Source organism: Lentzea nigeriaca, from assembly GCF_016907955.1.
Classification (GTDB): domain Bacteria; phylum Actinomycetota; class Actinomycetes; order Mycobacteriales; family Pseudonocardiaceae; genus Lentzea; species Lentzea nigeriaca.
Map to the genome: position 1 here is coordinate 459,497 of NZ_JAFBCX010000004.1, position 115,343 is coordinate 574,839.

At 68.3% G+C, this 115,343-nt stretch carries 109 protein-coding genes, 6 tRNA genes and 2 pseudogenes (2 of these 117 running past the window's edge); 60 read left to right on the plus strand and 57 right to left on the minus strand.

The features are described from left to right. The 4 genes from JOD27_RS16635 to JOD27_RS16650 all read left to right on the plus strand — a co-directional run. A protein-coding gene (locus JOD27_RS16635) for a YbaB/EbfC family nucleoid-associated protein (RefSeq protein ID WP_204763148.1) crosses the window boundary here: on the plus strand, positions 1–134 show its 3' portion. It extends 304 nt beyond the left edge of the window; 134 of the gene's 438 nt are visible here — the last part of the coding sequence; its start codon lies beyond the left edge, outside the window; it ends in the stop codon at positions 132–134. 54 nt (positions 135–188) lie between these two features. Next, positions 189–1,403: a SatS C-terminal domain-containing protein gene (locus JOD27_RS16640; RefSeq protein WP_204763149.1), complete on the plus strand. Its 1,215-nt coding sequence runs from the start codon at positions 189–191 to the stop codon at positions 1,401–1,403. A gap of 84 nt (positions 1,404–1,487) precedes the next feature. Continuing rightward, complete coding sequence (locus JOD27_RS16645) at positions 1,488–2,231, plus strand: GntR family transcriptional regulator (RefSeq protein WP_204763150.1); 744 nt, start codon at positions 1,488–1,490, stop codon at positions 2,229–2,231. A 5-nt stretch (positions 2,232–2,236) separates the two neighbouring features. After that, a complete protein-coding gene (locus JOD27_RS16650; protein WP_204763151.1) occupies positions 2,237–3,211 on the plus strand; it encodes a dTDP-glucose 4,6-dehydratase in 975 nt (324 codons plus the stop codon). On the opposite strand, the gene JOD27_RS16655 is transcribed toward JOD27_RS16650, so the two are convergent. Then, complete coding sequence (locus JOD27_RS16655; RefSeq protein ID WP_204763152.1) at positions 3,201–4,295, minus strand: adenosine deaminase; 1,095 nt, start codon at positions 4,293–4,295, stop codon at positions 3,201–3,203. The two genes, JOD27_RS16650 and JOD27_RS16655, sit on opposite strands and share 11 nt — an antisense overlap. 359 nt (positions 4,296–4,654) lie before the next feature. On the opposite strand from JOD27_RS16655, the gene JOD27_RS16660 reads away from it, so the two are divergent. After that, positions 4,655–6,031 (plus strand): coiled-coil domain-containing protein, encoded by a 1,377-nt coding sequence (locus JOD27_RS16660; RefSeq protein ID WP_204763153.1) that lies wholly within the window; start codon positions 4,655–4,657, stop codon positions 6,029–6,031. A 65-nt stretch (positions 6,032–6,096) separates the two neighbouring features. Here JOD27_RS16660 and JOD27_RS16665 read toward each other — a convergent pair whose 3' ends face one another. The 6 genes from JOD27_RS16665 to JOD27_RS16690 form a co-directional block, all read right to left on the minus strand. Continuing rightward, a complete protein-coding gene (locus JOD27_RS16665; protein ID WP_204763154.1) occupies positions 6,097–7,371 on the minus strand; it encodes a thymidine phosphorylase in 1,275 nt (424 codons plus the stop codon). Continuing rightward, the gene (locus JOD27_RS16670) at positions 7,368–7,787 is read right to left on the minus strand and encodes a cytidine deaminase (protein WP_204763155.1); all 420 of its coding nucleotides are present in this window, start codon (positions 7,785–7,787) and stop codon (positions 7,368–7,370) included. Before JOD27_RS16670 ends, JOD27_RS16665 begins: the two co-directional genes overlap by 4 nt. Continuing rightward, positions 7,762–9,015 (minus strand): ABC transporter permease, encoded by a 1,254-nt coding sequence (locus JOD27_RS16675; protein ID WP_307830159.1) that lies wholly within the window; start codon positions 9,013–9,015, stop codon positions 7,762–7,764. The genes JOD27_RS16670 and JOD27_RS16675 overlap by 26 nt, the downstream gene beginning before the upstream one ends. Continuing rightward, positions 9,012–10,085 (minus strand): ABC transporter permease, encoded by a 1,074-nt coding sequence (locus JOD27_RS16680; protein WP_204763156.1) that lies wholly within the window; start codon positions 10,083–10,085, stop codon positions 9,012–9,014. Before JOD27_RS16680 ends, JOD27_RS16675 begins: the two co-directional genes overlap by 4 nt. Further along, entirely contained in the window at positions 10,085–11,665 is a 1,581-nt protein-coding gene (locus JOD27_RS16685) for an ABC transporter ATP-binding protein (RefSeq protein WP_204763157.1), read from the minus strand. Before JOD27_RS16685 ends, JOD27_RS16680 begins: the two co-directional genes overlap by 1 nt. Positions 11,666–11,745: 80 nt before the next feature. Beyond that, positions 11,746–12,879 (minus strand): BMP family lipoprotein, encoded by a 1,134-nt coding sequence (locus JOD27_RS16690; protein WP_204763373.1) that lies wholly within the window; start codon positions 12,877–12,879, stop codon positions 11,746–11,748. Between the two features lie 727 nt (positions 12,880–13,606). On the opposite strand from JOD27_RS16690, the gene sdhC reads away from it, so the two are divergent. The 5 genes from sdhC to JOD27_RS16715 all read left to right on the plus strand — a co-directional run bounded on the left by sdhC (position 13,607) and on the right by JOD27_RS16715 (position 20,542). Continuing rightward, positions 13,607–14,029 (plus strand): succinate dehydrogenase, cytochrome b556 subunit, encoded by a 423-nt coding sequence (gene sdhC, locus JOD27_RS16695; protein WP_167974524.1) that lies wholly within the window; start codon positions 13,607–13,609, stop codon positions 14,027–14,029. Between the two features lie 2 nt (positions 14,030–14,031). Beyond that, on the plus strand, positions 14,032–14,439 hold the full coding sequence (locus JOD27_RS16700; protein ID WP_045313181.1) for a succinate dehydrogenase hydrophobic membrane anchor subunit: 408 nt from the start codon (positions 14,032–14,034) through the stop codon (positions 14,437–14,439). Between the two features lie 22 nt (positions 14,440–14,461). After that, positions 14,462–16,216, plus strand: coding sequence for a succinate dehydrogenase flavoprotein subunit (sdhA, locus tag JOD27_RS16705; RefSeq protein ID WP_204763158.1), 1,755 nt, complete (start codon positions 14,462–14,464; stop codon positions 16,214–16,216). Continuing rightward, entirely contained in the window at positions 16,216–16,998 is a 783-nt protein-coding gene (locus tag JOD27_RS16710) for a succinate dehydrogenase iron-sulfur subunit (protein ID WP_204763159.1), read from the plus strand. The genes sdhA and JOD27_RS16710 overlap by 1 nt, the downstream gene beginning before the upstream one ends. A gap of 106 nt (positions 16,999–17,104) precedes the next feature. Continuing rightward, positions 17,105–20,542, plus strand: a complete 3,438-nt coding sequence (locus tag JOD27_RS16715) for an NB-ARC domain-containing protein (RefSeq protein WP_204763160.1) — start codon at positions 17,105–17,107, stop codon at positions 20,540–20,542. On the opposite strand, the gene JOD27_RS16720 is transcribed toward JOD27_RS16715, so the two are convergent. After that, positions 20,497–21,453: a hypothetical protein gene (locus JOD27_RS16720; protein WP_204763161.1), complete on the minus strand. Its 957-nt coding sequence runs from the start codon at positions 21,451–21,453 to the stop codon at positions 20,497–20,499. The genes JOD27_RS16715 and JOD27_RS16720 overlap by 46 nt on opposite strands. 140 nt (positions 21,454–21,593) lie before the next feature. On the opposite strand from JOD27_RS16720, the gene JOD27_RS16725 reads away from it, so the two are divergent. Beyond that, complete coding sequence (locus JOD27_RS16725) at positions 21,594–21,854, plus strand: hypothetical protein (RefSeq protein WP_204763162.1); 261 nt, start codon at positions 21,594–21,596, stop codon at positions 21,852–21,854. A 96-nt stretch (positions 21,855–21,950) separates the two neighbouring features. On the opposite strand, the gene JOD27_RS16730 is transcribed toward JOD27_RS16725, so the two are convergent. Together JOD27_RS16730 and JOD27_RS16735 are read right to left on the minus strand one after the other, a co-directional pair. Further along, complete coding sequence (locus JOD27_RS16730) at positions 21,951–22,301, minus strand: hypothetical protein (RefSeq protein WP_204763163.1); 351 nt, start codon at positions 22,299–22,301, stop codon at positions 21,951–21,953. An 8-nt stretch (positions 22,302–22,309) separates the two neighbouring features. Then, positions 22,310–22,537, minus strand: a complete 228-nt coding sequence (locus JOD27_RS16735; RefSeq protein WP_204763164.1) for an SCO4848 family membrane protein — start codon at positions 22,535–22,537, stop codon at positions 22,310–22,312. 61 nt (positions 22,538–22,598) lie between these two features. On the opposite strand from JOD27_RS16735, the gene JOD27_RS16740 reads away from it, so the two are divergent. Beyond that, on the plus strand, positions 22,599–23,864 hold the full coding sequence (locus JOD27_RS16740; RefSeq protein WP_204763165.1) for a D-alanyl-D-alanine carboxypeptidase family protein: 1,266 nt from the start codon (positions 22,599–22,601) through the stop codon (positions 23,862–23,864). 405 nt (positions 23,865–24,269) lie between these two features. Here the strand turns inward: JOD27_RS16740 and yhjD are convergent, their stop codons facing one another. The 11 genes and pseudogenes from yhjD to JOD27_RS16795 all read right to left on the minus strand — a co-directional run bounded on the left by yhjD (position 24,270) and on the right by JOD27_RS16795 (position 36,034). After that, on the minus strand, positions 24,270–25,256 hold the full coding sequence (yhjD, locus tag JOD27_RS16745) for an inner membrane protein YhjD (RefSeq protein WP_307830160.1): 987 nt from the start codon (positions 25,254–25,256) through the stop codon (positions 24,270–24,272). A gap of 24 nt (positions 25,257–25,280) precedes the next feature. Continuing rightward, the gene (gene trpS / locus JOD27_RS16750) at positions 25,281–26,297 is read right to left on the minus strand and encodes a tryptophan--tRNA ligase (protein ID WP_204763166.1); all 1,017 of its coding nucleotides are present in this window, start codon (positions 26,295–26,297) and stop codon (positions 25,281–25,283) included. 27 nt (positions 26,298–26,324) lie between these two features. Next, entirely contained in the window at positions 26,325–26,519 is a 195-nt protein-coding gene (locus JOD27_RS16755; RefSeq protein WP_189257766.1) for a hypothetical protein, read from the minus strand. Between the two features lie 122 nt (positions 26,520–26,641). Further along, the gene (locus tag JOD27_RS16760; RefSeq protein ID WP_204763167.1) at positions 26,642–29,164 is read right to left on the minus strand and encodes a bifunctional FO biosynthesis protein CofGH; all 2,523 of its coding nucleotides are present in this window, start codon (positions 29,162–29,164) and stop codon (positions 26,642–26,644) included. 62 nt (positions 29,165–29,226) lie between these two features. Continuing rightward, a complete protein-coding gene (locus tag JOD27_RS16765; protein WP_204763168.1) occupies positions 29,227–30,885 on the minus strand; it encodes a TIGR03767 family metallophosphoesterase in 1,659 nt (552 codons plus the stop codon). Between the two features lie 626 nt (positions 30,886–31,511). Further along, positions 31,512–31,646, minus strand: a pseudogene (locus JOD27_RS16770) (exodeoxyribonuclease III); the annotation flags it as partial. Positions 31,647–31,849: 203 nt separating this feature from the next. After that, complete coding sequence (locus JOD27_RS16775) at positions 31,850–32,650, minus strand: exodeoxyribonuclease III (protein ID WP_204763169.1); 801 nt, start codon at positions 32,648–32,650, stop codon at positions 31,850–31,852. Between the two features lie 11 nt (positions 32,651–32,661). Continuing rightward, on the minus strand, positions 32,662–32,880 hold the full coding sequence (locus JOD27_RS16780) for a hypothetical protein (RefSeq protein WP_189257771.1): 219 nt from the start codon (positions 32,878–32,880) through the stop codon (positions 32,662–32,664). A gap of 519 nt (positions 32,881–33,399) precedes the next feature. Further along, positions 33,400–33,687, minus strand: a complete 288-nt coding sequence (locus tag JOD27_RS16785; protein ID WP_204763170.1) for an SH3 domain-containing protein — start codon at positions 33,685–33,687, stop codon at positions 33,400–33,402. Between the two features lie 201 nt (positions 33,688–33,888). Continuing rightward, a complete protein-coding gene (locus JOD27_RS16790; protein ID WP_204763171.1) occupies positions 33,889–35,112 on the minus strand; it encodes an NADP-dependent isocitrate dehydrogenase in 1,224 nt (407 codons plus the stop codon). 79 nt (positions 35,113–35,191) lie between these two features. Next, positions 35,192–36,034 carry an SDR family NAD(P)-dependent oxidoreductase gene (locus tag JOD27_RS16795; RefSeq protein WP_204763172.1) on the minus strand — a complete coding sequence of 281 codons (843 nt, stop codon included), beginning with the start codon at positions 36,032–36,034 and terminating at the stop codon, positions 35,192–35,194. 112 nt (positions 36,035–36,146) lie between these two features. Between JOD27_RS16795 and JOD27_RS16800 the strand changes: the two genes are divergently transcribed. The 5 genes from JOD27_RS16800 to JOD27_RS16820 all read left to right on the plus strand — a co-directional run bounded on the left by JOD27_RS16800 (position 36,147) and on the right by JOD27_RS16820 (position 40,291). Beyond that, positions 36,147–36,953, plus strand: a complete 807-nt coding sequence (locus tag JOD27_RS16800) for a metal-dependent hydrolase (RefSeq protein ID WP_204763173.1) — start codon at positions 36,147–36,149, stop codon at positions 36,951–36,953. Between the two features lie 92 nt (positions 36,954–37,045). After that, the gene (locus JOD27_RS16805) at positions 37,046–38,554 is read left to right on the plus strand and encodes a PHP domain-containing protein (protein ID WP_204763174.1); all 1,509 of its coding nucleotides are present in this window, start codon (positions 37,046–37,048) and stop codon (positions 38,552–38,554) included. Further along, on the plus strand, positions 38,551–39,033 hold the full coding sequence (locus JOD27_RS16810) for a hypothetical protein (RefSeq protein WP_239567172.1): 483 nt from the start codon (positions 38,551–38,553) through the stop codon (positions 39,031–39,033). Before JOD27_RS16805 ends, JOD27_RS16810 begins: the two co-directional genes overlap by 4 nt. Positions 39,034–39,044: 11 nt before the next feature. Beyond that, on the plus strand, positions 39,045–39,989 hold the full coding sequence (locus JOD27_RS16815) for a ribose-phosphate diphosphokinase (RefSeq protein ID WP_204763176.1): 945 nt from the start codon (positions 39,045–39,047) through the stop codon (positions 39,987–39,989). A 2-nt stretch (positions 39,990–39,991) separates the two neighbouring features. Beyond that, positions 39,992–40,291, plus strand: coding sequence for a DUF2695 domain-containing protein (locus JOD27_RS16820; RefSeq protein ID WP_204763375.1), 300 nt, complete (start codon positions 39,992–39,994; stop codon positions 40,289–40,291). On the opposite strand, the gene JOD27_RS16825 is transcribed toward JOD27_RS16820, so the two are convergent. After that, on the minus strand, positions 40,288–40,917 hold the full coding sequence (locus tag JOD27_RS16825) for a TetR/AcrR family transcriptional regulator (protein ID WP_204763177.1): 630 nt from the start codon (positions 40,915–40,917) through the stop codon (positions 40,288–40,290). The genes JOD27_RS16820 and JOD27_RS16825 overlap by 4 nt on opposite strands. Before the next feature lie 105 nt (positions 40,918–41,022). Here JOD27_RS16825 and JOD27_RS16830 point away from each other — a divergent pair, with 105 nt between their 5' ends. Next, positions 41,023–42,060: a medium chain dehydrogenase/reductase family protein gene (locus JOD27_RS16830; RefSeq protein ID WP_204763178.1), complete on the plus strand. Its 1,038-nt coding sequence runs from the start codon at positions 41,023–41,025 to the stop codon at positions 42,058–42,060. An 80-nt stretch (positions 42,061–42,140) separates the two neighbouring features. Here JOD27_RS16830 and JOD27_RS16835 read toward each other — a convergent pair whose 3' ends face one another. Together JOD27_RS16835 and JOD27_RS16840 are read right to left on the minus strand one after the other, a co-directional pair. Further along, positions 42,141–43,448: a protein kinase domain-containing protein gene (locus JOD27_RS16835; protein ID WP_204763179.1), complete on the minus strand. Its 1,308-nt coding sequence runs from the start codon at positions 43,446–43,448 to the stop codon at positions 42,141–42,143. 44 nt (positions 43,449–43,492) lie between these two features. Continuing rightward, entirely contained in the window at positions 43,493–43,828 is a 336-nt protein-coding gene (locus tag JOD27_RS16840) for a nitroreductase/quinone reductase family protein (protein WP_204763180.1), read from the minus strand. Positions 43,829–43,888: 60 nt separating this feature from the next. On the opposite strand from JOD27_RS16840, the gene JOD27_RS16845 reads away from it, so the two are divergent. Beyond that, complete coding sequence (locus tag JOD27_RS16845) at positions 43,889–44,503, plus strand: TetR/AcrR family transcriptional regulator (RefSeq protein WP_204763181.1); 615 nt, start codon at positions 43,889–43,891, stop codon at positions 44,501–44,503. A gap of 11 nt (positions 44,504–44,514) precedes the next feature. Here the strand turns inward: JOD27_RS16845 and JOD27_RS16850 are convergent, their stop codons facing one another. Together JOD27_RS16850 and JOD27_RS16855 are read right to left on the minus strand one after the other, a co-directional pair. After that, entirely contained in the window at positions 44,515–44,775 is a 261-nt protein-coding gene (locus JOD27_RS16850; RefSeq protein ID WP_109639071.1) for a metallothionein, read from the minus strand. A 20-nt stretch (positions 44,776–44,795) separates the two neighbouring features. After that, on the minus strand, positions 44,796–45,167 hold the full coding sequence (locus JOD27_RS16855) for an MmcQ/YjbR family DNA-binding protein (RefSeq protein WP_204763182.1): 372 nt from the start codon (positions 45,165–45,167) through the stop codon (positions 44,796–44,798). Between the two features lie 131 nt (positions 45,168–45,298). Here JOD27_RS16855 and JOD27_RS16860 point away from each other — a divergent pair, with 131 nt between their 5' ends. Beyond that, complete coding sequence (locus JOD27_RS16860; protein WP_204763183.1) at positions 45,299–45,766, plus strand: DUF2690 domain-containing protein; 468 nt, start codon at positions 45,299–45,301, stop codon at positions 45,764–45,766. Between the two features lie 54 nt (positions 45,767–45,820). On the opposite strand, the gene JOD27_RS16865 is transcribed toward JOD27_RS16860, so the two are convergent. Both JOD27_RS16865 and JOD27_RS16870 read right to left on the minus strand, forming a co-directional pair. Further along, complete coding sequence (locus JOD27_RS16865; protein ID WP_204763184.1) at positions 45,821–47,050, minus strand: glycoside hydrolase family 18 protein; 1,230 nt, start codon at positions 47,048–47,050, stop codon at positions 45,821–45,823. A gap of 230 nt (positions 47,051–47,280) precedes the next feature. Next, a tRNA-OTHER gene (locus JOD27_RS16870) sits at positions 47,281–47,354 on the minus strand. A gap of 106 nt (positions 47,355–47,460) precedes the next feature. Between JOD27_RS16870 and JOD27_RS16875 the strand changes: the two genes are divergently transcribed. Continuing rightward, the gene (locus JOD27_RS16875) at positions 47,461–48,576 is read left to right on the plus strand and encodes a J domain-containing protein (protein WP_204763185.1); all 1,116 of its coding nucleotides are present in this window, start codon (positions 47,461–47,463) and stop codon (positions 48,574–48,576) included. A 158-nt stretch (positions 48,577–48,734) separates the two neighbouring features. Next, the gene (locus JOD27_RS16880) at positions 48,735–49,370 is read left to right on the plus strand and encodes an RICIN domain-containing protein (protein WP_204763186.1); all 636 of its coding nucleotides are present in this window, start codon (positions 48,735–48,737) and stop codon (positions 49,368–49,370) included. A 54-nt stretch (positions 49,371–49,424) separates the two neighbouring features. On the opposite strand, the gene JOD27_RS16885 is transcribed toward JOD27_RS16880, so the two are convergent. After that, on the minus strand, positions 49,425–49,868 hold the full coding sequence (locus JOD27_RS16885) for a rhomboid family intramembrane serine protease (protein ID WP_204763187.1): 444 nt from the start codon (positions 49,866–49,868) through the stop codon (positions 49,425–49,427). Positions 49,869–50,225: 357 nt separating this feature from the next. On the opposite strand from JOD27_RS16885, the gene JOD27_RS16890 reads away from it, so the two are divergent. From JOD27_RS16890 to JOD27_RS16935, 10 genes are all read left to right on the plus strand, one after another. Next, on the plus strand, positions 50,226–50,732 hold the full coding sequence (locus JOD27_RS16890; RefSeq protein WP_204763188.1) for a nucleotidyl transferase AbiEii/AbiGii toxin family protein: 507 nt from the start codon (positions 50,226–50,228) through the stop codon (positions 50,730–50,732). A 150-nt stretch (positions 50,733–50,882) separates the two neighbouring features. Then, positions 50,883–51,449: an HhH-GPD-type base excision DNA repair protein gene (locus tag JOD27_RS16895; RefSeq protein ID WP_204763189.1), complete on the plus strand. Its 567-nt coding sequence runs from the start codon at positions 50,883–50,885 to the stop codon at positions 51,447–51,449. A gap of 68 nt (positions 51,450–51,517) precedes the next feature. Beyond that, positions 51,518–52,465 (plus strand): hypothetical protein, encoded by a 948-nt coding sequence (locus tag JOD27_RS16900; RefSeq protein ID WP_204763190.1) that lies wholly within the window; start codon positions 51,518–51,520, stop codon positions 52,463–52,465. Positions 52,466–52,501: 36 nt separating this feature from the next. Beyond that, on the plus strand, positions 52,502–53,842 hold the full coding sequence (locus JOD27_RS16905; RefSeq protein ID WP_204763191.1) for a serine/threonine-protein kinase: 1,341 nt from the start codon (positions 52,502–52,504) through the stop codon (positions 53,840–53,842). 34 nt (positions 53,843–53,876) lie between these two features. Further along, on the plus strand, positions 53,877–54,380 hold the full coding sequence (locus tag JOD27_RS16910; protein WP_204763192.1) for a hypothetical protein: 504 nt from the start codon (positions 53,877–53,879) through the stop codon (positions 54,378–54,380). A 111-nt stretch (positions 54,381–54,491) separates the two neighbouring features. Then, positions 54,492–55,202, plus strand: a complete 711-nt coding sequence (locus tag JOD27_RS16915; RefSeq protein WP_239567174.1) for an ABC transporter permease — start codon at positions 54,492–54,494, stop codon at positions 55,200–55,202. Further along, a complete protein-coding gene (locus JOD27_RS16920; protein ID WP_204763194.1) occupies positions 55,195–55,992 on the plus strand; it encodes an ABC transporter permease in 798 nt (265 codons plus the stop codon). The genes JOD27_RS16915 and JOD27_RS16920 overlap by 8 nt, the downstream gene beginning before the upstream one ends. Beyond that, positions 55,989–56,960, plus strand: a complete 972-nt coding sequence (locus tag JOD27_RS16925) for an ABC transporter ATP-binding protein (protein WP_204763195.1) — start codon at positions 55,989–55,991, stop codon at positions 56,958–56,960. Before JOD27_RS16920 ends, JOD27_RS16925 begins: the two co-directional genes overlap by 4 nt. A gap of 46 nt (positions 56,961–57,006) precedes the next feature. Next, positions 57,007–57,354: a DUF8711 family protein gene (locus tag JOD27_RS16930; protein WP_204763196.1), complete on the plus strand. Its 348-nt coding sequence runs from the start codon at positions 57,007–57,009 to the stop codon at positions 57,352–57,354. A 371-nt stretch (positions 57,355–57,725) separates the two neighbouring features. Beyond that, positions 57,726–57,917: a DUF1918 domain-containing protein gene (locus JOD27_RS16935; RefSeq protein ID WP_189257800.1), complete on the plus strand. Its 192-nt coding sequence runs from the start codon at positions 57,726–57,728 to the stop codon at positions 57,915–57,917. Here JOD27_RS16935 and JOD27_RS16940 read toward each other — a convergent pair. Further along, positions 57,914–58,726 (minus strand): inositol monophosphatase family protein, encoded by an 813-nt coding sequence (locus JOD27_RS16940; protein WP_307830162.1) that lies wholly within the window; start codon positions 58,724–58,726, stop codon positions 57,914–57,916. The genes JOD27_RS16935 and JOD27_RS16940 overlap by 4 nt on opposite strands. Before the next feature lie 21 nt (positions 58,727–58,747). Beyond that, positions 58,748–59,728 (minus strand): malate dehydrogenase, encoded by a 981-nt coding sequence (locus JOD27_RS16945; RefSeq protein ID WP_204763197.1) that lies wholly within the window; start codon positions 59,726–59,728, stop codon positions 58,748–58,750. 92 nt (positions 59,729–59,820) lie between these two features. Between JOD27_RS16945 and JOD27_RS16950 the strand changes: the two genes are divergently transcribed. Next, complete coding sequence (locus JOD27_RS16950) at positions 59,821–60,420, plus strand: pentapeptide repeat-containing protein (RefSeq protein ID WP_204763198.1); 600 nt, start codon at positions 59,821–59,823, stop codon at positions 60,418–60,420. Here JOD27_RS16950 and JOD27_RS16955 read toward each other — a convergent pair. Together JOD27_RS16955 and JOD27_RS16960 are read right to left on the minus strand one after the other, a co-directional pair. After that, positions 60,399–60,710 (minus strand): hypothetical protein, encoded by a 312-nt coding sequence (locus JOD27_RS16955; RefSeq protein ID WP_204763199.1) that lies wholly within the window; start codon positions 60,708–60,710, stop codon positions 60,399–60,401. The genes JOD27_RS16950 and JOD27_RS16955 overlap by 22 nt on opposite strands. Beyond that, positions 60,710–63,316 carry a TNT domain-containing protein gene (locus JOD27_RS16960; protein ID WP_307830163.1) on the minus strand — a complete coding sequence of 869 codons (2,607 nt, stop codon included), beginning with the start codon at positions 63,314–63,316 and terminating at the stop codon, positions 60,710–60,712. Before JOD27_RS16960 ends, JOD27_RS16955 begins: the two co-directional genes overlap by 1 nt. Before the next feature lie 140 nt (positions 63,317–63,456). Here JOD27_RS16960 and JOD27_RS16965 point away from each other — a divergent pair, with 140 nt between their 5' ends. From JOD27_RS16965 to JOD27_RS16975, 3 genes are read left to right on the plus strand one after another with little or no spacing between them, the layout of a single operon-like run. Beyond that, entirely contained in the window at positions 63,457–64,374 is a 918-nt protein-coding gene (locus JOD27_RS16965; protein ID WP_239567175.1) for a DMT family transporter, read from the plus strand. After that, positions 64,371–65,219 (plus strand): bifunctional methylenetetrahydrofolate dehydrogenase/methenyltetrahydrofolate cyclohydrolase, encoded by an 849-nt coding sequence (locus JOD27_RS16970; RefSeq protein WP_204763200.1) that lies wholly within the window; start codon positions 64,371–64,373, stop codon positions 65,217–65,219. Before JOD27_RS16965 ends, JOD27_RS16970 begins: the two co-directional genes overlap by 4 nt. Next, positions 65,206–65,526, plus strand: coding sequence for a DUF3017 domain-containing protein (locus tag JOD27_RS16975; RefSeq protein WP_372441703.1), 321 nt, complete (start codon positions 65,206–65,208; stop codon positions 65,524–65,526). The genes JOD27_RS16970 and JOD27_RS16975 overlap by 14 nt, the downstream gene beginning before the upstream one ends. Here the strand turns inward: JOD27_RS16975 and JOD27_RS16980 are convergent. After that, positions 65,523–66,098: a TetR/AcrR family transcriptional regulator gene (locus tag JOD27_RS16980; RefSeq protein ID WP_204763201.1), complete on the minus strand. Its 576-nt coding sequence runs from the start codon at positions 66,096–66,098 to the stop codon at positions 65,523–65,525. The genes JOD27_RS16975 and JOD27_RS16980 overlap by 4 nt on opposite strands. A gap of 75 nt (positions 66,099–66,173) precedes the next feature. Here JOD27_RS16980 and JOD27_RS16985 point away from each other — a divergent pair, with 75 nt between their 5' ends. The 6 genes from JOD27_RS16985 to JOD27_RS17010 all read left to right on the plus strand — a co-directional run bounded on the left by JOD27_RS16985 (position 66,174) and on the right by JOD27_RS17010 (position 67,538). Then, positions 66,174–66,737 carry a dihydrofolate reductase family protein gene (locus JOD27_RS16985; protein WP_204763202.1) on the plus strand — a complete coding sequence of 188 codons (564 nt, stop codon included), beginning with the start codon at positions 66,174–66,176 and terminating at the stop codon, positions 66,735–66,737. A 280-nt stretch (positions 66,738–67,017) separates the two neighbouring features. After that, positions 67,018–67,089 (plus strand) — tRNA-Arg (locus JOD27_RS16990). 4 nt (positions 67,090–67,093) lie between these two features. After that, positions 67,094–67,166, plus strand: a tRNA-Asp gene (locus tag JOD27_RS16995). Between the two features lie 102 nt (positions 67,167–67,268). After that, a tRNA-Phe gene (locus JOD27_RS17000) sits at positions 67,269–67,340 on the plus strand. A 10-nt stretch (positions 67,341–67,350) separates the two neighbouring features. Continuing rightward, positions 67,351–67,438 (plus strand) — tRNA-Ser (locus JOD27_RS17005). A gap of 11 nt (positions 67,439–67,449) precedes the next feature. Next, positions 67,450–67,538: transfer RNA gene (locus tag JOD27_RS17010), tRNA-Ser, on the plus strand. 52 nt (positions 67,539–67,590) lie between these two features. On the opposite strand, the gene JOD27_RS17015 is transcribed toward JOD27_RS17010, so the two are convergent. The 6 genes from JOD27_RS17015 to JOD27_RS17040 form a co-directional block, all read right to left on the minus strand. Next, the gene (locus JOD27_RS17015) at positions 67,591–68,931 is read right to left on the minus strand and encodes a DUF4407 domain-containing protein (RefSeq protein ID WP_204763203.1); all 1,341 of its coding nucleotides are present in this window, start codon (positions 68,929–68,931) and stop codon (positions 67,591–67,593) included. After that, positions 68,921–70,267: a hypothetical protein gene (locus JOD27_RS17020; RefSeq protein WP_204763204.1), complete on the minus strand. Its 1,347-nt coding sequence runs from the start codon at positions 70,265–70,267 to the stop codon at positions 68,921–68,923. The genes JOD27_RS17015 and JOD27_RS17020 overlap by 11 nt, the downstream gene beginning before the upstream one ends. A gap of 20 nt (positions 70,268–70,287) precedes the next feature. Further along, positions 70,288–72,300: a hypothetical protein gene (locus JOD27_RS17025; RefSeq protein ID WP_204763205.1), complete on the minus strand. Its 2,013-nt coding sequence runs from the start codon at positions 72,298–72,300 to the stop codon at positions 70,288–70,290. Further along, positions 72,284–73,012 carry a hypothetical protein gene (locus tag JOD27_RS17030; protein ID WP_204763206.1) on the minus strand — a complete coding sequence of 243 codons (729 nt, stop codon included), beginning with the start codon at positions 73,010–73,012 and terminating at the stop codon, positions 72,284–72,286. Before JOD27_RS17030 ends, JOD27_RS17025 begins: the two co-directional genes overlap by 17 nt. A gap of 32 nt (positions 73,013–73,044) precedes the next feature. Continuing rightward, positions 73,045–73,755, minus strand: a complete 711-nt coding sequence (locus JOD27_RS17035) for a Crp/Fnr family transcriptional regulator (RefSeq protein ID WP_204763207.1) — start codon at positions 73,753–73,755, stop codon at positions 73,045–73,047. A 108-nt stretch (positions 73,756–73,863) separates the two neighbouring features. After that, entirely contained in the window at positions 73,864–74,496 is a 633-nt protein-coding gene (locus JOD27_RS17040) for a Crp/Fnr family transcriptional regulator (protein WP_204763208.1), read from the minus strand. Between the two features lie 381 nt (positions 74,497–74,877). On the opposite strand from JOD27_RS17040, the gene JOD27_RS17045 reads away from it, so the two are divergent. Then, the gene (locus JOD27_RS17045; protein ID WP_204763209.1) at positions 74,878–75,042 is read left to right on the plus strand and encodes a hypothetical protein; all 165 of its coding nucleotides are present in this window, start codon (positions 74,878–74,880) and stop codon (positions 75,040–75,042) included. A gap of 7 nt (positions 75,043–75,049) precedes the next feature. On the opposite strand, the gene JOD27_RS17050 is transcribed toward JOD27_RS17045, so the two are convergent. The 3 genes from JOD27_RS17050 to imuA' are packed head-to-tail and all read right to left on the minus strand — an operon-like array spanning position 75,050 to position 80,579. Further along, a complete protein-coding gene (locus JOD27_RS17050) occupies positions 75,050–78,337 on the minus strand; it encodes an error-prone DNA polymerase (protein ID WP_204763210.1) in 3,288 nt (1,095 codons plus the stop codon). Further along, a complete protein-coding gene (locus tag JOD27_RS17055) occupies positions 78,337–79,839 on the minus strand; it encodes a DNA polymerase Y family protein (protein ID WP_307830164.1) in 1,503 nt (500 codons plus the stop codon). Before JOD27_RS17055 ends, JOD27_RS17050 begins: the two co-directional genes overlap by 1 nt. After that, a complete protein-coding gene (gene imuA', locus JOD27_RS17060; RefSeq protein ID WP_307830165.1) occupies positions 79,836–80,579 on the minus strand; it encodes a DnaE2-dependent mutagenesis accessory factor ImuA' in 744 nt (247 codons plus the stop codon). Before imuA' ends, JOD27_RS17055 begins: the two co-directional genes overlap by 4 nt. 226 nt (positions 80,580–80,805) lie before the next feature. Between imuA' and JOD27_RS17065 the strand changes: the two genes are divergently transcribed. Beyond that, positions 80,806–81,573, plus strand: coding sequence for a hypothetical protein (locus tag JOD27_RS17065; protein WP_204763211.1), 768 nt, complete (start codon positions 80,806–80,808; stop codon positions 81,571–81,573). 67 nt (positions 81,574–81,640) lie between these two features. Here JOD27_RS17065 and purH read toward each other — a convergent pair whose 3' ends face one another. From purH to JOD27_RS17100, 7 genes are all read right to left on the minus strand, one after another. After that, on the minus strand, positions 81,641–83,212 hold the full coding sequence (purH, locus tag JOD27_RS17070) for a bifunctional phosphoribosylaminoimidazolecarboxamide formyltransferase/IMP cyclohydrolase (RefSeq protein WP_204763212.1): 1,572 nt from the start codon (positions 83,210–83,212) through the stop codon (positions 81,641–81,643). Continuing rightward, on the minus strand, positions 83,209–83,826 hold the full coding sequence (gene purN / locus JOD27_RS17075) for a phosphoribosylglycinamide formyltransferase (protein ID WP_275591716.1): 618 nt from the start codon (positions 83,824–83,826) through the stop codon (positions 83,209–83,211). The genes purH and purN overlap by 4 nt, the downstream gene beginning before the upstream one ends. Positions 83,827–83,881: 55 nt before the next feature. Then, complete coding sequence (locus JOD27_RS17080; protein WP_307830166.1) at positions 83,882–85,387, minus strand: cell division protein PerM; 1,506 nt, start codon at positions 85,385–85,387, stop codon at positions 83,882–83,884. Positions 85,388–85,523: 136 nt separating this feature from the next. After that, complete coding sequence (locus tag JOD27_RS17085; protein WP_204763215.1) at positions 85,524–86,258, minus strand: DUF5336 domain-containing protein; 735 nt, start codon at positions 86,256–86,258, stop codon at positions 85,524–85,526. Between the two features lie 225 nt (positions 86,259–86,483). Next, a complete protein-coding gene (gene sucD / locus JOD27_RS17090) occupies positions 86,484–87,371 on the minus strand; it encodes a succinate--CoA ligase subunit alpha (RefSeq protein WP_204763216.1) in 888 nt (295 codons plus the stop codon). Between the two features lie 5 nt (positions 87,372–87,376). Continuing rightward, on the minus strand, positions 87,377–88,543 hold the full coding sequence (sucC, locus tag JOD27_RS17095; RefSeq protein ID WP_204763217.1) for an ADP-forming succinate--CoA ligase subunit beta: 1,167 nt from the start codon (positions 88,541–88,543) through the stop codon (positions 87,377–87,379). Between the two features lie 206 nt (positions 88,544–88,749). Then, a complete protein-coding gene (locus tag JOD27_RS17100) occupies positions 88,750–90,429 on the minus strand; it encodes a hypothetical protein (protein WP_204763218.1) in 1,680 nt (559 codons plus the stop codon). 135 nt (positions 90,430–90,564) lie between these two features. On the opposite strand from JOD27_RS17100, the gene JOD27_RS17105 reads away from it, so the two are divergent. Both JOD27_RS17105 and JOD27_RS17110 read left to right on the plus strand, forming a co-directional pair. After that, complete coding sequence (locus JOD27_RS17105; RefSeq protein WP_307830167.1) at positions 90,565–91,545, plus strand: esterase/lipase family protein; 981 nt, start codon at positions 90,565–90,567, stop codon at positions 91,543–91,545. Positions 91,546–91,753: 208 nt separating this feature from the next. Further along, positions 91,754–92,542: a M23 family metallopeptidase gene (locus JOD27_RS17110; protein WP_204763219.1), complete on the plus strand. Its 789-nt coding sequence runs from the start codon at positions 91,754–91,756 to the stop codon at positions 92,540–92,542. Positions 92,543–93,572: 1,030 nt separating this feature from the next. Here JOD27_RS17110 and pcrA read toward each other — a convergent pair. Then, the gene (pcrA, locus tag JOD27_RS17115) at positions 93,573–95,891 is read right to left on the minus strand and encodes a DNA helicase PcrA (RefSeq protein WP_204763220.1); all 2,319 of its coding nucleotides are present in this window, start codon (positions 95,889–95,891) and stop codon (positions 93,573–93,575) included. 430 nt (positions 95,892–96,321) lie between these two features. Here pcrA and JOD27_RS47165 point away from each other — a divergent pair. Then, positions 96,322–96,594 (plus strand): annotated as a pseudogene (locus tag JOD27_RS47165) (chorismate mutase); the annotation flags it as partial. Positions 96,595–96,612: 18 nt separating this feature from the next. Here JOD27_RS47165 and JOD27_RS17125 read toward each other — a convergent pair. Beyond that, positions 96,613–97,665: an arginase family protein gene (locus tag JOD27_RS17125; protein ID WP_204763382.1), complete on the minus strand. Its 1,053-nt coding sequence runs from the start codon at positions 97,663–97,665 to the stop codon at positions 96,613–96,615. 70 nt (positions 97,666–97,735) lie between these two features. Between JOD27_RS17125 and JOD27_RS17130 the strand changes: the two genes are divergently transcribed. The 6 genes from JOD27_RS17130 to JOD27_RS17155 all read left to right on the plus strand — a co-directional run bounded on the left by JOD27_RS17130 (position 97,736) and on the right by JOD27_RS17155 (position 104,274). Continuing rightward, entirely contained in the window at positions 97,736–98,062 is a 327-nt protein-coding gene (locus JOD27_RS17130; RefSeq protein WP_204763222.1) for a hypothetical protein, read from the plus strand. 104 nt (positions 98,063–98,166) lie between these two features. Next, positions 98,167–99,003, plus strand: coding sequence for a hypothetical protein (locus JOD27_RS17135; RefSeq protein ID WP_204763223.1), 837 nt, complete (start codon positions 98,167–98,169; stop codon positions 99,001–99,003). Between the two features lie 173 nt (positions 99,004–99,176). Beyond that, positions 99,177–99,992 (plus strand): hypothetical protein, encoded by an 816-nt coding sequence (locus JOD27_RS17140; RefSeq protein WP_204763224.1) that lies wholly within the window; start codon positions 99,177–99,179, stop codon positions 99,990–99,992. A gap of 167 nt (positions 99,993–100,159) precedes the next feature. Continuing rightward, positions 100,160–101,068, plus strand: coding sequence for a hypothetical protein (locus JOD27_RS17145; protein ID WP_204763225.1), 909 nt, complete (start codon positions 100,160–100,162; stop codon positions 101,066–101,068). A gap of 150 nt (positions 101,069–101,218) precedes the next feature. Beyond that, entirely contained in the window at positions 101,219–102,535 is a 1,317-nt protein-coding gene (locus JOD27_RS17150; protein WP_307830169.1) for a serine/threonine-protein kinase, read from the plus strand. Positions 102,536–102,720: 185 nt separating this feature from the next. Next, positions 102,721–104,274, plus strand: coding sequence for a serine/threonine-protein kinase (locus JOD27_RS17155; protein WP_239567176.1), 1,554 nt, complete (start codon positions 102,721–102,723; stop codon positions 104,272–104,274). Positions 104,275–104,281: 7 nt separating this feature from the next. Here JOD27_RS17155 and JOD27_RS17160 read toward each other — a convergent pair whose 3' ends face one another. Further along, complete coding sequence (locus tag JOD27_RS17160; protein ID WP_204763226.1) at positions 104,282–105,184, minus strand: LysR family transcriptional regulator; 903 nt, start codon at positions 105,182–105,184, stop codon at positions 104,282–104,284. 81 nt (positions 105,185–105,265) lie between these two features. Between JOD27_RS17160 and JOD27_RS17165 the strand changes: the two genes are divergently transcribed. From JOD27_RS17165 to JOD27_RS17175, 3 genes are all read left to right on the plus strand, one after another. Next, positions 105,266–106,192, plus strand: coding sequence for a DMT family transporter (locus JOD27_RS17165; RefSeq protein WP_307830171.1), 927 nt, complete (start codon positions 105,266–105,268; stop codon positions 106,190–106,192). A gap of 121 nt (positions 106,193–106,313) precedes the next feature. Continuing rightward, positions 106,314–106,733, plus strand: a complete 420-nt coding sequence (locus JOD27_RS17170) for an SsgA family sporulation/cell division regulator (protein WP_204763227.1) — start codon at positions 106,314–106,316, stop codon at positions 106,731–106,733. A 913-nt stretch (positions 106,734–107,646) separates the two neighbouring features. Further along, on the plus strand, positions 107,647–108,939 hold the full coding sequence (locus tag JOD27_RS17175; RefSeq protein WP_307830172.1) for a serine/threonine-protein kinase: 1,293 nt from the start codon (positions 107,647–107,649) through the stop codon (positions 108,937–108,939). On the opposite strand, the gene JOD27_RS17180 is transcribed toward JOD27_RS17175, so the two are convergent. From JOD27_RS17180 to JOD27_RS17190, 3 genes are read right to left on the minus strand one after another with little or no spacing between them, the layout of a single operon-like run. Beyond that, a complete protein-coding gene (locus tag JOD27_RS17180; protein WP_239567177.1) occupies positions 108,926–109,516 on the minus strand; it encodes a hypothetical protein in 591 nt (196 codons plus the stop codon). The two genes, JOD27_RS17175 and JOD27_RS17180, sit on opposite strands and share 14 nt — an antisense overlap. A gap of 5 nt (positions 109,517–109,521) precedes the next feature. Then, entirely contained in the window at positions 109,522–110,172 is a 651-nt protein-coding gene (locus tag JOD27_RS17185; RefSeq protein ID WP_204763229.1) for a response regulator, read from the minus strand. Continuing rightward, positions 110,169–111,338, minus strand: a complete 1,170-nt coding sequence (locus tag JOD27_RS17190; protein WP_372441704.1) for an ATP-binding protein — start codon at positions 111,336–111,338, stop codon at positions 110,169–110,171. Before JOD27_RS17190 ends, JOD27_RS17185 begins: the two co-directional genes overlap by 4 nt. 133 nt (positions 111,339–111,471) lie before the next feature. Between JOD27_RS17190 and JOD27_RS17195 the strand changes: the two genes are divergently transcribed. After that, positions 111,472–112,641, plus strand: a complete 1,170-nt coding sequence (locus JOD27_RS17195) for a PspC domain-containing protein (protein ID WP_307830173.1) — start codon at positions 111,472–111,474, stop codon at positions 112,639–112,641. Then, positions 112,634–112,831 (plus strand): hypothetical protein, encoded by a 198-nt coding sequence (locus tag JOD27_RS17200; RefSeq protein WP_204763395.1) that lies wholly within the window; start codon positions 112,634–112,636, stop codon positions 112,829–112,831. The genes JOD27_RS17195 and JOD27_RS17200 overlap by 8 nt, the downstream gene beginning before the upstream one ends. Before the next feature lie 59 nt (positions 112,832–112,890). Here the strand turns inward: JOD27_RS17200 and guaA are convergent, their stop codons facing one another. Then, positions 112,891–114,450, minus strand: coding sequence for a glutamine-hydrolyzing GMP synthase (gene guaA, locus JOD27_RS17205; RefSeq protein ID WP_204763231.1), 1,560 nt, complete (start codon positions 114,448–114,450; stop codon positions 112,891–112,893). A 19-nt stretch (positions 114,451–114,469) separates the two neighbouring features. Between guaA and JOD27_RS17210 the strand changes: the two genes are divergently transcribed. Together JOD27_RS17210 and JOD27_RS17215 are read left to right on the plus strand one after the other, a co-directional pair. Continuing rightward, on the plus strand, positions 114,470–115,138 hold the full coding sequence (locus JOD27_RS17210; RefSeq protein WP_204763232.1) for an aminoglycoside phosphotransferase family protein: 669 nt from the start codon (positions 114,470–114,472) through the stop codon (positions 115,136–115,138). 10 nt (positions 115,139–115,148) lie between these two features. Beyond that, positions 115,149–115,343, plus strand: the start of a protein-coding gene (locus JOD27_RS17215) for an aldehyde dehydrogenase family protein (RefSeq protein ID WP_204763233.1). Its footprint extends 1,251 nt past the window's final position; 195 of the gene's 1,446 nt are visible here — the first part of the coding sequence; the start codon lies at positions 115,149–115,151; its stop codon lies off the right edge, out of view.

Genomic DNA, 115,343 nt, shown 5'->3' on the forward strand with positions numbered 1-115,343 from the left:
GGTCGACGTGGAACCCCGTCGTGCCACCCAAATCCGCAGCTGAAGAGGCACCGCCCGAGCGGCGGCCCAGGACGCCGATCGTCGACGACCCCGACGAGGACGCGTTCTTCGAGAACCCCTTTGGGCGCCGGTGATCAGCACCGTTAGGCTCGCCCACGGCATCAGGCAGGCGTGACCGGGAGGTCAGGATGGCGCAGGACATCGTCCCCATCGAGCTGGGGCTGACGCAGGGTGACGTGGTCACGCTGTGGGCACCCCGCTGGCGCGAGAAGGGCGAGGAGTGGGAGGCGTTCCTCGGTGACGAGGAGGACCTGTTCGTCTTCCCCGACGCCGCGCACCTCGCCGCCTTCGTCCGCACCGCCGAGGAGCACGACCTCACCGATCACCCCGCGTGGTCGATCGTGCCGTCGCTGGGCGTCGCGGACCTCTCGCCGGACGACAACCACCAGTTCGACCTCGTCGGCGTGCCCGAGCTGATCGCGGAGGACCCGGACACCTGGACGATCGGTGAGCTCGCCGACGTGATCGCGATCGTGCGCGCGCTCGCGGACGTCTGCGACCTGGAGAAGGTCCACGAGGTGCTCGACTCCGCCGAGGGCTTCTCGCTGCTGCCGCAGGGCACGCTGCCGTTCAGCGGCCGTGACGGCGCGAAGCTGTGGGACGAGCTGTCCGAGGTCGTCTCCGAGAAGTGGGACGAGGTGCTCGACGCGATCGACAGCGTGGTGAGCACGCCGGAGGTCCCGGAGAAGGAGCTGGCCGTCGCGCAGGAGGAGCTCGCCGCGCTCGAGGCCGAGACGGCGGCGGCCGCCGACACCTCCGACGACGAGGACTCCGACGAGGAGACCGACGAGCCCACCGGTTTCTGGGCCGAGGTCGGCATCGACCCCATCAAGATCATCACGTCGGCCGGCGAGTTCTATACGCTGCGCTGCTACCTCGGCGACGACCCGGTGTTCCTGGGCCGCCGCGGCAAGATCGAGGTCTTCACCTCGGCGCGCGCGCTGAGCCGGTTCGTGGCCGAGAACGACGAGCACGACCTCGCCGAGGTCGAGACGTGGAACGACGTCAAGGTCAAGGCCACCGCCGGTGAGCTCGATGTCGACGTGGACGACGACAACGTCTACGTGCTGACAGGCATCGCCGAGGACATGGAGGAGGGCCCCGACGCCCTCGACCCGCAGCAGCTCGACCTCGCCGTCGAACTGTTCGAGGACGCGGGCGAGTGGGCTGAGGACGAGTCCGTGAAGGAGGCGCTGGCGTCGTCCGAGTCGCTGGGCTGGCTGGTGTCCTTCGTCGTCGCGCCGGACCCGACGCGTCTCGCGCCGTCCGCTCCCTACGACTCCGAGGTGGCCGCGTTCCGCGAGCTGCAGGCGAAGTTCGAGGACCGCCTCAACACCAACTGAGGCCATTGCGCTGCTGGACGGGCCACTCCGCGCGGGGTGGCCCGTTTTCGTCTACACCCGACACCACCTGTATGATACAGGTTTATGACAGGTTCTCGGTCGCAGCGCCTCGCCGCTGACCTGAGGGAACGCATCACGCTCGGCGACTACGGCCCGGCAGGCGCCATCGAGAGCGAGGCCGAACTCGGCCGCCGCTACGAGATCAGCCGCGTGACCGTGCGCCGCGCGCTGGAGCAGCTCCGGGACGAGGGCCTACTGGCATCGCGAAAAGGCGCCGGCTGGTATGTCGCGTCGTTCGCGCAGCCGCTCGCGCTGGGCACGTTCCAGCACGCGCGGTCCGCGGTCGCCGAAGCCGGGGTCTCGCTGGTGCGCACCGTCCTCGAGTACGGCTACCGCGAGGCGCCTTCGAGTGTCGCCCTGACCCTCGGCACCGGCGAGATGCTGCGCGTGCGGTCGTTGCGCCGCACCGGTTCCTCACCGCTGGACGTCGTCACCGAGTGGGTGCCGCTCGCGGTGGCCGCGCCGGTCAGCCGTGCCGACGCCGAGTCGCCCGGCACCTGGGAAACGTTGCGGCGCAACGGAAACCAGATCGCGGTGGTCCGGCAGAGCATCGCCGCCGTGGCCGCGGGCGAGGTCGGCCCCCTGCTCGGCGTCACCGAGGGCACGCCCGTGCTGCTGGTGCGGCGCATCGCGTTGGACGTGACCGAGCAGCCGATCGCCCTGTCCGAGCACCACTACCTGGGTCACCGGTTCCAGCTGGAGGTCGAGTTCCGCGGCTGGCCGGGCGCGGAGCCGCCCGGGGTGGCACCGATCCGTTCGGAGGACTGAAGAGAATGCGCGTGCTCGTCACCGGCGCGGCCGGGTTCATCGGCTCGCACTTCACCCGCTACTGGCTGCGCGAACACCCGTCGGACGAGGTGATCGCCCTCGACGCGCTGACGTATCGCGGCACGCGCACGAACCTGCCCGCGGACGTGGAGTTCGTGCACGCGGACATCGCCGAGGCCGACGTCGAGGGTGTCGACGTGGTGGTGAACTTCGCGGCCGAGTCGCACAACAGCCTCGCCGTGCTGGACCCCGGCCGGTTCTTCCGCACGAACGTCCTCGGCACGCAGGCGTTGCTGGAGTCCTGCCGTCGCGCGGGTGTGCGGAGGTTCCACCACGTGTCGACGTGCGAGGTCTACGGGGATCTGGCGTTGGACGCCGTGGAGGCGTTCCACGAAGAATCGCCCTACCGCCCACGAACGCCGTACAACGCGTCGAAGGCCGGAGCGGACCACGCGGTGCGCTCGTACTTCGAGACGTTCGACCTGCCGGTGACGATCACCAACTGCGCCAACAACTACGGGCCGAACCAGTTCCCCGAGAACGTCCTGCCGCTGTTCACGGTCAAGGCCCTGAACGGCGAGCAGCTGCCGATCTACGCGGCACGGGACAACCGGCGCGAGTGGATCCACGTGCTGGACCACTGCAGGGCCATCGACGCCGTGCTGCGGGACGGCGAGATCGGGCGGACCTACCACGTCGGCACGGGCGTCGAGGCGAGCGTCGACCAGATCGCGGACCTGGTGCTGGACGAGCTCGGACTGCCGGAGTCGCGGAAGTCGGTCGTGGCCGACCGGCCTGGCCACGACCGGCGCTACCTGCTGGACTCCACGCGGATCCGCCGCGAGCTCGGATGGCGCCCGGAGATCGGCTTCGAGGCCGGTGTCCGGGACACCATCCGCTGGTACGCGGCAAATCGCGCGTGGTGGGAGCCGTTGCGGAAGCTCAGCCCGATCGACGAGAGCGCCTGGGCTACGCGGTGAGCGCGGCGTACCCCGGCTTGATCAGCTCGTTGATGATCGCGAGCCGCTCGTCGAACCCGATGAACGCCGACTTCATGGCGTTGATCGTGAACCACTGCAGGTCGGCCCAGCCGTAGCCGAACGTGTCGACGAGCGCGGCGAACTCGCTGGAGAGCGAGCAGTCGCTCATCAGGCGGTTGTCGGTGTTGACGGTGACGCGGAACCGCAGCTTGGCGAGCAGGCCGATCGGGTGGTCGGCCATGCTGGCCGCGGCGCCGGTCTGCAGGTTCGAGGTCGGGCACATCTCCAGCGGGATGCGGCGGTCGCGGACGTACGCGGCCAGGCGGCCCAGCTCCGCACCGGCAGCGTCGTTGTCGGAGACCTTGATGTCGTCGACGATCCGCACGCCGTGACCGAGTCGTTCGGCGCCGCAGTGCTGGATGGCCTCCCAGATGGACGGCAGGCCGAACGCCTCACCGGCGTGGATGGTGAAGTGCGCGTTCTGCTGGCGCAGGTACTCGAACGTGTCGAGGCCCCTGGTGGGAGGGAAGCCGGCCTCGGGGCCCGCGATGTCGAAGCCGACGACGCCGAGGTCGCGGTAGCGGACGGCGAGTTCCGCGATGCGCAGCCAGCCTTCGTTCTGGCGCATGGCGCACAGCAGGGTGCCGACGCGGATCTTGCGACCGCTCGCGGCGACGCGCTGCTCGCCGAGGCGGAAGCCCTCCTGCACGGCCTCGATCACCTGCTCCAGCGACAGGCCCTTCTCGGTGTTCAGCTCGGGCGCGTAGCGGATCTCGGCGTAGACGACGCCGTCGGCCGCGAGGTCCTCGACGGCTTCGGCCGCGACGCGGACCAGGGCGGCCTCGTCCTGCATGACACCGCACGTGTGGACAAAGCCTTCCAGGTACCGCACGAGCGACCCGGAGTTGGCGTTGTCGCGGAACCAGCCGCCGAGCACGCCCGCGTCTGTGGTGGGCAGGCCCTGGTACCCGGAGGCGTCGGCGAGCTCGATCACAGTCTGCGGGCGGAGGCCACCGTCGAGGTGGTCGTGCAGCAGCACCTTCGGCGCGCTGCGGATGGTCTCCAAGGAAAGCGGCGTGGACATTGCTACACGTTACTTCAGCCGACACGCCGCTTCAGCGCTGGCCAAAATGATCTTGCATCCGCTATGATCATTTGCTGCTTCAACGTTGTTGCAGATCCGTGATCAGCAACTTTCTGCAACCATCGCGGCGCTCTAGTCACCCCAAGGTAGGAACATCACCGGTCGCGTTCGGACGCTTCCGGCCAGTAACTTGGCGTTCGGAGCAATCGGATAGCCTGATCGGGCCAGTTGCCCGTCCGCACCCGGCCGTTTTCTGGCGGGGGTGGTACAGACACGTGCCGTGACGCGGATAGGCTCCCGTGGTCTCCCCCTCCCCTGGACGAAGGCACTCAGCCGTGACAGAGAACAACAACTCCACGATGTCCTTCGATCGGATGCGCAACATGCTCACGCGCGCCGCGGAGATCCGTGAGAGCGAGCAGCAGCAGATCTTCGACGCGCTGGACGAGATCCACGCCCGGATGTCGCCTCTGGAGTCGCTGGGTTCGGTCCGCAAGCGCCTGTCGGAGCTACCGGACCGCACCGAGGTCAGCGTGCTCGCCGAGCGCCTGGACGAGGCCCTCGCCAAGCTGGAGGCCCAGGACAACGCCGTCGCCGACATCGGTCGCGCGGTCGACGCCCTGGTGGACAAGCTCGCCAAGCCCTTCGCCCAGCTGGACGGCCGTCTCGACGGCGTCGCGGGCCGCTTCGAGGGCGTCGCGGGCCGCATGGACGGTCTCGAGGACAAGCTCGCGAGCATCCACAAGCGCATCGACGACCTCGACGGTCACCTCGACAAGCAGGACGGCAAGGTCGACGCGATCCCGGGCGCTGTCACCAACCCGCTGCGCGAGCGCATCGAGGCCCTCGAAGCCGCGCTGCGCGGCCGCCTCGACGAGGTCGACGAGGGCGTGCACGAGCACCTCGACGGCACTCGCGAGGCCCTGCAGAAGATCCTCGCCGACTCGTTCTCCGGCATCCACGGCCGCGCCGACGAGCAGCGCGACGCCCTGGCCGCCGCCCGCGCCGAGCTCGCAGCCGCCGTCGCCGACAGCCGCGAGAAGCTCGTGTCCGCGGTGAACGACCGCCACAACCAGCTGGCCTCGTCCCTCGCCGAGACCCGCACCGAGCTGTCCGGCGCCGTGGCGGAGACCCGCGGCGAACTGGCCGGCGCGGTCACCGAGACCCGCGACTCCCTCGCCTCCTCGCTCGCCGAGACCCGCGCCGAGCTGGCGTCGGCCGTCACCGACACCCGCGACGTCGTCAACGGCAAGCTGGACGAGGCCCGCACCGCCCTGTACGCGGCGATCGAGCAGTCCCGCGACCAGGTCGACGCCGCCGACCGCCTCGAGGCCCTCGCCGGCCGCCTGGAGCAGGTCACGTCGAAGCTCGACACGATGACCGACCGCCTGGACAAGGTCGAGGACGACTTCGCCACCCGCATCGCCGAGCTCGGCGGCTCGGTCGACGCCGGCCTGTCCAAGGTCGCCGAGACCGTGGGTGCCCGCCCGGACACCGACGCGCTGCAGTCCCTGGTCCGCAAGTCGAACCAGGAGTCCGAACTGCGCATCGGCGGCCAGCTGGACGAGGCCATGGCCACCTTCGCCGAGCTCATCCTCGGCGGCGGCTCGCCCACGCCTCCCCCGCCGCCCACCGCCCTGCCGCGTCCGCAGCGCCGCACCCGCAAGAACGGCCCGAAGCCGGCCAACGGCGGCAAGGACATGGACGACGACGACCTGGCGGCCGAGGGCGCCTGATCGCCTGACACGTCAACGGCCCCGGAGCTGCGCCCGCAAGCTCCGGGGCCGTTCTCGTTGGTTCGTCAGCCGCGAATGGTGTCGATGACCAGGGCCGACCGCTTCGGCGCCGAGTCCGTCACCGAGTACGCGCCCTCCAACGCCTGCAAGGCGCCGTCGACCGCGTCCGGGGTGTCGGTGTACAGCTCCAGCAACGGCTGCCCGGCCTCCACCTCGTCACCGGGCTTCGCCAGACAGAGCACGCCGGCGCCGGCCTGCACCGGGTCCTCCTTGCGCGCCCGCCCGGCTCCGAGCCGCCACGCGGCCACCCCGACACCGTAAGCGTCCAAAGTGGACAGCACACCGGTGGCAGGTGCCGTGACGACGTGCTTGTGCGAGCCGACCGGAAGCGGAGCCTCCGGATCGCCGCCCTGCGCACGGATCATCCGAGCCCACGTCTCGTACGCCTCACCCGAGGCCAGCACGGCGGCCGGGTCAGCCGAAATCCCGGCCAGGGCAAGCATTTCCGACGCCAGCGCCACGGTCAGCTCGACGACGTCGGCAGGTCCTCCACCGCGCAGCACGTCGACGGACTCGGCCACCTCGACCGCGTTGCCGACCGCACGTCCCAACGGCACCGACATGTCGGTCAGCAGAGCCGAAATCCGCACGCCGTGTTCAACTCCGATGGCCACCAACGCCTCGGCGAGCGCACGAGCGGAAGAAAGATCCTTCATGAAGGCACCGGATCCGACCTTCACGTCGAGAACCAGCGACTCGGCACCCTCCGCGATCTTCTTCGACATGATCGAAGACGCGATCAGCGGAATGGCCTCGACGGTTCCGGTGACGTCCCGCAACGCGTAGAGCTTCCGGTCAGCCGGAGCCAGCCCTTCGGTGGCAGCACAAACAACCGCTCCCACGGAGGAAAGCTGCTCGAGAATCTCCGAAGTGGACAGTGCGGCCCGCCACCCTGGGATCGACTCCAGCTTGTCCAGCGTCCCGCCGGTGTGCCCGAGCCCGCGCCCGGACAGCTGCGGCACAGCGGCACCGCACGCGGCCACCAGCGGCGCCAGCGGCAGCGTGATCTTGTCGCCGACGCCACCGGTCGAGTGCTTGTCCACCGTCGGGCGCGACACGTGCAACGACAACCGCTCGCCCGACGAGATCATCGCCTGCGTCCAGCGCGCGGTCTCCGCCGGCGACATGCCGTTGAAGAAGATCGCCATCGCCAGCGCGGACATCTGCTCGTCCGCCACGGCACCGCGTGTGTACGCGTCGATGACCCAGTCGATCTGCGCGTCGGACAAGGTCAGCCCGTCGCGCTTGGCGCGAATGACGTCCACAGCCGAGAAACTCATGGCAGGTCCTCCGGTCCGAACGCGTCGAGCAGCACCTCGGTCATCGGCAACGGCCCGCGCGCGGTGTCGACGAGGCACTCACGCCCGCCGAACTCGTAGATCACCTGGCGGCAACGCCCGCACGGCATCAGCAGCTCGCCGCTGCCGGAACGACACGCCACGGCGACCAACCGGCCGCCGCCGGTCAGCCGCAGCTGGCCGACCATGGTGCATTCCGCGCAGAGCCCGAGACCGTACGAAGCGTTCTCTACGTTGCAGCCGGTCACGATGCGGCCGTCGTCGCACAGCGCGGCGGCCCCGACCTGAAGCCCGGAGTACGGGCAGTGGGCGAACGACGCCGCTTCCACTGCCCGTGCCCTCAGACCATCCCAGTCAATTGACACGGTCCGATCAACCACGGCGGTAGACCACACCATCGGCGGCCGGCATCCGCAACCGCTGCGACGCCACGGCCAGCACGGCCAGCGTCACCATGTGCGGCGCGTAGGCCACGAACTCGCTCGGAATCTCGTCGAGGCTGATGTACAGCAGGTAGAGCACCACGGCCACGACGATCGCGGCGGCGGCCGAGAACCACCTGCGCCGGATCAGCTGCCAGACCACGATCACGCCGAGCAGCAGCACCACACCGTAGACCAGCGCGAGCACCGTCTCGCCGCCGGAACGCAGCTGCAGGCCGTCGGCGTAACCGAACAGCGCCGCGCCACCGAGGAGTCCGCCGGGACGCCAGTTTCCGAAGATCATGGCGGCGAGGCCGATGAAGCCGCGACCGCCGGTCTGACCCTCCAGATAGGACAGCTGGCCGGCGTTCAGCACCAGGGCCGCGCCACCGAGGCCCGCGAGGGCGCCGGAGACGATCACGGCGACGTACTTGTGGAAGTACACCTTCACGCCGAGGGAGTCCGCCGCGTGCGGGTTCTCGCCGACCGAGCGCAGGCGCAGGCCGAACCTGGTGCGCCACAACAGGTAGTACGAGAGCGGCACGAGCAGGATCGTCAGCATCGTCAGCGGCGAGACACCGGTGACGAGGCCGCGCAGGATGCCGGCGACGTCCGAGATGATCAGGCGCTGACCCTGCTCCAGCTCACCGAGCCAGTCGGCGAGACCCGCTGCCGAGTACGTCTCGAACGGCTGGACCGGCGGCGACTGACGCGGGTTGTGCGACAGCGGCTGGAAGATCAGCGTCGACAGGTACTTCGTCAGACCGGCGCCGAGCAGGTTGATCGCCACACCGGAGACGATGTGGTTGACGCCGAACGACACGGTGGCGATCGCGTGCAGCAGACCGCCCAGCGCACCGAACACGACGGCCGCGATGACGGCGGCCCACGGGCCCCACTGGTAGCCGGCCCACGCCGCACCCCAGGTACCCATGATCATCATGCCTTCGAGGCCGATGTTGACCACGCCGGCGCGCTCCGACCACAGTCCGCCGAGACCGGCGAGCAGGATCGGCAGCGCCAGCCGGACGGCGGTCTGGGTCGTGCCCGACGACGTCAGCTGCAGGAAACCGGTCTGGTACGAGGTGACCGACAGCAGCACGATCGCGCCGGCGACACCGAGCACTCCGACGGCCCAGCCGGGCACCTTGCGCTTGCGAGGCGCAGCCGGGACGTGGGGCTTCTCCTCCAACGTCGTGATCACGCGGCACCTCCGACAGTTCCGAGCTCACGGCCGACGCGACGCTGCTCGGCGGCGAGCTCGACGCGGCGCACCACCTCGTACGCGACGACGACCGACAGGACGATCGAGCCCTGCATGATGGTGACGATCTCCCTCGGCACACCGACGTTGTCGAGCGCGAGACCCGACTTGTCCAGGAACGCCCACAGCAGCGCGCCGAACGCGATGCCGCCGGGGTGGTTGCGACCCAGCAGCGCGATCGCGATGCCGGAGAAACCGACGCCCGCGCTGAAGTTCAGGCTGAACGTGTGGTCGCGGCCGAGCATCTCCGGCAGGCCGATCAGGCCCGCGATGGCGCCCGAGAGCAGCATCGAGACCAGGACCATCTTCTTGGCGTTGACGCCACCGGCCGACGCGGCGGTCGACGACTCGCCGGACGCCCGCAGCTCGAAGCCGAACCGGGTGCGGTTCATCATGATCCAGTAGCCGATGCCGAGCGCGACGGCCACGAACAGGAAGCCGAACATCGTGCCAGAGCCGCCGAACGAGATGCCGGGCATCCAGCCGCTCTCCGGGATCTCCGGCGTGCGGATGTTGTTGCCCCGCAGCTCACCGAAGACGTCGCGGCGGATCAGGTAGGCCGAGAAGCCGATCGCGAGACCGTTCATCATGATCGTCGAGATGACCTCGTTGACGCCTCGGGTCACCTTGAGGATCGCGGGAATCGCGGCCCAGGCCGCACCCGCCAAGGCACCCACGATGATGATCACCAGCGTGTGGACGCCCGGCGGCAGCGCGATCGAGCCGCCGACGACCGCGGCGACCACGGCCGCGACGCGGTACTGGCCCTCGACACCGATGTTGAACAGGTTCATCTGGAACCCGATCGCCACCGCGAGCGCCGCGATGTAGTAGATGCCCGATGAGTTGATGATGTCGACGAGCGTCGTGCCCTTGCCGACCTGCGTCACCATCGCACCGAACGCCCTGAGCGGGTTCGCGCCCGAGATCACGAGCGCCACACCGCAGAGCAGCATCGAGAAGACGATCGCCAACGCGGGCGGCAGGAGTTTGCCGCGCAGGTTTCCCATCAGTTCTCGCCTTCCTCAACCACCGCGGTCTCTTGCACCGCGGCGCTCGTGCTGCCCGCACCCGTCATGGCACTGCCGAGGTCCTCGGGCGTGACGGTGTTCGGGTCGGCGTCGGCCACGAGGCGGCCGCGCAGCATGACCTTGATCGTGTCCGACAGGCCGATCAGCTCGTCCAGGTCGGCGGACACCAGCAGCACGGCGAGGCCGGCGGCACGGGCGCGCTTGATCTCGTCCCAGATCAACGCCTGCGCGCCGACGTCGACGCCTCGGGTCGGGTGCGACGCGATGAGCAGCACCGGGTTGCCGGACAGTTCCCGTCCGACGACGAGCTTCTGCTGGTTGCCACCGGAGAGCGCGGCCGCCGGCACGTCGATGCCCGGCGTGCGGACGTCGAACTCGCTGACGATCCGCTCGGTGTCCCGCTTGGCCCCGTCGGGGTCGAGCCAGATGCCGTTGGCCGTGGGCTTGCGGGTCTGGTAGCCGAGAATCCGGTTGTACCAGAGGGGTTGTGTGAGCAGCAGGCCGTGGCGGTGGCGGTCCTCCGGCACGTAGCCGATGCCCGCCTCACGCCGGGCAAGCGTGCCCAGCTTGGTGAGGTCCTTGTCCTGCAACGTGATCGTGCCGCTGCCGGCCTTGCGCATGCCCATGATCGTCTCGACGAGCTCGGTCTGGCCGTTGCCCTCGACACCGGCGATGCCGACGACCTCGCCGGACCGGACCACCAGGTCCACGTCGTCGAGGATCGGCCGCGAGCCGTCCGGCGTCATCAGCTTCAGGCCCTTGACGTCCAGCACGACCTTGTCGGTGACGGTGGACTCGCGGGTCTCCGGGCTGGGCAGCTCGCTGCCGACCATCATCTCGGCGAGCTGGCGCGACGAGACGGTCTTCGGGTCCGCGCTGCCCACGGTCGTGCCGCGGCGGATCACCGTGACCGAGTCCGCGATCGCGCGGACCTCGTCGAGCTTGTGCGAGATGAACAGGAACGTGTAGCCCTGCTGCTGCATGCCGCGGACGGTGTCGAAGAGCTCGTTGACCTCCTGCGGCACGAGCACGGCGGTCGGCTCGTCCAGGATGATCACCTTGGCGCCGCGGTAGAGCACCTTGAGGATCTCGACGCGCTGCCGGTCGGCGACACCGAGCTGCTCGACGAGCACGCCGGGGTCGACGTTGAGCCCGGTACTGCCCGAGAGCTCGATGATGCGCTTGCGGGCCTTCTGGCCGATGCCGTGCAGCGCCTCGGCGCCCAGGACCACGTTCTCCTGGACGGTGAGGTTGTCGGCGAGCATGAAGTGCTGGTGCACCATGCCGATACCGGCCTTGATGGCGTCCGACGGCGTGCGGAACCGCACCTGCTCGCCGTTCACCTCGATGGTGCCCTCGTCCGCGGCCTGCATGCCGTAGAGGATCTTCATCAGGGTGGACTTGCCCGCGCCGTTCTCACCGCACAGGGCATGTACCTCGCCGCGGCGGACGGTCAGGTGGACGTCGCTGTTGGCGACGACACCGGGGAATCGCTTGGTGATGCCGGTGAGCACCACCGCGGGTGGATCGTCCGTCCGTACGGACGTGGAACTGCTCATCGTCGAGGCTCCTCATACGACGCACCAGGCCCTGTGAGGGCAGATCCTCACAGGGCCCGGCGTGTGCTTTGGCTAGCGGACTACGGCTTGTCCGCGACCTTGATCTTGCCCTCGATGATCTGGGCCTTGTAGCCCTCGAGGATGCCCTGCAGCTTCGCGTCGATCTTGCCACCCGAGGTGGCATAGCCGACACCGTTCACCTTCAGGTCGAAGACCTTCGGCAGCGACGCGAGGTCGTTCTTCGCGGCCGCGCGGATGAAGTCGTACACCGCGACGTCGACGCGCTTGAGCATCGAGGAGGCGATGACCTCCTTGGTGTCCGCGACGGTCGCCTGGTTGTACTGGTCGGAGTCGACACCGATCGCCAGCACGCCGGCCTGCTTGGCCGCCGAGAAGATGCCCTTACCGGAGGCACCCGCGGCCTGGTAGATCACGTCGGCACCCTTGTCGATCTGACCCTTCGCGGCTTCCTGGCCCTTCGGCGCGTCCTGGAAGCCCGTGAAGTCACCAGCCGGGGTGATGTACTTCTTCTCGATCTGGATCTTCGGCGCGGCGGCCTTTGCGCCCTGGACGTAGCCCGCCTCGAACTTCTGGATCAGCGGGATCTCGACACCGCCGACGAAGCCCACGTGGCACTTCTTGCTCTGGTACGCGGCGATGACACCGGCCAGGAAGGAACCTTCGTGCTCGGCGAACGTCAGCGGCGTGACGTTGGCCGCGCCCTCGACGGCAGCGTCGATCAGACCGAACTTGACGTTCGGGAACTGGGCGGCGACGAGCTTCATCGACTCGGCGTAGGCGAAGCCGACACCGATGACCGGGTTGTAGCCCTCGGTGGCGAGCTGGCGCAGACGGGTCTGCTTGGAGGCCTCGTCCTCGCTCGGCGCGGCGGAGAGCTCCTTGGTGTTCTCCTTCTTGATGCCGAAGTCGGTGAGGGCCTTGTCCAGACCGGCGGCGGCGGAGTCGTTGAACGACGCGTCGCCACGGCCACCGATGTCGTAGGCCAGACCGACCTTCAGTGCGCTTCCGTCCACCTTCTCACCGGCGGCGCTGCTGGTGTTCGAGGTGGCAGGCGCTGCGGGAGGCGTGGCGAACTCGCAGGCGGCACCACTGCCGGTGTTCGAGTTGTTGCTACCGCCACCCGAGTCCTTCGCGCAGGCGGCCATAGTCATCACGCTGGTGAGCGCGATCGCGGCGACCGCGACGCCACGCATACGACGACGCACGGCTCGTCTCCTCCCTGAGGTTCCTCCCCAACGACCCCGTTGGGTTCTAGACGGCGCACCGTACCTCTTAGTAATCAACCCTGTTGCGTCGAGCACCTACAAAGACCCCTATCGGTTACTCATTCGACGCATTGGCCTACCTGTGGTGATCACTCGTGTTCGGCGCGTGGTGAAACATCCTCTTCGGCTGCTCCACCGCACTGATCGTCGTCCAAACGGCCCAATTCCGCGCGCTGGACCCAGCGCTCCAATGCCGACGACATCCCCGCCACCGGGCCTCCCGGCGGGAGATTCCTCCCCATGTGAGACAGGATGCGGCATCGACTACCTCGGCGTTCGGCGTTCGGGGAGGTTTCTCGGCGCGACGATGAACCGTTCGCGGACGCGTCGTCGTGTAGGGGGTGGCAAGTGCCCTTGCCGACGACGGCGGCCGGACCAAGGCGGAGGTCCGGCCGCCGTCCTCCGTTCCGGAGCGCACGCGGGGCCCCCGCGTGCGCTCCTGGAGTACGAAAGCTCCCCGCGTACTCCAGCGATGTGGCGTGGGCCGCATTTCAGGATCGATAAAGACCGCTTGGCCGATCGACAGCGTGTCTCATCGATCACAGAGCGGGTGCGCCTGCTGGGTCGGGTCCGACGTGCGGGACTAGGATTTTCCGGTCATGGTCGGCCTGAACTGTTCACCGACCACCACCACTGACGTTGGAGGCCTCGGCGCATGACCAGCGCAGGCGCACCCGAGCGTTCGGGCACCACCCGAGGGGGTGGGACGCTCTACCGCGGTGATCTGGGCATGTGGTCCTGGGTCGCCCACCGGATCACCGGTGTCCTCACGTTCTTCTTCCTCTTCACCCACGTGCTCGACACCGCACTGGTGCGGGTGTCACCGAACGCGTACGACGCGGTGATCGAGACCTACAAGAACCCGGTCGTGAACCTCTTCGAGGTCGGCCTCGTCGGCGCGGTGCTCTACCACGCGCTCAACGGCATCCGGGTCATGCTGGTCGACTTCTGGGAGAAGGGCGCCAAGTACCAGCGGGTCATGCTCTGGACCGTGCTGGCCGTCTGGGTCGTCGTGATGATCCCCGGCTTCTACTTCATGATGGAGCGCACGATCTCCGAGCTGGTTGGGGGTCACTGACCATGTCTCTCGCACTCGACAAGCCCCGCCAGCCGCGCCGCCCCGCGGCCCGTCGCAGCAACGGTGAGCTCTACAGCTGGCTGTTCATGCGCCTGTCCGGCCTGCTGCTCGTGGTCCTGGTCCTGGGCCACCTGTTCATCATGAACATCCTCGACGGTGGCGTCCACAAGATCAACTTCGGTTTCGTCGCCGGCCGCTGGGCCTCCCCGTTCTGGCAGTTCTGGGACCTCGCGATGCTGTGGCTCGCGCAGATCCACGGCGGCAACGGCGTGCGGACGGTCATCAACGACTACGCCCGCAAGGACTCCACCCGGTTCTGGTTGAAGATGCTGCTCTACGTCTCGATGGTGCTGATCGTCTCGCTCGGCACGTTCGTGATCTTCACCTTCGACCCGAACATCTCGAACTGACCCGCGCGGGGAGCCCACCACAATGCAGTTCCACAAGTACGACGTAGTCATCATCGGTGCTGGTGGTGCCGGAATGCGCGCGGCGATCGAGTCCGGCCAGCGCGCCCGCACCGCGGTGCTCACCAAGCTCTACCCCACGCGTTCCCACACCGGCGCGGCCCAGGGCGGCATGTGCGCGGCCCTCGCCAACGTCGAGGAGGACAACTGGGAGTGGCATACCTTCGACACGATCAAGGGCGGCGACTACCTGGTCGACCAGGACGCCGCCGAGATCATGGCGAAGGAAGCGATCGACGCCGTTCTCGACCTCGAGAAGATGGGCCTGCCGTTCAACCGCACGCCCGAGGGCAAGATCGACCAGCGCCGGTTCGGCGGCCACACGCGCAACCACGGTGAAGCCGCCGTGCGCCGCGCCTGCTACGCCGCGGACCGCACCGGCCACATGATCCTGCAGACGCTGTACCAGAACTGCGTCAAGCACGGCATCGAGTTCTTCAACGAGTTCTACGTCCTCGACATCTGCCTCACCGAGACGGAGAACGGCCCGGTCTGCACCGGCGCCGTCGCGTACGAGCTCGCGACCGGTGAGATCCACGTCTTCCAGGCCAAGTCCGTCGTGTTCGCGACCGGTGGTTTCGGCAAGGTCTTCAAGACCACGTCGAACGCCCACACGCTGACCGGCGACGGCATGGGCATCGTCTTCCGCAAGGGCCTTCCCCTGGAGGACATGGAGTTCTACCAGTTCCACCCGACGGGCCTCGCGGGTCTCGGCATCCTGCTGACGGAGGGTGCCCGCGGTGAGGGCGCGATCCTGCGCAACGCCTCGGGTGAGCGGTTCATGGAGCGCTACGCCCCGACCATCAAGGACCTGGCACCGCGCGACATCGTCGCCCGCTCGATGGCACTGGAGGTCCTGGAAGGCCGCGGTGCCGGCCCGAACAAGGACTACGTGCTGCTCGACTGCACGCACCTCGGCGCCGAGGTGCTGGAGACGAAGCTGCCGGACATCACCGAGTTCGCGCGGACCTACCTGGCCGTCGACCCGGTCGTCGAGCCCGTCCCGGTGTACCCGACCGCGCACTACGCGATGGGTGGCATCCCGACGAACGTGCACGGCGAAGTGTTGCGGGACAACGACAACATCGTCCCCGGCCTCTACGCCGCCGGTGAGTGCGCGTGCGTCTCGGTCCACGGCGCGAACCGCCTGGGCACGAACTCGCTGCTGGACATCAACGTCTTCGGCCGTCGCGCGGGCATCGCCGCCGCCGAGTACGCGTTGTCGCGTCCCGAGCACGTCGATCTCCCGGAGAACCCGGCCGCGGCCGTCGAGGCGCAGGTCGCGCTGGTGCTGTCCGAGCACGGCCAGGAGCGCGTCGCGGACATCCGCACCGAGCTTCAGGCCACCATGGACGCCAACGCGTCCGTGTACCGCACCGAGGACACGCTGAAGCAGGCGCTGCACGACGTGCAGGCCCTGAAGGAGCGCTACGCCCACATCCAGGTGCAGGACAAGGGCAAGCGCTTCAACACCGACCTGCTCGAGGCCGTCGAGCTCGGCTTCCTGCTGGAGCTGGCCGAGGTCCTCGTCGTCGGCGCGCTGGCGCGCAAGGAGTCCCGCGGCGGCCACGCCCGCGAGGACTACCCGAACCGCGACGACACGAACTTCATGCGCCACAGCATGTTCTACAAGCAGGGTGAGGGTCTGGCCGCGGACATCCGCCTCGACTACAAGCCCGTGACCTTTACCCGGTACAAGCCGATGGAGCGCAAGTACTGATGACCGCCACCGCTGAAACCACCACTGGCTCGCGCGGTTCCCAGCCGCCGGTTCCGGACGGCGCTGTCACGGTCACCGTCAAGATCCGCCGGTTCAACCCGGAGTTCGACGACGAGCCGCGCTGGGACTCGTTCGACATCCCGGCTCTGCCGTCGGACCGCGTGCTCAACCTCCTCCACTACATCAAGTGGTACGTGGACGGCACGCTGACGTTCCGCCGGTCCTGCGCCCACGGCATCTGCGGCTCGGACGCGATGCGCATCAACGGCGTGAACCGCCTGGCGTGCAAGGTGCTGCTGAAGGACCTGCTGGAGAAGGGTTCGAAGCAGACCACGATCACCATCGAGCCCATCAAGGGCCTGCCGGTGAACAAGGACCTGCTCGTCGACATGGAGCCCTTCTTCGAGGCGTTCCGTGCCGTCAAGCCGTACCTCGTGACCTACGGCAACGAGCCGACGCGCGAGCGGATCCAGTCCGTCGCCGACCGCGAGCGCTTCGACGACACGACGAAGTGCATCCTGTGCGCCTGCTGCACCACGTCGTGCCCGGTGTACTGGACCGAGGGCTCGTACTTCGGCCCCGCTGCGATCGTCAACGCGCACCGGTTCATCTTCGACTCGCGTGACGAGGGCGCTGAGGAGCGGCTCGACATCCTCAACGACATCGATGGCGTGTGGCGGTGCCGGACCACGTTCAACTGCACCGACGCCTGCCCGCGTGGCATCCAGGTCACCAAGGCGATTCAGGAAGTGAAGCGCGCGCTGCTGTTCAAGCGCGTCTGAGTTCTCGTTTTCCGCGGCGCCGCGTTCCCTTCCGGGGACGCGGCGCTTCGCTTCGCGCGTGGTAAGTCTTTCCGGACGCGCATGACCGGACCACCGTGAGGCCACGTTGAAGAAGCAGACAACCGCTGCGGCGGCAGTCACCGTGGTGAGCATCGCCGTCGCCATCGTCGTGAACCTGCTGACGTCGGGGTGGAGCTGGACGTTCTTCGTGCTGCTGGCGGTACTCGCCGCCGTCTGGGTCGCGCTCGCGGTGTGGCAGGTGTCGGCGGGCCGCATCAAGCCTCTCGGAGCACCCGCGGCGACCGCTGCCGGCGGAATCGTCGCCCGGCCGGAACTCTCCAGCCGGATCGTCCGCCTGCTGCTGGGCTCGGGAACGCGCAAGGTCGCCATCACGACGGGCCTCTGGGGCGCAGGAGGTTTCGGCAAGACCACCCTCGCCGCGGAGGTCTGCGAGAACCCGGAGATCAAGGCGGCGTTCGGCGCGAACATCTGGTGGGTCACCGTCGGCCAGGAGGTACGCGGCGCCGCGCTCGCCGACACGATCAACGACGTCATCAAGCGCATCGACGGCCAGAGCCCAGGCCTCACCCGGCCCGAGCAGGCAGGCATGCACCTGGGCGCGCTGCTGAAGGAGCGCGGCCGCTCACTGCTCGTCGTCGACGACGTCTGGTCCGCCGAGCAGCTGCGCCCGTTCCTCGACGCGGGCCGCGGCTGCACGCTGCTGGTGACCACCCGGTTCTCCGACGTCCTGCCGGGCGACGCGGAACCCGTCGAGGTCAACGAGATGCGCCCGGACCAGGCGAGCGCGCTGGTGAACAGCGGCCTCGCCGGACTGCCCGACTCCGTCAGGGACGGCCTGCTGGACATCACCGGCCGGTGGCCGCTCGCCCTCAGCCTGGCCAACGCCGCTCTGCGCCGAGCGGACCGCACCGGCGCAGACGTGGTCGAGACCGCGCGGAAACTGTTGCAGCGCCTGCAAGAACTCGGCCCTGCCGCACTCGACGTCACCGACGCGGATCGCCGGGACCGCACCGTCGCCGCCACTCTCGAATCCTCGCTGAGCCTGCTCGGCGAACGTCGCGACCGCGTTGTCGAGCTGGCGATCTTCCCCGAGGACACCGACATCCCGCGGGACCTGATCGCGTTGCTCTGGCACCGCACCGCCGGTCTGTCGTCCGACGAGACCGACCTGCTGTGCCAAGAGATCGTCGACCTCTCGCTGGCGACCGGTCTGCACCGCGTGCGCCTGCACGACGTCATCCGCTCCTACCTGCGCCACGAGTGCGGGCTCGACCGCCTCACCGCACTGCACAACACGTTCCTCGACGGTGTCGCCGCAACGCTTCCAGCCGATGGGTGGTGGCAGCTTCCGGACGAGCAGGAACACCTGTGGCGCACGCTCGCCTACCACCTCACCGGTGCTCAGCGGACCGAGGAGCTGGCCGAGCTGGTTGAGGCGCCTGCCTGGCTCATCGGCAAGCTGCGCAAGCTCGGCCCGGTCGCGGTCGCCGAGGACGTCGCCCTCGTCGACAACGAACACAGCCGCGAACTCACCCGGTTCCTCGACCAGTTGGGGCACACGCTCACCCCGACCAACCCGGAACACGCGGTGGTCAACGCCCTGGCACACCGGCTGATCAGGTATCCGGTGCTGAAGAAGCTGCAGGAGGCGGCGATCACGGAAACCCGAGACGTGCCGCGCCTCGTTCCGCGCGGGCCGATGCCGGACCTACCCGATCCGGCGTTGAACCGAGTGCTCGTGGGACACAACGAGAGCGTGATCGGGTGCGCGTTCTCGCCCACCGGGAAGTGGCTCGCCACGATCTGCGACGACGACACGATTCGGGTGTGGGACCCGAACACCGGTCGGCTGCTGCAGGTCATCAACAGCACCGAACCGTTGTTCGGGAACAGTGTCCTTTCATCCGACGGCAAGTGGCTCGCGGTCGAGGGTGTCCGGGCGCTGATCCATGTTTTCGACACCAGCTCATGGGCCATGCATGTGACCCTGGACAGCCGCGGCTCACTTCAGTGCTTCACCTTCCTGGACGACGGCACCCTGGTCGCCGCCAACGACCGAAAGCAGCTGATCGTGTGGGACGTGGCCGCCAGGGACGAGCTTCGGCGGTTCAAGATCGGGCGGGATCTCGACCGCTGCGCCGCGATGACCGGCACCACTCTGCTAGGTCTCGATGACGGCTTTGTTCGTCTGTGGCACACGGACACCGGCAAGCACGTGACGCTCACCGAGCTGCAGTCGACCTACTGGTCCGGCATGGCGATCGACCCCAGTCGCCGGTGGATGGCACTGGCCGACGACGCGGGCCTCTTCGTGCTCGACCTAAGTCGCCCCAGCCAGCCGCCACGAATCCTGCGGCATCACCCAGAATTGACCACTGCTGTGTTCTCCCCTCGTGGTGACTTGCTTGCCACCGCCGACGACGGAGGCGTGATCTCCATCTGGGAGGTCGCGGAGTGGCGCCTGCTCGGACGGATCTCCGGGCACGGTTCGTTGATCAATGAGCTGGCGTTCTCCCCCGACGGCTCCATTCTCGCTTCGGCCGGCGAGGACAAAACGGCACGGCTGTGGGATCCATCGCTGGCATCAGAACGGATACAACACACCGCCGCATCCGCCTGCGCAGTCGCGCCCGATGGCACATGGCTCGCGGTCTCGACGCCGAGAAGCACGATCATCCAGTACACCGCCTCCCCGGAGCCTGTGCTCGAGCTCGAGTTCGCGTACAACGCCAGGAAACTAACGTCGCTTCGTGGCGGCGCTCTGTTGCTGGTGGAGAAGTTCAGGGAGATCCTCCTCTGCGATGCGAACGACTGGTACTCCGGCCGAGCACTGGAGCATCCCGAAGGCCGTTTCCTCAGTTCGGCATCCGGTGGCGGCTCGTTCGTCTGCGTGACCGGCTCCTCAGGGCAGGCCTACCTGTGGAACGTCGACAACTGGGGCCCACCCAAGTTCGTGATGATCGACGCCGACTCGGTACGGCTGACCGACGGCCCGCCGGCAGAACCCCAGCGCTGGTCGCGCCCGCGCCGGAAGGCACCAACCCCAGCAAGGATCGTCGGAGCATCCATTGCCCTGTCCGGTGATTCGCTGGTGGTCGCCACCGACACGGCGATCTTCATCATCGCGCCGGGCACAGGTGAGGTGATCGCCACCATTCCTGTGCAGGATTCACCGGCCGGTGCCGTGATCTCTCCGGACGGACGCTGGCTCGTTTTCGACGACGGGGACGGGCTGCAGGTGTGGGACACGGGCACCTGCACTCACCGGGTGACCCTCGCGGAGATCAGCACCGAGATCGAGGGAGCCGCGTGGACACCCGACAACTCGCTGATCGCCGTGGTCACGCAAGACCAGGTCGTGCGGATCTACGACACCGCCACCTGGCAGTGCCTCACCTCCATTCGTCTTGACGGCAAAGTGGCTGACTGCGACTGGGCAGGCAACACCGACCTGGTCGTGGTCGGCCGGCGCGGCGTCTACCGCTTCGACTTCTGCGGCGGGTCTCCCGAAGCCACAGGGTGATCGAGGGACACGATGCGCACCGGTGGTCTTGGCCGGGCCGCCGCTGCCTGATGAGCCTTCTTCAGCTCGCGTGCCACCGCGTCCGGATGATCGCGAAGGCGGGTGGGGAGGGTTTGCAGGACCAGGATTCCCGCTGCGGCATAACGACTGTTGCGCGCGAGGGTGCGTTCGTAGTCGCGCGGTCCGAAGTGGAACGCCTTCGAGTCGATCTCCCAGGCCAGGGCCACGTCGTCGAACCAGGCGTCCGGTCGGCCGATGACCAGACCGTCGGCGTCGGCGATCGTGACGTTCCAATGTGGTGTGGTCAGGCGGATTCGATGGGAGAGGCGGCGGGCGTCGCGTTCGGCCACCGATTCCGCGCGGCCCAGTTCTTTCAGGACGGTGCGGACCAGCTTGGTGCCGTAGCGGTTGGTTCTGGCCTCCGCGGTGAGGCTTTCCGGCGTGCAGCGGCCTTTTTGGATGGCGGCGGCCACCAGGGCGGTGGCGGCGTCGGCCGAGCACAACTGGCGGCAGGCGTCGACTACGGCGCGGGCTGCCGACACCACAGGAAAGCCGCCCAAGTCGGTGGACGCGGGCATCGGCGAGGCGCGTTCGAGGATCAGCGCGCCGCTGCCGCGGGCGGAATTCGGCACCAGCACGTGGATTTCCGTGCCGTAGGCAGGCAGGCCGTGGCGGCGGCAGGCTTCCGCACCGGTCAGGACGGCACCGGGGCCCGCGCGGAGCAGGGCCGCGGTGACCTGTTGGTCGCGGGTGGGCGGGCCGTTGTGCAGCAGCACCACGCCGGCGTGCATGCGCTGCCACGGCCCGCCCGGTTCGCATCGGCGCCAGGGGTTCGCTACTCCCAGCGACTTCAGGGCGGTGGCGCTGATGACTCCCAGATCGCTGCGCTCGCGCAGGTGTTCGATGAGCATGGAGTCAGTGTGACAAGCGCCACCGACAGTTTTTGACGGCCAGCGGCAGGAGGGTGCCTGGCGCGCGGAGGTTCGCGACCGGATTGGTCGTCGTCGGAGGCTTGGTCGTCGGTGGAGTGGTTGTTGCGGTCGTCGTCGTTGTGACCGGCGTCGTCGTCTTCGTGCTCGTCGTGGTCGACGGCTTCGTGTACGTGAACGTGGACGCCTTGGTGCAGGTGGTCGGACGCGTCGAGGTGGGAGGTTCGTCACCTCTTGGCGCGGGCGTGCGCCATCGTCGACGTTCTTTCGCGCACCACGCGGTGGCGCACACCAAGCCGTCCTCGGAGGCCGAGGCCTCCGAGGCGGCACCGTGCAGCGCGACGATCGACAACACAGCTCCGGCGGTGAGCACACCGATATAGGCGATCCGTGACATGCCACGATGGCTCGCCCAGGTACTGCGTGTCGCTCGCGATGCGAGCGGACATCACCCGTCAGGTGCGTCCGACATCGCTCGATCAGGTCCAGAAGACAGCGATGCCCACGTTCAGCACAACGAGCGAGGCGGCCGTCGGCATCAGCCAGGACGGGGCCTTGGGCTTGTTGACGTTGATGGCGACGATCGCGGCGATGGCCACGACGACCAGCAGCTTCACGCCGATCTTGATGTGGTCGTACTTCACCGAGTCGACCAGCGGGTCGATGCCGACCAGCGCGACACCGGTGAGCAGCTGCAGGGCGGCGCCGTGCAGCCAGCCCTTGTTGACCGGCGCGTCCTTGCCGGCCTTGGCCTGCAACATGATCATCGCGACGAGCAAGCCCATGCCGAGCAGGTGCAGGAACACCAGCAACAGGCGTACGAACTCCACAGCGTTTCCTATCGACGTCGAGTGGCCAGGAAGCCCCGCACGCCCAGCACCCCGATGATGGTGCCGAGCACGAGCGAGACGATCACGAGCACCAGGTGCACCGTGAAGAAAGCAGTAGGTCCGTCGCTGAACGAACGTGGGTCTTTCCAGATGTTTTTCAGGAACGTGGGCCAGATCACCCAGGACCACACACCGAAAGCCACCAGGAAGAGTGACATCGGGCGCGAGAGCTTCACGGCGACCAGTATCGGACGTGGTGCGTGCACGACGCTAAACGGGGGTGGATAGCCTGGAGGCGTGCCCTTCACCAAACGGCTCATCGTCGCCCTGGTCCTAGCAACGGCCACAGCCGCGTTCGCCGCACCGACCGGCACCGCGCAGCAGGCCGCCTCGGCGCAGTGCGCGAACCGCGAGACCCCGCCGCCCCCGGTGGACACGTCCGAGCAGCCGGCGCCCGGCCAGAAGGCGCCGACCCCGCTGGAGGTGCCGGAGAAGCCGATCGGCGGCGACCGCCTCGGCGAGTGCGGCCTGATCCTGCCGCCGAACTCGGCCCAGCCCCCGAGCGGCATCACGGCCGCCTCGTGGCTGCTCGCGGACATCGACAGCGGCGCCGTCATCGCCGCGTACGACCCGCACGGCCGTCAGCGCCCGGCCAGCGTCATCAAGGTGCTGCTGGCGATGGTCGTGGCCAAGGAACTGCGCGGCGACCTCGTGGTCACCGCCAGCGCCGAGGACACGCAGCAGGAGTGCACCTGCGTGGGCCTGAAGGACGGCGGCCAGTACACGGTCCGCCAGCTGCTGCAGGGCCTGCTCCTCACCTCGGGCAACGACGTGGCGCACACCCTGGCCCGTCAGCTCGGCGGCGTCCCGAACGCCCTGCGCAAGATGAACGCCATGGCGAAGGAACTCGGCGCCCTCGACACCCGCGCCGTGACCCCGTCCGGCCTCGACGCCCCCGGCACGAGCACCTCGGCCTACGACGTGGCCCTGATCTTCCGCGGCGCCATGAAGTACGACGAGTTCGCCCAGGCCATCAAACTCCAGCAGGCACAGTTCCCCGGCCGCAACGGCGGCACGATCATGCTGACGAACGACAACCGCCTGCTCGCCAGCTACCAGGGCGCCATCGGCGGCAAAACGGGCTTCACCGACGACTCCCAGCACACCTACGTAGGCGCCGCCGAACGCAACGGCCGCCGCCTCGTCGTCGTCCTCCTGCGCGGCCAGCAACAGCCCACCCACATCACCAACCAGGCCGCGAAACTCCTGGACTACGGCTTCGCCATGGGCCCCGGTGGCGTGGGCAAACTGGTCGACGGCGCCCCCCAGCCCAAGCCAAAGGTCACGTCGACCCAGGAAAACACCGAAACCTCGAACGACACGGCAGCCACGACCTCCGACACGGGCCGCCCAAGCCCCACCGCCTTCGGCACCGTGGGCCTCCCCATCACGGCAGCGGCCGGCATCGGCCTCCTGGCAGCCATCCTCCTCTACATCCGCAACAAGCGAGCCAAGGCGGCAAGGGCACGCCGCCAAGCCGCCCAAGCGGCCCAGGGGGTCTGACCTCCGCAACGCCACGGCCCCAGCGCACCGGCGCTGGGGCCTTTTCGTGTGAGCAGTCCGGGAAGCTGGTCCGGCGGGGCATGCCGCGCGGCTTGGGGCGGCAAGCACCTGCCAGGGCGACGCTGCGCAGGCTCGCGCAGAGGTCCCCTGGGATTTCGGATCCCCCGCGACCCAACGTACGCGGCAGGTCTGACACTTCTTGGGCGAAGCGATCACGCGGTGGTGACGGCGGCGGCCGCCCCACCGAATCCAGGCCGAGAAGACCTTCAGCCGCAAAGGTGCAGCCGAGCCGGACGGCCCTAATGCCCCACCGGGAAGCGGTAATTCCCGGAACCTGACGGCCCCCATCGCAATCGTCGCGAAGCGGCGACGAAATAACCCGGCTCGTCAAGGTGACCAGCGAAACTACCGCCTCCGCCACCGAACCCCGAGCAACGCCCCCACAACCGCCCCAGCCCCCAACATCAAGGAAGGCGAAGGCCCGGACCGAACAGAAACGACAGGCCGAATAACAGCAGGAGGAGGCGCGGGAACCACCTCAGGCTCGCGATTCTCCCGCGCAGTGGCCGTCCAAGCGGTGATGAACAACAAGAACTGCGCCACAATGTTGGCAAACACCAACACACCGATAACTGACCCGAACGCTGCAGAAGTAGGCGACCGGGTAACAAACGACAAGAACACCGTGGCCGCCTGCTTCAAAAACTCAAACCCGATAGCAGCAGCAAAAGCCCCACGCAACGCGCTGCGCCACCCGACAGGCTTCCGCGGCAACCGAGCCAGCACCCACAGGAACACCATCCAGTTGGCCAGCAGCGACAACAGAATGGTGCCGATCTTCAGCAGCGCACGCGCCCACCCGGCGTCCTCGAACCCGAACCACTCCAGCACGTGCTTCGCGAACCCGGACCCTGCGGCGGTGATGCCGAACGACAACACGATCGCCAGCCCGAGACCGACCAGAGCCAGCAGATCGCGCCACAGCGTCCCCAGGAACGGCAGGTTCGCCTTGGCGTGCCCCCACTGCGCGGTCAGGGCGTCCCTGAGGTTGCTCATCCACCCCAGCCCCGAGTAGGCGGCGCCGAGGAGGCCGATGATGCCGACCGTGCCCTTGGAGTCCAGGGCGGTGTTCACGGCCTCGTTGATCTGGTCGCGCAGGTTCTGGTCCGGCACGGCCTTGGCGATGCTCGCCTGCAGTTGGGCCAGCAGGTCCGGCTGGGACTGCAGCACGAAGCCCGCCACCGCGAAGCTGATCATCAGGATCGGCACCAGCGACAGGATGCTGAAGTACGTGACGGCGGCCGCGTAGTGGGTGCCGTAGCTCTCGGTGTAGCGCTCGTACGCCAGCATGATGTGGTCGAGCCATGCGTACTTCCGGCGCCACTTGTCCACCCTCAGGACGCTAGTGCACGTGCACTACTCGGGCAGGACGAAACCGATCTTCTCGTACGAACGGCGCAGTGTCACCGAGGCGACCTCGCGGGCTCGTTCCGCGCCGCGCGCGAGGATCTTGTCCAGCGACGCGACGTCGTCGAGGTACATGCGGACGCGCTCCTGGACCGGCGTGACCCACTCGGTGAAGACCTCGCCGAGATCCTTCTTCAGGTCGCCGTAGCCCTTGCCGTCGTAGTCGGCGACCAGCGACTCCACCGAACGGCCCGTCAGGGCCGAGTAGATCGTCAGCAGGTTCGAGACGCCCGGCTTGTTCTCGACGTCGAAGATGATCTCGCGGCCCGTGTCGGTGACGGCCGAGCGGATCTTCTTGGCCGAGCGCTTCGGGTCTTCCAGCAGTTCGACGACGCCGCCGGGGACCGACTTGCTCATCTTCGCCGTCGGGTCCTGCAGGTCGAAGATCTTGGCCGTGTCCTTGACGATGTACGCCTCCGGCAGGCGGAACGTCTTGCCGTAGCGCGAGTTGAAGCGCGTCGCCAGGTCGCGGGTCAGCTCCAGGTGCTGGCGCTGGTCCTCGCCGACCGGGACGTAGTGCGCCTGGTACAGCAGGATGTCCGCCGCCTGCAGGATCGGGTACGTGAACAGGCCCACGCCGACGGACTGCTCCTGGCGTGCCGACTTGTCCTTGAACTGCGTCATCCGCGACGCCTCGCCGAAGCCGGTCATGCACTGCATGACCCAGCCGAGCTGGGCGTGCTCCGGCACGTGCGACTGCACGAACAGCGTCGCGCGGTCCGGGTCGATGCCCAGTGCGAGGAGCTGGGCGGCCGAGACGCGGGTGTTCTGGCGCAGTTCCTTCGGGTTCTGCTCCACGGTGATCGCGTGCAGGTCGACGACGCAGTAGAACGCGTCGTGGGCTTCCTGCAGGGCCACCCACTGCCGCACGGCACCCAGGTAGTTGCCGAGGTGGAACGAGCCCGCCGTCGGCTGGATGCCGGACAGGACACGAGGGCGGCTGGTGGGTGCGTTCTCCGTGGACACGAAGGAAATCTTCTCAGACCAGGTGGATCAGTTCTGCGCGGTGTCCTGCTGGACGAGGTCGACGCGCTGGTTGGCGGCCGTGACCGGGGCCGGCTTGCGGCGCTTCACCAGGCCGTACACCAGACCACCCACGCCGGCCGTGACCGCGACCAGACCCACGGGACCCGCAGCAGCGGTACCGGTCATGCTGCTCTCGACCGCAGCGCTCAGTACCAGACTCATGCCGTGCACTTGCCGAGCCTCCCCAAGGCACAGATCCACCCCGGAAGGGTGAACCTTGCTGACTGATTGGCCGCCAAGCTACCGATCACCGGTAGCGTCTTTGCGCCGATTCAGACTATCGGTCACTGGTGATCGGTTCGCACTCGCCCATATGTCGTAGTCCGCTGACGGGCGTTACGCCCTGCTAGTGAAGCCAGGGTCTCCAGCTCACGCACAGTACGCGCCGACCCGTGTTCGGACCCTGCCATGCGGCTGATGGTCTCCTCCATCAACGTTCCGCCGATGTCGTTCGCGCCGCCGTTGAGGATCTCCGCGGTGCCCTCGTCGCCGAGCTTGACCCAGGAGCACTGGATGTTGTCGACGCGCCCGTGCAACGCCAGCCGCGCGAACGCGTGCACGGCGCGGTTGTCGCGGCGGGTGGGGCCGGGGCGTGCGACTCCTGCCAGGTAGATGGGGGCGTTGCGGTGCACGAACGGCAGCGCGACGAACTCGGTGAGCCCGCCGGTCTGGTCCTGCAGCCGAGCCAGCACGCGGAGGTGGGTGAGCCAGTGACCTGGGTGGTCCACGTGGCCGTACATCATCGTCGACGACGAGCGAATGCCCAGCTCATGCGCGGTGCTGACGACCTCGAGCCAGGTCGCTGTCGGCAGTTTGCCCTTGGTCAGCACCCAGCGGACGTCGTCGTCGAGGATCTCGGCCGCCGTGCCGGGGATCGTGTCGAGGCCGGCCGCGCGCAACTCCGTCAGCCACTCGCGGACGCTCACGCCCGCCTTGGCGGCAGCGGAGACGATCTCCATCGGGCTGAACGCGTGAACGTGCATCTCCGGCAGACGCTTCTTGATCGCGCGCACGACGTCCGCGTAGTAGGTCACCGGCAGCTTGGGATCGATGCCGCCCTGCATGCACACCTCGGTGGCACCGGAGTCCCACGCCTCCTGCGCGCGGTCCGCGACCTCCTCGGCGCTCAACCTGAAGGCATCCGCGTCCCGCTCACGTTGGGCGAACGCGCAGAAGCGGCAGCCGACGTAGCAGACGTTCGAGAAGTTGATGTTCCGGTTGACCACGTACGTGACGTCGTCACCGACCACTTCTCGGCGAAGGTCGTCGGCCAGACGCGTCATCTCTTCCAACGCCTGACCATCGGCGGTGAGGAGAGCCATCGCGGCGTCGGTGTCGTCGAGCAACGCTGCCGGATCGCTCGCGGCGATCTTCAGTCCACGTTGGACGTCTTCGGGAAGTCGTTGCGGCGCAACGGGGATCTTCAGCTCGTTCCAGTCGCCGTAGACCTCGTCGAAGTCGCCACGACGATCGCTCGTGCGCCCTTCGGTGTCGATCGCGGTGTTCAGGTCCGCGCGGCCGAACGTGTCGAGCCCGCCGTCCGGCTCCTGCCACTCGCGGCCGACCACGAGAGCGTCCGGGTTCGCGAGGCCGCTTTCCAGCGCCAGCGCGGAAACGTGCGCCGTGAGCCGGGTGTCGATCCACTGCCCCGCCGCCGCGCGGACGTACCGCGGATACACGTTCAGCCGCTCCCGCAAGGAGAAACCGGCCTCGCGCGTGACGCCGGCGAGCTCGTCCACCTGCGGCCACGGCTTTTCGGGGTTCACGTGGTCCGGCGTGATCGGCGAGACGCCGCCCCAGTCGTCGACACCCGCGCGCAGCATCAGGCCGAACTCCTCGCCGACCAGGTTCGGCGGCGCCTGCACGCTCACGGTCGACGGCATCACCAGGCGCGCCACGGCGATCGTGGCCGCGAGCTCGGTCAGGTCGGCGTCGGGCATGCCGCGCATCGCCGTGTCCGGCTTGGCGCGGAAGTTCTGGATGATGACTTCCTGGATGTGGCCGTACTGCTTGGCGATCTGCCGCATCGCGAGCAACGACTCGGCGCGCTCGGTGAGGTTCTCGCCGATGCCGATCAGGATTCCGGTGGTGAACGGGACGTTCACGCGCCCGGCGTCGGTGAGGACCCGCAGGCGGACGGCGGGATCCTTGTCCGGGCTGCCGTAGTGCGGCCCGCCCTTCTCGCTCCACAGCCGCTCGGCCGTGGTCTCGAGCATCATGCCCATGCTGGACGCCACGGGCCGCAGCCGCTGCAGCTCCTCCCAGCTCAGCACGCCGGGGTTGAGGTGCGGCAGCAGACCCGTTTCCTCGAGCACAGCGATGGCACTGGCGCGCACATAGTCCAAAGTGGACTCATAGCCACGCGCCTCCAGCCACTCCTTCGCAGCTGGCCAGCGGTCCTCCGGCCGGTCCCCGAGCGTGAAGAGAGCCTCTTTGCACCCCTGCTCGGCGCCCGCACGGGCAATCGCCAGCACCTCGTCGCGTTCGAGGAACGCGGCGGGCAGCTTGTGCGGCACGGTCGCGAACGTGCAGTAGTGACAACGGTCGCGGCACAGCCTGGTCAGCGGGATGAACACCGACCGGCTGTACGTGACGACCCCGGGCCGCCCCTCGGCGAGCAGGTGCGCGTCCCGGACCTTGCCCGCCGCCGTCAGCAGCGCGTCCAAGTCCTCGCCGCGCGCGTGCAGCAGCACGGCGGCCTCGGTCGCGTCGAGCACGGCACCGTCGGCGGCCCGGCGCAGCGCACGCCTCATGGCCGCCGCACTCGGACGGGGCTGCGGTGGGGTTAGCGAGATGTCCACTGCCACGTCAACGACCTTATGCCGCTGAAATTCCTGATCACCGTGATCAGGGTGTGGCAAGGATTACGTCATCGCACGCTGACCAGCAACTCCGTGTTCCGGTCCAGCGGCGTGCCCAGCGGGTTCGTCCGCGAGTGGATGTCGTTGTAGGTGAACTCCCGGCACAGGCTCGCCAGCGCCGTGTCCGACCTGTCGTCGTAATCGACCTGGTACGGCGCGTCCGCTTCGAGAAGGGTCGTGAACAGCGACAACGTGCCGTCGGCGTTGTCCGCGACCTCGATCACGCGGGCGTGCTGCGGGTAGTCGACGTGCGCGGCGGTGTTGATCTCCCAGAAGCTCCTGCCGGGCGTTTCGTGCCGGTGCGGCGTGATCACGTTGCGGTGCGTGTGCCCGTTGACCCACGCCAGCACGTTCGGGAAGCGGTGCAGAAGATTCACGAGCGCGTCACCGTTCACGCGCGGGTCCAACGGCCGGCGCCGATCCGGCAGGACGTTGCCCATCGTCTTGGACGTGTGGTGGCTGAACAGGACGAACAGCTCGTCGGTGACGTTCTGCCGTTGCGGCAGGCCGAGCCAGTCGTAGTACAGCGAACTGTTGCGCCTCAGGGTCTTTTCGATCCAGTTGAGCTGGTGCAGCCCGATCGATCCCTCGGCGAAGCCGGCGAGGTTCGTCGTGTCCATGCTGATTCCCGTGACGCCGGGCGCCATCCGGAACGTGTAGAAGACGTCGACGCCGTCCGCGTTGGCCTCCGTGTAACCGTGACCGCCCGTCGGCAGATGCTTGCGCACGAACTCACCCGTGGTGAACAACCTGCGGCGGTCATCGGGCGTGACGGTCCTGATCACGCCGCCGCCCGCGAGGAGCGCCATCGCCTCCGGGACCGCCGTGGGGTCGCTGAACGCCTGCGCGACCTTCGCGTTCTGCACGGGGTCGCCGAACCCGACGATCTTCTTGCGTCCGGTGTACCAGCTGTCGAGCAGGCCGTCCGGCAGCGAGCCGACCACGCTGTCGTCGTGGTTGCCGATCGTGGCGTACCAGGGGATGTCCAGGCCAGGGCTGGTGAACCCGCGGACCGCCGCGTCGAGCAACCCTGTGAGTTGCGGGAAGCCTTTTGCCTTGTAGTCGTCTTGGCCTGACAGGTCCGGCTGCCAGAACGTGCTGATGCCCGCGTTCTGCACGCCCTCGTACCTGGAGTCACCGGTGTTCGGCGTGATGCGGCCGCCGTTGAGGATCGTGAGGAACCAGTCGAGCTCGACGTGCTCGTGGTTGTCGGTGTTGTCCCCTGTCGTCATGAGGAAGTCGAAGGGCCTGCCGGTCAACAGACCGCGCTTGACGGCGTTGACGCGCCGGACGAGTGCCGTCGAGCCCTGCGCGGTCAGCGTCTCCTGCGGCCGGTGCGCCCCGGAACCCATCTGCGGGTGCAGGTACTCGAACCGCAACGGGCTCTGCGCGTCGCAGATGTGCATGTCGGAGAACTGCACGAAGCTCGTGAGAGCTTGGCGCCGTGCCTCCCTGCCCGCCTTTGCCTGGACGAGGTCGGTGCGCACGACGGTCGGCCAGCCCGGCCCGGCCGTGAGCCTGCGGTAGCCGCTGGTGCCGATCGGCGTTGCGGTGACGTCGAGCGTGGTGCCCGCGGTGAACGCAAACGCTTGGCGGTCGAGCAGCGGCACGCCCGCGGCGCCCACCCCCATCGCCAGGAGAAACGAACGTCGGCTGAAACCCGTCATGAGCGCGCCCCCGATTCATCGATGGTGAATCGTGCTCATGTTCGGGGAGCTAGCAGGTGAAATCGAGCCGTCAGGCGGGGGACAAGAGCGATAAAGACCGGGTGGGCTGGGTCAGTCGGCGTAGCCGTCGGTCTCCGCCGTGTCGCGATCGGGCGGCTCGGCCTGGTCGTCGGCGGGACCACGCCGGAGCGGCCCGAGCTGGAGCTCGAACGTCTTGTTGCCGCAAGACGATCGAACAAGCAGAACTCAGGCGGTACTCCCGGTTGACTCCGGGTCCGGCGGCCTCCTTGCACCCCAACGGGCGGTGCGTGCTGAATGCGCGGTCAAGTCGCTCTACCGACACGACATCCGCACGCCTTGTCACGTTGAAAGCACAACGCCACGCCGACATCTTGGTGTAACCACACCACGCACCAGACTGCGAACGAGACTCGCCGGGCGACGTGGAAGAGTGGTATGTGGTGACGTCACGCACGAGGGCAAGGTGATTGTCCGGACGGACAGCCGATCGTAATCGGCCTGCGTGATCAGTCGGAGTGGGCGACGGTGTTCAGTCGAGCCCAGCGAGCAGCTGACGAAGCTGCTCTTCGAGCCGCGCACGATTGTGCCCGGTCTTTCGCGCCCGGTCAGTCCGAGTACACGACGGTGACCGGCGCGTGGTCCGACCAGCGCTCGCCGTACGTCGCCGCCCGCTCCACCACCGCCGACCGAGCCCGAGCCGCCAGCCCGTCCGTCGCCACCTGGTAGTCGATGCGCCACCCGATCGCCGCTTCACAACGCGGCTGGGGTGTCTGCAAGTACCGCCAACAACTGATCAACAGGCCTCTAACTACTACCAACTCGTTCGGCGGAGACCAGGCCGCATCCGGGCTGGAGGGCATCAAGGCGTCCAGTTGGTTGTAGCTACAGCCGCTTTTGATCATGGGTTGGCGGTACTTGCAGACGCCAGAACCAGCAACGCGGGTCAGCTGGGCCAGTCGAAGGTGACGGTTACCGGGGCGTGGTCGGACCAGCGTTCCGCGTAGGTTGCGGCGCGTTCGACCACGGCGGACGTCGCCGAAGCGGCCAGGCGGTCGGTTGTGACAACGTAATCGATGCGCCAACCAGAGTCGTTGTCGAACGCCTTGCCGCGGTACGACCACCACGAGTACGGCCCGGCCACGTCGGGGTGCAGCGCGCGCACCACGTCGTTGTACCCGGAGGCGAACACCGACGACATCCACTCCCGCTCGTACGGCAGGAACCCGGACGATTTCTGGTTGGTCTTCCAGGACTTCAGGTCCGCCTGCTGGTGCGCGATGTTCCAGTCGCCGCACACGAGCACCTCACGGCCCGACACGGCCGCCTTCTCGCGCAACGACACGAGGTAGGGCAGGAAGGCCGCCATGAAGCGGTCCTTCTCGTCCTGCTTCTCGGTGCCGACGTCGCCGGACGGCAGGTACAGCGAGGCCACCACGACGTCAGGCAGTTCGATCTCCACGTATCGGCCGGAGGACTCGAACTCGGAAACACCGAAGCCCACACGGACCGATGAAGGCTCAACGCGCGACAACACGCCGACGCCCGCACGGCCCTTCAACGACGACGGGGCGTACACGCCGTACCAACCAGGAGGCGAGTGGACCTCCACGGCCAGCTCGTCAGGTTCGGCGCGGACTTCCTGCAGGCACACCACATCGGCGGAAGAAGCGGCGAGCCACGACAGGTAGCCCTTCTTGGCGGCGGCGCGCAGACCGTTGACGTTGACCGTGGAGACCGTGAGCACGACGGAGGAGCCTACTTGGACGCGAGACCCCAGGGCTTCGGGTACTCGGCGCCGCAGCCCGCGCAGTGGGCGGTCAGGTCCAGGTAGCCGACGATGGTCGCCATCTCGTCGCGGGGCAGCGCGAGCTGGCGCTGGCCGTCGATCTCGGTGTACAGGCCCTGCCATTCGGGCGTGCAGGAGCACTGCGTGACGCCCCTACCCCGGCCCCACCGAAACATGTTCCGCAGCATGCCCGCAAGTTTGCCACACGCCACCGAAGTCGTTGCCCAATACAAACCGGCACTTCGGCGAACACGAACAGTTTGCGCGCCGATCTTGAGCGTACGGATCCGCGTGGTCAGATTCGAAACAGGCCCAGGAAATCTCCCCTGAAATCACGAAGAACCCTTCGCAGGTACCGCGCAGGCCGTCGTCACCCCGGCCACGAGCCACGACGGTGGACGTGGACTACGGCCTCGAGAAGACCATCGTCTCCCGTGAGCTGAAGATCGGCGCGTCGGGCATCGCGGTCGTCAAGTAACGAGCGGAGGAAAAGACCGGCTCACGCGTCGGCCTTTTCCAGTGTCGCCGCCAAATCGCGCCGACCGGAAATACCTCGCTTCCGATACGCACGCGTGAGATGGAGTTCGACGGCTCGTGGTGTCACGAACAGCTCAGGTCGCGCTCGGCCTTCACCGGCAGCGCCTTCTCACACTGCCGGTCCGATGTGGACACCTGGCCGTGGAAAGACCGGAAATTCGGAGCATTGCTCACTTGCAGGTCGAGTCGCTGGTCAACGCGACGAACTGGGTGCTCACCCACCGCCGGTCGCTCAGCATTCGGTACCCGTTCTCGACGCGCGGCTGGGCGTCGGCGACGGCGTCGCGCGGCATGGTCGAGACGACCGGCTGCATGTCGCCCGGTCCGGAGCGGACGTTGAGGATGTCCGCGGTCACGGTGACCTTGCAGATCTGGCCGCCCTTGTCGCTGCCCATCTGCTTGCCGCCGCCCGACATGTACATGACACCGGCGAGGCCGAGCACGCCAATCACGATCATGCCCCTGACCGGAACACCCAACATCGCCGCCTCCGAATACCGCAGCTGCCCTGGACCAGCAGATATAGCGGCTGAAGGATCCAGATGGAGGGCTCGGCGCGGCAACCACCCGCAAGAGGAACCGACCGGGTGACGCCGAACGAGAAAGGCCACCCCGGCGTGACCGGGGTGGCCTTTTCGCGTGCTCTAGTCAGGCGAACGTCAGAACGACGCCATCTTCTTCTTGAGGTTCTCGTCCAGCGCGGCGAGGAAGTCCTCGGTGGTCAGCCACTCCTGGTCGGGCGAGACCAGCAGCGCGAGGTCCTTGGTCATCTGACCGGCCTCGACCGTCTCGATGACGACCTGCTCCAGCGCCTCGGCGAAGCGGATCACCTCGGGGGTGTTGTCCAGCTTGCCGCGGTGCATGAGGCCGCGGGTCCACGCGAAGATCGACGCGATCGGGTTCGTCGACGTGGGCTTGCCGGCCTGGTGCTGGCGGAAGTGACGCGTCACGGTGCCGTGCGCGGCCTCGGCCTCGACGGTCTTGCCGTCCGGCGTCATCAGGACCGAGGTCATCAGGCCGAGCGAGCCGAAGCCCTGCGCGACCGTGTCGGACTGGACGTCACCGTCGTAGTTCTTGCACGCCCAGACGTAGCCGCCCTCCCACTTCATGGCCGCGGCGACCATGTCGTCGATGAGGCGGTGCTCGTAGGTGAGGCCCTTGGCGTCGAACTCCGCCTTGAACTCCTCGTCGAACACGCGCTGGAAGATGTCCTTGAAGGCGCCGTCGTAGGCCTTCAGGATCGTGTTCTTCGTGGACATGTAGACGGGGTAGCCCCGCTGCAGGCCGTAGGAGAACGAGGCGCGGGCGAAGTCCTCGATGGACTTGTTGTAGTTGTACATGCCCATCGCCACACCGCCCTCCGCCGGGAACTCGGTGACGACGTGCTCGATCGGCTCCGAGCCGTCCTCGGGCTGGAACGTGATCGTCAGCTTGCCGGCGCCGGGCACCTTGAAGTTGGTGGCCTTGTACTGGTCGCCGTGCGCGTGACGGCCGATGATGATCGGCTTGGTCCAGCCGGGGACCAGACGCGGGACGTTCGAGATGATGATCGGCTCGCGGAAGACGACACCGCCGAGGATGTTGCGGATCGTGCCGTTCGGCGAGACCCACATCTTCTTCAGGCCGAACTCCTCGACGCGCGCCTCGTCCGGCGTGATCGTGGCGCACTTGACGCCGACGCCGTGCTTCTTGATGGCGTTGGCGGCGTCGATGGTGACCTGGTCGTCAGTGGCGTCCCGGTGCTCGATGCCCAGGTCGTAGTACTCAAGGGTGACGTCCAGGTACGGGTGGATCAGCTTGTCCTTGATGAACTGCCAGATGATCCGGGTCATCTCGTCGCCGTCGAGCTCGACGACGGTGCCCTGAACCTTGATCTTGCCCATAACTCCGGGCGCTCCTCTCGCGACGATGCAAGCAAGACAAGCGTACTGGTAAACCGCCGAGGTGTGCCTGCGACCCTGGTTACACCGATTCAGGATCGAAGTCCGTCGAGCGGCTCACGTGCTCCCACTTGTCGATTTCAGCGTTTCGTGCCTGGTCGGCCATGCGGACCATCTCCACCGCGTCGCTGCCCAGCAGCAGACTCAGCGGAGGTTCGTCCATGGCTACCACGTCGAGCATGACCCGCGCGGCCTTGGCCGGATCACCAGGCATGTTGCCGTGCGCGCCACGCATCATGTCGAGCATTGCCCCGACAGACGGAACGTAGTCCTCTCCCGGCTCGGTCACCACCAGAGAGGGGCCGGTCCAGTCCGTCTGGAAGCCTCCCAGTTCGACGATCGTCGCCTTCACCCCGAACGGCGCGCACTCGGCGGCCAGCGACTCGGTGAAGCCGCGCAGCGCGAACTTCGCCATCACGTACGGCGCGAGCCCTCCGCCGAACGCCATGTGCCCTGCGGTCGACCCGACCTGCAGGAAGTGACCCGAACGCTGCGCGTGCAGGACGGGCAGCGCGGCCTTGGTCACGTTCACCACGCCCATGAGGTTGATCTCCAGCTGATCACGGAAGTCCGCCTCCGAGCACTCCTCGATCGACGTGACGCGACCCGCGCCCGCGTTGTTCATCACGACGTCGAGCCGGCCGAACTCGCGGACCGCCGTCGCCACCGCCGCCCTCGCCTGCCCGGCATCACGGACGTCGAGTGCAACAGATCTGACCCGGTCGCCGTGTTGAGAGACGAGGTCGTCGAGATCGCGCGGGTTGCGCGCGGTGGCGACGAGCCGGTGTCCGGCGGCGAGCACCGCTTCCGCGGTCGCGCGGCCGATGCCGCGGGAACTGCCGGTGATGAGCCAAACCTGCGCCATGTCGGTGCTCCTTGCCGAGGGGTTGTCGTCCGGAGATATGGAGAGTCGGCTCGGGCACGTGATACCTGCGGCTAGTGTTCTCACCATCGGGTGATCATCAGAAGGGGCGTAAGTGTCAACTGGGCCAACACATGCGATGAGCGGGCTGCTCGCCTGGAGCACCGTCACCGCACTCGCGTCGAGTCACCCGATCGGCCAACTCACGCCGCAGAGCTGGGCCGTCGGCGCGGTTCTCGCTACCGGGGCAGCACTTCTGCCGGACCTGGACCACCCCGGTTCGACCATCTCGCGCACGTTCGGAGCATTGAGCGGCGGATTCTCCGCCGGTATCAACGCGGTGAGCAGCTTCGTGTACCGGACAACACGACTGAAGAAGGATTCCAAGCGAGACGGCGGACATCGCGGTCTCACCCACACGCTCGTCTTCGCGTTGTTCGCCGCCGTCTTCACCACCGCGGTCGTGCAGAACAGCCAGAAGTGGGCGCTGCCCGTGCTGATGTTCGTGTTCGCGGGTCTCGCCGTGCGCGGCATCATGAACGACTGGAACCCCAAGCAGGACGCGTTGATGATCACCGTGGTGTCCGCGGGGATCACCTGGGCGATGATCGCGTGGACCGCGCAGACGAACGCTTCCGCCGCGGCGTGCGGAATCGCGGTCGGTGTCGGGTGCTTCGCGCACTACATCGGCGACGCGATCACCGAGCAGGGCTGCCCGATGCTGTGGCCGATCCCGATCATGGGCAGGACGTGGTACCCGGTGGCGCCGCCGAAGATCATGCGGATGAAGACCGGCGGCGTGGTCGAGATGGCGATCGTCGGACCGATCGTGACGATCCTGTCGGTGTGGCTGGGACTGGCCGCGCTGCAGGCCACGGGCGCTTTGCCGTTCCTCGACTGGGTAGATCTGCTGCCCATCTAAATCGTTCTCTCACCAGCCATTCAGCGGCTACCTGCGTCTCACCCGATCGGTCTAGCCTCCACGAACCCGACCAATCGCGTGGAGGATCAACCGTGTCCGAAGTAGCCCGCCGCAGCTTCCTGCACGGCGCGAGCGCGCTTGGTCTGGCGGGGGTGCTCAGCACCGGCCGTGCGTCGGCATCTTCCGGCTATCACTGGCTTTCCGGTGATCACCACACGCACACGCAGTACTCGTACGACGGCATGTACACGATCGAGCAGCAGATCCGCGGCGCGTTGCGGCACGGCACCGACTGGCTCGTGATCACCGACCACGGGCACGCGTCGCACGAGGCGCACTCCGTCGAGCCGACGGCCGCGGACATCCACCGCGCGCAGCAGAAGTTCCCGCATCTGCTGCTGTGGCAAGGCATGGAGTGGAACGTCCCCGGCGCCGAACACGCGACCCTCTTCTTCGAGGACTGCCACGACGAGGCCGGTGTGCTGCGCGACTTCGAGCGGCAGTTCGACTGGCGGTTGAACGGGCAGGAAGCCTCCAGTCCCGCCAACGAGAAGAAGGCTCTCGACGCGATCCGCTGGCTGCAGACCAAGATCAGCAACGGCACCATGAAGTCCGCGCTGGTGTTCGTGAACCACCCGATGCGCAACGGCCGCGTGGCGCCCCACGAGCTGCGGAACATGCGCGACCTGGCTCCCGACATCGTTGTCGGCATGGAGGGCGCACCCGGCGCACAGGGCGACGGCGACCCGTTGCGCGGTCCCGGTGGCCACCGCGGCGGCTACGCGAACAGCGCCGGGTCGAACTCCTACCCGGCCTACCCGGCGGAGGCCTACCGCACGTACGGCGGCTTCGACTGGATGACGGCGCAGGTCGGCGGCGTGTGGGACTCGATGCTCGCCGAGGGTCTCGGCTGGTGGATCACGTCGAACTCCGACTCGCACTTCAACTCGCGCGACACGATCGTCCGCGTGCCGGAGCCCTCCACCCAGTTCGACCAGACCGGCAAGCACCTCGACCCGGTGGAGACCGGTCCGCCGCAGACCCTGCCGCCCTATGTCGACTTCTTCCCGTGCGAATTTTCCCGGACCGTCGTCGGCGCGACCCGGCGCACGCGCGGCGCCGTGATGGAGGGTCTGCGGGCTGGACGGGCATGGGTTTCGCATGGCGGGCTGGTCGACGACCTGCGGTTCACCGTTCACGGCACCGGCGGCACCGAGACCATGGGCGGGCGGCTGCGCGTGCGGCGTGGATCCGACGTGACGGTGCTGGTCAAGGCCCGTTTGGCGACACGCCCGAACAGCGCGGGATTCGTGCCGCGCCTCCGTCGTTTGGACCTCATCAAAGGCCTGGTAACCGGTCGGGCGTCGTCCGAAACGTTGTCCACGCCACATGTGAACGTCGAGCGTTCATACGAGCCGCGCTGGCACTATGCGGTCTTCACGCACACGTTCCGCAACGTCCGGGAGCCTTTTTACATCCGGTTGCGCGGAACCGACGGCAACCGTGGCGCGTTCGAACCGCAGGCGGACACTCCGGGAGCCGCGAACCCGTGGGAGGACCTGTGGTGCTACACCAACCCGATCTTCGTGGAGGTCAGGTGACCAGCACCTTCGTCGGCATCGACGCCGGCTACGAAAACCGCTGGGAAGCGGAGAAGATCGCACTGGAGCTGCACGACACCGTGCTGACCACGGCCCGAACGGTCGTGGTGCACGAGGTCGACGGCCACTACGCGATGTCCTTCCTGCTGCCCGTTCCCCCGTCCGACGCAGTGGTGAACTCGCTGGTCGAGCAGGGCTTCGGGGTCGCCGTGCGCGGTGCCGCGTCGGGGCGTCTGGCCGGTCCGGAGACGCTGCGAGTAGGCGCCTCCGCTGCTGCCGAGGCCCACCAATACCGCCGCGAGGGACGCGCTCTGCGGTTCCAGGGCCAACGGTCGTTACGCGGCCGTCACGGCGTCTCGGACATCCTCGCGTTCACGGCCATCGAGGCCGTCTTACCGCGTGGCGTGCACACCGTCGACACGCGCGGGAACCTCACACCGTTCTTCAAGGACGGCAAGTTGGTGCTGGTCATCGACTAGGTTCTGCGGATGTGCGTGACATCGCTGTCTTCAGTGGTTCTGCCCATCCGTCACTCGCCGAGGAGATCTGCCGTCATCTCGGCGTCGACCTGTCGCCCAGCCGCCTGACCCGGTTCGCCAACGACTGCCTCGAAGTGCAGCTGCAGGCGAACTGCCGGGAGCGGGACGTGTTCCTGATCCAGCCGTTGGTGCCGCCGGTGCAGGAACATCTCGTCGAACTGCTGCTGATGCTGGACGCTGCCCGTGGCGCCTCCGCAGCGCGCACGACCGTTGTGCTGCCCCACTACGCGTACGCGCGCTCCGACAAGAAGGACGCGCCGCGGATCTCCATCGGCGGACGGCTGGTCGCCGACCTGATGGTGGCCGCAGGGGCCTCGCGGGTGCTGGCGATGACGTTGCACTCGCCGCAGGTGCACGGCTTCTTCTCGGTGCCGGTAGATCACCTGCACGCTCTTCGTGAGCTGGCGGCGCATTTTTCGGCCTACGACCTGTCGAACACGGTTGTGGTGTCGCCGGATCTGGGAAATGCCAAGGAGGCTGCGCACTTCGCGCGGATTCTCGGGCTGCCCGTCGCGGCCGGTGCCAAGCAGCGGTTCGCGGACGACAAGGTGCAGATCTCGACGGTGATCGGCGATGTGGCCGGGCGCGACGTGATCGTGCTGGACGACGAGATCGCCAAGGGGTCGACGGTGATCGAGCTGCTGGACAAGCTGCGGGAGCGCGGAGCCGGGTCGATTCGGGTGGCCTGCACGCACGGGCTGTTCTCGTCCGGGGCGCTGGATCGCTTGCAGGCGTTCGACGACGTGCTGGAGATCGTCGCGACGAACACCGTGCCGATTCCCGCTTCGAAGGCCGTGCCGAAGTTGAAGGTGCTGTCGATCGCGCCGGCGATGGCGGAGGCGATGCGGCGGATCAACGTCGGCGAGTCGGTGTCGACGCTGTTCGAAGCGCCGTGACCATGGGGACGCCGCCGGACGAGAACCGCCGCGAAGAGCTGCGCGACCGGTACAAGCGCGCCGAGACGGAGGCGCGAACCGCCGGCCTGCCGCTGAGCCGCGAGCAGCTCACGGCCCTGGTGGAGTTCGTCGACGCGCTCGTGATCGAGGAAGGCTGCGACCACACACTTCGCCACACACTTCGCTGGGTGGGCGAACAGAGCCTCGCGCCGGATCCGATCGTTGCCGCACTGGAGGAACTCGGTGGCTTCTGCGACTGCGAGGTCGTCATGAACTGCGATCCGGAGGATGTTTTCGGCTAGGGCTTGAGGTGAGCGAGCGCCGTGATCAGACGCTCGGCCACGTCGGCCGGCCCCGGCATCTTGCGCACCACGGCTCGTTGGTGCGCAAGGCCGTGCAACCCCAGCCACAACGCGACCGCATCGCCGTAGAGGTCGTCGCTGCCGTACGCGATCCCTTGTGCCACACAGGCTTCGAGCACGTCGGCGAGCAATGTGAGCGCCTCGGCGCCCAGTGACTCCAGGTCGGCGTCGCTGATCGACGTGTCGTCCACCGACGGGGTCCACAGGCCGCCGAACATGATCCGGTAGCGCTGCGGGTGCTCCCTGGCCAGTTCGAGATAGGCGTTGCACACCGCGAACAGCCTGGTGCGCGCGTCCTGACCGGCGTGCTCGTCGGCCTCGCGGAGGGCCGTCGCCAGCCGGTCCATCTCCCGCTGCACCACGGCCAGCATGATCGACGGCTGGTCCGCGAAGTGCGCGTAGATCGACGGCGCGGCGATGCCCGCCTTGCGGGCGACCGAGCGCAGCGTGACCGCGCGTTCGTCGCCGCCCTCGTCCAGCAGGGCCACGGCCGCGGCGATGATCTCTTCCCGCAGCTTGCCGCCCTCACCTCGACGGTTGCGCTTGCGCGGTTCGGTGGTCGTCACGGCCGTAACCATACACCTGAAAGTTTATGAGCGTTAGGTCTTGCGGTCGTTTACTTACGGGCGTTAGCTTACGTCTGTCAGCACACGAGACCTGAGGAGCTTCCGATGACCACCGCCACCGAGATCGTCCTGCCGGGCGTCGTCGAGCCGGACGGCCTGCACGTGCGGGTCCGTGACCTGCCGGCGCCGGGCGAGGGCCAGGTCGTCCTGCGCATGGACGCGACCGGCGTCTCGTTCGCCGAGCAGCAGATGCGCCTGGGCAAGTACTTCGACCAGCCGCCGTTCCCGTTCGTGCCCGGCTACGACGTGGTCGGCACGGTCGTCGCCGTCGGCCCCGGCGTGGACCCCTCGCTGAAGTCGCACCGGTTCGCCGCGGTCACCAAGGTCGGCGGGTGGGCCAGCCACCTGATCGTCGAGGCCGCCGACCTCGTGCCGGTGCCGGACCACGTGGACGCGGCCGCCGCGGAAACCGTTGTGGTCAACGGCGTCACGGCGTGGCAGATGATGTACCGCACCGCGAAGGTCAAGCGCGGCAACACGATCGTCGTGCTGGGTGCCAACGGTGGCGTGGGCTCGACGTTGGTGCAGCTCGCTCGCCACGCCGGGATCAAGGTGATCGGCACGGCTTCGACTCGCCACCACGACGCGGTGCGCGCGCTCGGAGCGATCCCGGTGGACTACCGCGACCCGCACATGTACCGCCGGATCCGCGAGCTCGCGCCCGATGGCGTGGACGCGGTGTTCGACCACGTCGGCGGCGCGGGCCTGCACGAGTCGTGGCGGTTGCTGCGCCGGGGCGGCACGTTGGTCAACTACGGCTCGGCCGCCACGAAGGACGAGCCCGGCAACGCGATGCTGCCGGTGCTGAAGCTGTTCGGCCGCCTGCTGTTGTGGAACCTGCTGCCCAACGGCAAGCGCGCGGGCTTCTACAACTTCTGGGCCGGCAAGCGGTTCCGTCCCGCCGCGTTCCGCGCCCGGCTGGCCGAGGACCTCTCGGCCGTGCTGCGCCTGGTCGGCGCCGGCGTGCTCACGCCGCAGATCGCCGCGCGCATCCCGTTGCCGGAAGCAGCCGCCGCCCTGGCGCTGGCCGAGTCGCGCACCGTGCTGGGCAAGGTCGTCATCGTTCCGGAGGTCTCGTCATGATCGCCGCCGAACGGACCGCACACCGGACCTTGCGTTCCTGGAGCCCGCCGCCTGGATTCCGTTGACCGGTAGGCCTTCGTTCAGCCGGCGGTGGAGCAGGTCACGGCCGGGCGGGCGGGTTCGGGGCCGGCGGCGACGAACCCGAACGTGGTGGTTCCTCCGGTGGGGAGCACGGCGTTGTGGCCGGCGTTGGTGACGGTCACCGAGGTCGCTTTCTGGGTCAGGGTGCCGTTCCACAGGTTGCCGATGGTGTGGCCCGCAGGTGGTTGCCACGTGACGGTCCAGCCGCTGAGGCCGCGCGGGCTGGTGTTGCGCACGGTCACCTCGACCTGGTAGCCGCCAGGCCATGAGTTGGTCACCTCGTAGCGGGCATCGCAGGCGGTCGTGGCCGTGGGTGTGGTCGTGGTGGGGTTGGCCTGGGCACTGCCTGACCGATCGCCCTGCACGACACTGCCGATCACGACACCGGCGGCGACCAGGGCGGCCGCACCGGCGACCATCGCGATCACCCGGCGTGGCAAGTGCCGGCGCACCACGAGCAGCCGTGTCCCGCTCCTCGGGGCCTGTGTGGGCAACGGCAGTCCCTCCGCGACCGCGGCGAGCAGCTTGTGGGCCTCGGCCATCGTCGGGCGTTCGGCCGCGTCCCGGTGCAGGAGGCGCAGCAGCACCTCGCCGAGCGGGCCACCCGACCTCGGCGGCTCGATCTCCGCGCGAACCACGCGTTGCAGGAGCGCGTAGGGATTTTCGTCCACACCGAACGGCGGCGTGCCCTCCAGCGCCGCGTAGAGGGTCGCGCCGAGGGAGAACACGTCCGAGGCGAACGTCGCCGCCTCACCCGCCGCCACCTCCGGCGCGAGGAAAGCCGGCGTGCCGACGATCAGGCGGGCATCGGTCACCGTGCCCTCGCCGACCGCGCGGGCGATGCCGAAGTCGGTGATCTTCGCGATGTCGTCCTCTTCCGCGACCAGGACGTTGAACGTCGAGACGTCCCGGTGCACGATGCCCTCGGCGTGTGCCGCCGCCAGCGCTGCGGCGACCTGCCGTCCCACGTCCGCGACCACGCCCGGCGGCAGTGCGCCCCGTTCGGCGATCAGCGCCGCGAGGCTGCGGGAGGGCAGGTACTCCAGCACCAGGCAGGGCTTGCCGTCGTGCTCGACGACGTCGTACACGCTGATCGCGTGCGGGTGACGCAACCGGCCGGCGACCCGGCCCTCGCGCAGCATCTGCGCCACCGCGTCCGGGGACCGCCGGTCCGCGTTGAGCAGCTTGACGGCGACCACACGGCCGACCTGCTCGTCGCGCGCCTGCCAGACCACCCCCATGGACCCGTGTCCGATCGACGACATCAGCCGGTACCGCTCGGCGATGATCTCTCCCTGCTCCGGCACATGTCGACGCTACTTGGCCGAGCCGACCGTCGGCCACCTCCGGTTTAGAGCTGCACGCGCACCGTGACGCGGCCTTTGTCGTCACGGTGCGATGTCGCGTGCCCGGTCCGTTGCGTGCCATCGAGTTCCAACGTGAGCGGGCCGCCTTCGCCGTTGAAGTTGCGCCACCACGTCTTGTCGTCCGGCATCATCACCTGGATGCTCACGACGTCGCCTTCCCGTTGGTAGCCAACAGGTGTGGAGAACGTGCGGCCGGACCGCCGTCCGGTGTAGGACACGATGGTGACGCCCTTGCGCACCAGCTTCCCCACGAGCGGTGCGTTGCGCAGTCCGACCATCGCCTTGTTCACGCGGCGCACCCACGGTCCCTTGAAGTCCATGGCGTCCAACGTAGCCTGACAAGTGGAGACCCCCGTCCACTTGGCTCGAAGTGAGAAGAAATGACCGCCTCGCAGTCTCAGTTGCGTGCCGACGCACAGGAAAACCGCGCACGGGTCCTGGCCGTCGCAAGGGAGTTGTTCGCCGAGCGCGGGATCGACGTGCCGATGGCGGCGATCGCCCGCCGTGCGGGCGTTGGGGTGGCGACGTTGTACCGGCGCTTCCCCACCAAGGAATCGCTGGTCATGGAGGCGTTCACCGAACAGTTCGCCCACTGCCAGGCCGTCATCGACAAGGCACTGCTGGACGAGGACCCGTGGCGCGGCTTCCGCACGGTGATCGAGAACGTGTGCCTGCTGCAGGCCACCGACCGCGGGTTCACCGCGGCCTTCGTCTCGACGTTCCCCGAACTGCACTCCGAGGTGCGGGACAGGACGTGGGAGGGCTTCGCCGCACTGGTGGAGCGGGCGAAGGAAAGCGGGCAGCTCCGGGCGGACTTCTCGCCGCATGACCTGACGCTGGTGCTCCTGGCCAACAGCGGTCTCGCGGGCGTGCCGGTGGAAATGGCGGTGGCGGCGTCGCAGCGCCTGGTCGCCTACCTGCTCGAAGCGTTCCGGACCGGCACGGACGCGCTGCCGCCGCCCGTGCCGCTCAGCCTGGACCTGGTGCTTTGCTAGCCCGACTGTGTTCAACCAGGATGTGCGCCGACGGTGTCGCGGATCTGCGCGCCCAGGTCGGCCGACGCGGACCGCGCGCAGTGGGCACAGCAGAAGAACCGGCCCTCCACCTCCACGCCGTGCCCGATCACCCGGCAGTCGCAGTGCTCGCAGCGCGGGGCGAGGCGCTGGATCGCGCACTCGAAGCTGTCGAACGTGTGCACGCCGCCGCCGACAGTGCGCACCTCGAAGGCCATCCAGTACTCGTTGCCACAGACGTCACAGGTCGCCATGCGCGGAAGCCTGGGCCAGGTCAGTCGGGTCGGCAACTCGAGTGGTCGAGTTGCGCGACCAGCGTCTTCGGGGCAATCACCCGATAGGCGTCCTCGACCAGGTCCGCGATGACGTCCCAGTCGACCTCGACGTCCAGGTACACGCCCAGCCAGCCGCGGTGGCCGACGTAGGGCGGGCGGAAGTAGCTCTCGGGGGCCTGGGCGACGAGCGTCTGCTGGACGTCCGGGCCCGCCGCGCACCAGAACGCCCTGCGGTCGTCGTGGTGGTGATCGGCGAACATCACGAACGTCTTCTTGCCGCGGACGAACCAGGTCGGCTCGCCGTGGCTCAGGCGTTCGGTCACCTCGGGCAGCGCCAAACAGAGGCGGCGCAGGTGTTCGAGTGCGTCCATCCGCACATCGTCCGCGCGGAGCCCAGGTTGTCCTAGCTTTCGACAAGGATCATGCAAGGCGGCACGGCCAGCATTCTGCCCGCGACCGGAACTCGGGTCGCAGGGAATGTTCACATCTGAGGAGATGCCCAATGGGGAAGAAGTTGCTGGCCAGTGCGGCCGCGACCGCCGGCCTGTCCATCGCGCTGCTCGGTGGTGTCACGGCTGTAGCGAACGCCGCTCCGGCCGAGGCTCCGCTCTCCGCCGCGGCAACCTGCAGCGGTACCGGCTGCGACGGCAAGGACCCGTACGGCAGCGGCTGCGGGGGCCGGTCGGAGGCCGGCCGGAAGTCGACCTCGAAGGGCACGTTCATCCTCTACTACTCCAGCACGTGCAGGACGAACTGGATCGAGACCCCGAACTTCGCGGGCGGCACTCCCAACCTGGAGATGACGGTGCAGGACAGGGACCGGGACAAGCTCGTCCGCTTCGCTTCGTCGCCCACCCCCGGCCGGCACTACGGCAACATGGTCTACTCGCCGGGCGACAACTGCGCCGTGGGCTTCGCCGACTGGGGCGGCGGCTCCTGGGAAGTGATCATCGAGTCGAGCGGCTGCTGATCTCCTGAGAACCCGTGGCCGGACGCGGGGTCCGGCCACGGGTTCTCCGTCTGCTCAGCCGATGCCGGAACGGATCGCGCTGATCAGTTCGCCGTTGGACGTGTCACCGGAGAGCTCCCAGAAGAACACGCCGCCCATGTTCTGGCCGCTCGCCCACGAGACCTTGCCGCGGACCGTGGCCGGGGTGTCGTAGCTCCACCACTGGCTGCCGCACTTGGCGTACGCGGTGCCGGCGACGGTGCCGTTGGCCGGGCAACGGCCCTTGAGAACCTTGTAGTCCTCGATGCCCGCCTCGTAGGTGCCGGGTGCCGCACCCGTTGCCGTGCCGCCGGGTGCTGACTGGGTGACGCCGGTCCAGCCACGGCCGTAGAAACCGAGGCCCAGCAACAACTTCGTGGCGGGGATGCCCTTGCTCTTGAGCTTCTGGATCGCCGCGTCGGTGTTGAAGCCCTGCTGCGGGATGCCGGAATAACTGGTCAGCGGCGAGTGCGGCGCGGTGGGACCTTGGGCGGCCCAGGCGCCGAAGAAGTCGTATGTCATCGGGTTGTACCAGTTCACGTACTGCGCGGCGCCCGCGTAGTCGGCCTTGTCGATCTTGCCGCCGGTCGAGGCGTCGGCGGTGATCGCGGCGGTCACGAGGTTGCCGGAGCCGAAACGGGCGCGCACTGCCTGCATCAGCGTCTTGAACGAGCTGAAACCGCTGGTGTCACAGGTGAGTCCGCACGCGTTGGGGTACTCCCAGTCGATGTCGATGCCGTCGAACACGTCCGCCCAGCGCGGATCCTCGACGAGCTTGTAGCAGGAGTCCGCGAACGCCGCCGCCGCACTCGGGCTGCTCGCGGCCGCCGGGAAGCCACCGGACCAGGTCCAGCCGCCGAACGAGAACAGCACCTTGAGGTTCGGGTGCAGCTTCTTCAGCTTGCGCAGCTGGTTGAAGTTGCCGCGCAACGCACCCGCGTCCCACGTGTCCGACGTACCGTCCACAGAGGACGCGGCGTCGTAGAACTTGTCGTAGTCGGCGTAGGCGTCGCCGAGGACGCAGCGTCCGCCGGAGACGTTGCCGAACGCGTAGTTGATGTGCGTCAGCTTGCTCGACGAGCCGGACGTGCGGATGTTCTTCACGTGGTAGTTGCGCTGGTAGACGCCCCACTGCACGAAGTAGCCGACGACGCGGTTGGTGATGGCCTGGATGCCGATGTCTTCCCGCGCCTGGGATGCCGGTGCTGCCAGCGTCGCCGCTGTCAGAAGGGCTGTCACGGCCGCGATGATTCTGCGCCTGAACATGGCGGTCTCCTCGATGGGTGACGGCGCGGCGGCGCTGCACTCACGCTAGGTGGACTAGACCACTGCCGTCAATGGTGAACCGGGACCGCGGCCGGTCCGTACGAGGAGAAGGGAAGGAGACCGACAGAGAGCCGAGAAACGACAAGGACTTACTCGGGGTGTGGGTGTCCCCACTGTGACGGCGAACGACGTGGTTCGTGCTCTCCGCGAACACAGGAGCCCTGAGAGAGCGGGACCGGCCGGATTCGAACCGGCGTTCTCCCTCCGTGCCGGAGGGCGCGTCGACCACTGCGCTACAGGCCCCATCGCCACCGCTTCCCACACACTAGTCGGCGAATCGCGGGCCGTATGCCCGGCGAAAGTGTTGGACCGAATAAGGTTCATGCACCAACCTCGGACTGGACGGTGTCGTGCCAGGGATCGACTACTACGAGTTGCTCGGTGTCAGCCGGGGCGCCAGCGCCGCGGAGATCAAGTCGGCCTACCGCTCTCTCGCCAAGGTCATGCACCCCGACGCGGGTGGGACGTCCGGCAGCTTCCGCCTGCTCCAGGAGGCCTACGAGACGCTGAAGGACCCGGTCCGCCGCGCCGACTACGACCGCCCCGCCACGCCGCCACCCCCTGTCGTACGCCCACAGGCACGCCCGCGACCTCGCCGAACGGGCCACACAGGTCGGTTGCGCGACTTCGGTGACGACCCGAACTACATGGCACCACGGCCTCGCGTCGACCTCGGTTCGATGGACTGGTGGCACCGCATCGACCTCGGCGCACGGGTCCGCTACGTGCCGGCCGCGGGTCTCGGACACGCCCCGGCAGCCGCCGCGATCGGTGGGTGGTTCGTCCTGCTGATCCCTTTGGCGATGCCGTTGTCGCCGCTCCTGCTGGCCGTCTGGCTGCCGCTCGTGGCCGGTGCCGGTTACGGGGCGTTCCGACTGGTGCGCCGCTACGTCGCCACGGCGCGGGCCGAACGGGCGTTCGCCGGCGAGTACGACGGGAACACGATTTTCGGCCGTCCGGGTGAAAACAGACGCGAACGGCTGACCGCCGGACTGCTGACCGAGTACCTGACGCAGCTACCGGGCGTGCGGATCTTCCACGGACTCGCCTGGCCCGGCTCCGTCTTCGCCGACGTCGACCACGCCCTGCTGTGCGGACGCCGCCTCGTCCTGATCGAGTCGAAGTCGTGGCTGCCCGGCCACTACTACTGCGACGAGGACGGCGAGCTGTGGCGCAACGGCCACCCGTTCCGCGGCGGCGGCTCCCAGCTGCTCGACGGCGTCGAGCGGTTCGCCGAGCTCCTGCCGTGGCTCGAGATCCGCGGCGCCCTGATCGTCTACCCGAGCCGCGCCGGCGAGGTCACGTGCGACGACGACCTCGACTTCGAGGTGCCGCCGATGACGCCGGAACAGTTCGTGCGCGAGATCGGCGACTGGCTGGCCGACGACCCGGCCACGGTCGACCGCGAAGCACTGCGTGTTCTCGTGCGGCAGGTGGTCTCCGAAGTCCGAGTCGCCGGCGCGTAACTCGTTTCGTCCCGCTACGAATTCACCCTGATTGAGACAAAAAGACCCTTGACGGACGACTGGCCGCCTGAAAGATTGGGCTTGCCTGGGGGGCCAGTTTGGAGTCGGGGGCGCCCTCCTGTGCGCGTATTCGACATTCAAACATGGGGGATGCAGAAGTGAAGAACGTTATTCGCAGAGTTTCCGTTGCCATTGCAGCCGGCGCCGCTCTGCTGACCATTGCGATCGCACCGTCCTCGGCCGCGCCGAAGTTCGAGCCGTACGTCGTCCCGAAGGCGGGCCAGATGCAGGCGGCAGCGGTCGGCGAGGCCGTGTGGACCTTCCTCGTCCCGAAGACGACGGACCCCAAGTACACCGGCGGCGACCCGCGCTGCGCGGACGTGGCCTGGAACTCCGTGGACAACGGCGCGCGCGTCATCCTGTTCGACTGCTACGGCACGGCCAACCAGACGTGGGCTCCCATCTGGGTCGCGAGCGACAACCCCGAGGGCACCGCGATGTTCATCAACGGCAACTCGGGCAAGTGCCTCGACCTGTCCGGCAACGCCACCGAGAACGGTGCCCCCGTGATCCAGTGGAACTGCCACAACGGCGCGAACCAGCGCTGGGACGTCGTGCTCCCCGCCGGCGCCGACCCGCAGACCCACACCTGGCCGGTCCTGTTCAAGAACCGCGCCTCCGGCAAGTGCCTCGACCTCGACCACAGCGGCTCCGCGAATGGCACCGGATTCCTGCAGTGGGACTGCCACGGCGCCGACAACCAGCTGTTCACGCTCTACAAGAAGAACTCCTGATCTGAAGTGCACGTGAATTGGCCGCCCGCACATTTGCGGGCGGCCAGTTCACTTTCAGTTGCGGCGAACAGCCACCGCTGAGCGGAACAGGAAGAACCCTGCCACCACCCCCGCCAGAATCGCGGGCCCGTGAATATCGGTGATCACGCTTAACACAACGGCACCCACGAGCACAACACCGGCCACAACGAAGTGCCTCCGAATTCGCGCCAACAACACGTACACCGCCATCGCACCAAGCGGCCCGCAGAACGCCACCGACACGCCGCCGGAATACGGCTGCCACCACTCCCCGATGCCGTGCCCGGCAAGAGCACCTGCCGTCAACAACGCGAGAAATCGCCCGCTGCCGAACGTCCGCTCCGCGGCAACGCCCACCACCGCGGCGAGCACCCCGAGCCCGATCGTCGAGGTCAGCGGGTCCGGCTGCACGAGGACCGGCGAGATCAACCGCCACACCTGCCCCGCCATCAGCTCTTCCGGGTCCCGGCGCACCACGAGGAACAACCCTTCGGCACCCAGGTGGTACAACGCGGTGCAAATCGCCCAACAGGCAAGAACGACAATCGTCCCGATCGGTGCGCGAGTTCGCACACCGGGCAACGGCGGGAGAACCGCAGGCCTTTCCGTCATGCCGCGATCATAAAAATGTGCGGTGACACGTCACTGACATTGTCTGAGTCGTGCCGACTCACCGGATATGCCAGGATGCCGCCATGACCCGCACGGTGTGCCTCGCACAGAACCCCGAAGCCGACGCGCTCCTGACAGAGGACTGGTTCGCGCTGTTGCTCGGCATGCTGCTGAACCAGCACACCGCTTGATGTATGACAGGCCCGCTGCACGACGCAGCGTTTGCTACACCTAGGAGGTAGCAGACGCTGCTCTGGCACAAGTCCTGGCGATCTGCTCAACAGGTTCTACTTCGAGCGACTCCTCGCCAGGGTCTTCCACCACGATCCCGATGGCTGGCTGCTCAAAGGCGGCCAAGCGATGCTGGTGCGCTACCGCGATGTCCGCCACAGCCGGGACATCGATCTGTGCCGCCCAGGCGCCGCCGACCTGAACGAAGCCGTGGAGGCAATCCGCTCAGCCGCCGCACTCGACCTCGGCGACTTCGTTCGCTACGACTATCGAGAACGCACCGAGACAATGGGGAATCGCCCGACCACACGCGTGTCGTTCAGGATCCTGGTAGAGCCGCGGACAGAGGGAATCGTCAGCGTCGACCTGGTCGTGCACTCACCGCTGCACGGAACTCCTGAACCGCGAAGGTTGAAGCCATCCTCGGCTACGAACGCGAAGCCGGTGATCTCGATGCTCTGGCGAGCTACCGGACACTCCCACAAGCCACCGACCTGATGGACCAGTTCCTCAGCCCCGGTGCTCGCTTCATCGGACCCAGGTCGGTGGTGTGCGACCGAGCAGCGATGGAACCGCGGTCAGGCGTGAGTCCGCATTGTGCCGTGCCGCTACCGGCGATCTTCCGCGTGCCGTGTCATCCTTCCCGCTATGACCGGTACGGTGTGCCTCGCGCAGAACCCCGAAGCCGACGCGCTCCTGGCAGAGGACCGGTTCGCGTTGTTGCTCGGCATGCTGCTGGATCAGCAGATACCAATGGAGAAGGCCTTCTCCGGCCCCAAGGTCCTCGCCGACCGCATGAACGGCCTGGACGTGCGCCGCATCGCCGAGGCCGACCCCGACGACTTCGCCGCGATCATGGCCACCCCGCCCGCCGTGCACCGGTTCCCCGGTTCGATGGCCAAACGGGTCCAGGCGATGTCGCAGTACGTCGTCGAGCACTACGACGGGGACGTCACGAGGATCTGGGCCGACGGGGACGGGGCCGCGGTGTTCAAGCGGCTCAAGGCGTTGCCGGGGTTCGGGGAGCAGAAGGCGAAGATCTTCCTCGCACTTTTGGGCAAGCAGTTCGGCGTCACGCCGGACGGGTGGCGGGAGGCCGCCGGGCACTACGGCGAGGAAGGAAGCCGACGTAGCGTCGCCGACGTGACGGACCAGCAGTCGTTGCTGGAGGTCCGCGACTTCAAGAAGGCCGCCAAGGCCGCGGCCAAGAAGTAGCACCCGCTGTTGAGGATCTGGTCCACTGGACGTACGCCGCCAGCCCGAACGAGGTGCCATCGTGCCTCGTGAGAGAAGGGGCGTATGCGTTGCGCATCAAGACGATTGGCGTTTTCACGATCCTCGTGCTCTGCCTGGCGGGCACTCCTGCCGAGGCCGCGACGACGTGGCCCGGCGACTCCGCCACGAGGACCGCTGACGGTACGAACGTGTTCGGGACGAACCTCAGCGGGCTGTCCTTCGAGAACGCGAGCGTGGTGTGGGCGGTCAAGAACGCGCCCTCGACGCTCTACCGGCTCGTGCCCAGCGGCAGCGGGTGGAAGGTCGACCAGAAGAGGTCGCTCCGGTTCGCCGACGGGCAGGGCGACCCGGACGCCGAGGCCGTCGTCTCCACGCCGGACGGGCTCTTCGTGGCCATCGAGCGGGACAACGACGACGGCGACGTCAGCAGGCCGATGATCCTCAAGTACGGCACCGGCAGCAACGCGGTCGGCGAGTGGGAGCTCGGCGGGATGCCCGAGGTCGACCCCAACGACGGGCCCGAGGCCATCTCATGGGTGCCGGACTCGTTCCTCACGCAGAAGGGCTTCACCGACGACAGCGGCCGGGTCTACAACCCCGCGGACTACCCCGGACACGGCAGCGGGTTGTTCTTCGTGGGGCTCGAGGCCACCGGCGAGGTGTACGTCTACGCGCTGCAGGGCGAGGAAGCCAAGCTGCTCAGCACGTTCGCGAGCGGACAGGCTCAGGTGATGGACCTGGAGTTCGACGGCGGCAAGCTGTGGGCGGCCTGTGACAACCACTGCAACGGGCGGGCGACGACGCTCGGCATCAGCGGTGGGAAGTTCAAGGTGACGGCGACCTACAACCGGCCGTCCACGCTGCCGAACCTGAACCTCGAGGGGTTCGCGATCTCGCCGAGTTGTGTCAGCGGCAAGAAGGTCGTGTTGTGGTCGGACGACGACAACACCAACGGTCACGCGTTGCGCAGCGGCTCGTTGAACTGCACTGGCTGAGACGGATTGTCGGGGTGCGCGACTACGCTGCCGCGCGTGACCGCACCCCACATCCCCGGCCTGACCGATCTGAGACCGCTGGGCGCCGGCGGGTTCGCCACCGTCTACCGCGCCCATCAGGCCCAGCTCGGCCGCGACGTCGCGGTCAAGATCGACAATCGGGTGCTCGCCGACGAGCGCGATCGGCGGCGGTTCCTCCGCGAGGCGCACGCGGCGGCGAAGTTGTCGGGGCATCCGCACGTCGTCGGGGTGCACGACGCGAACATCACGGCCCACGGCACGCCGTACATGGTCATGGAGCTGTGCACGGGCGGTTCTCTCGCGGATCAGCTCGACCAGCGCGGGCCGTTGCCGCACGAGCAGGTTCGCGATCTCGGCATCAAGCTCGCCGACGCGCTGGCCGCGGCGCACGCGGAAGGCGTGCTGCACCGCGACATCAAGCCCGGCAACATCCTGGTCGACCGGTACGGCACGCCGAAGCTCGCCGACTTCGGGCTCGCGGCGCTGCTCGACGCGCAGGGCGGCAGCACCGTCACCAGGGACGCGCTGAGCCCCAGCTACGCGCCGCCGGAAGCGTTCGCGATGGCCGAACCGACGCCGCAGGCCGATGTCTACTCGCTCGCCGCGACGCTCTACACGTTGCTCGCCGGCAAGCCGCCGCGTCCGGTGCCGTGGCCGATCACGTCGTTCGACCACCTCGGGGAGGTGCTGCGCAGGCCCATCACCGCGGTCAACGGTGTGCCGCCGGCACTGCACGAAGCGATCGCGCGGGCGTTGCACCCCGACGCCAACCTGCGCACGCCGAGCGCCGCCCAGTTCCGCGACGAGCTGCGCGGACTGACCCATCTGCCCGCACCACCGAAGAAGCGCGCGATCTGGCCGTATGTCGCGGTAGCGCTCGTCGTCGCGGTCACGGCGGGCGCGCTCGTCTGGAGCTTCGGCGGCGACAAGTCCCAGGCCGTGGGCGGCACGAAAGGGACGGAGCTGGAGTCGGTGCCGCCGTTCCTCAAGGCGTGCGGCAACAAGTTCTGCATCGACAAGTCGACCTGCTACTACGGCATCAACAGCGTCGGCGGCAGAGCCTCGACGGCCAGGCGGGTCGGCAGCTGCGCGGAGGAGCACTACTGGGAGGCGTTCGCCGGCGGCTGGCTCTCCGGCGACATCCCGCAGGTCAGCAGCGACGATCTGGTGAAGGCACCTGAAGTCGCCCAGACGTGCACCAACGAGATGATGCAGGCCAACAAGCGTCCCGGCGTCGACATCACGGGCTGGCAGTTCACCGCGGTCGGCTACAAGGACGGCGAGCGCTCCTACTACATGTGCCTCGGTGCTCCAGAAGAAGGCGGGCGACACACCACCAGCGCGTTCGGAAACTGACTATGCTCTCCCCCACAAACATCCTGGGGGGATCATGAAGAAGCTTCGCGCATTGGTCGCATGCCTTGCCGTCGCGGGTTCGCTGGTCGTGAGCGCTCCGGCAGCGCAGGCGGCCGCGGGTTGCTACCAGTCCGGCGCTCACGCCGGCTACTCGACGACCTACACCTGCAACATCTGGCGGCTCAACCACCAGTGGGCAATGTACGGATCGGCGATCTTCAACCCGGTGGGCAACGTCGACGGCATTCTCAACGCCGGGAACAGCTGGTTCGTGTGCCAGCGCAAGTTCGGGATCAAGCTGGAGTACGGGCCGATCAAGAACGACTGGTTCGCCTACACCCTGGGCGACAACGGGTACTGGGGCTGGGTCAGCGCCACCCACTTCTCCGCCGGCGGCAACTGGGAACCCGTTCCCGGGCTCGGCTACTGCCCCCAGGGCTTCGGAGAGACCGCGACCTATCCCGGTGAACGGCCGAGGCCCGCTTCGCGCTGGGAGACCCCTGGACCCGACCACGAATCCAGGGTCACGATCAACTAGGTAATCCACTTGCGACGGTCACTAACGTAGACCGACGTGCGTGTTCACGCCGATTTGATCATTGCTGGATTTCGAAGGTACTCGACCTACCGACAAGCGATGCTGGCCGGAATGACCACGAACGTGGTCTTCGGCCTGCTGCGGGTCGCCGTCCTCGCCGCCGCTCTCAAGGCGGCGAACGGCGAAATCGCGGAGTACGACATCGCTGCCACCAACACGTACGTCTGGATCGGGCAGGGGCTGCTCGGGTTTGTCCTGCTGTGGGGCAACAACGAGCTCGCCGAGCGCGTGCGATCCGGTGACGTCGTGGTAGACCTGTATCGGCCGTGGCATCTCCAGGGCGCCCTCCTCGCCGAGGACGTCGGGCGCGGCGGTTACGCGTTCCTGGTGAGGCTCGCACCGCCGGCGGTGTTCGGCATGCTGCTGTTCCCGTTCCAGTTTCCCGCCCACGCCTACCAGTGGCCGCTGTTCCTCATGAGCGCGGTCATCGCGCTCGTCAGCAGCTTCGGCATCCGGTTCCTCGTGGAGATCAGCTCGTTCTGGCTGATCGACAACCGTGGGCTGTACGGGTTCTGGAACGTCACGTCCGGCCTGCTGTGCGGGTTGACCGTGCCGATCGCGTTCTTCCCCGAGTGGGCGCGGGAGGTGCTGTGGCTGACGCCGTTTCCCGCGATGCTGCAGGCGCCGATCGACGTGTTCCTCGGTCACGGGAACGTCGTGAAACTCCTGCTGTACCAACTGTTCTGGGCCGCCGCGATTCTCGCCGTCGGCCACTTCGTGCTGCAGCGAGCGGTGCGCAAGGTGGTGGTGCAGGGTGGCTGACGTCATCTACCCGAGGCTCATCGGCGCCCGGCTGAGAAGCCAGCTGTCCTACCGCGCGTCGTTCGCGATGGACTTCGTCACGCAGGTGATCGCGCAGTGCTACGAGCTGCTCGTCATCCTGATCCTCTTCACCCAGATCCACGCGCTGGGCGGGTTCACCAAGAACGAAGTGCTGCTGATGTACGCGTTCGCGGGCACGGCGTTCGGGGTCGCGGATCTGTTCGCGGGCCAGCTCGACAACCTGCCGACCTACATCCGCACCGGCAACTTCGACGTGTTGCTGATGCGGCCGCTCGGCACGTTGCCGCAGATCATGTGTTCCGACATCCGGTTGCGCAGGATCGGTCGCATCAGCGGCGCACTGGCCGTGCTGGGCTACGCGCTGGCGAACGTCCCGATCGGCTGGACACCGGCGAAGGTGCTGCTGGTCATCGCGACGCCGATCGCGGGCTCGGTCATCTACGGCGCGGTTTGGGTGGTCGCCTGCTCGATCTGCTTCTGGATCGTCGACGGGCGCGAGTTCGCGAACGCGGTCACCTACGGCAGCAACGCCTTCACCTCGTACCCGATCAACGTCTACTCCCGGCCGCTGCGCTGGTTCATGGCGTTCGTCGTGCCGGGTGCGTTCGTGGCGTACTACCCGAGCCTCGCGCTGCTCGGGAAGCAGGATCCGCTCGGCCTTCCTGGCTGGGTCGGCTGGACATCACCGCTCGTCGCGGCGCTGGCGGCGGGAGTCGCCGGGCTGGTGTGGCGGTTCGCGGTCAGGCACTACCGGGGAACGGGATCATGATCGAGGTCAGGGAGCTCCGCAGGGAGTTCAAGATCGCCACGTCCAAAGGCTTGCGACGCAACTACAAGACGGTCACCGCGGTCGACGGCGTCACGTTCGACGTCGCGGCGGGCGAGGCCGTCGGGTACGTCGGGCCGAACGGCGCCGGCAAGTCCACGACGATCAAGATGCTGACCGGGATCCTGGTGCCCACCAGCGGCGACATCCGGGTCAGCGGCGTGGACCCGTCGAAGCAGAGGCGCGATCTCGCCAAACGCATCGGCGTCGTGTTCGGCCAGCGCAGCCAGCTCTGGTGGGACCTGCCGCTGAAGGACAGCTTCGACCTGCTCAAGTCGATCTACCGGGTGTCCTCGCAGGACTACAGGACGAGGCTCGACGAGTGCGTCGAGCTCCTCGGTCTGGAGGAGACCCTGCTCACGCCAGTGCGTCAGCTCTCGCTGGGACAGCGGATGCGCGGCGAGATCACGGCCGCTCTGCTGCACGCGCCGGAACTGCTGGTCCTCGACGAGCCCACGATCGGCCTGGACCTCGAGTCGAAGGAACGCCTGCGGGAGTTCCTGAAGGACATCAACACCCGCCGCGGCACCACGCTCCTGCTCACCACGCACGACCTGGACGACATCGAACGGCTCTGCCCGCGGCTGATGGTGATCGACCACGGCAGGGTGCTCGCCGACGGACCGCTGGACGAGCTGCGGGCCGAGGTCACCCCTGACCGCGAGCTGGTGATCGACCTCAGGGAACCCGGACCAGCACCGGACGTCCCAGGAGTGACGGCGGTGCGCAGCGAGGCCAACGGATTGCGACACCACCTCACGTTCAGGCGAGCGGAGACGACGGCGGCACAGTTGATCACCCAGGTGGTGCGGCAGGTCGAGGTGCACGACCTCGCCGTCGTGGAGCCGGAGATCGACGACGTGATTCGGAAGCTCTACCAGCGCCAGGTCGCACAGGACGCGCATCGGTAGAGTCGTGGGCAACGGTAAACGGACACATCGGGCAGAGGGAGAGCGAATGCGCCTAGTCGGACCGCTGGCAGCAGCCGTCATCGCGTTGGGTGGCCTGACGGCCTGCGACACGATCCAGGACGTCAGCAACACCGCGGACAAGGTGAAGCTGTGCGCCGACGCGATCCAGTTGCTGGGCTTCTCGCCGGACCTGAGTGACCCGCAGAAGGCGCTGGAGGACACCCAGGCCAAGGCGAAGGAGCTGCAGAACCTGGCGAACTCCTCGCCGGACGAGCAGGTGAAGAAGGCTCTGCAGGAGGCGGCCAACGGCATGCAGAACGTCGGCTCCGCCGCGGACTGGGTGCAGCAGAAGGCCGATCTCGCCGCGAAGGTCTCCTCCGCCTGCGGTGGATGAGCACTTGAGCCGTTGCCTGAAGTGCGAGTGAAAGCGAGTTCACCGCATTCGGACAGCCGGCGCATAGCGGCGGCGACGTTGGCCCACACCGGGTGACGCGGGGCTTCCCGTGGCAGTACCCGCTGCCCACACGGTGTGGGCCTGGTTTTCATCGGGCGTGTTCAGTGTCCCGGCGCAACTCGCCGCGGGGTCAGCCGATCATCGGCGAGGCCGTGGGACTTCTCGGCGGATCCACTCACGGTGGTCCGCGTTCACGCACGTTCCGCCCAACAGGTGCATTGAGCCCTGTTGCGTACCTCCGGTGTCGGCCTAGGCTTTAACGCGTTCGACGCGCCATGCCTCACGCCGCACACCGGAGGTGTCGCAGCATCATGCAAGCAACAGTGGGTGACAGGCTCCACGTCCACAGCCGCTCCGTGGGACTCGAGGAGCGCCTGGGCGAGATCCTCGAAGTGCGCGGGACCGACGGCCAGCCGCCGTACCTGGTCCGCTTCAACGACGGCCACGAGGGCTTGGTGTTCCCTGGCCCCGACTGCATCGTCGAGCCGCGGAGCGAGATCTAACCCAGGACTGTGCTGATCAACTCCTCGGCGAGCTGAGGGGTTGCTGCCGCCACGCCTGACCACCGCCTGGTCAGGTCGGGTTCGAACGTGAACGGCCGCCCGTGCAGGTCGACCAGCACCCCGCCCGCGGCGGGCACGGTGACCAGCGCCGTCGCGAGGTCCATGATCCGGTGCGTGTCGCTGCCGGGATCGATGAACGCGTCGACGGTGCCCTCGGCGACCAGCATGGTCTCCAGGCAGGTCGTGCACAGCACCCGGATGCGGTCGGCGCGGTTCGCGATGCGCAGCCACGCGTCCTGCGTGCCGGTCTTGGGGCGCATCAAACACACGGACGCGCCGTCCAAAGTGGTGCGTCCGGTCGTGCGGAACGACGTCTTCTCCCCTGCGCGCGCGTGCCACGCACGGCCCGTGTCGAACCACGTCGTCAAAGCTTCTTTGGCCGTGCCGTCCTCGACGAGTGCGCCGGCGAAGCACGAGAGAGGAACGCCGAACGCGGCGTTCGCCGACCCGTCGACGGGGTCGATGACCAGGGTGATCGAGGAGCCGTTGTCGACGAACCCGGCTTCCTCGGAGAGCAGATTCACACGGTTGCGGTGGATGGATTCCAACACCGCGTCTTCGACGATGCGGTCGACGCGCATCGTCGGTGTTCCGTCGGCGCCGTCCGCGACTTCCTCGCGGAGTTCGAGGCGCGTGTGCAGTGATCGGGCGCGTCCGTACGCCGCTGACGCCGCACGGGCGGCGTCAGCGAGCGCAGGATGCACGTCATCGGAGAGCTGTGGCTGGGGCACGTCCCATGAAATCCGCACGTGCCCCACATTGCCACGAAATCAGATCAGGCCGAGGCCCTTCACGGCGTCGCGCTCCTCGACCAGCTCGGCCACGGAGGCGTCGATGCGGGCGCGGGAGAACTCGTCGATCTCCAGGCCCTGGATGATCTCGTACGAACCGCCGGAGCACTTGACGGGGAACGACGAGATGATGCCCTCGGGCACGCCGTACGAGCCGTCCGACGGGATGGCCATCGAGGTCCACTCGGTGCCGTTGACCCAGTCGTAGATGTGGTCGATGGCGGCGTTCGCGGCCGAAGCGGCCGAGGAGGCGCCACGGGCCTCGATGATCGCCGCACCGCGCTTGGCGACGGTCGGGATGAAGTCGTTCTCCAGCCACGCCTGGTCGTTCACGGCCTCGGCGGCGGTCTTGTCGCCGACCTTGGCGTGGAACAGGTCCGGGTACTGGGTGGCCGAGTGGTTGCCCCAGATCGTCATGTTCTGGATGTCGGTGACCGCGACGCCCAGCTTCTTGGCGAGCTGCGACAGGGCGCGGTTGTGGTCCAGGCGGGTCATCGCGGTGAAGCGCTCGCGCGGGACGTCCGGCGCGTGCTGCTGGGCGATGAGGGCGTTGGTGTTGGCCGGGTTGCCGACCACGAGCACCTTGACGTCGTCCGCGGCGCCGGCGTTGATCGCCTCGCCCTGCGGCTTGAAGATGCCGCCGTTGGCCTCGAGCAGGTCGCCGCGCTCCATGCCCTTGGTGCGGGGGCGGGCGCCGACGAGCAGGGCCACGTTCACGCCGTCGAACGCGGTCTTCGCGTCGTCGGTGATCGTGATTCCCTTGAGCAGCGGGAAGGCGCAGTCGTCGAGCTCCATCGCGGTGCCCTCTGCGGCCTTCAGCGCCGGGGTGATCTCCAGCAGGCGCAGGTTGACCGGGGTGTCCGGGCCCAGCAGGTGGCCGGAAGCGATGCGGAAGAGCAGTGCGTAGCCGATCTGGCCGGCTGCACCGGTGACAGTGACGTTCACGGGCGTGCGGGTCATGAGCCTTCCCGAATGACGGTCCTCGTTGACGTCGGGCAGGTCGCCCGGCGTCCCGCACGTTACCAACACGTGGACAGTGGCAGAGTGTGAGAGTGGACAACCCGGTCGAAGAGGTCGGCGAAGACTACGCCGACGCCAACTTGCCCAATCAGCACTGGGAGAAGCGGTTTTTCACCGACTGCGACTTCACCGAAGCCGATCTCCGCGAGCTCGTGACGACGGGGTGCACGTTCACCCGGTGCGACTTCACCCGGACGGACCTCGGTGAGTCGAAACACCACGCGACGGCGTTCCGGCAGTGCACCTTCGACCGCACCGTGCTGACCCGGTCGTCGTTCACCTCATGCAGCCTCATGGGGTCGAACTTCGTCGACTGCGTCCTGCGGCCGGTCACCTTCACCGAGGTGGACTTCACGCTGGCGTCGTTCGTGAAGGCACCCCTCTACGACCTGAAGCTGGCCGGGCAACGGTTCCGGGAGACGAACCTCAGCGAGGCGGACCTGCGCAACACCGACCTCTCCGGGGCCGACCTGATGGGCGCGCGGCTGCTCGACGCCAAGCTGGAGGGTGCCGACCTGCGCGGGGCGAAGATCGACGCGAACGGGCTCCGGCAGGCCAAGCTGGCCGGAGCCCTGATCGACGTCGACACGGCGATCGCGTTCGCCGCCGCCTACGGACTAGTCGTGTCGTGACTTGATGCGCACGGACGGGTGGATGCGCACGGCCAACTCCCCGTCCGCGAACTCACGACGACATGCGACTCACCGCGACCGGACCGCACGAGCATCCGGTCGGCACGTTCGCGGTAGAGGTCGACGACGGGCTCGTCGCCGTCGAACCACCGCACCCGCACGGAAGCGGCATGCACGTCGAACGACAGCAGCACGTCCTCGACCCGGACAGCCTTGATCCACGGTTCGTCCCCTGCCTCGGGGCTCACCCCGAACGCGTCGACGAACTCGTCGTCGGAAGGCACCTGCATCAGTTGTCGGCTGATCCGGTGATCTCCACCAGCACGCCGTCCGCGACCATCTCCTCGATCGCCTTCGGCAGCAGGTAGGCCGTTCCGCCACCGGGCTGCTCGAACCACGGCACCGCGACACCCGTCAGCACCTCGAGCGGGCGGCGCAACCGGTACACGCGGTACGGGCGGTTGATCCACGACGGCACGAGGCTGCGTTCCGGGAACGGCGTGCCCGCCACGTAGACGAGGTTGCCGCTCTGGTCGCCGTAGCGATCGACCTCGGTGCCCGCCGGCAGCTCGAACATCTGCTTGTGGCGGAACAACGTGAGCGGCGGCTCGCCCGCGAGCGGGGAGATCGGGAACTTCCGCTTCCCCGGCTCCTCCTGCGCGACCGCGGCGGCCACCGGTGCGGGTGCGGGCGCGGGGGCCTGCTGCGGTGGTGGTGGCGGAGGCGGCGGGGCCTGCTGTGCCTGCGGCTGAGGCATCGGCGGACGCTGCGGCGGAACGGGACGGCGCGGCTCCTCGCGGAAACCGTTGGCCATCGGGCGCTGCGGAGGCGGAGGCGGTGGAGGCGGCGTCCGCACGATCGTGCGGAAGTTGCCCAGCACCAGCTTGCCGACCAGGTACGCCGAGGCGTCCTCGACCTTGTCGAACCGCACGGGGCTCTTCGGGCCGTGGTCGAACCAGCACACCTCCCAGCTGTCGCCGTCGAGGCGCAACGTCCAGGTGCGGTCGGCGGGCTCGCCGATCCGGTACACGCCGTGCGGCACGCTGAGGTCGTCGAGCGCACGGCGGGTGCCCGCCAGTTCGCGGTCCTCCTCCGGCGTGACGGTGCGCGGCGGCTTCACCGGCTCCGGCTCGGGTTCCGGTTCCGGCTCGGGTTCGGGCTCGTTGAACAGCGCCGCGTCGAACTGGGTCGTTTCTTCGACGTGGGTGGGCGCGGGCACCGGCACGGGCGCGGGCGCGGAGACCGGCACCACCGGAGGCGCCACCGGCAAGGGCTCGGCGACGGGCTCCGGTTCGAACGCCTGCGGCTCGAAAGCCTGCGGCTCGAAGGACTGCTGGTCGAAGGACTGGGCCTCGAACGAGGCGGTGGACTCGATCTCGTCCTCCGCCAGATCCGGCTCGTCCTCGGCGACAGCGACGACCGGGTGCTCCTCGGTGACCTCGGCCGGGCTCTCCAGCGGCTCGTCGAGGACCGGGCTCCACGCCATCGTGTCCTGCATGACGTCGCGCGGGCGTTCCTCCGGAACGAGGTGGTCCGTGCGCTCCTCCTCGCGGTGGTGCGTGAGGAGTTCCGGCTCGTCCGGGCCGGCGGTCGGGATCTCGGGTTCGTCGGCGACGTCCACGACATCGTCTTCGTGGCCGAGGTCCGTTTCGTTCGGCTCCTCGGCGACGATCTCCTGGACGGGCTCTGCGACCGGCTCTGGTTCCTCGGCCTCGGTCGCGTGCGGGGCGAAGAGGTCCATGCCCGCGCCGTAGGTGTCGCGCAGCCGCCTGTCGTCGACGTGGTCGGGCACGCCGTCGGAGTCGAAGATCACCCGATAGGGCGGACCGTCGCCGGTCGGCACCGGCGTCGGAACCGCGACGGTGGGGCCGACCTCGCGGGGCTCCGGCTCGGGCTCGACGTGCGGCTGCTCGGTGGTGACCTCGGCGGCCTGCGGTTGGGGAACCAGGGGCTCGAAGTCGTACTCCTCGGGCTCCTCCACGTCCTCGAACTTCGGCGGCGCGACGATCATCGTCGCCTGGGACTGCGGCTGCGGCTGCGGTTCCGGCTCGGGCTCCGGTTCCGGCTCGAGCAGCTGGGTGCCGGGAGGTGCGGCGGGCGCGCCGAGGTTCGCGGCGGCGGCGAGCCTCGACTCCTCGGTGACCTCGGGCAGGCTGAAACCGGCGGTCCTGGCGCGCTCGACGAGCTCGGGCTCCGGCGGCACGCCGTACTTGCGCAGGTAGTACGAGACGCCCGCCGGCCAGATCCACACACCGTCGGTCTGGAAGCCGGACGGCACGACCTGGGGCGAGTCGGGGTGCAGGACGTCGGCGTCGAAGCCACGTCCGGCGACGGCGACCGGCGCGTTGGAGAGGTAGGCGAGCAGCGGTGCGACCTCGGGCTCCGGCACCGGTGGCCGGTTGACCGACGGACGGCCGCCGGGGCCCGCACCGTCGAACACGCGGACCGTGCGGAACACCGGTGTCGGTGGGTTCAGCCTGCGGCGCAGCCAGTCCGGGACGTTCTCGTCCGCGCGCGGGAAGAACCGCATCTCGTCGAAGTACGCCTGCTGCGGAGGCGGCGTCTGCCAGCTCGGCTCGGCGCGGTCGAAGTCGAGGTTGTAGCTGGAGGGGTGATCGAGCTGGTAGCGGGCGTTCGTCCAGCTGCCCCTGCCCTCGCGGTGCATGCCTGCTCGCAGCCGGGCGAACAGCGAGGCCACGTCCTGCGGCGGTGCCCAGGAGTGCGAGGTGCCGTCCTGGAGCCGCATCTCGGCCTCGAGTTCGAAGTACCGGCCGGTGGCTCGGTACTGCGCGATCACGCTGCGCCAGTCCTCCGGCGCGGCCCGCATGAGAGTCAGGCCGATCTGCTTAACCAGAGCGTCCTGCTCTGTAGGGTTCAACGGCTTCGGCTCGGACACGCCAACATCTTCCCCTGCAAATCGCCGGATCGCACACGTCCCCCGCCGCTGCGCCGAACGGTGGAGGACCGACCTTAACGCGGCAGCCCTTCCCGGTTAAAGCTGATCAAGAACACCCCGCAGACGAGTTTGGAGGAGCTTTGTCCCGATCCGCGCAGTTGACCGGTGGTCTGCTGGCTGCGATCGGCGGAGTGGCCGTCGCGGTCCAGGGCCGGGTCAACGGGTCGCTGGCCCAGTCGTTGCAGAACGGTTTCCTGGCCGCGTTGATCTCGTTCGGCGGCGGGTGGCTCGTGCTGGTGGTCACAGTCCTGTCGCGACAGTCCGGGAGGGACGGGCTGCGGCGGTTGCGCGACTCGCTGGTCGCGCGCCGGATCCGCTGGTGGGAGTGCGTCGGCGGGATCTCCGGCGCGTTCCTGGTGGCCTCGCAGGGAATCACGATCGCGACGATCGGTGTGGCGGTGTTCACCGTCGCGGTGGTCGTCGGGCAGGTGGTGAGCAGCCTGGTCGTGGACCGCAGGGGGCTCGGGCCGGGCGAGCCGAAGCCGCTGACGGTGACCCGCGTGCTCGGAGCGGCTGTCGGCGTGGTCGCGGTGATCGTCGCCGTGTCGCACCGGTTCACGTCGCCGGGCGAGTTGTGGCTCGCGGTGCTGCCGCTGGCCGCGGGACTGCTGATGGGCTGGCAGCAGGCGGTGAACGGGCTGGTGCGCGAGGCCGCGGGGCACTCGATGGCGACGATCTTGGTGAACTTCACCACGGGCACGGCGGCCTTGCTGGTCGTCAACCTGGTGGCCGCGCGCGGCGTGGCCGAGTTCCCCGGCCAGTGGTGGCTCTACCTCGGCGGGCTGCTCGGCATCGTCGGCGTGGGCGGCGCGATCGTGTCGGTGCGGTTCATCGGCGTGCTGATGGTCGGGCTGTGCGCGGTGTGCGGGCAGCTCGTCGGGGCCGTCCTGCTGGACGCGGCGAGCGGGCGCCTCGCGTTGCCGACGGTGATCGGCGTGGTGCTGACGCTGGTGTCGGTGGGCGTCGCCGCGCTGCCCAGTGGGAGGATGAGGACGTGACTGCGACGCTGCTCAACGGCAACGAAACCCGGAACGCGCTGTTCGAGGACCTCAAGGCGCGGGTCGCCGCGCTGCCGGTGCCGGTCGGTCTGGCCACCGTTCTGGTCGGTGACGACCCCGGTTCGCACTCGTACGTGAAGGGCAAGCACAGGGCGTGCGAGAAGGTCGGCATCTCCTCGATCAGGCGCGACCTGCCCGAGTCGACCACGCAGGAGGAGCTCGAGGCCGTCATCGACGAGCTGAACGCGAACCCCGAGGTCACCGCGTACATCGTCCAGCTGCCGCTGCCCAAGCACCTCAACGCGAACGCGATCCTGGAGCGCATCGACCCCGCCAAGGACGGCGACGGCCTGCACCCGGTCAACCTCGGCAAGCTCGTGCTCGGCGAGGACGCCGCACTGCCCGCGACGCCGCGCGGCATCGTCGAACTGCTGCGCCGCTACGACGTGCCGATCGCGGGCGCGAACGTCACCGTCGTGGGCCGCGGCGTCACCGTGGGCCGCCCGATCGGCCTGCTGCTCACCCGCCGCAGCGAGAACGCCACCGTGACTCTGTGCCACACCGGCACCAAGGACCTCGCCGCCGAGGTGCGCCGCGCGGACATCGTGATCGCCGGTGCCGGCAGCCCCGGCCTGATCACCGCGGACATGGTCAAGCCGGGCGCGGCCGTGGTCGACGTCGGCATCACCCGCACCGAGGCCGGCCTGGTCGGCGACGTGGCCCCGGACGTCCGCGAGGTCGCCGGCTGGCTCGCCCCGATCCCCGGTGGCGCGGGCCCGATGACCGTCGCGATGCTGCTGACCAACACCGTCGAAGCCGCCGAGCGCGCCCATGCGGCGGTCTGACGCCGAGGCGCTCATGCCGGAACAGCGCTGGCGGTCGGGCCCCGGCAAGCACCTGCCGTTCGCGCTGGTGCTCGGGGTCGGCGTGCTCGGGCTGGTGCGGATCTTCCAGTACCACTGGCGGCAGGGCGCCGTGCTGCTCGGCGTCTCGCTGCTCGTGGCGGCCCTGCTGCGGATCCTCGTGACCGACGAGCAGGCCGGTCTGATCAAGATCCGCGGCCGCGGCATGGACGCGTTCCTGTACTCGACGCTCGGCATCGTGGTGATCGCCGTGGCGTTGACGATCACCGGCGGCCCGCTGAGTCGTTAGTCGGAGTCGATGGCCCTATTGACGAGGACCTCGATGAACGCGTCGAGGTCCATCGGCTCGGTGATGTCCGGCAGGGTCAGCCGTTCGTAGATGAACCCGGTCATCGCGAAGTACAGCAGGATGACGGTCATCCGGTCGCCCGGCAGCTTCGACTCCTCGTTGAACGCGATGTTGAACTCGAGGTTGTCCGCCATCGTCTTGGTGAGCGCGGTGCGGAGGTCCGGCCTGCGCGTGGCCTCCAGCCGCAGCTCCATCAACGCCAGGTAGCCGGCCCGGTCGGCGTCCGCCCGTTTGACGATGTCGTGCATGAACTTGATGCTCAGCGACTTGTCGCGAGGCAGTGCCAGCGACTCCGCGATCGACTCCTGCGACGGCATGAGCCGCTGGGTCACCCTGATCGCCACCTCCGACATCAGGTCGTCGCGGCTCGCGAAGTAGTTCGACGCCGTGCCCGCCGGCACCCCCGCCTTCGCGTCGATCGCGCGGTAGGTCAGCCCCCGCGCCCCCTCTTCCGCCAGGACGTCGATCGCCGCGTCCAACAGGGCGGTTCGCCGTGCTTCGTTCCGGACCACAGATCCTCCTTGACAACCACTACAGACATAGTACTACAGTTGTCGTGGTTCAAGACATCTGAGGGGATGGTCTGTATGCGAAAGCTCGTCTACTACGTGGCAGTGACGCTGGACGGGTTCATCGCGGCCGAGGACGGAACCTTCGACGGGTTCCTCTTCGAAGGCGACCACATGGAAGGCATCAACGCCGAGTACCCGGACACGCTGCCCACCCAGTTCCGCGGACCGCTCGGCCTGGCCGACGCACCGAACCGGAACTTCGACACCGTCCTGATGGGCCGCAGCACCTACCAGGTGCCCGGCGGCCTCGCGTCGCCCTACGCCCACCTGCGGCAGTTCGTGGTGTCGTCCTCACTGACCGACACCCCGGACGACGTCGAGGTGATCAGCGAGGACGTCCTCGGCCGCGTGCGGTCGCTCAAGGACGAGGACGGCCTCGACATCTGGCTGTGCGGCGGCGGCAAGCTGGCAGCCGAGTTGCTGCCGTTGATCGACAAGTTGCTCCTCAAGATCCACCCGGTCGTGTTCGGCCGCGGAATCCCGCTGTTCGACGGGAAGGCCGACATCACGAAGTTCCAGCGCACCGATGCGCGCCTGTTCGAGAGCGGCGTTTCGTTCATGACTTACGAGCGTTCCTAAAAATGATTGACGGGCACCGCGCACACCCGTAACACTTGGACCACATCAAGCCGAAGGGGACCGTCATGACGAGCCAGCAGATGCGAGTGGAGCGCTTTGGCAGCGCTGCTTTCGCTGACGCGCGACCGTCTGACGATCGCGCCTCACGACGCCCGGTCGCGTCGTTCACCAGCGGCGATGGCTCCCCACCGTGACTTGAGTTCCAGGTCATGACCAAGGGAGCCGCCCATCGGGAAACCGATCAGGGCGGCTTTCTCAATTTGGTGCACATTTAATTTTCACCCTTGTAGCTCAACGGATAGAGCGCGGCGCTACGAACGCCGAAGTCCGGGTTCGACTCCTGGCAGGGGTACTGAGCTCACGTCGCCTAGCGGCCAAGGCACCGCATTGTCGATGCGGCTATCACGGGTTCGAGTCCCGTCGTGAGCGCTCCACGGATGCGAGGGAGACGGCAACCCGCCTCATTTGGGATGAGGACACACCGCGTTCGACTCGCGGGCATCCGACTGGCGCCCCTTCGGGGGCGCACCAGGCTCTTTAGCTCAAGCGGCAGAGCACCGGGGTGAAGATCCGGTGGACGGGGTTCGACTCCCTGGGGAGCCACGCAGGACGAGGAGGGCTGGCCGAGTGGTAAGGCACCGGATTGCTACTCCGTGGTCCGGGCATCATGCCCGGCGCGCGTTCGACCCGCGCGCCCTCCGCGTCCTGGCAAGGAGGATTGGCCGAGCCCGGTAAGGCATCCGTCTCGAAAACGGTGGTCGGCGCGCGAGCGCCGCGCAGGTTCAAATCCTGCATCCTCCGCCGAATCAGGACCACGGCCGGTGCCGATCCGACGACACCGGCCGTTCCTGGCTCAGCTCGAGTCGCCGCGCAGACGGGCGGCCAAGCGTTCGATCTCCTCGTCCAGCTCGCGTTCACGCTGGGCTCGAGCTTGGCGATCGGCAACGTCGAGCCGCTCCATCCGCCCGTGCCGCTCTCGTTCGATCCGCTCCAGCTTCACGTCCATGATCGCGGAGTCGCGGCGCTCGAACAGATTGACATGGCTGCCGTGCAACCGCTTGTCCGCCTCGATCTGCCGCGCGATCAAGCGGTCGTAGGTCGTCGAGCCGTTCATCCACTTGGCCAGCACCGGCAGGCAGTCGAAGAGCACCAGCAGCAACCGCAGAGCCCAGTGCCCGAGGGTGACGGGCAGGCTCTCCTCGGAGAGCTTGCCCAGGGCCTCGAACTCCTCGAGGATGCCGGTCTTGACGCGGTTCGCCTTCCGCGCCTCGACCTTTTCGTCGATCGCCGCCTTGACGTCCGAGCCGTAGGACGCCTCGGCGGACTGCAGCTTGGCCTTGAGCGCGATGATCTGGATGTCGAGACCCCCGAGATCGATCTGCCGCTGGTCGAGCCGTGTGTCCTTGCGGTACTGGTCGGCACTGTTACGGTTGCGAGTGCACTCCGGCCCCTCCCCGACGTCGCCCGTCGTCAGCGGTCCGGGGATGCCTTTGCACTCGGCCTGCGCAATGGTTTCAAGCTCGTTCCACTTCCGCAGGTACTCGTTGACCTCGGTCTTGAGTTCATCGCGCTTGACGACGAGACCGTCGTACTCGCCACGAAGAGCGCTGAGGGAGCTCGACAGGTTCAGGTGGAAGTCGGCGCATTCGGCGGTGTCCACCACCTTGCCGTCCGACGGGTTGCACGCCTTCCAGGTGCCCGCATAGCGCGCGATTTCGTCGGCTCGGCTGTCCTCGACCTGCTTCTCGATCGCCGGGTGGAAGACCCAGACCACGAGAGGCTCGGCGATGGTCAGCCCGAGCAGCACCGAGATCACCAGCCGGGGCAGGAAGACGATGAACCGCGCGCCACTTGCACCGTGCATGCTGGCGATCAGCCAGCTGTCCAGGTTGATGATCATGATAGCCCAGAACATCGCCACCGGTGCCAGGGCCGGCACTCGCCACCACGCGTCACCGCCCAGCAGCTGACTCAGCACGACCATGATGGACAACCCGCTGAGCACACCGGTGGTCAGCACGATCACGGCCATCTTCGTGTAGCGCGGGCGTTCCTCCGGAGCCCAGTCGAGCACGTCCTCCTTGATCCCGATGACGGAGCGGAGCTTGCGGCCGAAGCCGAGATCCGGGAATGCCGGCCGGTACGGGCTGACCGGGATCTCGGTGAGGTCCGCGGGCAGGGTTTCAGTCGGCATTCTCTTCCCTCAGCTCGTCGGCCACGCTCCGCTCCTCCTCGAGCTCCTTCGGCCGGTCCTCCGCGAGCTCCTTCGGCACGGGTGCCGGCGGGGTCGTGTCGAGCACCTCCGCGATGATCTTCTCGACCGGAAGGTTGTGGGTGTCCAGGAATCCACGCGCGGCAAGGGTTTGCACGAGCTGGACGTTCGCGTCGAACCGGCGCCGCTCGTCCTCACGGTCGGCGGCGTCGCGGCGTGCCCGCTCGGCACGTGTCGCGTCCCGGTCGTGGCGCTCCATCTCCAGCTCAATCCTCTTGTAGTCGCGATCCTGCTGCTGTTTCACCAGCTCGTAATCGCGGTCGCGAGCTTGCCGGGCGTCGGCCAACTCGCTCTCCCTGGCGGCTTCGGTTCGCAGCTCGGCGACGAGTTCGCGTTGATCGATCTGCCCGCTCGCCACCGCGTACAGCAACGCGTTGCGCGTGTCTCCGTTGATGAGTTCCACGTCGCGCTCGAACTGGTCCCGCGCGTACTGCCTGCGTTCGGCCGCCAGACTCAGTTCGTGCTGAGTGGTTGCCGCCTGGATCAGGTGCTCGTGCCTGCGGTCGACCACCTCCATGTCGTGCTGATGGCGTTGGTCGCCCACCTGCACGGTTCGGTCGTGGCCGCGCTGGTCCAGCTCGACGTCGTTGCGGTGCCGCCTGCGCACCTCTTCCAGCGTCTGATCGTCACGTTCGGACTCATAGGCGAGCCGATGGGTCTGGGCCTGCTGCTTGAGCGCGAGCTCGTGCTCGCGTTCCTTGTCCCACAGGGTCTTCTTGAACTCGACCAGCTCCTGCGGCGTCAACACCTCGACGCCGGCGAGCCTGATCGTCATGCCGGGCACGGTGATCGGCCGGACTTCGAAGTACGCGCGGACCTGTGCGGAGACGTCCCGGATGACCTCGTTGATGTCCGAGAGCTTCCGCGCCAGGCCGAGCTCGAACAGACGCTGGTGGCTGGTCAGGTAACTGTGCAGCACGGTTGCGGCGTTGAGCCCGTCACGCACCACGACCACGGGGTCGTTCACCGTGCAGGTGAACGTGACATGCACGGTGAAGGCGCTTGCCTCGCCGCTCTGGATCGTCACGGCGACCAACACCGGCGCGTCGCGACTCATGTCCACGAGGCTGACATGCGATGCCTGGACCACCTGTTCGTCGCGCGGGCCGAGCCTGCCGAAGTCCGGCAGGTACTCACCCTCGACGCGGTACACGAGCATCTCGTGCGCCGCGGGCTTCGGCAGGTCGTCCGGCTCGCGGGACTTCCTTCCCAGTCCGAGCAGGCCCCGCTTCTGCAAGGCGGACAGTGGCCTCTGCATCACAATGGGATAAGGACGAGTCATGGTGTCGGTCCCTCGGTGTTCCTTCTGTTCTGCAACGATTCGAGCAACACGTCGATCAGTGCGTCCTGGTCACTGCGCTTGTTCCGCTGACGCACGACGCCAAGGGACTCGCGCAGCGGCACCAGCTCTGCTGCCGGGACGGCATCGGCCAACGCCTGACCCAGCTCTCTCGCCTCTTCGGGCCTGAGCAGGTCGACGGATCTCAGCAATGCGCGCACCGCGTCACGACGATGAGGCCGGCTGAGCAACACGGCGGCCCAGACGCGCGCGACCAGGTCGAGCCGATCCGGCCGGTTGCGGATGAAGTGGTGGATCGCCAACTGGTACTGCGGTCCCCCGCGGACGGTGAGCACCGCGAGGATCGCCCGGGTCACCAGCTCGCGCTTGCGCAGCTGAGGTGGTCTTACCTCGAAGTCGTCGAGCACGCGGACGAGCAGCCCCAGAACTATCGCGCCATGGTGAGGTTCGTGGACGAGGGTCGCGAACATCTTCGCGAATGCCTGCACGTATGCCTCGGTCTCGGCATCGGGGCTCTGCTCCAGCAGTTTCCAGATCCTGCGCACTGCTTCGGTCGGAAACCTCGCCGCCAGCTCGCCGCTGAGCGCCACCGCAGCCGTACGACGCTGCACTCTCGAGCCGAACATCGCCCAGCCTCGTACGACGCGCAACGCGACCAGCGCAGTGTCCTCGTTGAAGCACATGAGCCACAGCACCAGCGCCGCGGTGTCACGTCCTTCGTCACCCAACTCGCCGCGCGACCACGGTTCGAGGTAAGACTGCTCGACCTCCACCGCGTCCGTCTCGGCCAACAGCGCCAAACCGCGTGCGACCTCGAAGTCGGCCCCTTCCTCAACGATGTCGTTGATCCAGACGTTGACCGCGTCCCAGAACGGGGTCGGCATCCTCTCGTTGAGCTCGGCGAGCACGCGAACGCGGCAGCCGGGGTCCTTGAACGTGAGCACGCGGATCGAGGTGTGGTCACGGATCAGCTTCTTGGTCGTCATCAAGCTGCTCTGCCTGAGCCGGCGCGCACGGGACTGGTCGAGCACGGGTTCGGTGCCGCCCTCGACAGGTTCCTGTTCCGGCAACGGGAGCAGCGCGTCGAGCCGCTTCTCGAGCATCGCCAGGCGTGCCTCGAACTCGCGCTCGCTGACCCCGGTGACGAACGCCAGCGTGGCGATCTCCACGATCTCCTTTCGCGCGGGAAGCTGCTCGAACCACTCCCACGTGGTCTGAGCGGACGCGATATCCAGGTGCCGCAACGCTTCTTGCACTGACTCGCCCGCTTTGACCCGTGCTGCCACTTCGGCCAGATCGCTCATCGCACGGTCCTCGGGAAGAACCTTCACGAGCTCCCGCACCACACCCGCGTCGCCACCGAGGTGCGCACGCAACACGGTCTCGACGCTGAGACGCTCCCAGAAGACGTGCTTCACCGAGCCCGAAACCTCAGACACGGAAGCGGTGCGGGTGACCACGAGAAACGCACCTGCCTCCCGCACCGCTTCCCGGACTGCCACCCACGCGAAATCCGTGTCCGCTTTCTTCGCGGTGTCGGCCTGGTCGGTCATGACATAGCCGTGGCCGGTTTCATACGTCCGCATGGCGAGCTCGTTGAGCGGCAGGAACGGCGTCAGTGCGACCAGAGGACCGTCGGTGAGGGCGCGGAGCATCGACAGCGCACCAGCCCGCTTGCCGGAGCCTCGCACGCCGCTGATGACCACGACGTGGTCGGCGAGCAACGACTTCTCCGCTGTCGCCTGGCACGGAGGTGCCACGTAGTGCTCGAGCGCCTGGCGCACATCCCTGGGATCGATCTTGCCTTCGTCGCGGCCGACCCACCTGCCGTGGCCGTCGGAGTCCATCGAGCCGAACACACCGTTCGGCGCGTGGACGCGCTCGTGGAAGACGTTCAGCACGTCGACCTTCACAGCGGCCGCAGGCCGTTCGTTCTCATCGGCCTGCCCATCGTCGCCCGGCTTGTCCTCGTTCTCAGCCGCGGCGGTCACGCACCACTCCGAACACTCCGTGAGGTGCGTACACCCGCTCCTCGAACTTGTTGAGCACCTCTGTGTGGATCACTGGACCATCCGAAGTGGACTCTCGCACCGGCGCGGCGGAGACGGGCTTCGCGGCGGCGAGACCCGGCAAACGCACCCATCCGCGTTCCGAGTAGGTCTTGACCTTCACCTCGACCTCCTGAAACTCGTCGGCGTCGAGGCCGCGTTCGCCGTGCAGGACCACTTCTCGGTAGTAGCGGTCGGAGATGATCAAGCCGAGCTGCGCCTCCGGCGAGCCCGACATGGCTTCTCGCAACGCGGGTGCGTCCCTCAGTCGCGCCGCTCCGACCACGGCGTCTCCCTGGACGTGCGGCGGGTCCAGGACGACCTCGCCGAAGTCGACCGCCATCCGCAGCCGCAGCTGGTACTGCTCGGAAGCCGCGCGGTTCACGTCCGTCAGCGCTATGGCGACCTCGCGCAGGATGAAGTCCGCGAGGATCCAGGACCGGGACACGTCGGCGCTGACCACGATCGTCGCGCTGTCTCCGTCCACTCGCCTGAAGGCGGAGGCAATCGGGTGACCCGCTGCCTTCGCCGCGGAGAAGGCTGTGGTGAGCACGATGTCGTGGGCGGAGTCGAGATGAGACTGACGGCGTCTCTGACCGGACGAGCCGACCACGTCCGAGCTGATCACCGTCTGGGAAAGGGCAAGCGAGGTCACGGGACTCCTCAGGTGCTGCGGTGGTGTGGTGGTCACCCTGAGATGCACTCCGGCGAGCCACCACATCCTGTGATGGTTTTCGAGTAGATCGCGCGGTTCAGGCAAGCTGCGCAAGGAACTTGCACGCGGCCGTACTGGGTTGTAACAAGGTTCCGGTCGCGCAGGCGCCGCAGCGATCGGTGCGTGGCCACGAGCGACGCCGTGGCGAGCTGGGCGAGTTCACACTGGCGCAGCGGAACCTCGGCACGCGTCCGCGAGGAGCCCTCGACGAAGAACGCGATCATGTCCGCCAAGGCCTGCAGCACACGGATGTCGACGCACTCCGACGTCATGGCCGCCGCGTGGTTCTCCGCGGCGCGAAGCCGGAGCGTGACCTGTCTGGTGACCTCACGTGCGACCGCGGGGTGGTCGTCGAGGTACTCGAGGAATCGGCTGCGCGCGATCTTCACCCCGGACACCAGCCCTTGGGCGAGCACGGAAGCCGACCGCACTCCTTCGTCCACACAGGCGATCTCGCCCAGCAACTCGCCGGGACCACGCACGGCGAGCAGCCGGGTGCCGCCGGCGTGGTCGCTGCTGATGACCTTGACGACGCCCGAACGAACGACGATGACGAAGTCACCCTCGTCTCCCTGCCGCATGAGGTGGTCGCCCGGCCCGTACTCGACCGGTCGCCCCCTGTCCAGCAGCCCGGTCAGCTCCCGCGTGGACAATCGGGTGGCGAAGTTCCCTCTGTCACGCATGACTCCCCTTTCCACACGCGCCCGGCACACGAAATTCCAGGCGAATCAGAAACTCGTGATCTGCGCACGCCAAAGCCTGCCCATTGACAGGAGCTCACGCGATGTCGTTCAGCACGGTTCTTCTGCGTCAAATGGCACACTCGATGCCATCGCGGTCAACGCCGACGGCACGACGATCACCAATTTGCGTCGCCGAGTGATCACGACACCGCGCTCGCGAAGCGTCCGCAGCCCTCGCGCGACAGCCTCACGCGACGCGCCGATCGCCCCGGCTATCTCCTGCTGGGACAGTTGCACGGAAATCTCCACGCCGTCCGGCGCAGCAGCGCCGTGCTGACCGGCGAGCCTCAGCAGGAACGCGGCGAGCCGCTCGGTGGCACTGTGAGCGGCCTGCTCCAGCCGCCGGTTGTCCGCCCTCCGCAAACGGTCCGCCATGTGCACGACCAGCGCGATCGCGATGGCAGGACGTTCGTGCAGGGCCTGGACGAACCGTTCCGCGGTGAGCAGGACGGCCTTGGTCTCGCCGAGCGTCCAAACGTTCACCGAACGTGCCCGGCCATCCAGAACCGAGACTTCACCGAGCACGTCGCCGCTGCCCCGAATCGCGAGAACCGCCTCATATCCCGACGGCGCCGTGATTGTGATCTTGACCCAGCCCTCGACGACCAGCAGTACGTGGCCGGCAGGGTCACCGTGCCGGAACAACGCCTCGTTCGCCCCATAGGTGCGGGCAGAACCCAAGCCCGCAAGCCATTTCCAGTCGTCCTCACCAATTCGACCTCGGAACGATCCCAGCGTCGGCTCACTGGCGGCCTGCACTCATCCCCCCGGATGTCGGTCGAAGCGAACGCGTGACACCTTGACTCATTCCGGAGGAGGATTTCTAGCTACTACGGCGTACGGTCTTCTTTCGTCGCCGAACGGTTACCCACTTCAGTCCTCCTCCGGCACAACGACCGAAATGGTCGAACATCCTATGATCACGCGATTAACTGTGCGTCACTTGACACAGAGTCCTTGAGTCACGCGACGCGGTGAGATCAGCGCCCGGACGCCATCCTGGGACAAGCGTCGCCCTGCCTGATGCGCAGCCGTTGCCCCCCAGCTCGAGGAGCGTGTCTCATGATCGTTCTGTGCAAGATTTCCAAGATGGTCCAAGCGATCCTGCTGTCGTTCATCATCGGCCTGGCGGCGGGTTTCCTGCTCTCACAAGGAGGAGGAGCGACTGGGTTGCACCAGCAGGCGCTGATCAGCCACGTCTCAGACGTGCCCACCCGGCACGCGTGACCAGCGATCAGCGGAAATCGCGTGACCGGGACGGGATCCGCAGGTCGAGGTGCTGCAACCGGTCAGCCATCAGGCTGACCACGCCCTCCGCCGACTCGACCACACCCCGCACGAGCATCGCCCCGCTGCTGCGCGCCACCCTGCGGTACCGCGCCCACAACCCCGGCGAGCACACGACGTTCACCATCCCGGTCTCGTCCTCGAGGTTGAGGAAGGTGACGCCGCCCGCCGTCGCCGGCCGTTGCCGGTGGGTCACCGCGCCACCGACGAGCACCCGAGTTCCCGGTTCGACCGAGGACAAGGCGGCGGTGGTCAGGGCGCCCATCGAGTCCAATGTGGACCGTACGAACTGGGTCGGGAAGCTGTCCGGTGACAACCCGGTGGCCCACACGTCCGCCACCGCCAGCTCGACATCGTCCATACCCGGCAACGAAGGCGCGTCCACCCCGACCGTGGTGCCCGGCAGGCGGTCGGGGCGGATCGCGGCCACCGCGCCCGCCGCCCACAGCGCCTCACGGCGTTCGAGGCCGAAGCAGGAGAAGGCGCCCGCGGTGGCCAGGGCCTCGACCTGGGCCGTAGTCAGCTGCACGCGGGAGCCGAAGTCCTCCATGTCGCGGAACGGTTGTGCGGCAACGATTCGTGCGGCGTCGGCGGTGCCGATCCCGCGCACCTCCTCCAGTCCGATGCGGACGGCGTTGGCGCCCTCGAAGCGCTCCAGGCTCGCGTAGGGCAGCGACGCGTTCACGCACGGGCCGTGCACGGTGACGCCGTGACGGCGGGCGTCGGCCACCAGGGACTGCGGTGAGTAGAAGCCCATCGGCTGGGCTCGGAGCAGGGCCGCGCAGAACGCCGCCGGGTAGTAGAGCTTGAACCACGCGCTCACGAACACCAGGTGGGCGAACGACAGCGCGTGCGACTCCGGGAAACCGAAGTTCGCGAACGCCAGCAGCTTCGCGTAGATGCGACCGGCCAGCTCGTCGTCGATGCCCTGGGCGTGGCAGCCCTCATAGAAGCGGTCGCGCAGGCGTTCCATGCGCGCGGTCGACCGCTTGGCACCCATCGCCCTGCGCAGTTCGTCGGCCTCGGCGGCGGTGAAACCGGCCACGTCGACGGCGATCTGCATCAGCTGTTCCTGGAACAACGGCACGCCATAGGTTTTGCGCAGCGCGTTCTCCAGCAGCGGGTGGTCGTAGTCCCACTTCTCGGTCTCGTTGCGGCGCCTGATGTACGGGTGCACCGAACCGCCCTGGATCGGGCCCGGCCGGATCAGCGCCACCTCGACGACGAGGTCGTAGAACGTGCGCGGCTTCAGGCGCGGCAGCGTCGCCATCTGCGCGCGGCTCTCCACCTGGAAAACGCCCACGGAGTCGGCTTTCTGCAGCATCTCGTAGACGCGGGGATCGGCAAGATTGACCTCACCCATGTCGACGTCGACGCCTTCGTGGTCGCGCACGAGGTCGATGGCGTAGTGCAGGGCGGAGAGCATGCCGAGGCCCAGCAGGTCGAACTTCACCAGGCCGATCGACGCGCAGTCGTCCTTGTCCCACTGCAGAACCGTGCGGTTCGGCATGCGTGCCTTCTCGACCGGGCACACCTCGCTGACCGGACGGTCGCAGATCACCATGCCGCCGGAGTGGATGCCGAGGTGGCGCGGGAAGTTCTCCAGCTGCGCGGACAACTCCAGCACCGGACGCGGGATGTCGCAGTCGTCGGTCGTGGTCGTGAGCGGGCCCCACCTGTCTATCTGCTTGCTCCACGCGTCCTGCTGGCCAGGCGAATGGCCGAGGGCGCGGGCCATGTCGCGCACCGCGGAACGGGCGCGGTAGGTGATCACGTTCGCGACCTGCGCGGCGTGGCGGCGGCCGTACTTGGAGTAGACGTACTGGATCACCTCCTCGCGGCGGTCGGACTCGATGTCGACGTCGATGTCGGGAGGTCCGTCGCGGGCAGGGGCGAGGAAGCGTTCGAAGAGCAGGTCGAAGCGGACCGCGTCGACGTTGGTGATGCCCAGCGCGAAGCACACCGCGGAGTTCGCGGCGGATCCCCTGCCCTGGCAGAGGATGTCGTTGCGCTTGCAGAAGTTCACGATGTCCTGCACGACCAGGAAGTAGCCGGGGAAGCCGAGCTGTTCGATGATCTTCAGCTCGTGCTCGATCTGCCGGTGCGCCTTCTCGTCGTCATCGGCGTATCTGCGCCGCGCGCCCTCGTAGGTGAGCTTGCGCAGCCAGGTGCTCTCCGTGTGACCGGCCGGCACGTCGAACGGCGGCAGCTGCGGCGCGACCAGCCTCAGATCGAACGCCAGCTGCATGCCGAGCAGCGCGGCGTTGTGCACGGCACCGGGGAAACGGCGGAACCTGTGCCACATCTCCTCGCCGCTGCGCAGGAACGCGGCGGGTGACGGCGGCAGCCAGCCCGCCATGTCGTCGAGGCTGCTCCTCGCGCGCACAGCGGCCATCGCGGCGGCGAGCCTGCCCCGGCTCGCGGTGGCGTAATGCACGGCATTCGTTGCCACGACCGGAAGTTTGAGCTGCTGCGCCATCGCGAAGAGGAGGTCGTTGCGCCTGCTGTCCTCCGGCAGGCCGTGATCGGTCAGCTCGACGTAGACGCGGCCGGAACCGAACAGGTCGGCGAGCCGCGCGATCTCCCGGTACGCCGCCTCCGGTCCCTCCCTGGTGAGCGCTCTGCGGACGGTTCCCTTGCGGCAGCCCGTGAGCACCACGACCTCACCCTTGGTGTCCTCGACGATCTGGTCGAGGTCGTAGACGGGTTTGCCCTTCTCCGCGTCGTCGTGGAGGTGGCCGGTGGTGAGCGTGCGGCACAACCGGTGGTAGCCGTCCTGCTGACGTGCGAGGAGGAGCAGGTGATCGCCCTCGGGATCCGGTTCGCCGTTGGCGGGCTTGCTGAGCCCGATGCTCAGCTCGGCGCCGAACACCGTGTGCATCCCGAGTTCCTTCGCGGCCTCGGCGAAGCGGACCACGCCGTACATGCCGTCGTGGTCGGTGATCGCGATGGCGTCGAGCTTGAGCCGTTGCGCCTCCTCGACGAGCTCCTCCGGGTGGCTCGCGCCGTCGAGCCAGCTGAAGTTGGAGTGGCAGTGCAGCTCCGCGTACGGCACGCGCTTGCGGGTGACCGCGAGCTCGTCCACGCGCAGCTCGAACCCCGGCGGCGCGGTGTAGCGGTCGCGGTGCCGTGACCACCCCGGACCGTCGCCGCCGTCGGGTTTCTGCTCGACGGGCTTGCCGGAAAGAGCGCGTTCCAGCTCCTTCCAGCGGACCGGCGGGTTGTTCCAGCCCATCAGTCGTACACCCCTTCGATGAACCACCTCTGGTCCCTGCGGATCAGCAGGAACGCCTGGTCCTGCGTCTGCACCTGGATGCGCGCGGCCCGGTGCGGGTCCGGCGCCCACCACCGCTCGTCGACCGGCCACGGCCCGGCCCACGCGGTCACTTCCTGCGCTTTTCCATTCACGACAAGGCTTTTGGGCCGTGCGGTGAGTTCGAGGCGACCGGTCACGCCGATCTCGTTGCCGTCCGCGTCCCTCAGGTCGGCGGGGTCGTCGGCGAGCGTCGCTGGTGCCCTGGTCAGCCGGCCGGGCCAGGGGTGGTCCGGGTTCTGCAGCGGCACCCGTTCGTCGCCCCACGGCACGAGCCTGACCTGTTCCCGCGGGCCTCTGCCGCCGTCGAGCACTGCCGTGAGCACGCCGTCCGGGCCGAGCAGGCCCTGGACGTGCAGCAATGCCCGCACGGCACGTTCGTCGTCGTGGCCCCACAACCCGAGCTGGAGCGCCGTGCCGTTGACGACCTCGACCGGTTCGAGGGTGAGCGTCCTGATGCCGGAGGTGAGGCGTTCGCGGGTGAGCCAGCCGTCGAGCTGCCAGCGCACGCGGTCCGCGATCCCCCGCGGTGTCAACGGTTCCGCGGCCCGCCACACCCGGTGCAGCTCCTCGTCGTTCTCGGTGCGGGCGTGGATGCCGAGCCTGGTGCACGCGAGGCCGCGGTTCGCGAGGTTCTCGTGCAGCCGTTCCGAGAGGATCTTCGCGGCGAACGCTGCCGAGTCGATCCGGTCGACCGGGTCGTCGAAGGTTTCCGTGACGGCCAGCTCCGGCGCGGGTCTGCGCTTGTCGAGCGGGCGTTCCGGCAGGCCGCGCGCGAGGCGGTGCTGTCGCGTGGCCGGGCCGCCGAACCTCGACGTCACTGCGTTCTCCGGCACGTCCGCGAACGCCCCGAGGGTTTTCAGGCCGAGTCTTCGCAGCAGGTCGACCAGTTCTGGAGCGTCGAGTTCGTGCACGCCCAACGGCCTGAGGAACTCCGCGGTCCGGTTCGGCGGGACGACCACGTTGCGGTGCGCGGCCTTCGTGGCGGCGAAGAGGCTGTCGGCCACCCCCACCTGCGCTTCGACGTTCGTCTTCGCGGCGATGTGGTCGACGATGCGTTCGGCTGCCTGCTCGGCGGAGGAGAAGTAGTTGACCGGGCCGCGCGCCGGCACCGCGACCAGACCCGGTTGCACCACCTCGATGCCGGGCGCGAGCTCCTCGACGGCCTCGGCGACCGGCTCGAAGAACCTGGCGTCGCGCTGCGGGTCGTGCTCGAACGTCACGAGCTCGGGACACATCGCCTCGGCCATGCGTTTGCGCATGGCCCTGCGGATGCCCTCGGCGCGTGCGACGGCCGAGGTGGACACGATCTCGTTGCCGTCGAGCACCGCCACCGGCACGTGCTGGCTGGTGCCGGTGGCGGTGCAGGCGGCGACGACTGGCCAGTCAGGGCACCAGACCGCGAGCAGACGGGTGTCCCTCACGCAGGACGACCCCAGGTTGTAGCCCGCCTGGCGGCCAGCTCGTCGACCCGGTCCGGACCGGCATCAGCCGGCTCGTCGGACCGGGCCGGTTCGCCGGCCACCAGCGGGAGCTCGATCTCTTCTTCGCCGAACGTCAGCACCATCTCCCGCGGCTTGCCCGCGGAACCCCTGCCACCGCTGCGCACGCTGATCTGCTGACGCCGCAACGTTTCCGCGCCGTCGTCGAGCGGGTTCCAGCGCACGGACTCCGCGGTCAGCTCCACGTCGGCCGACGGCCAGGAACCGAACGCGATCAGGACGGCACGGCGTTGGCGCGCGCGGGCCGTGAGCCGGCGCGCGAGGGAAGGAGGTAGTGGGCACGCGACGGCCACCAGGTCGATGCCGTCCAGCAGAGCAGCGATGACGGGGCCGGGATCGGCGCCGGGACGTGGGACGAGTGCCAGCCGCTGCACCGAGACCCCGAGCTCGGCCGCGGCCAGCACGCCCACCTGCGGAAGGCCGACCACGGCGGCCCAGCAGCCGTCCGCGGTCGCGCCCGCGAGCAGGGCGAGCAGCAACGATGTCGATCCGCCCACCGACACCGTGCTGCCTCGCCGCAAGCCGCCCCACGGCAGCAGGCCCGCCAGTTCCCCGCGAACCGGCAACACCCGCCCCGTGGCGTGGTCGGTGGTGGTGCTGGTCAGCTCGCTGGCCGGGTTCACCCCGAGCGCGGCCAACGACGCCGTTGCCGACCTGGACACTCCACCCACCTCCCGTCTCGGACCGTGCGCACCCCTGTGCACGACCGCCGCGGGAAGTTCGGCGACTTGCTATTCGAACTCTTGTTCGAACGAACGGGATGATCGTAGCGCGCGCTCACACCCCTATGTCAATGCCGTGGCGTCACTCTTTTGGGGGACAGGCTCACGGCGCCCGGCAAGGTCATCTACGGTGGCCCGATCACCCGGATAGTCGAGGGGAAAGCCGGTGAACCAACCACCCCCACACGGCTGGCAGCAGCAACCGCCACCACCGCAGGGCTGGCAACAGCAGCAACCACCCGGCGGCTGGCAGCAGCAACCACCACCACCCGGATGGCAGCAGCCCCCGCCCGGTTACGGCTACCCGCCCCAGCCACCCAGAAAGAAGAGCAAGGCCCCGATCATCATCGTGTCGATCCTCGTCGGCCTGCTGGTGCTCGGTGGTGGCGGCATCGCGCTCGCCTTCTACCTCTACGCCAACAGGGACGGCGGAAGTCCCAAGCGCGACAACGCGCTGCCCGCGTTGTGCGGCAACATCTCCGAGACCGCACTGGCCAAGGCGCGCACGACGAACCCGAACGGGCTCGGCTCGTCCCAGCGGGACCTGCCCACCGGCAAGCGCACGTCCTGCTCCTGGGACCAGGCCAAGGGCATCGACGGCAAGGGGTTGCGCAACACCAACGTCGACGTGACGAGCGGGCTGGACGACGCGAGGAGCGAGTACCAGCAGCAGGTCCAGCAGGCCACGGCCGGCAACCGGAGCACGCCGCAGCTGAAACCGCTCGACGGCCTCGGTGACGAAGCCACCGCCGTGCTGCTGGACTCCACGTCGGCCTACATGGACCTCACCATCCTCGTGCGCAAGGGCGACAAGGTGATCGTGGTCAACTACCTCGGCTGGGACGTGGGCATCTTCAGCCCGAAGAAGCCGAACGTCGCGGAGTTCGAGGCCGCGGCGATGGGCATGGCGCAGGAGATGGTCGCCAAGCTCTGACCGGAAACGATGAACGGCGCATTTGTTCACCTGAGCCGAGGTGGACAAATGCGCCGTTCATCGTTGTTCAGTGAGCGAAGTGGCGGGTGCCCGTCAGGTAGAGGGTCACGCCGTGCTCCTCGGCCTTGGCGATCACCTCGGGGTCGCGGACCGAGCCGCCGGGCTGCACGACCGCGCGCACGCCGGCCTCCAGCAGCACCTCGAGGCCGTCGGGGAACGGGAAGAACGCGTCGGACGCGGCGACCGCGCCCTTGGCCCGCTCACCCGCGCGTTTCACCGCGAGGTGCGACGAGTCGACCCGGTTGACCTGGCCCATGCCGACACCGACCGTGGCGCCGTTGTCCGCCAGCAGGATCGCGTTCGACTTCACGGCGCGGATGGCGCGCCACGCGAACTCCAGGTCCGCCAGCGTCTTCTCGTCCGCGGGTTTGCCGCACGCGAGCGTCCAGTTCGCGGGCGAGTCACCGGACGCGTCGATGGCGTCACGCTGCTGGAGCAGCAGGCCGCCGGACACCGGACGCATCTCGGCACCACCGCGCTGGGGCGGTTCGGCCACGAGGATGCGCACGTTCTTCTTGCGCTGCAACACCTCCACCGCACCGTCCGCATAGGACGGAGCGATGACGACCTCGGTGAAGATCTCCGAGACGAACTCGGCCATCTCCACGGTGACCTCGCGGTTGGCCGCGATGATGCCGCCGAACGCGCTGACCGGGTCGCACTCGTGCGCCTTGCGGTGCGCGTCCGCGATGCTCACCTCGGACACCGCGATGCCGCACGGGTTGGCGTGCTTGATGATCGCGACGCACGGCAGCCCGTGGTCCCACGCGGCGCGCCACGCGGCGTCGCCGTCGAGGTAGTTGTTGTACGACATCTCCTTGCCGTGCAACTGCTTCGCCGACGCCAGGCCCACGCGGCCGTCGCCCTGCGTGTAGATCGCGGCGCTCTGGTGCGGGTTCTCGCCGTAGCGCAGCACGTTCGAGCGGTTCCAGGTCGCACCGACCCAGCCGGGGAAGCCCGATCCCTCGTCGTCGGGAGCGAGCACGTTGCCGATCCACGACGCCACGGCGACGTCGTAGGTCGCGGTGTGCCGGAACGCGTCCGCGGCCAGCTTCTGCCGGTCGGCGAGGGTGAAGCCGCCCTCGCGGACGTTCTCCAGCACCCAGTCGTAGCGCGCCGGGTCGACGACGACCGCGACGTTCGCGTGGTTCTTCGCCGACGCGCGGACCATCGCGGGGCCGCCGATGTCGATCTGCTCGACGCAGTCGTCGGGGGAGGCACCGGACGCGACGGTCTGCGTGAACGGGTACAGGTTCACGACCAGCAGGTCGAACGGCGCGATGTCCATCTCGCGCAGCTGCTCGGCGTGCGATTCCTTGCGCAGGTCCGCGAGCAGACCGGCGTGCACGCGCGGGTGCAGGGTCTTGACGCGGCCGTCGAGGCACTCGGGGAACCCGGTGACCTGCTCGACCGGCGTCACGGGGACGCCCGCGTCGGCGAGCACCTTCGCGGTGCCGCCGGTGGACACGATCTCGACTCCGGCCGCGTGCAGGCCGGTGGCCAGTTCCAGCAGGCCGGCCTTGTCGGAGACCCCGATCAGGGCCCGGCGGACCGGTCGCCTCTCGGCAGGAGTGGTCACGGAATGCTCACCTTTCGTCCGTTCACGGTGCAGCCCTCGCGGGCCAGCCTGCCGACCGTCTCGACGAGCAGCCGGCGTTCGACGACCTTGATGCGTTCGTGCAGGGTCTCCTCGGTGTCGCCGGGTTCGACGACAACGGCCTCCTGCGCGAGGATCGGCCCGGTGTCCACGCCCGCGTCGACCAGGTGCACGGTCGATCCGGTGACGTGCACGCCGTAGTCCAGGGCGTCCCGCACGCCGTGGGCGCCGGGAAACGCGGGCAGCAGCGCGGGGTGGGTGTTGATCATCCTGCCGCCGAAGCGCGCGAGGAACTCCGGGCCGATGATCTTCATGAAGCCGGCCGACACCACGAGGTCGGGTTCGTACGACGCGACGGCCTCGGTCAGCGCGACGTCCCAGGCCGAGCGGTCGGCGTGGTCGCGCAGCTTGACGACGAAGTGCGGCACCCCGGCGCGTTCGGCGCGCTTGAGGCCCTCGATGTTCTCGCGGTCGGCGCCGACCGCGACGACCTCGATCGGGAGGTCGGCGTCCAGCAACGCCTGCATGAGGGTTCCGGAACCGGAGACGAGTACGACGACGCGCGCCGGTGTGGGAAGCCGAAGTTCGGTGCTCAGCGTCTACTCCTGGTCGTGCGGCGGTGTTGCAGCAGCTCAGGGGCAGCCTATGACGTCACCGTTCCGGCTTGCCGTCCAGGTCCTCCTCCGGCTCCATGCCGAGCATCTCGTCGAACTCCGCGTCGAGGTCTTCCTCTTCGTCGACGGGCTCTTCTTCGTCGTCCGCAACGTCTTCTTCGTCGTCTTCTTCATCGACGACGTCGTCTTCGTACTCGTCTTCGTCGTAGTAGTCGTCGTCATCGAGGTCTTCCTCGACCTCGAACTCGTCGGAGTCCACGACCTCGAGCTGCTCGAACTGCTCGGTGAGCTCGTCGTCCTCGAACACGACGTCTTCATCGACCGGCTCCTCGTAGTCCGGCTCGACGAACTCGGCGTCGTCCGCCACGGCCGCGGCCTTCACGCGCGATCCGGCGAGCCACGCCACCAGCGCACCGGGCACCAGCACCCACAACGCGACCAGCAAGGCGAGCAGGCCCGCCGGCACCGTCACGGGGTCGAACGCGCCGGACGCCAGCCGCCCACCGGCCGTCGCGGCGAGAACCAGGCTGCCCACGGCCGCGGTGATCGCGGCGACCAGCACCGCGCGGAACCGCGAGGCGGGCCGGTCGGAGATCTTGCGGCAGGTCCAGCCGACGAGCACGCCGATCAGCGCGGCCCCCACCAGCACGACCGGGCTCCACACGGACTGGCTCTCCGGCATCGCGGCCAGCAGCGGTACCGAAGGCACCGGGCCGCCGACGAACCGCATCGGCGTGACCTCGACCCCGCCCAGCGAGAAGCCCGCGCCTGCGACGTAGGAGAACCCGGCGATGATCGCGTTCGGCAGATAGCCGAGGCACAGCAGGAACACACCGAGACCGACACCGAGCGACGGACCCGCCCCGGCGAACAGGCCGCTGGTCGTGGGCCACGAGGCCGCCAACCCGGCCGCCACCGCGAGCGCACCCACGCTGACCAGCGCGAACAGCGCCATGAACCCGGCTCGGATGCCTTGCAGCGCCACCGGGTCGAGCTTGTCGAACACCATCTCGACCAGCCCACAGCGGCGGGCGACACCGAGCGTCGCGGCGAGACCGGACACGGCGGCACAGCCGAAGAACGCCACGGCAGGCGTGGCGCGTACAACGCCCTCGCCCATGAGCAGCGCGATCGTCCCGCCGACGACCGCGTGCGCGCCGGAGATGCTCAGCACGACACCGCGTGCCTGAAGTGGTTCGTAGAGGCCGAGCCGGTCCGCCGTGCCCGCGGCGGTGCGGCCGATGAGCAGCATCAGCAACGCGGTGGGCAGCAGCGGCAGCACGCCGAGCTGACCCGCGTCGAAGCGCAACGGCACGTGGTGCGCGGCCAGCCACGCGGGTGCGGCGGCGCTCAGCACGCCGGCCGTGGAGAAGTCGGCGTACGTGGCCGTCGCGGAGATCAGGGCGAGCACCGCGGCCACCGCCGCGTACCCGACGACCACCGACCCGACCGCGGCCGCGACGAGCACGCGCACACGTTCGGAGCGCGAGAACTCCGGCGGACGCACGGTCGCGACCTCACGGGTCACATCGCGTTGCAGCACGGGCACTTCTCCACTGTGTCAGGCGGACTGGTCCGTTCGACGCAGGCACGCCGGGTCATACGACTGGGGTGGTGCCGGACGCGCCGGCACCACCCCAGAAAGAAGTTCAACACAGCGGTCGAACGGTGTGCGGACCTTACTGCTGCGGTCCGCCGAAGCCGCCGGGCGGCGTGCCCGGCGAGCCGAACTGGCCCGGCTGCGGCATGAAGCTCGTCTGCTGCGGCGGCTGGCCCGGCTGTTGGGGCTGCTGCGGCTGCTGGCCGAACTGCTGCTGGCCGAACTGCGGCTGGGGCTGCTGCGGCTGCTGTTGCGGAGCCTGCTGCTGGGGCGCACCGTGCTGCGGGTGCTGGGCCTGCTGCGGGAAGGCACCCGACTGCGGGTTCCAGCCACCGGGCTGGCCCGGCTGACCCGCGTACGGGTTCGCGGGCTTCGGCTCGAACTTCACGATGCCCTCGGCGAGCAGGAAGGCGAGCACGACCGCCGCGGTCTCGAGCAGCGCGACGATGAGCAGGACGATGTCGAGGCCCTGCACCGACGGCGACTTGATGATGCCCTGCAGCTGCAGCAGCGTCTGCACGGCTGCCAGGAGCGCGGCGACCGGGACGAAGCCCTTCGGGATGCTCGGCAGCACCGAGAGGCCCGCGAGGATGCCCGCGGCGAGCAGGTACGTGACGTTGCCGCTGCTCACGTCATCCGCGAACGCGACGAGGTAGGCGACGAGGCCGAGAGCCGCCGCAGCCAGCGGGAGGATCAGGCCGAGGTTGATGTTGTTGGCTGCGGGAACGCCGGGGGCGCCGTGGGCCTGATGCGGTGCCTGGTGCTGTGCCGGACCCGGCGGCTGCTGTTGGGGTGCGCCGTAAGGCACGGACATGACGAGGTCTCCTCCTCAACCAGGGTGCGTCGGACGACGCTAGCAGTGTTCGTTTGCCGCTCCTGCGGAGGCGGCGGCGAGTTCGTCGAGAAGCCGGCACGAACTCGCGGTCCTGCACTGACCGGTAAGACGATGAACCGATCATGCCGGTTCCGCCAGACGAGCGAGGGCCGGACTCCGAAAGTACTCCGGAATCCGGCCCTGAGGTTGCTCAAAACCGTCTGTTCAGAGGTTCTGCATGATCTCGCGCATCAGAGCGGCGGTCTCGGACGGCGTCTTGCCGACCTTGACGCCGGCGGCCTCGAGGGCCTCCTTCTTCGCCTGCGCGGTGCCCGCCGAGCCGGAGACGATGGCGCCGGCGTGGCCCATGGTCTTGCCCTCGGGGGCGGTGAAGCCCGCGACGTAGCCGACGACCGGCTTGGTCACGTTCTCCTTGATGTACGCGGCCGCACGCTCCTCGGCGTCGCCGCCGATCTCACCGATCATCACGATCGCGACGGTCTCGTCGTCGGCCTGGAAGGCCTCGAGGGCGTCGATGTGCGTGGTGCCGATGATCGGGTCGCCACCGATGCCGATCGCGGTGGAGAAGCCGAAGTCCCGCAGCTCGTACATCATCTGGTAGGTCAGCGTGCCGGACTTCGACACCAGACCGATCTTGCCGGTGCCCGCGATGTTCGCGGGGATGATGCCGGCGTTCGACTTGCCGGGGCTGATGATGCCGGGGCAGTTCGGGCCGATGATGCGGGTCTTGTTGCCGGTCGCGACGGCGTGCGCCCAGAAGTAGGCGGTGTCGTGCACCGGGATGCCCTCGGTGATGACGACGGCCAGCTCGATCTCGGCGTCGATGGCCTCGACCACGGCGGCCTTCGCGAAGGCCGGCGGCACGAAGATCACGGTCACGTTCGCGCCGGTGGCCTCCATGGCCTCCTTGACGGAACCGAAGACCGGGAGCACGGTGCCGTCGAAGTCGACCTTCTCGCCGGCCTTGCGCGGGTTCACGCCACCGACGATGTTCGTGCCGGACGCGAGCATGCGCTTGGTGTGCTTGGTGCCCTCGGCACCGGTCATGCCCTGGACGATGACCTTGCTGTTCTCGTTGAGGAAGATAGCCATCGTTCTCAGACCCCCGCAGCCGCGAGCTCGGCGGCCTTCGCGGCCGCGTTGTCCATCGTGTCGACAACGGTCACCAGCGGGTGGTTGGCCTCGGCGAGAATCCGGCGGCCCTCCTCCACGTTGTTGCCGTCGAGGCGGACGACGAGCGGCTTGGTGGCCTCGTCGCCGAGGATTTCCAGCGCCTTGACGATGCCGTTGGCCACGGCGTCGCACGCGGTGATGCCACCGAAGACGTTGACGAACACCGAACGCACGGCCTCGTCGTGGAGGATGACGTCCAGGCCGTTCGCCATGACCTCGGCGGACGCGCCGCCACCGATGTCGAGGAAGTTCGCGGGCTTCACGCCGTACTGCTCACCGGCGTACGCCACGACGTCCAGGGTGGACATCACGAGACCGGCGCCGTTGCCGATGATGCCGACCTCGCCGTCGAGCTTGACGTAGTTGAGGCCCTTCTCCTTGGCCTTCGCCTCGAGCGGGTTCTCGGCGGCCTTGTCGACCAGCTCGGCGTGCGCCGGGTGGCGGAAGGAGGCGTTCTCGTCGAGCGTGACCTTGCCGTCGAGCGCGACGATCTTGTCCTGCGGGTCGCGGACCAGCGGGTTGACCTCGACGAGCGTGGCGTCCTCCGCGACGAAGGTCTCCCACAGCTTGACGATCGTGTCGACGACCTGGTCCTTGACCTCGGCCGGGAAGTTCGCGGCGTCCGCGATCTCCGTGGCCTTGGCCGCGTCGACACCCTTGATGGCGTCGATGTGGATCTTCGCGAGGGCCTCGGGCTTGGTGGCCGCGACCTCCTCGATGTCCATACCGCCCTCGACGCTCGCCATGGCGAGGAACGTGCGGTTGGCACGGTCGAGGAGGAAGGAGAAGTAGTACTCCTCCGCGATGTCGGAGGCGGGCGTCACCAGCACGCGGTGAACGATGTGCCCCTTGATGTCCAGGCCGAGGATGGCGGTCGCCTTCTCCTCGGTCTCCTCGGCGGTGGAAGCAAGCTTCACACCACCGGCCTTGCCGCGGCCGCCGGTCTTGACCTGGGCCTTGACGACGACAGCCTGGCCGAACTTCGCGGCGATGGCCTTGGCGTCAGCGGGGTTGGTGGCCACATCGCCCGGCAGTACCGGGACGCCGTGGGCGGCGAAGAGGTCCTTCGCCTGGTACTCGTACAGGTCCACTCGGGTCTCCTGCGACGTCGGTGTCGGAACACCGCGCCTGGGTGGTCCTCAAGGGGCCAAGCGAACCCACTTGACGCGGCTGGGCCCAGACACTATCGAGCTGCGGCTGCTGCTCGCACGCCACCGTCGGTGAGGTCGGTCTCAACGGCGGTGAGGTCGATCACGCGTGCGCGCGTATAGAGGTGAACGCGTGCGCGACGACACTTTCAGCGGGTCGCGCGTGCCCCCATCAGGCCCGCGGCGACCAGCAACGCCGCCACGGACGCCAACGCGAGCCACGTGCCGGGACTCGCGACCGCGCCCGCGACCTTCTCGCCCGTCAGCGGCAGCTCCAGCGCGCGCACGCCCATCAGCAGCACCCCACCGGCGAGAACGGCGGCGCCACGGGCCGGCCTCGATCGCAGCGCGACGACCAGGCCGATGACCAGGACCACGAGGGACGAGAGCAGGGCAGCCGAGACGACCGGAGCGCTGCCCGGCACCAGCGTCGCCGCCGTGTAGTTGTCGCCGCGCACGGTCGGCAACGCGAAGGCGCCCGCCGCGAAGAGCCCGGCCAGCAGCACCGCGCCCAGTTCGGCGACCGGTACCTCCTGCCGTTTGCCCGTCTCGGTCTCCTCCCGCTCGACGGCTCCGGCGAGGCCCGCGCAGACCAGCGCCAGCAGGCCGAGCGGGATCTCGGCGATCATCAGCCAGAAGCCGGCGCCCGGCTGCGCGATACCCGCCTGGCTCGCGGCGAGCACCGGCTCGGTCGCACCCGCGGCGGCGAGTTGCATCGCGAGGTGGCCGAAGAGCAGCGCCGGGCGCACCGCCGCGGCGGTGGACGGCACGAACAACGCCAGCCCCAGCACGCCGAACGCGAGGCCTGCCGGCCAGAGGAGGTTCGCGGAGACCAGGTCGGGTGCTTTCCCACCCGTGGTGAGGACGAGCTGCGGCAGGACCGCGCCCAGGAGCATCGCGACCGCGGTGAGAACGGTGAAGACACCCGCCGCCACGTGCATCCGCCGGATCGACGGCAGCGCCAGGTCCTTGGTCTCGTCGCGCTTGCCGCGCAGCAGTCGTACCAACCTGGCCAGCAAAGGAAGGACCGGCAGCAGCAGCGCGGCGAGCAACGCGATCACCGGACCAGCGCTGATGCCGAGGCCGGTCGCCACCGTGCCCGCCGCCAGCCACGGCAGGACGACGGACACCAGCGCGAGCGACACGCCGAGCACGCCACCCTCGCGGGTGTCCGGATCCGGGGAGCTGGCCGCGAGCGCGGTGGCGAGCGGCGCGGCGAGAGCCAGCAGCAGCCCGCCCGTCAGGCCGAGCACCGGCAGGTCCCACGGCCCGCGGTCGAGCTGGAACGGGTCTGTCGAGGAGAACGGTTTGCCCAGCAACCCGACGGTCGCCCAGAAAGCGATGATCACGTGCAGCGCCAGCAGACCCGGCGGTTCCGACTCGTCCGCGGGCATGCCGGCGCGACCGGCGGACAGCAGCCCGCCCGCCACCGTCAGCACGTGCCCGGCGATGAGCACCCACAGCCCCGTCGAGGGCGTGACCGCGATGAGAGTCGTGGGCCGGAACAGCTCCGGCCGCGCCACGGCCATCGGGGCGAACGCGATCTGGAGGTCGCTCAGCAGCCGCCCGAAGGCGAACACGCCCACCGCGGCGATCAGTCCCGCCGCCACGAACGGCCTGCCGCGGATCAGCAGCACACCCGCGACGACCGGCGGAAGGAGTGCGAGAAGGGCGAGGAGCGGCCACGACGTGTAGGCGGGCTCCGCGCCGTCGACCACGCCGAGCAGCGGGCCGACGGTGAGGAGGAGACCGCCTGCCGCGGCGAGCGCCCACGAGATGCGCAACCGGGAGGCCGCCGGGGTCTGGTTCTCGAGCTCGGTTCGAGTCATCGCGGGCGAACCTAGCAAGACCGATGTCAAGTTCTCCGTCACCGGGCACGACCTACTGAGACGAAATTCGTTCGCATGTGGAAAAGACGCGCCGGGTACTCCTTACCGGTGAGTTCATCACTTACCGTCGCTGATGTGAGCGATAACAGCCGGTCGTGGATGACGCGTCTGACCGACGCTGTTCTCGATCGTGCCGGGTGGGGCGTGCACACCGCACGCGACGTAGCCGAAGAGGTCAAGGTCGCGTTGCGCGCCATGGCCACCCCCGGCGGCCTGCGCGGCGTCGCGATGGAAGCGGCCTGGTTGACCGCCCACGCCGTGCTCTACCCGTGGGGCGCCATCACCGAGCAGCTGCGCCACGACGGCCACTTCCGGCAGTACAGGACCGACGTCCTGCCCCCGCGCCAGCGCGGTCTGGTGGTTTCGGCGATGGACGCGGCGGGCACCCCGATCGTGTTGGTGCATGGCATCGGGGACAACCGCTCCGCCTTCGCGGTGCTGTCGGGGGCACTGCGAAGGCGGGGCTTCGGGGTCGTGCACGCCATCAACTACAGCGTGCTGACGGCGTTGACGGGGGATGTCCGCCGCTCGGCCGCCCTGCTCGGAGCGCACATCGAACGGATCTGCGAGCAGACCGGCGCAGATCAGGTGCACGTCGTCGGCCATTCGCTCGGCGGTCTCATCGCCAGGTATTACGTGCAACGGCTGCACGGCGACGCACGCGTTCGCACTCTCGTGACCCTCGGAACGCCGCACAGCGGCACCCTCGCCGCCTATCTGCTGCCGACGCCGCTGACCAAGCAGCTGCGTCCCGGTTCGGAACTCCTCGAGGAGCTCGCCGAGCCCTGCCGCCCGTGCCGCACGCGCTTCGTCGTGGTGTGGTCGGAGATGGATCAGATCATCGTCCCTCAGCGCAACGCCCGGCTGGAGCACTCCTCATTGCTCGTCGAGGAGCACCAGATACGTGATTCAGGTCACCTTTCTTTGCCAGTTGACACGAGGACCCTTCACGTAGTTGTGACAGCCATCACCCGATCGGACGACTCAGCCGGTCACCCCATCGCCGCTGGCGGTGAGGCGTGTCGCCCACCCGAAGTGACCGACGGTCACAGTTGACAGTTGAAACCAGCTGGTTGCCGCCTGTTCGGACGACATAACGAACTGGGGTTTGCCCTCCGAGGCTCCCCGCCGTTACTGTCCCCCGGTCCGTTGTCACGGTCTGATCACAGAAGGACACCGAGTCAGAACCCCGAATCCTGGCTCACCGGGAATCCCCCGCCCGGCAGTCCACAGATCAGGCTCCCCGAAGGCGGAAGGGCAAGCTTTGAGTCACCACCGCTCCCCCGGCGGCCATGAACGCAGTGCTGCGCTCGATGAGGCGGTCGACCGCGCCTCAACGCGCACCGTCAGCTCCCACCGACTCCCCCCGCCACCGTCGGCGCTCCGCGGACGCATCGTCGTCGCCGCCGTCGCAGTAGGCGCTTTCGCCGCAGCAGGCGCGGGCCAGACCCTGCAGGCCGCTGCCAAGGACAGCAAGGACGTCCAGCTCGCCAACCACACCGACGGCGCGGCCACGTTCACCGGCCAGGGCGGCGACACCGCCTCGGCCCCCCAGATCCTCGCGGTCTCCAAGACCACCTCCGAAGGCTCAGCCGAAGCCGCCAAGCTCCTGCGCAGCCAGCAGCTCACCACCGAGCGCGAGGCCATCGAGGCCGAGAAGAAGCGCCCGAAGTTCGTCCGGCCCGCAGCCGGTGAGTTCACCTCGGGCTACGGCGGCCGCTGGGGCGTCATGCACCTCGGCATCGACATCGCCGGCCCCATCGGCACCCCGATCCTCGCCGCCGCCGACGGCGTCGTGATCGAGGCCGGGCCCGCTTCCGGGTTCGGACTCTGGGTTCGCGTGCAGCACGAAGACGGCACCATCACCGTCTACGGGCACGTCAACGACTTCATCGTCCGGGAAGGCCAGCAGGTCAAGGCCGGTCAGATGATCGCCCACATGGGTAACCGCGGGTTCTCCACCGGGCCTCACCTGCACTTCGAGGTGTGGAACCCCGGTGGGCAAAAGATCAACCCTCTTACTTGGCTGAACGCTCGCGGCGTGACTGTCTGATTCGGCTTTTGCTGAACTACGGCTCAGTAGCTTTCTGACGGGCCCGACGGGGTTGGCCCGGCCCCCGAGGTGGGTTGCGCTGTTTTGAGGCTTAGGGGCGCCTCAGGGGCCTCGGGAGGCTCAAGCGTTGCTCTAGTGGGGTTCCAGCGACGCTGTCGTGGCCTTCACGGGGACGTGCATGGGCGGTCATGGCGGATGAAGTACGTCGTTGCCACTCGCCAGACCGAGCACATGTGTTTTCGCCATCTCGGGCCGCAGGCTTTGCAGGCTCCGGAGTCGGTTGGCGCGTGCTGGGTCAGCAGGGTGCGCCAGGCGGCGATCAGTCTTGCCGTTTCCGGGGACTCCAGCTTGGCCAGGGATGCGAACACCCGTTCGTGCAGCAGCTGGGCCAGTACGTGATCCATCGAGAGCGCTCCCGCGGGTGGTGGTCCTCACGCGGATGATGATGCTCTCCGGGTCTGACAATTTTTGGGGCTGCGGGCCGGCTGGGGCTTCCGCTGGGGTCTCGTACTGGGCTTCCACTGGGCCTGAGCTGGGCTTCTGCTGCGTGGATTTTTGTGAGGCAACTGGGGTGGATTTTGTGTGGCCGGACCGCTCTCCCGTTCGGTCCGGCCACATCTCGCCGCGAAGTCAGGCCCCCGCCGTCACTTCGCTCCCCTTGTCGGCAGGCTGCTCCCCTTGCCTTGGACCGCCCCGAACGTTCCTTGGCTGTGCTGCTTGCGACACCCACATAGACGTACGAGGTGGCTGGCCGTTGCGCCGGTTTTCAGACTTTCTGTGAAATTTCTGTTCTTGGGGGGAAGTTGCTGGTCAGGGGCGTCTTGGGGTTCGCGTCGGTTGGGTGGGTCGTCCGCCTGTTGCGTCGGCGGGTGCCGGTTTCGTGGTTTGGGCGGCTCGCGGTTGCGTGGGTGGTTGCGGTTCCGGGTGGGGTGGGTCCCGTCCACGAGCCGGGCCGGAGCCAGCCCCGTATGCCAAGACCGCTCGGCTCCGCCTTCGCGTTGCCTCGCCTTCGGCCTCGCGAGACGTCTGGTCAGAGCTTGGTCATCGGGACGCTGCCGATCAGCATCAGGCGGACTGTGCCCGAGCCGCCGAAGTCGATCGTCGCGGTGGCTCGCAGACCCGCGCCGTCCACTGCCACCACGCGGCCCAGGCCGTACTTGTCGTGGGTTACGCGGTCGCCCACTTCCAGTTTCAGGGCTGGGGCGTCTTTCCAGCCCGGCTTGCCTGGGGCTGGGCGGGACAGGCCTCGGGAGGCTATGCCGCCGCCTGAGGAGGCTGAGCGGCCCCAGGTTGTGGCGGCTGCGGGGGCCGAGCGGGAGGGTTCTACTCGGCGCCAGTCGATCAGGTCTTGGGGGATTTCGCCCAGGAAGCGGGAGGCCGGGTTGGCTGAAGGTTGGCCCCAGGCCGAGCGGACCAGAGCCCTGGAGAGGTAGAGGCGGCGTTGGGCCCGGGTGATGCCCACGTAGGCCAGGCGGCGTTCTTCTGCCAGTTCGGCTGGGTCGCCGAGGGCTCGCATGTGCGGGAAGACGCCGTCTTCCCAGCCCGTGCTGAAGACGACCGGGTATTCGAGGCCCTTGGCCGTGTGGATGGTCATCAGGGTGACCACGCCGTCGGACTCGGCGTCCGGGATCGAGTCGGCGTCGGCCACCAGGGAGACGCGTTCCAGGAAGGCCGGGAGGGAGGGGACCGGGTCGGCGCCTTCCGGTAGCTCCAGTTCGGTGAACTCGCGGGCTACCGTGACCAGCTCGTTGAGGTTTTCGATCCTGGTGTGGTCCTGGGGGTCCTCGCTGGCTTCCAACTCGGCTCGGTAGCCGGTCTTTTCCAGAACCGCTTCGAGGATGCCGGCCACGTCGTCTTCGCGTTCGACCATCTCGCCGAGTTGGTCCATCAGTTCGACGAAGCCCGCGATGGCGTTGCGGGAGCGCGGGTTCAGCATCGGGACGCGGTCTTCCACGGCCTCGCGGAGGGCGGCGGCGAAGCTGATGCGTTCGCGTTCGGCGTGGGCGGCCACGCAGGCTTCCGCTCGGTCGCCGATGCCTCGTTTCGGCACGTTGAGGATTCGGCGGAGGGAGACCGTGTCTTCGGGGTTGGCCAGGGTGCGGAGGTAGGCCAGGGCGTCGCGGACTTCTCGGCGCTCGTAGAAGCGGACGCCGCCCACCACCCGGTACGGGAGGCCCAGGCGGATGAAGATTTCCTCGAAGACGCGCGACTGGTTGTTGGTGCGGTAGAAGACGGCGATCTCGGAGTTGTTGACGTCGCCGCCGTCGACCAGGCGGTCGATCTCGTTGGCCACGAAGGCCGCTTCGTCGTGTTCGTTGTCGGCCACGTAGCCGACGATCTTCTCGCCCTCGCCGAGGTCGGACCAGAGGGTCTTGTCGCGGCGGTTGGGGTTGCGGGAGATCACCGCGTTGGCCGCGGTCAGGATGTTCTGGGTGGAGCGGTAGTTCTGCTCCAGCAGGATCGTGGTGGCGTCCGGGTAGTCGCGCTCGAACTCCACGATGTTGCGGATCGTGGCGCCTCGGAAGGCGTAGATGGACTGGTCGGCGTCGCCCACCACGCACAGTTCGGCCGGGGGGATCTCGCCGCCCGCCCTGCCCACCAGCTCGCGCACGAGGGTGTACTGAGCGTGGTTGGTGTCCTGGTACTCGTCGACCAGGACGTGGCGGAAGCGGCGGCGGTAGTGCTCTGCCACGTCCGGGAAGGTCTGGAGGAGCTCGACGGTCCGCATGATGAGGTCGTCAAAGTCGAGCGAGTTCGACTCGCCCAGGCGGCGCTGGTAGACCGTGTAGACCTCGGCCACGCGGCGTTCCAGGTCGTTGGTGGCCTGGGCGGTGGCGGTCTCCGGGTCGACGAGCTCGTTCTTGAGGTTCGAGATGTGCACGGCGAGGGTGCGGGCCGCGTACTTCTTCGGGTCGAGGTCGAGATCACGGGCGACGAGGGTGATGAGCCTGCGCGTGTCGTCGCTGTCGTAGATCGAGAAGTTCGACGACATGCCGAGGGTCTTGGCCTCGCGGCGCATGACCCGCACGCACATCGAGTGGAACGTCGACACCCACATCGAGCGGGCGCGGGCGCCCACCATGTCGGCGACGCGCTCCTTCATCTCCGCGGCGGCCTTGTTCGTGAACGTGATGGCCATGATCTGGCCGGGGTGCACGTCGCGTTCCGCGAGCAGGTAGGCGATCCGCCTGGTGAGGACGCGCGTCTTGCCGGAGCCGGCGCCCGCCACCACGAGCAGGGGCGAACCGGCGTGCTCCACGGCACGGCGCTGCGCGGGGTTCAGGTCGTCGAGCAGGTGGCCCGCGCGGGAAACGGGGGGACTTGAGGGCAAGTCGAACAAGGCGCTCATCGTCCATCCACGGTACCGGGCGGCACCGACAAATCAGGTACCGCCCGACCATGTGTTCGATCAGAGCGGAGAACTCACCTGGTGCGGCTGGCCGACATGGGCGTTGTGTCCGCCCGTGTCCGCGTAGATGTCGATGCTGTCGTTGTGGTCCATCAGGGTGTACGTGCGGACCGTCAGCAGTCGACACCTGTTCTCACGGAATCCCGCGCTGCGACTTCCCACCTGGTGAGCCCTCTCACCCGCGGGCTTGGCGGCGACGAGCGGTTCTGTGCAACACTGCATCCGTGCGCGCGACGTTCTTCGAGTTTTTCTACGGGATCCGGACTCCGGCTCCCGTGGTCGTCTAGCGCTCGACAAGCCACCACGAAGCCCCGGAGTCCTCGGATTCCGGGGCTTCGTTCGCTTCCGGACCAGGACTCGAAGAGTCGAGAGGTCACCAACGATGGACAGCACCACCACCGCACCCGACATCAACGAGCTGCGCCAGGAGATCGACCACCTGGACGCCGAGATACTGCGGCTCATCCAGCGCCGCGTCGAGGTGTCCAAGATCATCGGCGCGGCGCGGATGGCCGCCGGTGGGACGAAGATCGTGCACAACCGCGAGATCGACGTCCTCAACCGCTACAAGCCGCTCGGTCCCGAGGGCAAGGACCTCGCGCTCATCCTGCTGAAGATGGGCCGCGGCCCGCTCGGCAGGTAGGAAGCCCCCGGCCCGGCGTCACAGCACGCCGGGCCAAAAAGGCTTCAGGGCCGCGCGAACGCGGTCGAAGTCCGCGTCCACGAGCTGGGAGTCGTCCGGCACGTAGGCCAGCGGGTCTTCGAGCAACGGTTCCGGCAGCCGCAGCAGGCCCTCCACCAGCGAGTGCAGGCAGAGCGCCGAGTACCCGCGCAGGTAGCCGCCCTCCTGGGTGAGCACCACGCGTGGCCCGAACGACGCCACCCGGCGCCCGATCTCGCGATAGCCGGCGGCCGTCAGGTTGTGCCGGCCATTGGGGTCGAACGCCGACCCGTCGAACCCGGACGCGCACACCAGCAGATCCGGTGCGAACTCGCGCAGCAGCGGGAAGGCGATCTCGTCCAACGCGCGCAAGTACGCCGTGTCGCCGGCGCCCAGTGACAGCTCGATGTTCACGTTCCGCCCGTCAGCGCCCACCTCCGACGGCGCACCGGTTTGCGGGTGGTTGGTGCCCCACGAGCCGTGCCGCATGTGCACGGAGATGGTCAGCACGTCCGGACGGTCGTAGAAGACCTCCTGCGTGCCGTTGCCGTGGTGCACGTCCCAGTCCAGCACCGCGACCCGCATCCCTTGGCGCCGCGCGGTTTCCGCCACCAGCGCCGCGTTGTTCACGAAGCAGTAGCCGTCCGCCATGCCCGGCTGTGCGTGGTGTCCCGGCGGACGGACGAGCGCGTACGCGAGCGGTGCGCCGGATTCCAGTGCCGCCAACGAAGTGCCCGCCGCCGCGCACGCCGCACGCCACGTCTCCGGCCCCACGACCGTGTTCACTTCCAGCGCCACACGCTCAGACACGCGCAACGAGTCCAAGTACGAAGCCGAGTGCACGCGCAGAAGCTCGTCAACGGACGCATGGCGTCCCTCGTGCCACCTCAGGTGCGAAGCCACCGGGCCGTGCGTCAGCGCGTGCCGGAACGTGCGCAGCCGTGCCGCGTTCTCCGGGTGCGGCTCGGCGACGTCCAGCCACGGCCACGAGCCGGGCAGCTCCCACAGGCCCTCGCCGGCGTCGTGCTCGAGGCAGTCGTCGTGCCAGAACATGTCCACCCGAACCGGATATCAGGGCGATCACGGATGGTCCACCGGAAAAATTCGGAGGCACACTGGACGCATGGGCATCATCGCCGTACTGATCGCCATCGCAGGCCTGCTCGCCGCCTTGGCGCACGACGCTTACCTGGCCATGCTCGGTTCGGCCGCGAACAGGAAGGGCCTCGCCGGAGCGCCCGTCGCGCAGTTCGTGCGCAGCCGCTGGAAGACCGCGGTCCTGACCACCGCCGGTGCGGCGATCGGCCTGCTCATCACGGGTGGCGACTCAACCCCCGCCGACGTGATCGGTGCACTGATCGCCGGCGGCAGCGGTCTCGCGGCCATCAACGGCGTGCAGCGGACGCACAAGCAGCTGAACAGCGGTCAAGCCCAACTGCCTCCGCGATAGGAATTTCACACAATCGAGTGTCACTCGTCCTGAAATCGTCCTTTTGGTTGGTTCGGTGCGTCCGTACGGCCCTACCCTGATTCCGTCGCAGAGGGGTGTCGGGGATGGACGAACAGCCGGGCAAACATCGTCTCGACGACGGTGCCGCGCCACCACCGCGTCCCGCCGTCGGAGGCGACCGCATCCCACTGCCCCGCGGCCGCCAGATCGACCCGCTGCAGGACACGGACGGCCTGCGCAAGTTCAACATCGGCCTGGTGCCCGCCTCGGTCACCCCGCCGCGCACGTGGAAGCGCGCGGCCTGGTTCGCCGTCATCTCGTCGGTGCTCGTGCTGGTCGGGTTGAGCGTCGCCGCGGCCAAGCTCGTCGGCGGCGGTGGTGAGGTCGAGACGATCGGCCTGCCCGGTTACCCGTCGGACGTACCGCTGATCTCCACGCTGCCCACCGGTGGCACCAGCCCGTCGGTCACCAGCGTGAAGACCACAGCCGCGAACACCGGCAGGGGCGCTCGCGTGCCCGGCACCGGGTCCAGCGGTGCGCCGGGCGGCAGCGAGCGGTCGGCCACCGACACCAAGCCGTCCGGGTCGGTGCCCGTGATCACCACCGTGCCGGTCACCAACGCGCCTGTCGTCGACGGTTCCAAGATCACCCAGCAGACCGAGCACTTCTACCACGAGATGGCGACGAACGCCGACACCGCGCTCGCCATGACCACGGACACCGTGCGCTCGAACGCCGGTGCGTTGCTGGAGGGAAGGCTCGCCGACATCTCGCTGATCGAGGTGAAGGAGATCGTCGTCGACCCGAGCAAGGGCCTCACCGTCAGTCTGCTGCAGGTGACGAAGAAGGACGGCTCGGTCAGCACTGAGAAGCGCGAGCTGAGCTTCACGCCCGGCGACCTCCCCTTGATCAACGGTGAACGGTTGAAGCTCGGCGGCTGAAGTGGCTAAAGGTCACGTCGCGAGTTACCGACCGTAGTAAGTAGCACCATCGAGCGAATCCCGAGCACCGCTGAACGCCACGGTCGGATGAAGTCCACCGAGATGCTGGCGTCGTCACGCGTAGCCACGGTACGTCTTCTGGTGACCACGGACAGTACGGGAGGACCAGGCCAGTGCAGCGTCCCGCGCCGACCGGGCGGAGACACACCCGCGCCGGCTCGATCAGCGTGGCTGAGCTGATCAAGCAGCAGGCGAGCCCGATCCGCATCCCGTCGAACGAGGAAGCCGCCACCGACGCTCTCGTCGCCTCGCTGCTCGGCCCGACCGACAACATGACGGTGACCACGGCCACGATCCCGGTCGTCTCCCGCCGGCGCCGCCGCATCCGCAGGAGCCGCGTCGCCAAGGCCGCAGGGCTGCTGACCGGCGCGATCGTGCTGGTCTCCGCTGTCGCGGGCGCGGCGATCCTCGCGGGCAAGCGCCCGGCGAACACCGGCATCCCGATCACCGAGCGTCCTGTCGCGCTGTCCGGCGCGAGCGCGTTGCGCCCCGACGTCCTGTCGGCACAGCTGCCGAACGAGAACAAGCCGCAGCGGACCGCCGCCGACGCCCCGCTGCCGCAGCCGCCAGAGTTGCTGCTCGAGACGCCGGAACCGACCACGCCGGAGGTCTCGGTAGGCCCTCAGCCGCAGGTCGACGTGGTGCGCCGGTTCTACGAGCTGCTCACCACCAAGCCCAGCTCGGCGGCCAAGCTGCTGTCACCGGACCTGGTCGGGAGCAACCCGAAGGAGTTCGTCGAGTCCTGGGGGCTCATCAAGACCGTCAACGTCGACCAGATGTCGGTCCGGCCGGACGGATCGGTGCTCGCGGTGGTGTCGATGCAGGAGCTCGACGGCAGCTGGCTGCGCGTCGAACAGCTCTTCCGGCTGACCGACACGACCCAGCCGCGGATCATCGGCACCGAGGTCCTTTCGGCCCAACGGAGTTAGGCCGCACCCAATTGGGTATCGCCGTTCGCAGTCGAACGGTGACCGCTCGTCGCGAAAACCTAGTTCACGACGTGAAAATTCCCCCGAAGGGGTTACATCTCGGGTCACGATTCGGTATCCATGTTCCCGCCAGTGCGCAGACGCGAACTTGGAAGGGTGAACGAGCGGTGTCGATTGAGGACCATCGTCGGCGGCTGAACGGTTCGGCTGAGTCGACCGGCCAGCTGTCCGTCGCCGAGCTGATCGCCCGCCGCGAGGCGGAGACCGTGCAGTTCCCGGTGATCACCGACGACATCACCCCCGAGATGTTCGACGAGCCCGACGAGCCGACTGTCAAGTTCAAGTCGGTCAAGGCACCCGGCAGCAAGCCCAAGAAGCAGCCCATGAAGGAGCTGCACATCACGGAGCTGCTGCGCCGTGAGGGTCGCGCGGACGACACGCAGCGCGGCGGCTTCACCGTCGGCAAGCTGGCCGTCGCGGCCAGTGGTGGCGTGGTCCTCTGCGGCTCCGTCGCCTTCGCCGCCTCCTCGTGGCTGTCCCCGACCGACGAGCGCCCGCTCGCCGAGGTCCGGTTCGACGAGCGCGCCCAGGCCCGTGGCGCCAGCGCCGGCACCGAGGGTGTCGTGAAGCTGCCGTCGAACAAGACGCAGCAGGAAGACACCACCGAGACCCAGCAGAGCGACCCGACGACGAGCCCGACGACGCGCGTCGCCCCGTACGTCCAGCAGCAACAGCAGCAGACCCAGCAGCGCCCCACGCAGCAGACTCAGCAGCAGACCCAGCAGCCGACGCAGCAGCCGACCTCCGAGACGCCGACGGCCAGCACGCCTTCGTCGTCCACGCCGTCGACCACTCCCAGCCAGCCGAGCACGACGCCGTCGAGCGACTCGCCCAAGCCGCCGCCGAGCTCGTCCTCGACCAAGCCGAGCAACAGCACCGCGCCCAGCACGTCGAACCCGCTGCCCACGCCGTCCAACCCGGTCGACGTCAGCGTGAACCTCGGCATTCTCGACCCGGTGCTGAGCACCGTCGGCAGCACGGTGGGCGGTTTCGACTTCTTCGCTCCGGCGAAGTGAGGCACAACCGGTAGCTGCAGCAACCGTCCACGGCAGGGGTACCCTGTGCGGGCAATTCCGGACGACCGCTGACTACCGCACGAGGAGCACGAGCGTGGGACCTGCTGCCGCAGCCGCAGTCACGCTGTCCTGCACCGGCCGGGTGGTCGCGTGACGACGTCCGACGCCACCGACGGCCGCCTGGTCGCCGACCGCTACCGCTTCCTCGACCGCATCGGCTCCGGCGCGATGGGCATCGTCTGGCGCGCCCACGACGAACGCCTCGGCCGCGAGGTGGCGGTCAAGCAGCTGCTGCTGGCCCCCGGCCTCGACGAGGCCGAGCAGGACGAGGCCATCCAGCGCGCCATGCGCGAGGGCCGCATCGCCGCGAAGCTGCACCACCCGAACGCCATCGCCGTGTACGACGTCGTCGAGGAAGACGGCGTTCCGTGCCTGGTCATGGAGTACCTGCCGTCCTATAGCCTCGCCGACGCGCTGGCCGAGGGCGGGCCGATGGACCCGGTCGAGGTCGCCCACATCGGAGCCCAGTGCGCGGCCGCGCTCGCCGCCGCCCACGCGGCCGGCATCGTGCACCGCGACATCAAGCCCGGCAACGTGCTGATCGCCGAGAACGGTGTCGTCAAGATCACCGACTTCGGCATCTCGCGCGCGTCGGACGACATCACCGTCACCAAGACCGGCCTGATCGCGGGCACTCCCGCCTACCTCGCGCCGGAGATCGCGCGGGGCCAGGACCCGACGCCGGCGTCCGACGTCTACTCGCTCGGTTCGACGCTGTTCGCCGCGATGGAGGGCGAGCCGCCCTACGGAGTGAGCGACAACACTCTCGGTGTTCTGCACGCCGTCGCGGCCGGGCGGATCAACCCGCCGACCGTCGACCACCCGCTCGCCGACGCGCTGCTGTACCTGCTGAACTACGAGCCGGCCGACCGGCCCACGATGTCGCAGGCGCGTGAGCTGCTCATGGCGGTCGCCAACGGGCGGTCGCCGTCGTTCACCGGCCTGCCGGTGCCGACCGGTCCCGAAGCGACGACGGTCGTGGAGCCCGACAGGACCCGCGTCGTTCGTCCGGTGGCTCGCACCGCGCCGCCGCGGACCGCGCCGCCGATGGTTCCCGCAGGCAGGCAGCAGGACAACCGGCCGCTCGTGATCGCCGCTGTCGTGCTGGCGTTGTTGCTGGTCATCGGTGGTCTGCTGGTCGCGCTGGGTGTGTTCAACAAGGACCGCGAGACGCCGTCGGCGCCGCCGGTCTCGTCGTCCCAGGTGGTGCCGACGACGACCACCACTCCCGAAGTGACGACGACCACGCCCGAGGCAACGACCACGCGCGAAACGACGTCTAGCACTACGACGACTACAACTACGACCACCACAACAACGACTACGACCACCACAACGACCACCACGCCGCCGCCGTCCAGCACGACGACGATCACCACGACAACGGCGGTCAAGCAAACGACCTAAGCGCCGTTACGTCGTAGAAGTCTCGTAAGGTGGGTACCCGCACCGTCGGAGTGATCTGAACCCGATGGTGTGATCAGCCGTTGAACAGAGAGCAAGTGACCGCACAGCGGGGAGCAACTGTGACCGACGATGGCCGATTGGTCGCTGGTCGCTACCGATTGAGCCAGCGCATCGGTAGTGGCGCCATGGGCGTCGTCTGGACGGCACACGACGAACGCCTGCACCGCACCGTCGCGGTCAAGCAACTGCTCTTGCAGCCCGGACTCGCCGAGGCCGACACGGACGAGGCGAAGAGACGGGCCATGCGAGAGGGCCGCATCGCGGCCCGGCTTCAGCACCCGCACGCCGTCGCTGTCTACGACGTGGCGGAAGACGACGGCCAGCCGTGGCTGGTGATGGAGTACCTGCCGTCCAAGAGCCTCTCGGCGGTCCTGTCCGAACGCGGCACGCTCCCGCCGCGCGATGTGGCGTCGATCGGCATGCAGGTCGCCTCCGCTCTCGCCGCCGCGCACAACGCGGGCATCGTGCACCGCGACATCAAGCCAGGCAACGTCCTGCTCGGTGACGACGGCACCGTCAAGATCACCGACTTCGGCATCTCCCGTGCGACCGGGGACGTCACCGTCACCGCCACGGGCATGCTCGCCGGCACGCCCGCCTACCTCGCTCCCGAGGTCGCCAAGGGCTACGACCCGGGCTCGCCGTCCGACGTCTTCTCCCTGGGTTCGACGCTGTACGCCGCGATCGAGGGCGAACCGCCGTTCGGCCTGAGCGAGAACACCATCGCGCTGCTGCACAAGGTCGCCTCCGGCAAGGTCAACCCGCCGCGCAACGCGGGCCCGCTGACCGCGCTGCTGATGCGCCTGCTGCGTGCGGAGCCGGAAGACCGCCCGACCATGGCCGAGGCCCGCGACGCGCTCGCCGCCGTCGCGAACGGCCAGGCCGCCCCCGCCTTCACGCCCGCGGTGGTCGCGCCCACGCACCCGCCGTCGTGGCGCGGCGCCCCCGTCCAGCAGCAGCCGCAGCAGCAGGCCGCCACGCGGGCGCTCCCGCCCCAGCAGCCGTCGCCTCCCGCGGCCACTCGCGTCGACCTGCACACGCCTCCGCGCGCCGTGCCGACGCAGCAGCCGCCGTCGAACCACCGTCCGGCCGCCGCACCGCAGTATTCGCAGCGTCCCAAGCCGTCGCCGCTGTCGTCGGTGGCGAAGAGCAAGAAGTCGACGGTCTTCACCGCGCTCGCCATCGTGGCCGCCGCGGCGATCGGCATCATGTTCGCGAGCATGATCTCGAACAACAAGGACAACGGCGGCAGGGACAACAGCGCGGGCGGCAACACCCAGATCCAGCAGACGCAGGACAGCACGAAGCCGTCGACGCCGTCCAAGTCGTCAGGCAAGGCCGGTCAGTGGACCGACACGCCGACCGACGACGACAAGAAGAGCCTGCTGGAGGACTACTTCCAGGCGGCGACCACCAAGCCGGACGAGGCGTGGCAGATGGGCAACGCCTCCTTCCAGGGTCAGTACCCCGGCGGCCTCGACGGGTTCAAGTCCTTCTGGGGCGGCATCAAGCAGGCCAAGGTCACCAGCATCGAGGAGCGGCAGACCTACTACTTCGTGGTCAGCCTGGAGGTCACGAAGAAGGACGGGACGAAGTCGTCGATGCAGCGGCAGGTGTCGCTGGAATGGCGGTCGCCGAACTTCCTGCTGAGCTACGACAAGCCGTTCGGCAGCGCCTGAGCGCAGGTCAGGAGGCCCTGGCCGCCTTCTCCAGCGCTTCAGCCAGTGCCAGCACGGCGGGATTCCAGGCGGCCTCCTCGCGGTAGACGACGTGGATGTGCCGCACCGGCTCGGGATTGCGGAGCTTGCGCAGGACAACGCCCGGATGCGCGGATCCCAGGCCGAGCCGCGGAATGATCGTGACGCCGAGTCCGGCGGCCACGAATCCCTGGGCCGTCGCGTAGTCGTCGCTTTCCACGACGACCTTCGGCGCGAACCCTGCACCCGCGCACGCGTTCGCGACCAGGTCCTTGCAGGGCCCCGTGGCGCCGAAGTCCGCGAAGATCCACGGCTCGTCGGCCAGCTCGCCCAGGTCGATCACGCGCTTGCGGGACAGCGCGTGGCCGCGGGGCAGGACGGCGAAGAACGGGTCGGCGAGCAGGTGCCGCGCGACCACGCCCTCCGGGGCCGGCGCGTCCGGCTCCAGCACGGTGATCGCGACGTCGGCGCGGCCGGCGGCCAGCTCCTCGAACGGGTCGTTGGGCTCGGTGAGCTTCAGGTCGAGCTCGACGCCGGAACGTTCGGCGAGAAACTGGGCCACCGCGGGCGGCACCAGGGCAGCGCCGGCCGTGGCGAAGTAGCGGACGCGCAGAATGCCCGCGCAGCCCTGACGCAACGCCGTCAGCGCGCTCTCGGCCTCGGCGAGCTGCTCGGCCACGCGCGCGGCGTGTTCGGTCAGCAGGCGGCCGGCGGCGGTCGGGCGGACGCCGCGGCCCACGCGCTCCAGCAGCGGTAGTCCTGCCTGCTTCTCGAGGCCCGCAACCTGCTGCGAGACGGCGGACGGGGTGTAGCCGAGATTCGTCGCGGCCGCCGTGATGGAACCCGTGGTCACGACCGCCCTGAGCACCTGCATGCGTCGCACGTCCAGCATCGCTCAACCTTACAGCTGCGCTTAAAGGTTCTCCACAACAATTAAATTGTATTTACGGGTTGCAGCACGCATCGTTGACGTGTGAACCAACGCGGAACGTTGATCAGGATGGGCGTGCTCGCCCTGCTGTGGGGATCCAGCTTCCTGTGGATGAAGCTCGCGCTCGGGAGCCTCGCTCCCCTGCAGATCTCGCTCGTGCGGACGTTCTTCGGGGCGGTCGTGCTGTTCGTCGTGCTCGCCACGGCCAAGATGACGCTGCCCCGCGACCGCCGGATCTGGGCTCACATGCTCGTCGTCGCGCTGTTCGGCAGCGCGATCCCGTTCACGCTGTTCGCGATCGGCGGCCAGACCGTCGACTCCGGCGTGTCCGGCGTGCTCAACTCGACGACGCCGCTGTTCGCGCTGGCGATCGGGCTGGCGCTGGGCACGGAGAAGATCGGCAACCTGGTCCGCATGCTCGGTCTCGGCACCGGCTTCGCGGGCGTGCTGCTGATCTTCGCGCCGTGGCAGTCGGCCAACAGCATCGCGAGCTGGGGCGCCGTGCTGTGCCTCCTCGGCGCCGCGAGCTACGCCGTCGGCTACTCCTACGCCGGCCGCAAGCTGATCAACACCGGGGCGACCTCCACCCAGCTGGCCGCCATGCAGCTGACCACCGCGATGGGGATGCTGATCCTCGCGCTGCCGTTCGGGGGCCTGCAGCCGCTGCACCTGCACTGGCTCGGCATCGTCGCGGTGATGATCCTGGGCGTCTTCGGCACCGGCGCGGCGTTCATCCTCAACTACCGCGTCATCGCGGACGAGGGCGCTACCACCGCGACCACGGTCGGTTACCTGTTGCCCGTTGTTTCGGTACTCCTCGGAGCGATCTTCCTCGGAGAGCAGCTCAACGCGAGGGTCGTCGCGGGCATGCTCGTGGTGCTGCTGGGCGTCGCCCTGACCCGCAGGCAGCCCGTCCCGGCAGGTCAGAACGTCTCACCAAACGAGACACGCGACCTGGTGAAACGCTGAACGGTGAGACGCGCGTCTCCCCCAATTGGATGGTTCCGAAACGAATCGCGTCCTTATCCCGCCGGTTGGCCGTCTCCTCTTTGTGAGCGGACATGGAGACCAGCCTGGGAAGGACATCGACATGAACAACGAAAACCTGAAGGTCACCACCCGGACGACTTTTCAACTGCTGGCCCCCGGCGCGGCTCCCGCGCCGGTCGAGGCCGAGCTCGTCTACGACCCGGAGGACCCGTACGCGGTCGCCGTCGTGTTCCACACGGGCTCCGGCCGCGTCGAGTGGATGTTCGCCCGCGACCTGCTGGCCGACGGTCTGCTGACCCCGTCCGGTGAGGGCGACATCCTGGTCCGGCCCGCGTCCGACGACCCGGAGCGCGTCCTGGTCGAGCTGAACGCGCCGACCGGGTTCGCCATCCTCAGCGCGGTCGCCGAAGACGTGGCGGCGTTCCTGGACAGGTCCTACGACGTCGTCCAGCCGGGCGAGGAGGACCTGTGGATCGACTTCGACCGTGAGCTGCAGAAGCTCGTGTCGACGATCGACTAGTAGAGCGTCGCGGCTTGGTTGTGCTCCGTTGAGTCGGGGTAGGGGCTGGGCGGTCTGGTGCTCATCACCGAAAGCCCGGATGGTCGCGTTCTCATGCACGTCGCTGCCGAGATGGCGGTAGCGAAATGCTGACGCAAACGTCGATCACCCCAACTGCTGCCAACTGTGCAGTTGGCAGCCATCAGAGCGCGATCTTCATGATCGAAGCGCGGCTGCCTGCCGGCATCACTCTTTCTGTCACATCCCAAGAGATGGTCTGACGGGCGCGGGACGAGGTTCGGCACGAGGCAGCTCGTCACCGGAGACCACCAGGAATGATCTTCGTTGTTGTGGGCAGCGACGACGAAACCACTGGCTACTCGGTCGCCTTGGGGTACGCACCGGCGTAGTCGACCCACACCGTGCGCTTGTCGACGTCGAGCGGATACCAGACGCGGTCCCCACCCGTGACTTCGGATCTGCTACTGCGGCAGGACGCCGCCCGCCGCAGGCCTCGGTGGAATACCTGCCTTTGAGCTGCTCATGCCGACTGGTCGGCACAACAGGTCAGGGGTCGGTTCGCATCGCGACCCAGGCCGGCGCGGATTGTTCGCCGCACCGTTCTCCAGGTCCTGCCACCCCCTTCGCGGCGTCGTCGTTGGCGAATCGGATCTGCCACTCGCCGTTGACGGCTGGTGCCCCGCGACCGGATCGTTCTTCCTCGCGCTCACTCGGCAGTCGCCTCCGGCTCGGGAACGTCGCCGAAGTCCTCACCGTCCAGACCGTGGTCCCGAGAGAAGATCTCGACCAGGTGCGGATCAGCCCACACTCGGCGACGCGCCGCCACTGACCGATGAGCTGCAGGACCGGCGCCGGGATGGTGGCGAGCGGGAAACCGTGCATGTCCGTCTCGGTGATTGATTACTCTCGTGGTGTGACAACCACCATCGGCGGCCGCTACACGCTGCTCGAGCGCATCGGCAGCGGAGCCATGGGGGTGGTCTGGCGGGCACGCGACGAGGTGCTGGCCCGCGAGGTCGCGGTCAAGCAGCTCGTCACGGGAGACCACCAGCGGGCGATGCGCGAGGCGCGCAACGCGGCCCGGCTGCATCACCCGCACGCGATCGCCGTGTTCGACGTCGTCGCCAGCGACGGCGAAGAGCCGTGGATCGTCATGGAGTACCTGCCGTCGCTCAGCCTGTCGGCGCTCATCGCCGAGCGGGGGCCGATGAAACCGGCCCAGGCGGCGAGCATCGGGGCCAAGGTCGCCTCCGCGCTGGCTGCCGCGCACGCGGCGGGGATCGTCCACCGCGACATCAAGCCCGGCAACGTCCTGATCGGGCACGACGGCACGGTCAAGATCACCGACTTCGGCATCGCCAAGTCCAGCGCCGACGGCACGCTGACCGAGACCGGCATGATCTCGGGCACCCCTGCCTACCTGGCACCCGAGGTGGCGCGCGGCGAGCAGCCCGACGAGGCGTCCGACGTGTTCTCGCTCGGCGCCACGATCTACACGGCCATCGAGGGCGAGTCGGTCTTCGGGCCCAGCGACAACAGCTTCGGGCTCATCTACCGCGCCGCCAGCGGGCAGCTGCGCGACGCCAAGAACGCGGGCGAGCTCACGCCCCTGCTGAACCGGCTGCTGGCCGTGAACACCAACGACCGGCCCACCGCGCAGGAGGCGGCGGACCTGCTGGCCGCCGAACCGCAGCCGTCCCAGCCGCTGCCCGTGCCGGCACCGCGGAAGCTCAAGCCACCGAACCGCCGGATCCTGGTGATCCTCTCGGTCATCGCGCTGCTCGCGGTCGGTGGTGGCGCGGCGGCCGCCTACTGGAGCGGTACGAGGAACAACACCTACACCCCGCCCTACCAGAGCTCCTTCCCCGCCAGTGAGAAGCCGCGCTACTTCACGGCGGAGGAAGCCCTCGCGTTCGTGCTGCAGCACTACGCCGACCTGCCGGCCAACCCCGTCGCGGCGTGGTCGCACTTCGCGGACCGCGCGCGGGAGCCGCAGACCGACTTCCTGAAGCGCTGGAAGGGCTACACCTCGGTCAGGTGCCTCCAGACGCAGGGCAGACCGGTCCACTCGAACGGCCCCGACTGGGTCGTCACCGTTGACCTCGCCCTGGTCACGGACCTGGGCAAGCAGCGGAACATCACCGTCGAGGTCTCGGTCGCCGCCGTCGACGGCCAGATGAAGATCTCCGGCCTCAAAGAGATATGAGCAGCAGCCAGAAGCTGCCGCCACCCACGACCACGCCCATCGCAGTGCCCGCCAGCACCTGCGCCGTCGTGTGATCACCCAGCTCGACGCGCGACCACGCCACCAGCGCGGCCGGGAGCGCGATCAGCAGCAGCCAAGGGCCGTGGACGATCGCCAGCGTCACGACGGCGGCCCACGCCACCGCGGCGTGCAGCGAGATCTTCCACTTCAGCCCGAACGTGATCGCCATGCTGACGATCAGCGAGGCGAACATGCTGCCCGCGAGGGCGAGCATGCTCGACGGCGCCCCGCCCAGAACCATGATCACCGTACCGGCCGCCAGCGAGGCACCGGCCGTGAGCAGCGGAACGAGCCTGCCTTCACGGTTCGTCACGTGGTGGCCGTCCCACCGGCCCTTGCGGGCGCCACGGACGATGACTGCCATCGGGATGACAGACGCCGTCAGAGCCACCACGAACCCCCACAGCAGGGTCTTCCACACACTCTCGGAAGCCGCGGCCACCGCGAACGGCAGCAAGATCACCCAGACCCACGGCGCGAGCACCTCGGTCGCGCCGCGAGCGACCTTTTTGATCAAATCCCTCAGACCAGCCTGCGATCAGTGGCCCAGCGGGAGAGCTCGTACCGGTTGGAGAGCTGGGTCTTCCGCAGGACGCTCGACACGTGCGTCTCCACCGTCTTCACGCTGATGAACAGCTCGGACGCGATCTCCTTGTAAGCGTAGCCACGCGCGAGCAGCCGCAGGACGTCCCGTTCGCGAGGGGTCAGCAGGTCGAGCTCGGGGTCGCTGATCGGCGCGGCGCCCGGCCGGTCGGCGAACGCGTCGAGCACGAACCCGGCGAGCCTCGGTGAGAACACCGCGTCGCCCTCGCTGACCCGCACGACCGCCTTGACCAGCTCCTGGCTGGAGATCGTCTTGGTGACGTAGCCGCGGGCACCGGCGCGGATGACGTTGATGACGTCCTCCGCCGCGTCGGACACCGACAGCGCGAGGAACGTGACCTCGGGGATCTTGGTCCGGATCTGCCGCAGCACCTCCGCACCGCCGCCGTCGGGCATGTGCACGTCGAGCAGCACCACGTCCGGCTTGTGGTGCGCGATACCCGTCACCGCCTCGCCGACACTGCCCGCCTCGCCGACCACCTCGATCTCGTCGGTGATGGTGTCGAGCTCGGCCCGCACCCCCGCGCGGAACAACGCGTGGTCGTCCACCAGGAACACCCTCACGCTCACGTCCTGGCCTCCGTCTTCCTCGGCATCTCGAGCTGCACCTCGGTCCCCTCGCCGGGCGCGGTGCGCAGACGCACCTGTCCGCCGTGCCGGTCCATCCTCCCCCGGATGCTGCCCGACAGGCCATGCCGGTCCTCCGGCACCGCGTCCGGGTCGAAGCCCTTGCCGCGGTCGCGCACGAACACCGTCACCTTGTCCGGTTCGATCTCGGCGTACACGCTGACCTCGCCGACCCCGGCGTGCTTGGCGGCGTTGACCATCGCCTCCTTCGACGCCTGGATCAACGCGAACATCCCGTCCTCCAGCTCGCAGTCACCGACCACGACCTGGGACACGGCGATCGCGAAGTCGTCCTCCACCTCCGCGCACGTCTGGGCGATGGCGACGCTCATCGTCGTCGGCTGCTCGCCCACCTCACGGCCGTAGAGCCAGCTGCGCAGCTCGCGTTCCTGGCTGCGGGCCAGGCGCTTCACCTCACGCGGCGACTCGGACTGCTTCTGGATGAGCGCAAGCGTTTGCAGCACGGAGTCGTGCAGGTGCGCGGCGATCTCGGCGCGTTCGTCGGTCCGGATGCGCGCACGGCGTTCCGCGTCCAGGTCGCGCACCAGCCGCATCCACAACGGCACCGTCAGCACCGCGACACCGATCAACGTGGCGAGCACGGAGAGCACGACGGTCGAGAGGTTCTGGACCGAGTCGTTCGCGACGAGGAACGCCGCGACGCCCGCCAGCACCAGCGCACCTCCCGCCACCGTCCGCACGATCCCCGTCTTCCCCTGCGCCAGCGCGCCGTCCTTCCAGCGCCGTCGCTGTGCCTCGTCCGCCTCGCGCCACACGACCGCGGCGCCCACGAGTGCCACGGCGATCGGACCGGTGATCCACCCGCTCGCCCCGGTGCCGATCAGCCCGGTGAACACCGCGACGCCGATGCCCAGAGCGGCGAGGCCGACGGCCTGCTGCCACTCCTTGCGGTCCTTGTCGGTCTCCGGTTCCGCCACCGTCGACTGCGGGACGAACATCCAGAGCAGCGCGTAGGCGATGATCCCGACCCCGCTCAGCGCGGCGAACACGGCGAAGACCGCGCGCACCCAGAAGACGGGTGCGCCGAGGTGGTCCGCCAGTCCGCTCGCGACGCCCGCGACCACCCGGCCGGTGCGTCGACGGCGCATCGGCTCAATCCGTGCACTCACCATCCGATCGTCACACGTCGCGGCGGGTTGTTCATCAGGGTTCACCCCGGTTCCTTGAATCAGGGCTGGTCCCTGATGTGGTGCGAGGGCCTGGGGTAGCAACCTTGTCGTCGTGAGCGGGACTGAGAAGGCAGTGCAGGGCGTGGCGGACACGCTCAGGGAGTTCTGGGCCCACCGGCCGGTGCGGCCCCGCGCTGGGCGCAAGCTCGGCGGCGTCGCCACCGGGATCGCCTTGCGGTACCAGATCGACCCGGTGATCGTGCGGATCGCGTTCGTCGCCCTCGCGTTGTCGGGCGGTGTCGGGCTGCCGATGTACCTGGCGGGCTGGTTGCTGCTGCCGGAGGAGGGCGACGAGGTCGCGCCGCTGGAAGCCCTGGTCAACAAGGGCCACAGCTCGATGTCGCAGGCGCAGACGGTGGGGCTGGGGATCCTGATGTTCCCCGCGCTCGCGTTCACGTTCGGCAGCGGCGGGTTCCAGGTCTTCGTCACGCTGGCCGCGTCGGTCGCGTGCATCTACCTGCTGCAGAAGAACCGCGGGCACCTGGCGCCTGCCACGCTCGCCGAACCCCCTGCCGTTCCGCCGGTGCCGGGAGCGCCGGCCTGGGACCCGCTCGGCGCCGCCCCGTTCGCCTGGGACCTGCCGGAACCGGCTCCCGCACCGCAGCCGCCGGCACCGCGGCCGCGCAAGCCACGCGTCGGACTGGCGACGCTGGGTGTGGCGACTCTCGTGATCGCCGGATCGGCGATCGCCTGGAGCTTCGCGCCGTGGTTCACGGTTCCGCACGTCATCGGCCTGCTGATCGCGGTCGTGGCGGCCGGTCTGGTGATCGGGTCGTTCGTCGACGCGGGTCGCGGCCTGATCTGGCTGCTGATCCCGTTGTCGGTGGCGGGCTTCGGTATGACGGCGGTCGGCTTCGACGGCCCCACCAACCTGGGCAACATCGAACCGACGCCGAAGACCGTCGCCGAGGTTCAGGACAGGTACGAGATCGGTGTCGGCAGCGTCAATCTCGACCTGCGCCAGCTGCCCGACTCCGGCTCGGTGAAGACCGCGGTGGACGCGGATCTCGGCGAACTGACCGTGCACGTGCCGAAGAACGCCGACGTGACGTTCCGGTGCGAGGCCTCGTCCATCGGCGAGCTCAACTGCCTCGGCAAGAAGGCGGAGGGCGGCAGCGTGCAGGTGGAGGGCACCGACCTCGGTGACAACGGCGAGGGCGGGTTGAAGATCGACCTGGACGTTCTGACGAACGTCGGAGAGGTGAAGGTGCTCCGTGACTGATCAGCAGCCGGTGATGCGCAGGAGGATCGACCCGCTGAGCCTGCTCTTCGGGATCGGTGGCGGGCTGATGGCGGCCTACGTGCTGACCAACGGGATGTTCTGGTTCGACTTCAGGTGGGCGCTGGGAGGAACGGCCATCGTGGTCGGCCTGGTCCTGCTGACCAACTCGCTACGCCGCAAGTCGCGCTAGTCGACGGTGAAGGGAACCTTCATCCACCTGACGTGGTGGATGAAGGTTCCCTTCACCGTTCACTCCCATTCGATGGTGCCTGGGGGCTTCGAGGTCACGTCCAGCACGACGCGGTTGACCTCGGCCACCTCGTTGGTGATCCGGGTCGAGATCCGCTCCAGCACCTCGTACGGCAGACGCGTCCAGTCCGCGGTCATCGCGTCCTCGGACGACACCGGGCGCAGCACGATCGGGTGGCCGTACGTGCGGCCGTCACCCTGGACGCCGACGCTGCGGACGTCCGCGAGCAGCACGACCGGGCACTGCCAGATCTGCCGGTCGAGGCCCGCGGCGGTGAGCTCCTCGCGCGCGATGGCGTCGGCCTGGCGCAGCGTGTCGAGGCGGTCCTGGGTGACCTCGCCGATGATCCGGATGCCGAGGCCGGGACCGGGGAACGGCTGGCGCTGCACGATCGTCTCCGGCAGGCCCAGCTCGGTGCCGACGCGGCGCACCTCGTCCTTGAACAGCGCGCGCAGCGGCTCGACCAGCTCGAACTGCAGGTCGTCCGGCAGGCCGCCGACGTTGTGGTGCGACTTGATGTTCGCGGTGCCCGTGCCGCCGCCGGACTCGACGACGTCCGGGTAGAGCGTGCCCTGCACCAGGAAGCGGTAGTCGCCCTCGGCCTTGAGGTCGCGCTCGGCCTGCTCGAACACGCGGATGAACTCGCGGCCGATGATCTTGCGCTTCTCCTCCGGGTCCGTGACGCCGGCCAGAGCGTTGAGGAAGCGTTCGCGGGCGTCGACCGTGATCAGGTTGACGCCGGTCGCGGCCACGTAGTCGCGCTCGACCTGGGCGCGCTCACCGGCGCGCAGCAGGCCGTGGTCGACGAAGACGCAGGTGAGGCGGTCACCGATGGCCCGCTGGACGAGCGCCGCGGCCACGGCGGAGTCGACGCCGCCGGACAGCGCGCAGATCGCCTTGCCCTCACCGATCTGCTCGCGGATCCGCGCGACCTGCTCGTCCACGATGGACGACGTCGTCCACTGCGGACGGATGCCAGCGATGTCGTGCAGGAACCGGCGCAGCACCTCCTGGCCGTGCGGCGAGTGGTGCACCTCCGGGTGGTACTGCACACCGGCGAAGCGGCGTTCGGTGTCCTCGAACGCGGCGACCGGGGCGCCCTCGCTGGTCGCGGTGACCGTGAAGCCGTCCGGCGCCTTGGTGACGGCGTCGCCGTGGCTCATCCACACCGGGTGGCTACCGGGGAGCTCCTCGTGCAGCGAACCACCCGCTCCGGTGACACCGAGCTCGGTGCGGCCGTACTCGCGGGTGCCGGTCTGTTCGACTGCGCCGCCGAGTGCGCGCGCCATGGCCTGGAAGCCGTAGCAGATGCCGAAGACCGGCACGCCGGTCTCGAACAGCTTCGGGTCGACCTGCGGCGCGCCCTCTTCGTAGACGCTCGACGGGCCACCGGACAGAACGATGGCCAGGGGGTTGCGGTCGAGGATCTCGCTCACCGTCGCGGTGTGCGGGACCACCTCGGAGTAGACCTGCGCCTCGCGCACGCGACGGGCGATCAGCTGCGCGTACTGGGCGCCGAAGTCGACGACGAGAACAGGGCGGTTGCTGGTGTCGGACACGTCGCCAAGGATGTCATGCGTGGACGGGGAGCTGCTGACCGGTGGCGGGCTGAACCAGGTGTTCAGGGTGGGTGACGCGGTGCGCAGACCGGCCGGTCCGTGGGCGCCGCGGGTGCACGAGTTGTTGCGGCACTTGGCACCTCTGGGGATCGCGCCGGTTCCGCTCGGGCTGGACGGCGAGCACGAACTGCTCAGCTACCTGCCCGGTGACGTTGGCCACGTGTTCCCGTCCGACGACGCCTCGTTGATCGAGTCGGCGCGGATGCTGCGCAGGCTGCACGATGCGACGGCTCCGCTCGTCGATCGACTCGACGGGTGGCAGCATCCCGCCAGGGAGCCGGTCGAGGTCGTACTGCACGGCGACTTCGCGCCGTACAACACCGTCTACCGGGACGGTTTGCCGGTGGGCGTGTTCGACTTCGACTCGGCACACCCAGGTCCGCGCTGGTGGGACGTCAGCTGGGCGATCATCCAGTTCGTCTTCGGGCTGCCGCACGACCGGGAACGACGTGCCCATCTGTTCTGCGAGACGTACGGCTGTGCGTACGACGACAAGCACGTCCTCATACGTCTGGAGGACGCGATTCGGCTGATCAGGGAGCACCCGGCGTACACACGGCAACGCGCTGAGCGCCACGACGACTACTACATGGGTCTCATCAGGTACGTGCAGGCCAATAGGGCCTAACGTGAGGTCCATGGACGCGTTCACGCCGCAACCCAGGCCGTGCTGGATCGCCGGCCGCCCCGAGCAGGGCGAGCAGGCGTCAGAGGTCTTCCACCCGTTCGACGGCACCGAGGTCGCCTCGGTCGCCGTGCCGGGCGCAGAGCAGATCGAACGCGCGGTGGCGGCGGCCGCGGCCGTGGCGAAGGAGTTCCGGCGAACACCCGCG

Bases quoted from the DNA above. Each gene is read 5' to 3' on its own strand.
- JOD27_RS16645 (WP_204763150.1), top strand. From the start codon at position 1,488: ATGACAGGTTCTCGGTCGCAGCGCCTCGCCGCTGACCTGAGGGAACGC.
- JOD27_RS16935 (WP_189257800.1), top strand. From the start codon at position 57,726: ATGCAAGCAACAGTGGGTGACAGGCTCCACGTCCACAGCCGCTCCGTG.
- JOD27_RS17100 (WP_204763218.1), bottom strand. From the start codon at position 90,429: ATGACTCGAACCGAGCTCGAGAACCAGACCCCGGCGGCCTCCCGGTTG.
- sdhA (WP_204763158.1), top strand. From the start codon at position 14,462: ATGCAGTTCCACAAGTACGACGTAGTCATCATCGGTGCTGGTGGTGCC.
- JOD27_RS17045 (WP_204763209.1), top strand. From the start codon at position 74,878: ATGATCGTTCTGTGCAAGATTTCCAAGATGGTCCAAGCGATCCTGCTG.
- JOD27_RS16650 (WP_204763151.1), top strand. From the start codon at position 2,237: ATGCGCGTGCTCGTCACCGGCGCGGCCGGGTTCATCGGCTCGCACTTC.
- JOD27_RS17035 (WP_204763207.1), bottom strand. From the start codon at position 73,755: ATGCGTGACAGAGGGAACTTCGCCACCCGATTGTCCACGCGGGAGCTG.
- JOD27_RS16710 (WP_204763159.1), top strand. From the start codon at position 16,216: ATGACCGCCACCGCTGAAACCACCACTGGCTCGCGCGGTTCCCAGCCG.
- JOD27_RS16830 (WP_204763178.1), top strand. From the start codon at position 41,023: ATGACCACCGCCACCGAGATCGTCCTGCCGGGCGTCGTCGAGCCGGAC.
- JOD27_RS16655 (WP_204763152.1), bottom strand. From the start codon at position 4,295: ATGTCCACGCCGCTTTCCTTGGAGACCATCCGCAGCGCGCCGAAGGTG.
- JOD27_RS17190 (WP_372441704.1), bottom strand. From the start codon at position 111,338: ATGCGCCGTCGACGCACCGGCCGGGTGGTCGCGGGCGTCGCGAGCGGA.
- JOD27_RS16795 (WP_204763172.1), bottom strand. From the start codon at position 36,034: ATGGCGCAGGTTTGGCTCATCACCGGCAGTTCCCGCGGCATCGGCCGC.
- JOD27_RS16790 (WP_204763171.1), bottom strand. From the start codon at position 35,112: ATGGGCAAGATCAAGGTTCAGGGCACCGTCGTCGAGCTCGACGGCGAC.
- JOD27_RS16855 (WP_204763182.1), bottom strand. From the start codon at position 45,167: ATGGACGCACTCGAACACCTGCGCCGCCTCTGTTTGGCGCTGCCCGAG.
- JOD27_RS16975 (WP_372441703.1), top strand. From the start codon at position 65,206: ATGCGGCGGTCTGACGCCGAGGCGCTCATGCCGGAACAGCGCTGGCGG.
- JOD27_RS17125 (WP_204763382.1), bottom strand. From the start codon at position 97,665: ATGTTCTGGCACGACGACTGCCTCGAGCACGACGCCGGCGAGGGCCTG.
- JOD27_RS16850 (WP_109639071.1), bottom strand. From the start codon at position 44,775: ATGGCGACCTGTGACGTCTGTGGCAACGAGTACTGGATGGCCTTCGAG.
- sdhC (WP_167974524.1), top strand. From the start codon at position 13,607: ATGACCAGCGCAGGCGCACCCGAGCGTTCGGGCACCACCCGAGGGGGT.
- JOD27_RS16700 (WP_045313181.1), top strand. From the start codon at position 14,032: ATGTCTCTCGCACTCGACAAGCCCCGCCAGCCGCGCCGCCCCGCGGCC.
- JOD27_RS17170 (WP_204763227.1), top strand. From the start codon at position 106,314: ATGAACAACGAAAACCTGAAGGTCACCACCCGGACGACTTTTCAACTG.
- JOD27_RS17155 (WP_239567176.1), top strand. From the start codon at position 102,721: ATGGGCGTCGTCTGGACGGCACACGACGAACGCCTGCACCGCACCGTC.
- JOD27_RS16820 (WP_204763375.1), top strand. From the start codon at position 39,992: ATGGGGACGCCGCCGGACGAGAACCGCCGCGAAGAGCTGCGCGACCGG.
- JOD27_RS16640 (WP_204763149.1), top strand. From the start codon at position 189: ATGGCGCAGGACATCGTCCCCATCGAGCTGGGGCTGACGCAGGGTGAC.
- JOD27_RS16840 (WP_204763180.1), bottom strand. From the start codon at position 43,828: ATGGACTTCAAGGGACCGTGGGTGCGCCGCGTGAACAAGGCGATGGTC.
- JOD27_RS16665 (WP_204763154.1), bottom strand. From the start codon at position 7,371: ATGAGTTTCTCGGCTGTGGACGTCATTCGCGCCAAGCGCGACGGGCTG.
- JOD27_RS16895 (WP_204763189.1), top strand. From the start codon at position 50,883: ATGACCGGTACGGTGTGCCTCGCGCAGAACCCCGAAGCCGACGCGCTC.
- JOD27_RS16660 (WP_204763153.1), top strand. From the start codon at position 4,655: ATGTCCTTCGATCGGATGCGCAACATGCTCACGCGCGCCGCGGAGATC.
- JOD27_RS17135 (WP_204763223.1), top strand. From the start codon at position 98,167: ATGGACGAACAGCCGGGCAAACATCGTCTCGACGACGGTGCCGCGCCA.
- JOD27_RS16690 (WP_204763373.1), bottom strand. From the start codon at position 12,879: ATGCGTGGCGTCGCGGTCGCCGCGATCGCGCTCACCAGCGTGATGACT.
- sucD (WP_204763216.1), bottom strand. From the start codon at position 87,371: ATGGCTATCTTCCTCAACGAGAACAGCAAGGTCATCGTCCAGGGCATG.
- JOD27_RS17130 (WP_204763222.1), top strand. From the start codon at position 97,736: ATGGGCATCATCGCCGTACTGATCGCCATCGCAGGCCTGCTCGCCGCC.
- JOD27_RS16845 (WP_204763181.1), top strand. From the start codon at position 43,889: ATGACCGCCTCGCAGTCTCAGTTGCGTGCCGACGCACAGGAAAACCGC.
- JOD27_RS16985 (WP_204763202.1), top strand. From the start codon at position 66,174: ATGCGAAAGCTCGTCTACTACGTGGCAGTGACGCTGGACGGGTTCATC.
- pcrA (WP_204763220.1), bottom strand. From the start codon at position 95,891: ATGAGCGCCTTGTTCGACTTGCCCTCAAGTCCCCCCGTTTCCCGCGCG.
- JOD27_RS16915 (WP_239567174.1), top strand. From the start codon at position 54,492: ATGACCACGAACGTGGTCTTCGGCCTGCTGCGGGTCGCCGTCCTCGCC.
- JOD27_RS16680 (WP_204763156.1), bottom strand. From the start codon at position 10,085: ATGGGAAACCTGCGCGGCAAACTCCTGCCGCCCGCGTTGGCGATCGTC.
- JOD27_RS17020 (WP_204763204.1), bottom strand. From the start codon at position 70,267: ATGCAGAGGCCACTGTCCGCCTTGCAGAAGCGGGGCCTGCTCGGACTG.
- JOD27_RS16780 (WP_189257771.1), bottom strand. From the start codon at position 32,880: ATGCTGCGGAACATGTTTCGGTGGGGCCGGGGTAGGGGCGTCACGCAG.
- JOD27_RS16755 (WP_189257766.1), bottom strand. From the start codon at position 26,519: ATGAGTCTGGTACTGAGCGCTGCGGTCGAGAGCAGCATGACCGGTACC.
- JOD27_RS16930 (WP_204763196.1), top strand. From the start codon at position 57,007: ATGCGCCTAGTCGGACCGCTGGCAGCAGCCGTCATCGCGTTGGGTGGC.
- JOD27_RS17085 (WP_204763215.1), bottom strand. From the start codon at position 86,258: ATGTCCGTGCCTTACGGCGCACCCCAACAGCAGCCGCCGGGTCCGGCA.
- JOD27_RS16860 (WP_204763183.1), top strand. From the start codon at position 45,299: ATGGGGAAGAAGTTGCTGGCCAGTGCGGCCGCGACCGCCGGCCTGTCC.
- JOD27_RS16945 (WP_204763197.1), bottom strand. From the start codon at position 59,728: ATGACCCGCACGCCCGTGAACGTCACTGTCACCGGTGCAGCCGGCCAG.
- JOD27_RS16670 (WP_204763155.1), bottom strand. From the start codon at position 7,787: ATGGTGTGGTCTACCGCCGTGGTTGATCGGACCGTGTCAATTGACTGG.
- JOD27_RS17160 (WP_204763226.1), bottom strand. From the start codon at position 105,184: ATGCTGGACGTGCGACGCATGCAGGTGCTCAGGGCGGTCGTGACCACG.
- JOD27_RS16865 (WP_204763184.1), bottom strand. From the start codon at position 47,050: ATGTTCAGGCGCAGAATCATCGCGGCCGTGACAGCCCTTCTGACAGCG.
- JOD27_RS16925 (WP_204763195.1), top strand. From the start codon at position 55,989: ATGATCGAGGTCAGGGAGCTCCGCAGGGAGTTCAAGATCGCCACGTCC.
- JOD27_RS16720 (WP_204763161.1), bottom strand. From the start codon at position 21,453: ATGCTCATCGAACACCTGCGCGAGCGCAGCGATCTGGGAGTCATCAGC.
- JOD27_RS16910 (WP_204763192.1), top strand. From the start codon at position 53,877: ATGAAGAAGCTTCGCGCATTGGTCGCATGCCTTGCCGTCGCGGGTTCG.
- JOD27_RS16955 (WP_204763199.1), bottom strand. From the start codon at position 60,710: ATGCAGGTGCCTTCCGACGACGAGTTCGTCGACGCGTTCGGGGTGAGC.
- JOD27_RS17050 (WP_204763210.1), bottom strand. From the start codon at position 78,337: ATGGGCTGGAACAACCCGCCGGTCCGCTGGAAGGAGCTGGAACGCGCT.
- JOD27_RS17015 (WP_204763203.1), bottom strand. From the start codon at position 68,931: ATGCCGACTGAAACCCTGCCCGCGGACCTCACCGAGATCCCGGTCAGC.
- JOD27_RS16765 (WP_204763168.1), bottom strand. From the start codon at position 30,885: ATGACGGGTTTCAGCCGACGTTCGTTTCTCCTGGCGATGGGGGTGGGC.
- JOD27_RS16785 (WP_204763170.1), bottom strand. From the start codon at position 33,687: ATGATCGTGATTGGCGTGCTCGGCCTCGCCGGTGTCATGTACATGTCG.
- JOD27_RS16685 (WP_204763157.1), bottom strand. From the start codon at position 11,665: ATGAGCAGTTCCACGTCCGTACGGACGGACGATCCACCCGCGGTGGTG.